Origin of the sequence: Ferrovibrio sp., assembly GCF_041906005.1 — a bacterium.
Lineage (GTDB): Bacteria > Pseudomonadota > Alphaproteobacteria > Ferrovibrionales > Ferrovibrionaceae > Ferrovibrio.
Map to the genome: position 1 here is coordinate 165623 of NZ_JAYRJY010000001.1, position 112063 is coordinate 277685.

Below are 112063 nucleotides of genomic sequence, written 5' to 3' on the forward strand. Positions count from 1 at the left end.
CCCGGCGATCACGATCTGCGGGCGGTTTGCCGCTTCGATACGGCTGCGGATGGCAGGGTCGCTGGCGGCCGAAAAATGCATCTTGGCCAGCACCGGTACATCCCCGGCCTCGGCCATCACTTCCGGCATTGTAGGACCCAGCCCTTGCGGATATTGCTCGGTGATCAGCGCCGGAATGGCCAGCCGCCGCGCCGCCTGCAGCAGAATACCGGCCTGGCGCATCACGCGCGCGCCATCCAGCATCACCGGCAACAGCCGGGCCTGGATGTCGATCACAAGAAGCTGGGTTTCAGGCGCGGCAAGCAACATGGCGGAATCCATCGGGTCCGCCCAATGTAGTGCGCCGCTATCATTACGGCAAATGCCGCACGGCCACTTACGGTCTAGTGGCTGAACAAAACCGGCAAGCTGGCCTCGGCGAGCATATGCGCGGTGGCACCGCCCAGCACCGTTTCACGCAGCCGGCCATGACCGTAGGCCCCCATGACAACCATGTCGGCCTTGGTGTCCCAGGCCGTCTGCTGCAGCATCATGCCCGCATCACGATCATGGCCGTCGCGGATCAGCAGGTCGGCCACCACGCCCTGTCGCGCCAGATGGCGAGCCAGTTCGGCGCCGGGCAGACCATGCTTGCGACCGGGATCGACGCACAGGATCGTCACCTTGGTTGCCTGCAGCAGCAGCGGCAAGGCGTCATGCACGGCGCGGCTGGCCTCGCGGCTGCCATTCCAGCCGATCAGGACGTTTTTCGGCATGCCCGGTTTCGGCTCGCCGGGCAGCAGTAGAACGGGCCGTCCGAGCGCCAGCACAACTTCGTCGGCCAGCGTCTCGCGGTCATAGGATCGTGCCGTCTTGTCGCCTGGCACCACGCCAGACAGCAGCAGCAGGTCGCTGGCCCGGGCCTGCATGAGCACCGTCTCCAGCGCCGAGCCCGGCATGTCATACCACTCGGCCAAGACGCCCTGGGCCTGCACGGCTGCATCAAAAAGCTGCCTGGCCCTCACTGCGGCGCGTTCGCATTCCGCCTTGTGGTGGGCGATCACCTCGGGCGGCATGTAATGCCGGACCAGCGGCAGGGCCGGCCGGTTGAACAAGCCGGCCAGATGCGCGCCGCAGCCGGCAGCCAGGGCCGTGGCGTAGGCAAGTTGCGCCGGCAACTCGTTGCCGGCATCAACCCCGATATGAACCGCTATGTCGCGATAGACCACGGCAGACATGAATGATCAATTGCTGAGCAGAACCGGAACCGTCATCGACGAGAGGATGGTCTCGGTCACGCCGCCGAACACCACCTCGCGCATGCGCGAATGGCCATAGGCGCCCATCACCAGCAGATCGATGCTGCGGTCGGCCACCGCCGACAGCAGGGCCTCGCCCGCTTCCATGTCCTCGACCACCGTATTGGCCACATCCACCTTCACGCCATGGCGGGCCAGATGGCGGGCCAGTTCGGCGCCGGGCGTGCCGCGGCTGCGGTCGGCATTGATGCCATAGACGGTGACATGCTCGGCCTTGGTCAGGAACGGCAGGGCATCATGCACGGCGCGCGTGGCTTCGCGGCTGCCATTCCAGGCCACCATCACCCGGCGGCCGATTTTCGGATAACTGCCGGCATAGGGCACGGCCAGGATCGGACGCCCGGCGCGCAACGAAATGTCATGCGGCAGCACATCCATGCCCGAAGGAACCAGTACCGGGTTCTCCGGATCGGGATCGGGCTGGCCCAGCACCAGCAGATCGAAGGCGCGGCCATAGGTTTCGATCGCATCTACCGGCAGACGTTCGCTTTCGATCCATTCGACGCCAACGCCCTGCTTGGCTGCCGCGGCTTCGAATTCGCCCTTGGCCTTCTTCGCAGCGGCGCGGGCCTCGTCGATCTGACGCTGATAGAATTCGGGCGGGACGTATTCGCCCATGTAGAAGAGATGCTGGGGCGGCGGCAGGGTATAAAGCGCCGTCACATGCGCGCCATCACGCTGGGCAATCTGCAGGGCCGCATCGATCTTGGCGCTGTTGCGCGGATCTTCCGAGAGATGAACAAGAATATCGCGAATGGCCATGAGCGCCCTCTTCCGGTTGACATCAACTGCCGGGTTCACCCGGTCATGATTGCAGCCTAACCCGCAATGCGTGCGGGGCATTGACCTGCATCAACCAGATTGTCCGTTGGCGGCGGGTCTGCCGCAAGCCCTCAATTGCTCAGCAACACAGGCAGCGACATGCCGGACAGGATCGTTTCGGTGACGCCACCAAAGACCATCTCGCGCAAACGCGAATGACCAAAGGCCCCCATCACCACCAGATCAGCCTGGCGTTTCTGGGCTTCGGCCATCAGGGCCGTGCCGACCTTCTGCCCGGCAGGATCGACGATAGCGGTTTCCAGGCGCAGGCCGTGCCGTTGCATATGCTCGGTCACCTCGGCCAGCAATGTACGGCCCTTGCGTTCGGGCCCGACGGTGACGAGATGCACTGTCTCCGCGCTGCGCAGCAGCGGCATCGCATCATGCAGAGCGCGCGTCGCCTCGCGCTTGCCATTCCACGCCACCAGGATGCGGCGGCCGATCTCCGGGACCGGACCGCCATGCGGCACAGCCAGCACCGGCCGGCCGGCCTGCAGGGCCAGTTCATGCGGCAGAACATCGGTGCCGTAGGGAACGGACGACGGATCAGACGGATTGGGATCGGGCTGGCCAACGATGGCAATGTCGCTGGCGCGCACGGTGAGCCGCAGCGCCTCCACCGGCGCCAGTTCGCTGCTGAGCCAGCGATGCTCCACACCCGCACTGGCGCAGGTCGACATGAATTCGGTATGGGCCGAGACCGAAGCCTTCTGTGCCTCGTCCATCTGCTTCTGGATCAGTTCGGTGGGAATATACTCGCCCATGTAATAGGGCACGTTCGGCGGCGGCACGGTATACAGCCCGCTGATCCGCGCGCCAAAGCGGCGTGCCAGACCGATGCCAAGCTGGATGCGCGCAGCATTGCGCGGATCGAGAGTCAGATGAACGACTATATCGCGGTAACTCATCGCCCGGCCTCCTTGTTCTGAGCCCAACCGCTGTATCCCCCGGCGGCGGGCCTGTTATCGGAAGGTGGTATCGGCTTGCGCCGCTGACGACTGCATGACGGGCATCGACGGCCCGCATAACAAGTGTAGGCATGCGGCCGCACCGTTACAAGCGCGGCCGCATCACGGCAATCCGTTAATTGGGCAGGGTCAGGCGGCCGCCTGGGCCTTCCAGGGCGGCAGACGCCCCTCTTCCACTGCGTGGCAGGCCACTGCCCCGCCCTCGACCGTCAGGCTCTTGGGCGCTTCACGCTTGCAGCGTTCGTTGGCCAACGGACAACGCGGATGGAAGCTGCAGCCGGACGGCGGATTGAGCGGGCTGGGCACTTCGCCCGCGACCGGCGTGCGGGCACGACCGGTCATATCAAGATCCGGGATCGCATCCAGCAGCATGCGCGTATAGGGATGCAGCGGGCGGCTAAACAGCGTATGCGTATCGGCCCATTCCACCAGGCGGCCGAGATACATCACACCGACCTTGTCGGAGACGTGATAGACGACGGCCAGGTTGTGGCTGATGAACAGATAGGTCAGGCCCAGTTTGCGCTGCAGGTCCTTCATCAGGTTGAGGATCTGCGCCTGCACCGAAACGTCGAGCGCCGAGGTCGGCTCGTCGCAGACCAGGAATTCCGGTTCGCCGGCCAGGGCTCGGGCGATCGAGATACGCTGGCGCTGGCCGCCGGAGAATTCATGCGGATATTTCTTCGCATCAACCGGAGACAAACCAACCTGGCTGAGCAGTTCGCCCACCCGCTTGTCGATGGCGGCCTTGTCTTTCAACAGGCCACGGAAACGGATGGGTTCGGCGATGATATCGCCCACGCGCCAGCGCGGATTCAGCGACGCATAAGGATCCTGGAAGATCATCTGCATGCGGCCCTGGATATCCTGGTGCCGCGCGCGATCCGCAGCCGAAGACAGCTCGACGCCTTCGAAGTTGATCGAACCGCCGTTGGGTTCGTACAGGCCGACGATCAGGCGTGCGACCGTCGACTTGCCGCAGCCGGACTCGCCCACAAGGCTGAAAGTCTCACCCTTGTTGATCTCAAAGCTGACGCCGTCCACGGCGCGGACCAGGCTCTTGCTCTTGCCTTCCAGCAGCCGGTTGAGCCACGGCGCCGAGACGTCGAACACCTTGCGCAGAGCCTTCACCGACAGCATCGGAACGCTTTTCTTCCGGTTCTCAGACATGGGCCGGCTCCTTCACCAGCCAGCAAGCTGCCTGGCTCTTGCCGGCAGGCATCGGCTCGGGGCGATCATGATAGCATTTGTCGAAAGCCTTGGGGCAGCGCGGATTGAAAGCGCAACCCTTCGGAATGGCGTTCAGCCGCGGCATCGAGCCATCGATCTGGGTCAGGCGCTCAACCTTGTGGCCCATGGCCGGGATCGCGCCCATCAGGCCCACGGTATAGGGATGGTGCGGCCGTTTGATCACATCCTGCACCGGCCCGATCTCGGCGATGCGGCCGGCATACATCACGGCGACGCGGTCGGCGGTTTCGGCGATCACGCCCATATCGTGGGTCACCAGCATCACCGCCGTACCATGCTCGCGGCACAGACGCTTGAGCAACTGGATGATCTGCGCCTGGATCGAAACGTCGAGCGCCGTGGTCGGTTCGTCGGCGATGATCAGCTTTGGTTCGGCCGCCAATGCCAGCGCGATCACCACGCGCTGGCGCATACCGCCGGAAAACTGATGCGGATAGGCATTGATACGCTCGGCCGCCGAGGGAATGCCTACATCCTCCAGCAGTTTCACCGCGCGATCGCGCGCCTGGGCGTGGCTGAGCGGCAGATGGGTCAGGATTGTCTCGACCAGCTGGTCGCCCACCTTGTAGAGCGGATTGAGGCTGGTGAGCGGATCCTGGAAAATGGCGCCGATCTGCCGGCCGCGGATCTTGCGCATTTCCGAATACGGCAGGTTGTCGATGCGACGGCCTTCGAGACGGATTTCGCCGGCGGCAATGCGACCCGGCGGCTCCAGCAGGCCGATGATGGCGGCGCCGGTCATCGACTTGCCAGCGCCGGACTCGCCCACCACGCCGAGCACCTCGCCAGCGGCAATGTCGAGGGATACGTCATCGACGGCGACCAGCGTACCACGCCGGGTGGGGAACTCGACGCGCAGATTACGGACTTCGAGAAGCTTGGGGCTGCTCATGATAGCACGCTCCTCACCTAAGCTTGGGATTCAGGGCGTCACGCAGCCAGTCGCCCAACAGGTTGACCGACAAAACGAGAGCCGCCAGTACGGTGCCGGGGAAAATGGTGATCCACCATTCGCCCGAAAACAGGAAATCGTTGCCGATGCGGATCAGCGTGCCAAGCGAAGGCTCGGTCGGCGGCAGGCCAACACCAAGAAAGCTGAGCGTCGCTTCGGTGATGATCGCCAGCGCCAGATTGATGGTGGCGATCACCAGAACCGGTCCCAGCACATTGGGCAACACATGGCGGATCGCGATCAGCGGTCCGGGCAAGCCGATCACACGCGCGGCCTGCACGTATTCCTTGTTTTTCTCGACCAGAACCGAGCCACGCACCGTGCGGGCATACTGCACCCAGTAGCTGAGGCCGATAGCCACAACCAGAACAGCTTCGGCAAAGTCGGAATGCCTTGCCTCGCCCAGAATGCCACGGGTGACGCCGTCGACCAGCAGTGCGATCAGGATCGCCGGGAAAGACAGCTGCACGTCGGCGACCCGCATGATGAAGGCATCTATGCCGCCGCCCATATAGCCGGCGACCAGCCCCAGGCCGATGCCAAGAACCATGGCAAAGATGACCGACAGAAACCCCACCACCAGGGAAATACGGGAACCATACATGATGGTGGACAGCAGGTCGCGGCCCTGGTCATCAGTGCCGAGAATGTATTTGGCCTCGCCCCCCTCTTCCCAGAATGGCGGCTTGAAGGCATCCGAGAGTTCCAGCGACGCCAGGTCGAACGGGTTATGCGGGGCCAGCCAGGGCGCACCGAAGGCGGCCAGGAAAAACACCACGACGATGAGAGCCGACAGCATGATCAGCTTGGAACGCTTGAAGCTCCAAAAGATGTCGCTGTCGGCGGCGTTGCGCCAGAATTCGATGACGCGCGCGGTGGGCAGCATCATTTCGCACCCGCCTTGGCCCCTTGGCCACGAAGCCGCGGGTCCACAACAAAATAAAGGATATCGACGGCCAGGTTGATCAGCACGAACAACAGGCCAATCATGACCAGATAAGCCGACATCACGGGAATATCTACGGCCTGCACGGATTGCAGGAACAGCAAGCCGACGCCGGGCCACGAGAATACCGTCTCGGTGATGATCGCGAAGGCGATGATCGAGCCAAGCTGCAGGCCGGTGATGGTGATCACCGGCACCAGCGTGTTCTTCAGGGCATGGCCGAAATGCACGGCGCGATTGGTGAGTCCGCGCGCACGGGCGAACTTGATGTAGTCGGCGCGCAGGACTTCCAGCATCTCCGACCGCACCAGGCGCATGATCAGGGTCATCTGGAACAGGCCAAGCGTGATGGCTGGCAGAATGACCGCTTTCCAGCCCGAGATGGTGAGGAAGCCGGTACTCCAGAAGCCGAGCTTGACCACATCGCCGCGGCCAAAGCTGGGCAGCCAGCCAAGCAGCACGGCAAAGATCAGGATCAGCAGGATGCCGATCAGGAAAGTCGGCAGCGAGATGCCGATCAGGGAAACCGTCATCATGCCGCGGCTGAGCCAGTGATGCGGATAGAGACCGGAAAAGACGCCCATCGGTATGCCTACCGCGAGCGCGATGATCATGGCGATGAAACTCAGTTCTAGCGTCGCTGGCAGGCGATCAGTGATCATGCGGGCGACCGGTTCGGTCGTCCGGTAGCTGAGTCCGAACTTGCCCTGAACGGCATTGACGACGAAACGACCGAAGCGGATCGGCATCGGATCATCCACGCCCAGGGTTTTGCGGAGTTCGATGATCTCGTCGACCGGAGTGTCCTGGCCGACCATGTTGATGACCGGGTCACCAACAAAATTGAACATCGCAAAAGCGATGAAGGCAACCGCCAGCATCACCAGCGCGGCCTGTACGAGGCGGCGAACAATAAAAGCAATCATGGGGGCATGTCCCTAACGGATGCGGCCCAGGCGCAGAGCCCGGGCCGACCGTTATGAGAAGTACAGACTTACTTGACCTTGACGAAGCGCAGCGGGAAGTAGTTATCCGCCGGCTGCACCAGATCGATGTTGTCCTTCGACGCCCATACCACATACTGCTGATGCAGCGGGATATAGGCATAGTCGTCCAGATAGATCTTGGTGGCTTCCTTGATCATCGCATTGCGCTTGGCGACGTCGGTTTCCTGCTCAACCTTGTCGGACAGCTCGTCGAACTTGGCGTTCGAGTAACCACCGGCATTGAACAGGCCCTTCTTCGACTTGGCGCTCGGGCTCTGGATCAGCGACTCGAAGACGTTGTGCACGTCATAGGTCGCGGCCGGCGACCAGCCCAGCATGTAGAAGCTGGTGTTCGGCGACTTCTCGATATCCGACGCGGTGCGCAGGATTTTCGCGAAGTACTTCGAACGGGTCTGGGCCAGCAGGTTCACCTTGATGCCGACCTTGGCCAGCATGGCGACCGACGCCTGGCAGATCGCTTCGTCGTTGACGTAGCGGTCGTTCGGGCAATCCATCCCGACCTCGAAGCCGTTCGGATAGCCGGCCTCGGCCAGCAGCTTCTTCGACAGTTCGGGGTCGAACTTCGGACGCACGTCGAGGTCCTTGTCGTAGCCATTCAGGCCCTGCCCCACCATCAGGGCGCTGGGACGCGACTGGCCACGCATGACAGTGCGCTTGATCGCCTCAACGTCGATGGCGCGATAGAAGGCTTCGCGCACCCGCTTGTCCTTGAACGGGTTCTTGCCCTTGACATTCGAGTCCGGCAGCTCGTCGAGCTGCTGGTTGAAGCCGAGGAACACGATACGGGTTTCCGGACCTTCGATGATGCGCCGACCCGCAGTCTTGCGGATGCGCTCCACGTCCTGCGGCGGCACGGTGTAGATCATGTCGATCTCACCCGACAGCAGCGCAGCCACGCGTGTGGCATCGTTGGCGACGCGCTGGAAGATAACCTCGGTCAGGTTATGCTCCGGCGTGTCCCACCAGCCCTTGTTCGGCTCGAGAACCGTGCGCACGTCCGGCTCGCGCACCTTGACCACGAAGGGGCCGGTACCGTTGGAGTTGCGGGTGGCGAAGTTCTCTTCGTTCTTGGTCATGTCGGCGGCGAACTGGGCATTGTTCTTCTCGGCCCAGGCCTTGGACATGATACCGATCAGCGCCAGCTTGTCGGCCAGCAGCGGGTCCGGATACTTGGTGTCGATTTCGACGACGAAGTCGCTCACCTTGCGGACTTCCTTCACCGACGTGAAGTTGCCGCCCAGATTCGAGCCCTTGCCCATTGCACGGTTGTAGGAAAACACCACGTCGTCGGCCGAGAAGGTCTCGCCGCCGGCAAACTTCACGCCCTGGCGCAGTTCAAAGCGCCACAGGGTCGGGCTCGGGTTGCTCCACTTCACCGCCAGCGACGGCTCGAGCTTCAGGTTGCGATCGCGACGGACCACGGGCTCGTAGATGTTGGCCATAAAGGTCAACAGGAAGGTCTCGTTGCGGGCGTAGGGATCCATCGAGCTGACGTCGCCGTCATTGCCCCACTTGAAAGTCTTGGCCGAACCTGGCTGCGCGCCAAGCAGAGCCACGGTGGCCACTGCGGCGACCAGAGCCGCCTTGAAGAACTTGCCTCGTTGCATCGTCCCCTTGTCCTTCTCCCAAACGAAGAATATGGCCCGTTTGCCGGACCGGTATGTAATACTGCCGCCTTGCAGGGCCGCAGGTTGCCCGGATCATAGGGCCGTAAACGTATATACGTCTACACCTGACTGTAAAAACATCATGCTGAAAAAATCGGCCGGCTGCATGCCCTTAAGGCATGGCCGCAAACCTTTGGGGTAAGTGGTTCAGCCCGAGCGTTCAGCTCAGCCGCTGGGCCAGTGACACCACATCCCTGCCCTTGATGACGCGCCGAGCCGGCATGATCAGCGTGCAGCCCTGCGCCGGGGCGCGGATTTCCTCGTCACCATCGGTTGCAATCAGGGCGCCACCCGGCAGGTCCTCGAAACCGATGAAGGGGGCCGCAAAACGGAACTGCTCGGTTTTCGCCAGCAGAATTTCCATGATTTCGTAGCGTTTCGGCTCGCCGGTCTCGGGCGGATATTGCGCTGCAAGAGACGACGGCACCATGCCGTAGAAATCGAGAAACCGCATGGTGACGCCGATCGCGATGTCACCGCTCGTGCGCGCAAAATGCTGGCCGCATTCGACCACAAGTCCGACCGGCATCGCCTGCGGATCGCCGAAGGCGCCATACTGGATCAGCGGGCGCCCCGGATGCTTGACGCCCTGCAGCATGACATGATGCAGCGGCGCGTGCAGATGACGGGTCAACGGCTCGATCTTGGCCATGCGCTCGTGGATCAGCATCGGCGGCACGGCATAGGATGTCGAATGGATGTCCAGCAGGGCATCGGCTTCGGCATAGATGTGGCGCAGCGCACGGGCGCGTTTCACATCCACGGTCTCGTCGGGGCCTTCCAGGGTGTCGATATCCCAGACCCGATTGAAATCGCGATCGACGAAACGCGACTCAAACGGCCGCGCCGGATCGAAGCGGTGATAGGCATCCACATTGGCAAAGGCCAGGGTCAGCTTGCCGCGCAGCGGACGGATGCCCTGCTCCAGCAGATGCGTCACGGCCACCATGCCGCAGAACTCATTGCCATGGGTCAGGGCGTTCACGATGACATGCGGACCTGGCCGGCCGGAATCGAAGGTATGAACGTAGTCGACGCCCCGGTTGCCCTGGCGATAAGCCGAGATGTCTTTCGGCAGCAGTTCGATGGGCGGCAGGGCCGCGTGCTGATCCGTCATTGCAATCCTTTCAACCACACGACACTGCCAATCCCGTACAGGCCGAAGCCCAGGATCAGCAGGCCCGACAGGCCGTTGATCCAGCGCAGCCCGCCATTGCCAAGCCGGCGGCGGAAAGCGCCGGCCAGCGCGGCAAGCGACAGCCACCAGATCGACGAGCCGGCAAACACGCCCAACACCAGCCAGGCCGCCATGGCCTGCGACAGTCCGAGCGAACCGATGCCGAAGAACGCGAAGATTCCCAGGAAGGCCACGATGGTAATCGGATTGGTGGCCGTCAGGATGAAGGTGGAGACCAGGCCGGTGATCGGACCGTCGCGGCCATGCAGCGGCGCGGCGGCGACCTCGGGCGAGGGATGCACGGCCGCACGCAGCATGCGCCAGGCCATGAAGATCAGGAAGGCGCCGCCGCCAAGCCGGAACGCGATTTCATGATCGTGCAGCCAGCGTGAGATCAGGCTGAGGCCGAAAGCGGCAATGCAGCCATACAACGCATCGGCCAGCGCGGCTCCCAGACCGGCGGAAAGCCCGGCCAGCCTGCCCCGATGCAGGGTGCGCTGGACGCAGAGCACGCCGACCGGCCCGACCGGAGCGGCAATGATGAATCCCGCGAGCGCGCCCTTGCCCAGCATCAGCAGGATATCCCACACCGTCTCCGCACTCCGTAATCTGACCAACCAGAACGAGGTTCCGCGCTGTAGCATGACGGACACGGTAGGTAAACCAAGCACGCCTTCTTTCTGGCACCATAACTATTGCTGAAACTGGCACTTACCATGGTTCCGGATAAAGGATAATCCCAACGGCACCAAGGAGATGCCGTTCCCGATGTCAAAACTGACCACAAAGCCCATTTCAGCCAAATCCGCCGCCCCCAGCCCGCGCAGCCGGGTCAAGCGCGTTCCCGATCGCGGCCATTATGAACGCGACACCGTGCACGCCGTGCTGGATGCCGGGTATGTCTGCCATGTCGCCTTCTGCAAGGATAACCAGGCCATCGTGATCCCCACCGCCTACTGGCGCGAGGGCGACTATCTCTACATCCATGGGTCGACCAAAAGCCGCATGGCCATGATATTGGCTCAAGGCACGCCAGCCTGCGTCGCCGTCACCCTGCTGGATGGTCTGGTGCTGGCCCGCTCGGCTTTCCATCATTCGATGAACTACCGTTCGGTGGTGGCCTTCGGGCATTTCGAACAGGTATCCGACGATCACAAGATGGCCGCCCTGGAAGCCTTCACCGAAAGGCTGGCGCCCGGCCGCTGGGCCGAAATCCGCGGGCCGAACAGGCAGGAATTCAAGGCGACCATGGTCCTGCGCATGCCGCTCAATGAGGCCAGTGCGAAAATCCGCCGCGGGCCGCCGAAGGACGATGCCGAAGACATGGCGATCCCGGCCTGGGCCGGCGTGCTGCCCTTCAAGACCGGGTTCGCCACGCCGGAACCCGACCCGCAACTGGCCGCCGGCACGCCCCTGCCCGGCTATCTCAGGGCCCTGGCCAACCGCTGAACCGCCGCCTCCAGCTCGGCTTCCGGAAAAGCCGCGAAGCCGAGCAGAAGGCCACTGAGGCGTCGCGCCACGGCATAGCGCGATAGCGGGGCGACAACCAGTCCAGCCGCCTGCGCCGCCGCAGCCGCCATCCTGTCGTCGCGGCCGTCGCGGAATTCAAGGGCAACATGCAGACCCGCTTCCGACAGACGCGGCAGCAACAGATCGCCGGCATGGCGTTGGATGGCGGCCAGCAAAGCCATGCGGCGGCGGCGATACAGCACGCGCATGCGCCGGATATGCTGGACCAGATGCCCCTCGGCGATGAATTCGGCCAGAATGGTCTGCGGCCAGCCCGGCGAGAAACCGTCAGCCGCCGCCTTCAGGCGCAGGAAACCGTCGACCAGTTGCGCTGGCAGGACGACATAGCCCAGCCGCAGGCCGGGAAAGAGCACCTTGCTGAAGGTGCCGACATACAGCACACGTTCGCCACCATCGAGCCCCTGCAACGACTGCAACGGTGGACCGCCATAGCGGTATTCGCAGTCGTAATCATCCTCGACGATCCAGATGCCGCGGGCCCTCGCCTCGGCCAGCAGCGCCAGCCGGCGCGCCACGGGCAGGGTCATGCCCAACGGGAACTGATGCGATGGGGTCAGCATCGCAAGTTTGGGAGCCGGATTGATAGCGGCCAGAAGGGCCGGATCCAGGCCCTGATCGTCGACGGCGATCGGAACCAGCCGCGCACCGGCGCTGGCCAGAGCATCCCGGGCGCCGACATAGCCCGGATCCTCAACGACCACGGCATCGCCCGGATCGAGCAGCAGACGGGCAATCAGGTCCAGCGCCTGCTGGGCGCCCGAAACGATCACAATGGTTTCCGGCGAACAGACCACGCCTCGACTGTCGGCCAGATAGGTAGCCAGGGCCCGGCGCAGGGCCGGCAGCCCGCGCCGGTCACCGTAACCCAGAAGGTCGGCAGGCCGGCGGCGCAGGGTCTGTACCGCTAGCCGCCGCCATGTTTCCAGAGGGAAGGCATCTAGGGCCGCAGCCCCCAGGGCAAAGGGCCGCGATACGTCGGACTCGCCTTCTGCGTGCAACCCGGGTGCCGCGGCAGACCGCCGCGACAGGATTGGGGGGCGTGCTGGCGAGCCAACTGCCGGAGCCCGGGCAACACCCTCGGCGGGAAGGTCGGCAGCCACAAACAATCCGGCGCCACGCCGGCTGGTGAGATAGCCCTCCGCCACCAGGCGCTCGATCGCGGCCACCACCGTATTCCGCCCCAGGCCCAGATCGGCGGCCAGCGCACGGCTGGATGGCAGCCGCTCGCCGGCAGACAGTTCCCCCTGCAGGGCAGCCTGCCGGATAGCGGCATATAGCTGGTCCTGCAGCGTCCCTTTGCTGCTGTCCCGGTCTGGCCGGAACCAGCCGACGAACCGACCTGCGGCGCGACGTGCCATTTATCTAACTTTTTAAGTTATTTAATTTATTTAAATATATATTTTTAAATGTATATTTCATTTTTTATGATCTTGATTATGGATGATATGCCGGAACACCGAACAATATTGCATGTGCCCACAGAAAGATTGCATAAAGCGCTGCAGCTCCAAGAATATTGACCCATCCAATATCACTGAATCGCAGTTTCACCCGGCCAGCCTGCACCGCAGCGAAAGGCAGAATTGAGGTTTTTGCGATAAACCTTTTCCAACTCTCGCCAAAAGTCGCAGCGCGCTTGCGGTCGATCGAAAACATCCCGTTCACCGCCGTAACCAGGATGGCGCCCGCCAGAAGCAGGGTTGCGAGATCGCCATTGGCGATCATGTGCGAGGCGGCCCAGAGGCTGAATGCCCACAGCATGGGATGCCGGGTGATCTTGGTGAAACCCCGGACAGGCAGTTCCTCCCCTTTGCCACGCTTCAGCATGTCAGGTCCGGCCGAGGTTGGATTATTGGGCCTCAGGCTGCCGACCAGCAGCAACAGGGCCACCGGCATGACCACCACGGGCACGGCAGAAACGGCCGAGGTGGTCGCCCAGAACTCAACGTAAGGTGCCTCCCGATAGGTCCAGATCAAAGCCGTCAGCGCAACGATGCTCAGAACCGAAAACAACCCACGATAGGCAGGCAGACCCAGCCGGCCAACCAGCGCCGGCCGCAACGGACCGGCGACCACGACATGCAGCAGGACCCAGGCCAGGGCCGCCAGGGCAAGGTCAGTCATTCGTCCTCTCTTTCCCGCCGGATGTCACCGGCCAGTTGCTGTAACAGGGCGATCGCCCGGGCCCGCTCGGCCGGGACCAGTCGGGCCTCGATAAATCGTCGGCCGCCACCGGCCTCCGCCATGCCGATCTCTTCGGCCAGACGCAGATGGGCCCAGGCCATGGCCGGGTCCGCTGCCCGGCCCTCGCCACGCGCATATTGCTCGCCCAGCACTAGCAGGGCATGGGGGTAGCCCTGCCGGGCGGCGCGCCGGAGCCATCCATCGGCCGCCGCCGGGTCGGCCGGCACGCCATCGCCGTTGAACAGGATTCGAGCCATCTGGAATTGCGCATCGGCATTGCCGCGGCCGGAAGCTATCGCATACCAGTGCCGGGCCGCAGATGGGTCGGCGGCGATACCCTCCCCGGCTTCAAGATAGCCGGCATATTTGAAGGCACCGGCGGCATGGCCGTTTTCGGCAGCGCGGCGGAACCAGCCGATGGCCGCAGGCAGATCCTTGGCGATGCCACCCCAGCCCTGTTCAAGCCAAAGCGCCAGGCGGAACTGCGCTGGCCCATAGTCTTTCCCGGCCTGCCGGGTGATCAATGCCCGGGCGCGGGCCGGATCGGCCGCGCGGCCCCCCTGGCCAGTGGCCAGGTAGGTGGCGAAGTTGTTGGTGGCGGCGGGGTGATCCTGGGCGACCGCCTTTTCCCACCAGTACATGGCGACGGCAGGTTCCACCGGACCGGCCAGGCCGTTGAACAGGATCATCGCCAGATAGTTCTGCGCATTGGCGAAGCCGGCCTCGGCCGCCTGCTCCAGATAGGGTCGCGCGGCGAAAGGATCGCGCGGGCCGCCCACGCCGCGAAACAGCATCCGTCCCGCCATGTCGGCGCCGCGCAAATCCCCTTCATCGGCGGCCCGGATTGCCAACCGCCGGGCCTCGGCCTCATCAGGCTGCCCCAATTGTCCGGTTTCATGCATTTCGGCCAGATTGAGCCAGCCCGTGCTGTTGCCCAGTTCGCCGGCCTGCCGGAACAGCGTCGCCGCCTGCGCCGCATCGCGCGGCGTCGCAATGCCGTGCAAATGATAAAGACCCAACTGATTCAGCCCTTCGGCCAGCCCTGCCTTCCCGGCCTGTCGCGCCAGATCCAGTCCCCGTTCAGGCGTGCCTGCCGCAGCATTGCCTTCCAGAATCAGGCCGGCAAGATAGCTCTGGGCAGGCGGATTGCCCTGGTCAGCAGCCTCGTTCAGCAAGGCAATGCCGCGCGCCTCGTCGGCATCGACCACACGCCCCTCGACCAGCACGCGTCCCAGGCGATACCGCGCATTCACCGCGCCGGCGGCAATCGCGCGCTCGAGCACCGCAATGGCCTGGGCCTTTTCGGCCGGACGGTATTCCAGGATCAGTTCGGCGAGATTGGCCCAGGCCGTGGCCTCGCCGCGCTCGCCGGCCTGGCGCAGCGCCTGTTCGGCGCCGGGCAGATCCTGCGGCCCGCCCTGACCGATCAGCCGCATGAATCCCAGGCCGGTCAGGGCGCGGGAATGCTGCTGCGCCGCCGCACGCTCGAACCATTGCCGGGCAGCCGGCAGATCGCGCGCGACGCCGAGTCCGAGTTGATAGGCCAGTCCAACCTGAAACTGGGCCCCGGCTTCCCCCGCCTCTGCCTGCCGCAGCAGTTCCGGGAAAGCCGCCACAGGCCCAACCGGCGCATCATGCGGGGCGGAAAAACGGTCATCCGGCCGCGCCTGCACCAAGGCAGGTGCCATTGCGGCAAGACTGCCGGAAAGCAGCGCAAGCACAACAGCCCGCGCCGGTCTGAAAGCATGCATGATCAACGCCCGGGGATATCGAATAAGGCCCTGCCCTGCGGCGTCAGTTTGCAGACCAGCCAGTCCGGCTTGATCGGGTTCTCGAACCACGGTTCGGCCCAACCGGCCTTGATGCAGGACACGATGGTATGGGTGCTGATCTGTTGGCCGTGTTCATCGAACAGGGGCAGTTTGCCGCCGGCCTGGCGCAGACCACGGCGCAGATATCGCATCTGGGCATCGGTCGGTTTGACCTGCCCGTTGCGAAGACCCCGCGCGCCGTCTGCCATCCGCCCCTCCTGTGCCTGCCCGGCCAGAATAGGAAAGCTGCCCACGGGGAGCAATTCCGCAATGCAGCCATTTCCACTCCGGCGACCGACCTGCGACGGCCCGGCATTTGCGAATGCCTTGCAAATGACGTAAGCAGGGCATTCTTTCCGTCATCATTCGACCTGACCGCGTGACCGATACCGCCGCCTCTCCAATGATCGCCGCCGCATCCCCTGCCGGGCTGCGTCATGGCCGGCTGTGGATCGTATTCGCCGCCCTGCTGGCATTGGCGATCGCGGCACCCATCCTCGCCATTCTGGTCAATCTGGCCCAGCCGGCCGGCGAAGTCTGGCGGCACCTCTTCACCACAGTCATGCCAGAAATGCTGCTCAACACCGTCGTATTGATGGTGTGCGTTGGCGGGGGCGCCGTGGCAATCGGCACGGGTTGCGCGTGGCTGGTGACGATGACCGAATTTCCCGGCCGGCGCTGGCTGGCCTGGGCGCTGTTCCTGCCACTGGCCATGCCGGCCTATGTCAGCGCCTTCGTCTACAGCGATCTGCTGCAATTCGCCGGCCCGGTGCAGAGCGGCTTGCGCCAGTTGTTCGGCTGGCAGCGCGGCGACTACTGGTTCCCCGACTTCCTGTCGCTGCAGGGGGCCGTCGCGCTCTTCATTGTCAGCTTCTATCCCTATGTCTTCATGCTGGCGCGCGCCGCTTTCCTCGACCAGTCGATCTGCGTGCTGGAAGTCGGCCGAACGCTGGGTTTGGGGCCGTGGGCGCGGTTCTGGCGCATCGCCCTGCCACTGGCGCGTCCGATGATCGCCGGCGGCGCGGCGCTGGTATTGATGGAGACCCTGGCCGATTTCGGTGCCGTGAGCTGGCTTGGTGTGCCCACCTTCACCACCGCGATCTATCGCACCTGGTTCGGGATGGGCGATGTCACGACAGCGGCGCAACTGTCTGGCGTGCTGCTGATCTTCGTGCTGGCGGCCGTGATGCTGGAACGCACCAGCCGGCAGGCCAAACGTTTCCACCATACTTCGGCGCGCACCCGCCCGCTGCCGTTGCGGCCGCTGCCGCCCGGCCGTGCCATTCTGGCGATTCTGGCCTGCCTGCTGCCGATCCTGCTTGGCTTTGGGATTCCGGCCGGCTGGCTGCTGCATCTCGCGATCGGCGAAGGCGACCAGATCGGTTACGCCCGCCTGGCTGATTTCACCACGAACAGCTTCATCCTGGCCGGACTGGCGGCCGTGCTGCTGATCGTGGCGGCCCTGGGACTGGCTTATGCCAACCGCCTGGTGCCGCGACGCATGACCAGCTGGCTGATCCAGCTTTCCACCATGGGCTATGCCGTGCCCGGTTCGGTGATCGCCATCGGCGTGATCCTGCCGCTCGCCACCTTCGACCACGCCATCAACCGCTGGGCCGAGGCCACGTTCGGCTCAGGACCCGGCTTGCTGCTGAGCGGCAGCCTGGTTGCCCTGTTCTATGCCTATCTGGTGCGCTTCCTGGCCGTGGCCTTCAACACCGTGGATGGCGGCCTGCACCGCATCCGGCCCAGCCTGGACCAGGCCGCCCGTGTGCTGGGCGAAACGCCGCTGGGCGTGGTGCGGCGGGTGCATGCCCCGATGCTCCGCGGCAGCCTGCTGACCGCCGCCATGCTGATTTTCGTGGATGTGCTGAAGGAACTGCCCGCCACCCTGATCGTGCGCCCGTTCGATTTCGATACCCTGGCGGTACGGGTCTACCAGCTCGCCAGCGACGAGCGGCTGGGCGAGGCATCGACCGGCGCGCTGATCATTGTCGTGGTCAGCCTCATTCCCGTAATCTGGCTGCATGCCGCCGTGGCCCGTTCGCGCCCCGGTGAAAAGTAACGCTAGACAGTGACCAGGCGGCCCGCCAAGCATCGCAAGGCGCGCCGCAACAGCAGGCAGGATTGAGTGGTATGGCGAATCCGGTAAGCGACGCGCTTTTGCAACAGGCTGGAATCGGCGGCGATCCGCTGGTGACGGCCAGCGCCCTGCTGCAGCAAGGCCAGACCGATGCCGCACGCGATCTGTTGGCGGATCTGGTGAAGAAGAACCCGCGCCGCGCCGATGCCTGGTTCAGCCTCGGGCAGCTTCACACCATGCTCGGCGAACTCAAGGCCGCCGCCCAGGCCTTCAAGCGCGCCATCCAGCTTTCGCCGGACGTGGTGGATGGCTACGTCAATCTGGGCAACACCTATCTGCGCCTGGACCGCGTCGGACAGGCCATCGAGACGTATCGCAACGGCCTGAAGCAGCAGCCCGAGCAGCCCCTGCTGCATTTCAATCTTGGCATCGCCCTCAGCCGCAGCGGCAACCTGCCGGCGGCCATCGCCAGTTACCAGACGGCCATCCGCCTGCATCCGGCATATGCCCAGGCTTACTTCAGCCTTGGCAACGCCTATCGCGATGCCGGGCAAATCGACGAAGCCGAAGCCGCCTATCGCAAATCCGTGGCGCTCGAATCCGGCTATGCGGATGCCTTTGCCAATCTGGCCGGCCTGCTCGCCACCAAGGAAGATTTCCTCGGCGCCATCGAGAACTGCCTGAAAACCGTGGCGCTGGTGCCGAACCATCCCCATGCGCTGCGGAACATGTCGCTGTCTCTCTACAAGATCGGCGAATACGAGCAGGGTGCGGAAGTCACTTTCCGCGCCATTGCCGCCGCACCCAGCGATACGATGCTGCAATACCACATGGGCGAAATGCTCTATGGCATGATCCGAACCGGCAAAAGCGAACAGGCGCAGCGCTATGCCCGGCAATGGCAGGAGACCTGCGCCAAGGACCCGATTGCCCAGCATATGGCGGCGGCGATCCTGGGCGAGAATGCGCCAGCCCGCGCTGACGATACCTATGTGCGCGAAACCTTTGACCGTTTCGCCAGCGATTTCGAAACGACCCTGGCCGGCCTAGGCTACCGCGTGCCCGAGATGCTCTGCGCCGCGATGGAACAGCGGCTCGAGGGCCGGCGCGGCCTGACAATCCTGGATGCTGGCTGCGGCACCGGCCTGTGCGCCCCGCTGCTCAAACCGCTGGCCCGAACGCTGGTCGGTGTCGACCTCAGCGGCGGCATGCTGGCCAAGGCGAAAGCGCGTGGCCTGTATGATTCATTGCATGAGGCGGAACTCGGCCGTTTCCTGGCCGATACCGCCGATCGCTACGACATGACGGTCGCGGCCGACGTGTTCTGCTATTTCGGCCAGCTTGATCCCACCCTGAAAGCCATCGCGGCGAAAACGACGCCGGGCGGTCTGCTGGGTTTCACCGTCGAGGCGATGCAGGGTGCTTCGCCCGCGCAAGGTTTCAAGCTTGGCCCGACCGGCCGCTATCAGCATGACGAAGGGTATGTGCGCCGCGCATTGCAGGATGCGGGATTCTCGATCCTGAGCCTGGAGCAGACCCATGGCCGCGAAGAAATGGGCCAGCCCGTGCCCTGCTTCATGGTGATCGCACGCCGCGACTGACATCGCGACGTCTTAGCCTGCGGCACCGAAAAAGGGCGGGGTTTCCCCCGCCCTTTTGTCATTTAGGCCCGGCGGCTTATTTCCAGCCAGCCCGATCCATCAGCTTCAGCGCCGCTTCGTTGTTCTTGCCGAACACGGCTGCATTCAGCGTGTCTTCCTTGAATTCCGACCAGGCCGCGATCACCGGATGCAACGGCACGCCGCCGATCACCGGAAATTCGTAATTGCCCTTGGCGAAATATTCCTGCGCCTGCTTGGAGGCGAGGTATTCCAGGAACTTGATGGCATTCGCCTTGTTGGGCGAATGCTTGGCGACGCCGGCGCCGCTGATATTCACATGGGTGCCGCGATCACCCTGGTTGGGGAAGATCACCGCCAGATTGGCGACCACCGCCTGATCCTCGGGCTTTTTCGACCCCATCAGGCGCGCGAAGTAATAGGTATTCGACAGCGCCACATCGCCCTCGCCGGCCGCCACCGCCTTGATCTGATCGGTGTCGCCGCCTTTGGGCGCGCGGGCGAAATTCGCCACCACATGCTTGGCCCAGGTCTCGGTCGCCTCGGGGCCGAGCGTGGCGATCATCGAGCCGACCAGCGACTGGTTGTAGACATTGGTCGACGAGCGGATCAGCAGGCGGCCCTTCCATTTCGGATCGGCCAAATCTTCATAGCGGCTCAGTTCGCCGGCCTTCACCTTGGTCTTGTTGACCACGAAGATGCGGGCCCGCTTGGAGAAACCGTACCAGTAGCCATCGGGTTCGCGCAGATGGGCCGGGATGGCCTTTTCAAGCGCGGCCGACTTCACCGGCTGCAACAGGCCGGCTTCCTGAGCCCGCCACAGACGGCCGGCATCGACGGTGATCAGCACGTCGGCCGGGCTTTTGTCGCCCTCGGCGCGCATGCGCTGCAGCAGCTGATCCTCGCTGGCTTCCAGCCGGTTGATCTTGATGCCGGTTTCCTTGGTGAAGTTGGTGTACAGCGCCTCGTCGGTATCGTAATGGCGCGAGGAATACAGGTTGACCACCTGATCCTGCGCCGCGGCCGGGCCCGGCAGACCGAGGATCGCGGCCCCTGCCAGCAGGCCCAGCATGAGGGCGCGGCGGGCGATGGCGGATTGGCTGAGAGTGGCGAGACGCATGCCTCTGCTCCTGTAAGCGGAATGGTTGTTTCTGCGATTAACTTTCAGGAGCAGAAACTAGCATCGGCGCTTTCCAGCAGCAAGTGAGACTGACTTTCAATTTTATGTAGGCGAGTCGCGCCTTATGCCGTCAGCTTACGGATGAAGCCGGCAATCGCGTCCAGGGTCGCCTCGGGCTGGTCCCGTTGGGGCGAATGGCCGCAAGCCGGCAGCATCAGGGTCTCCGCCCGCGCCACCCGACGGGCGATGCTCTCGACCTGTGCCGCCGTGCCGTATTCGTCATCCTCACCCTGGATCACCAGCACCGGCACTTTGATGCGATCGACGTAGCCTTCGATATTCCAGCGCATGAAATCGGGATCGAGCCAGCCGTCGCACCAGCCATGGAAAGCGCAATCGACATTGGCGCCATGATATTTGGCCAGCCGGACGCGCAGATCGCCATGCGTGAAGGCGTCATTGGCGGCGCGGATCGAGGCGACCGATACTTCTTCGCAGAAACTGTGCGGAGCCATGACCGCGATGCCCAGCAGATCCTGATGCTGCGCGGCACCGGCATAGATCAGCGAGATCGAAGCGCCATCGGAATGCCCGACCAGGATATGACGCCGGATGCCCAGCGCGGCAAGCAATTCGGGCAACCCCTGCTCGCCTTCCTCATGCATGTAGGTCAGCGGTCGGGGCAAAGCGCAGGGGCTTGACCCGCCATACCCGATGCGGCTGTAGACCAGCGCCGGCAGACCAGTTGCCTCGGCCACACGGTCCGGGAAATCCTTCCACAGCGCGACGCAGCCCAGCCCCTCATGCAAAAAGACCAGCACCGGCAGGCCGGACCCGCGCGGGCCGATCCAGCGGTATTCGACGCGGCCCCGGCTCAGTTCGACGGCCTTGTAATCTGCGGTCATGCCCCGGTCATCACGCCTTGTCGCGCAGCTTGAAACGCTGGATCTTGCCTGTGGCGGTCTTGGGCAGTTCGTCGACGATCTCGACCCAGCGCGGGTATTTGTACGGTGCCAGACGATCCTTCACGAAGGCCTTCAACTCGTCGACCAGTGCATCTTCCGCACCAATGCCGGGCTTGAGCACGACATAAGCCTTTGGCTTGATCAGGTCATCGGTATCGGCATGGGCCACCACGGCGGCCTCCAGCACCTTGGGGTGCGCCAGCAGCGCGGATTCGACCTCGAACGGCGAAACCCAGATGCCGCTGACTTTCAGCATGTCGTCGGAACGACCGGCGTAGATGTAATAACCGTCGTTGGTGCGCAGGTATTTGTCACCGGTGCGCGTCCATGGTCCCTGGAAGGTGTTGAGGCTCTTGGTGCGGTTGTTCCAGTAGGCCATGGCGCTGGATGGACCGCTGACCAGCAATTCGCCGATACCGCCCTGCTCCACATCCTTGCCATGCTCGTCCACGATGCGCAGGTCATAACCCGGTACGGCCGTGCCGGTGGTGCCATAGCGCACATCGCCCGGCCGGTTCGACAGGAAGATATGCAGCATCTCGGTCGAGCCGATACCATCCAGGATCTGGACGCCGAACAGCTTTTCCCAACGTTTGCCAATATCCTCGGGCAAGGCCTCGCCGGCGGAAACACAACACCGCAGTCTTGCCGATCCGCTTTCTTTCGTGATGCCCTCGGCCGCGAGTATACCGGCATAGAGAGTCGGTACGCCATAGAAGATGCTGGCCTGATTGTCCTTCAGGCGTTTCATCACGGCCGACGGCGTCGGCCGCTCGGCCATCAATACGGCCGTGGCACCGACATGCAGCGGGAAGGTCATGGCATTGCCCATGCCGTAGGCGAAAAACAGCTTGGCCGCAGAGAAGACGACATCGTCCTCTTTGATACCCAGCACCTCTTCGCCATACAGAACGGCGGTATGCACCAGATCGCCATGCAGATGCATGGCGCCTTTCGGCGCCCCGGTCGAGCCCGAGGAATACAGCCAGAAGCCGATATCGTCCGGCGTGGTTTCAGCCGCATCAAGCTGATCGGACTGTGCCTCCATCAGCTTGTGCAGCGGCGTCACGGTCGGCGGCACCTGCCCCGAGATCAGAACCTGCTTGAGGTGCGGTTGACCGGAAATGATCGGCCGGAATTTCTCGAGCAGCGCATCGGAAACGGCCAGCACCACGGCCCGGCTGTCGCGCAGCAGGAAATCGTAATCGGGTGTGGTGAGCAGCGTGTTCACCGGCACCGGTACGGCGCCAATCTTCATCGCGCCGAAAAACAGCGCGGGAAAATCGATGCCATCCAGAAGCGCCAGCATCACGCGCTGTTCGGGCTGCACCCCCTGGCTTTTCAGCAGATTGCCGGCGCGGTTCACGCGTGCGGCCAGATCGGCATAGCTGTAGCCGCCCTTATCGTCGATAAAGGCGGTTTTCGCCCCGCGGCCTTCGACGATATGACGGTCGACGAAATGGCTCGCGGCGTTATACCGCCGCGGCAGCTCAAGAAAGCGCGGCATTGTTTCCTCCCGGGGAATTATGTTTTTGCCGCCCGCTTATGTCAGCGAGCGGTTATGCGGCCTTGGCCAGGGGCTCGGCCTGTTCCACCCAGTCCAGCGCCCAGGCCACCGCGTCCTCTTCCGGCAGCGTGCCACCCGAGGCGTTGTGCTGCATGCGCTCGCCCACCAGCGTGGCATTCAGGCTTTTCAGCAGGGCTTCAAACTGCTGGCCGCCATGGTTGAAGGTATCCTGATAGGTGGTATCGCCCAGGCCGATGATACCGGCCGGCTTGCCAGTCAGGTCGGGCTTGGCGGCCTGCAGGTCGGCAAAGAAGTCGCGGGCATTGTCGGGCACATCGCCCTGGCCGTAGGTGGAAGTGCAGATCAGGAAGGCACCGGGACGCTGAAACACTTCGGCCTTCAGATTGTCCATCAGCAGCACCTCGACGCTGTGGCCCTTGCCTTCCAGCGCCTTCTTCACGTCACCGGCCACCAACTCGGCGGTGCCCGTCATGGTGCCGACCAGAATGGAAACCTGCATCTACGCTCTCCTGAACCTGTGTAATGGGGGTGGCCGTTTTTTATTGCGGCCGAACTATAACGCAGTGTTTGCTGGTGCTCCAGCGAAAATTGCACTATAATGCATGCCATGAACGAGAGCCGCGACAAGGCCAGCCCCGACGATACCGCTTTCCTGCAGGTTGTGGGCGAGCGCGTGCGCAATGCGCGTGCAAGGCGCGGCATGAGCCGCAAGATCCTCGCCCGTGATTCAGGCGTGTCGGAACGCTACCTCGCCCAGCTTGAAGGTGGTGCAGGCAATATTTCGATCCTGCTGCTGCGCCAGATCGCCCGCGCGATGGATTTGCCGATCACCGATTTCCTCGGCGACCGTCCGCCGCTGGGCGTCGATCAAGCCTTGCTGCTGCGGCAGATCGAGGACCTGAGTGCCGAGCAGCTCCAGGAATTGCAGGCTTTTGCCCGCGACCGGTTTGGGGTCGCGCCCAGCGTGAAGCGCCATATCGCGCTGATCGGTCTGCGCGGCGCCGGAAAAACCTCGCTCGGCCAGCGACTGGCCGCCGCTTTTGGCCTGCAATTCGTGGAAATGGCCAAGGAAATCGAGACCGAGGCGGGCCTGTCCCTGAATGAGATTTTCGATCTTTACGGCCAGGCGGCTTACCGGCGGTTCGAGCGCCGGGCATTGGAGCGCATCACCGCCGATACGGCGCCCAAAGTGATCGCCACCGGCGGCAGCCTGCCGTCCGAACCGACCACCTATGCCCATCTGCTGTCGCATTGCTTCACCGTGTGGCTGAAAGCCAACCCCGAAGAGCATATGGGCCGCGTCGTGGCCCAGGGCGACCTGCGGCCGATCACGGGCCAGTCGGAAGCCATGGCCGATCTGAAACGTATCCTGACCCAGCGCGAATCCCTCTATGCCCGCGCCGACATGGCATTCGATACCGCCGGCAAGACCCTGGACCAGGCCGGCACCGAACTGGCTGCCGCCCTGCGCGCCCACCCGGCCTGGCTGGCCCGCGAGGCGGCAGAATAGCCCCGGGCGGGGCAAAATATGCAAAATAATTCTTGTCGTCCCGAAACTGTGTATTATAATGCATATCAGTTCGAGGGAGGACCAGCATGGCCAACAGCCAGCCCAACGGCGCCGCTCCGGTAGATTTCCGTACCGAGCCCAGCCAGTACAAACATTGGAAACTCAGCATCGACGGCTCCGTCGCCACGCTCGCGATGGACGTCAAGGAAGACGGCGGCCTGCGCCCCGGCTATGAGCTGAAGCTGAATTCCTACGACCTCGGCGTCGATATCGAACTGCACGATGCCGTGCAGCGGCTGCGCTTCGAGCATCCGGAAGTAAAATCGGTGATCATCACCTCGGCGAAGGAGCGCATCTTCTGCGCCGGCGCCAACATCCGTATGCTCAACCAGTCGGCCCATGGCTGGAAGGTGAATTTCTGCAAATTCACCAACGAGACCCGCAACGGCATCGAAGAAGCCACGGCGGAGTCGAAGCAGACCTACATCGCCGCCGTGAACGGCCCCTGCGCCGGCGGCGGGTATGAACTGGCTTTGGCCGCCGACTACATCCTGATGGCCGATGACGGCAACACCTCTGTCTCGCTGCCCGAGGTGCCGCTGCTGGCCGTGCTGCCGGGCACCGGCGGCCTCACCCGCCTGGTCGACAAGCGCATGGTGCGCCGCGACCGCGCCGATTTCTTCTGCACCATCGAGGAAGGCATCAAGGGCAAGCGCGCCGTGGATTGGCGCCTGGTCGACGAAGTCGTGCCGCGCACCAAGCTGAACGACGCCATGCGCGAACGCGCCGAAGCCTTTGCCGCCAAGTCCGACCGGCCGACCAACGCGAAGGGCGTCGCGCTTTCGAAGCTGGAACGCAGGATCGATGGCGACACGATCCGCTACAGCCATGTCGAAGCCAAGCTGGACCGCGCCAAGGGCATCGCCGAGATTACCGTGCATGGCCCCAAGGCCCCGCCGCCGGCTTCCGCCGATGCGATCCAGGCCCAGGGCGACGCATTCTGGTCGCTGGCGCTGGCACGCGAGCTGGATGATCTGATCCTGCACCTGCGCACCAATGAAGAAACCACCGGCATGTGGGTGTTCCGCACCCATGGCGATGCCGATCTGGTGGCCGCTTACGATGCCGCGCTGGAACAGCATAAATCGCATTGGCTGGTGCGCGAGATTCGCCTGTTCCTCAAGCGCGTGTTCAAACGCATCGACGTTTCGTCGCGTTCGATCTTTGCGCTGATCGAGCCCGGCTCCTGCTTCACCGGCACATTGCTGGAACTCGTTGTCGCGGCCGACCGCTCCTACATGCTGGACGGCCAGATGGAAGGCGACAACCGCCCACCCGCCACCATCCGTCTGACGCCGATGAATTTCGGCGCCTATCCGATGGGCAACGGATTGAGCCGCATCGCCAGCCGCAACCTCGACAATCCGGCGCGTGTCGACGAAATAAAAAAGCTGATCGGCAACGATCTGGACGCCGAAGCCGCCGACGAGGCCGGCCTGGTCACCTTCACGCCCGACGACATCGACTGGGAAGACGAGGTGCGCATCGCCATCGAGGAGCGTGCCGCCTTCTCGCCCGATGCCCTCACCGGCATGGAAGCAAGCCTGCGCTTTGGCGGCCCCGAGACGATGGAAACGAAAATCTTCGGTCGCCTCACCGCCTGGCAGAACTGGATTTTCCAGCGCCCCAACGCCGTCGGCGATCAGGGCGCCCTCAAATTGTATGGCACCGGCCAGCGCGCTGCGTATGACCGCAAACGGGTCTAGGGAGAAAACAAAAATGGCTATCGACTACAACTCGCGCATCCCCAACAACGTCAACCTCTCCGACAACCGCCGCCTCCAGCGCGCGCTGGAGGAATGGCAGCCGAAATTCCTCGACTGGTGGCAGGATATGGGCCCGGCCGGCTTCCAGGCCCGCGAGGCCTATCTGCGCACCGCCGTCAGCGTCGACGCCGAAGGCTGGGCCCAGTTCGGCTATGTGAAGATGCCGGACTATCGCTGGGGCATTTTCCTCGCCGAGCCGGAAGCCGAGCGCAAGGTGAATTTCGGCGATCACAAGGGCGAAGCCGCGTGGCAGGAAGTGCCTGGCGAATATCGCGGCGTGTTGCGCCGCCTGATCGTGACCCAGGGCGACACCGAACCGGCCTCGGTGGAGCAGCAGCGCCTGCTGGGCCAGACCTGCCCGTCGCTGTATGACCTGCGCAACCTGTTCCAGGTCAACGTGGAAGAAGGCCGCCATCTGTGGGCCATGGTCTACCTGCTGGATGCCTATTTCGGTCGCGACGGCCGCGAGGAAGCCGAAGCATTGTTGCAGCGCCGCTCGGGTGATGACGACAAGCCGCGCATCCTGGGCGCCTTCAACGAGAAGACGCCGGACTGGCTCAGCTTCTACATGTTCACCTTCTTCACCGACCGCGACGGCAAGTTCCAGCTCGCCTCGCTGGCCGAAAGCGGCTTCGATCCGCTGGCGCGCTCCTGCCGCTTCATGCTGACCGAGGAAGCCCATCACATGTTCGTCGGCGAAACCGGCGTGGGCCGGGTGATCCAGCGTACCTGCGAAGTCATGCGCGACTTCAAGACCGATGATGTGCGCAAGCATGGCGTGATCGATCTGCCGACGTTGCAGAAATACCTCAATTTCCACTTCTCGGTTTCGATCGACCTGTTCGGCTCGGAAATCTCCACCAATGCCGCCAATTACTACACTATGGGCATCAAGGGCCGCTTCGACGAGACCCGCATCGGCGACGACCACAAACTGACCGATGCCGCCTACAAGGTGCTGGAAGTGGATGGCGATGGCTTCCGCGAGAAGGAAGAAGCCGCTCTGACAGCCCTGAACGAGCGGCTGCGTGACGATTATGTGGCCGATTGCGCGCGGGGCGTGATGCGCTGGAACCAGATCATCAAGCGCCATGGCATCGACTTCGAGCTGAAGCTGCCGCACCGCGCCTTCCACCGCCAGATCGGCCAGTTCTCCGAGCTGCGCGTCGATCCGAACGGCCGCATCATCAGCCAGGCCGAATGGGATGCCCGCCATCATGAATGGCTGCCCACCGACGCCGACCGTGCCTATGTCATCAGCCTGATGACCCCGGTGACCGAACGCGGCAAGTTCGCCAACTGGGTCGCCCCGCCGGCCCGTGGCATCAACAACCAGCCGGTCGATTTCGAATATGTGCGTGCGTAAGTAGGGTTTATCCTCCCCCTCCTAGACAGGCGTCCGGTCCCCCTGCCGGACGCCTTTTCTTTTCCCCGCCTTCGGCCTGCCCGCGCTTTTTTTTCGTCCCGGCCCTCCTTATGATCCGCGGCTATGACCGATTCCGCCAACCGATCCTTCACCCCCGACCGCCCCTTCGCCTGCCCCCGCATCGTGCAATGGGGTGAATGCGACCCTGCCGGGATGGTCTACACCACCCAATTCCTCGACTATGTGATGGAGACGCTGGAAGCCTTCTGGCGCGACATCATCGGCTACAGCTTCCTGCGCCTGCACAAGGAACTGGGTCTGGGATCGCCCACCGTCAGCACAAAACTGGATTTCCAGCGCGCCCTGAAGGGCGGCGATCCGTTCACCGTGGAACTGCGGGTCGAGAAGCTGAGCCGCGCCACCATCACTTATGACTTCAAGGGGCGGAACGCCGCGGGCGAAGTCTGCTTCACCTGCACGCACGTGTCCTGCATTGTCGACGAGAAGATCCTGAAATCGGTGGAAATCCCGGACCTCATCCGCGGCCCCATCGAAGCCTATCGCCAGGCCACCATACCGGCACAAGCCTGAAGACCGGAGCGCATCATGACCGAAGGCCATGGCTATACAAAATTCTTCCCGGTTTCGTGGGAAGAGCTGCACCGTCACTGCAAGGCGCTGGCCTGGCGCCTGCTGGATGCAGCCCAGGCCAACGGCGGTTACAAGGGCATCGTGGCCATCACCCGCGGCGGCCTGGTGCCGGCTGCCATCGTGGCGCGCGAGCTGAACCTGCGGATGATCGAGACGATCTCCTGCTCCACCTATAACGAGCTGGAGCGCGGCTCGAAGGTAAACATCCTGAAGACCGCCGAGGCCGCCCTCGCCGACCAGGGCGATGGCTGGCTGATCGTCGACGATCTGGTGGATACCGGCGTGACGGCGAAGGCGGTGCGCGCCCTGCTGCCCAAGGCGCATTTCGCCACCATCTATGCCAAACCGAATGGCCGGCCGATGGTGGACACATTCATCACCGAAGTAAGCCAGGACACCTGGATCCTGTTCCCCTGGGACCAGGAAGCGGTGATGTCGAAGCCGATCGTGGAACTGCGCAGCGGGCTGTAAGCCCACGCGGCCAGGCTATGCGGCGGGCTTCTTCCCCGTCATCAGCGTCCACTGCACGGTTTCGCGCAGCACATAACCCAGGGCTTCGTCGAAAGCCGCCACCACGCCCAGCAGCGAGGCGTTTTTCGCCCTCACCCGCTGGCTGAAAGTCGCCGCCGCCACGATCTGCTGGCGCGGCTGTGCCACCAGCTTCACCTGCAGAGCCACATGGGCCTCGGGTAAACCGTTGCCGTCCTTCAGTTCCGCCTGGAATTCGCGCAGCTCGCCCTTGAGATTGAAATCCGAACGCAGGCCGACGGACTGGCGGCCGACCGCAACGATCTTGCCGGTATTCTCGAAGCTTTCCACCAGCAGGGTCTGCACCATGCGGGGAGCCCGTTCGCTCCAGCGCGCCTCGGCGTAGTATTTCACCTCGTAGGGATTGGTGAAGATCGCGATTTTGTGGGTATCCAGCCCGCCAGCGGCGAAAGGCTCCTCCACCACGAGCTGCCAGTCCACCCGCGGCAAGGTTTCGACGAAGGTGGTTTTGGGCGACAGACTGTAGAGATTGGATGGCGGCGTCTGCGGTATCAGGCCGCCGCACGCCGACAACGGCACTGCGGCACCGGCCAACAGAATGCTGCGTCTCGTAATATTGTTCATCGCCGCTGTCCTCCCCCTTCGCTGCGATACTCGGCGTCGCGATTGCCGAACAGGACCGAGCTTGGATCATCTTCAAGCCGCTGCGCCACCCGCGCCAGGCTGGAGACCAGAATGCGCGTTTCCGACATCAGGCGGCGGAATTCGCCGAAGCCCTCTGTCGTCATGGCATGCAGCGGCACCCGGTTCTCTTCCATGATGGCATTCAGCTCGGTCAACAGGGTATTGAGCTGGGCCATGGCCTGCCGTGCATCGACGGCCGCGGGGGCGGCGTCAGTTTCCAGAATCCGGTTTGCGTTCTTCAGCGTTGCCTCGGCTTCGTTCATTACCCGATCCAGCTTGTCAGCGATCTCGCGCGCCGCCGAAGCCGCCTTGGCAATGTCGCCGCTGGTGGAACTGAAACTGTCGATGGCGCGGCCAATCGATTCCTGCCGTGCGGCCAGCGTTTGCGACACCTCGCGCAGGTTGGCGATGAAGCCGGTCAGGTTCTCAAGATTTTCGTCGCTCAGGATTCTGGCGGCGCGCTGGAAAAGCTCTGGCGCCGCTTCGACCAGCGCTTCGATGGCGGACGGTTTGGAGCGGATGGTTGGGTATTTGCTGGCGTCCCGCCCGGACACGACGGGCAGGATCGGGGCATCGCGGCTGCCGGGCAGGATCTGTACGAACGATACACCGGTTACGCCCTGCAATTGCAGTGTCGCTTCGGAATCGGCGCGGATCGGCGTATCGGCATCGACTTCAACGGTAACGCGCACCCGGCTGGTATCCTGGCGGTCGATGGTGATCTGCGACACGCTGCCAACCTTGATGCCATTGAAGCGGACGTCGCCCCCAAGGCCCAGGCCGGCGACCGACCCGGTGAAGAAGATGTTGTAGCGGGCGACCTCGCGGTCGACCTCGGATTTTGCCAGCCAGAGCACGAAGGCCACAATGCCGGTCAGGAATACCAGCATGAAGCTGCCGATCAGCAGATGATGTGCCCGCGTTTCCATGGCTTCACCTCTTGTCCAGCGCCGCGGTGATCGCAGCCGCCCGGGCGCGCGGCCCGTGGAAATATTCCATTACCCAGGGATGCTTGTCCTGCAGCATCATCTCCATCGGACCGGCCAGCAACACCTTCTTCTCTGCCAGCACGGCAATACGGTCGCAGATGGCGTATAGCGAGTCCAGGTCATGGGTGACCATGAACACGGTCAGTCCCAATGCCTGCTGCAGGTCGCGCACCAATTGGTCGAAGGCAGCGGCGCCAATGGGATCGAGGCCGGCCGTCGGTTCATCGAAGAAGACCACTTCCGGATCCAGCGCCAGCGCGCGGGCCAGACCGGCACGCTTGCGCATGCCGCCTGAAAGCTCGGCTGGATATTTCGCGCCAGCATCGGACGACAAACCGACCATGTGCAGCTTGGCGGCCACGATCTCGTCCAGCAGGTCTTCCGGCAGATCGTAAAATTCCTTCAGCGGCACCTGAATATTCTGCGCCACAGTCAACGAGGAAAACAGGGCCCCGTCCTGAAACAGCACGCCGAACCGCTGGCGCACCGCCCGCAAGGCTTCCGGGTCGCCATTGACCATGTCGGTGCCCAGCAGATCGATACTGCCGGCCGCGGCCTGGTTCAGGGCAATGATGGTGCGCAGCAGCACCGACTTGCCGGTGCCTGATCCACCCACCACGCCCAGCACCTCGCCGCGATAAACGTCGAGGTCGAGATTGTCATGCACCACATGCGCGTCGAACCGGTTCACCAGTCCCCGCACCGTGATCACCCTCTCCCTGTTTTGCTCCCCCGCCGCCATGCCTAGACCTTAAGGATGTTGAACAGGATGGAGAACAAGGCATCGAACAGGATGACCAGGAAAATCGACTGCACCACCGAACGGGTGGTGAGGCGGCCAACACTTTCGGCATCGCGTTTGACCCGCAGGCCTTCATAGCAGCCGACCAGCGCGATCAACGACGCGAAGACCGGCGCCTTCACCATGCCAATGACAAAGGTACGCGGCACGATCACCTCGTTCAGGCGGTTGAAAAACAGCACCGGATCGATTCCCAGCGTGTTCCATGCCATCAGCGCACCGCCGCACAGGCCCATCAGGTCGGCAAAGAAGGTCAGCACCGGCAAAGTCAAGGTCAGGGCGAACAGCCGCGGCAATACCAGCACCACCACCGGGTCGAGGCCCAGCGTGCGCATGGCGGCGATTTCCTCGTTCACCTTCATGGTGCCGATCTGGGCGGTGAAAGCGCTGCCCGAGCGGCCCGCAATCAGGATGGCGGTCAACAGCACGCCCAGTTCGCGCAACACCGAAATGCCGATCAGATCGACGACGAAAATTTCCGCGCCGAATTTCTGCAACTGGCTGGCCCCCTGATAGGCCATCACCATGCCGATCAGGAAAGACAACAGCCCGACGATGGGAATCGCCTTCAGCCCGGTTTCCTCCATGTGGTGCACCATGGAGGTGAACCGCATGCGGCCGGGACGCACGGCGATCAGCACCGCGGTTTCCGTCACCTGGCCGATAAACGCGATGAAGCGCCGCGCCTCGCGCACGAAGAACAGCGTCTGCCAGCCCAGGTATTCGACGATGCCAAGCAGCCCGCTGCCGGTCTGCGGCCATACCGTGATGGCGTCGCCCGAGCCGGCCACATAATCGAACAGGGCACGATGCTCGCGCCGGGCCTGCGGCCAGTCGATCTCGAATCCCTGATCGGCCAATTGGCGATGCAGCCGCACCAGCAGGATGGCACCGGCGGTGTCCAGCCGGGTCAGCGCGTCGGTATCCAATACGGCCTTGCGCTCTCCACCCTCGGCGACGTGCCGGCCGGCCAGTCCGGCCGTGGCCAGGCCCGCCAGACGCGGCAGAAGCGTGCTGGCATGGGCCAGCGTCCAGTCGCCCGTCAGGCGCAGCCGCAACGCCGTTCCATCACGCTCTGTTTGCAACCGGCCGTCGGCCATCGATCCTCGGACAGAAAAAGAACAAGACTTGCCCAACTGTTAGCAGAAATGACAGTCTCGGCAAACCGATGCTTCCGCACGGGCGGGACCGACAGGCCGGGAAATGGCCGGGGGGATGCCATGCCACGCTTTGCCGCGAATCTCAGCTTCCTGTTCCAGGACCTGCCTTTCCTCGACCGCTTCCGGGCCGCCGCCGATCAGGGCTTTGCCGGGGTGGAGTTCATGTTCCCCTACGATCACGCGCCGGCCGCCGTGGCCGGCGCGATGCGTGACGCCGGCCTGCAGGTCGCCCTGTTCAACGCCCCGCCCGGCGACTGGACGGCAGGTGAACGCGGCCTGGCCTCCCTGCCCGCCCGGCGCAAGGAGTTCCGCGCCGCCATGGCCAAAGCCTTCGACTATGCCGCCGCGCTGAATTGTCCGCGCATTCATGTGGTGGCCGGCGTCGAACCGGCCCAGGCCGATCGCCGCGCCATGGAGGCCTGCTACATGGACAACCTGGCCTGGGCAGCCGAACAGGCTTCGGGCGCGGGGTTGCTGCTGCTGATCGAGCCGATCAACCGGCGGGACATCCCCGGTTTCTTCCTCAGCGATTTCGATTTTGCCCAGAAGGTGCTGGAAGACATTGGCGCACCGAACCTGCGGTTGCAGTTCGATATCTATCACGCCCAGATCATACACGGTGATATCACCAGGCGGCTGGAGCGCCAGATGCCGTGGATCGGCCATATCCAGATCGCCAACCCGCCCGACCGGCGCGAGCCAGGCAATGGCGAAATCGATTATCGTTACGTCTTCGGGCGGCTGGATGCGCACGGGTATGACGGCTGGGTGGGCTGCGAATACCGCCCCGAAGGCGACACCGCCGCCTCGCTGGGCTGGATCAGGGAATACGGCGTGCTGCCGAAAAAAAACTGATCAGTCCATCAAGCCGTCACTCCATGAGACCTGGCAGCCACAGCACAATCTGCGGAAAGGCGATCAGCAGGCCGACGCGCGCCAGGTCGGCCAGCACGAAGGGCAGGATGCCACGGATCACAGTGGGCAGTTTCACCTGCCCCACCCCCTGGATGACAAACAGGTTCATGCCCACCGGCGGCACGATCATGCCGATCTCGACAATGGTGACCATGTAGATTCCGAACCACAGCGGATCGATGCCCAGCGCCTGCACCGCCGGAAACACGAAGGGCAACGTCAGCAACATCATCGCCAGATCGTCCATCAAGGCGCCAAGCACCACGTAGAACACGGTAAGCAGAATGAGGAACGGCACCGGGCCGACATTCAGGGTCTGGATCTGCTGCACCACCAGTTGCGGCGCGTTGGTAACCTCAAGGAAGAAATTGAACAGGCCGGCACCAATCAGGATCAGGAAAATCATCGCGCTGGTGGAGGCCGTTTCAAGCAGCGAGTCCTTGAACCGCGAAAACCCCATCGTTCGGCCCGCCAGGGCAAACAACAGCGCGCCCACCGCGCCCACCGAAGCCGCTTCATTGGGCGAGAATACGCCGGCGAACATGCCGCCAATCACCAGCACGAACAGCAGGAAGACGGGCCAGACACTGCGCATGGTCCGCAGACGCTGCGGCCAACCCATACGCTCGCCCGCCGGGCCACTGACCGGATTGAGACGCACGGTCGCCGCGATAGCCAGCATGTAGAGGCCGGTGCCCAGCACACCGGGCAACAGGGCGGCAACATAGAGTTTGCCCAGCGACTGTTCGGTCAGCAGCGCGTAGATCAACAGGATGATCGAAGGCGGGATGAGAATGCCCAGCGTCCCGCCGGCGGCAATCGTGGCCGTGGCCAGGCTGTCGGCGTAACCACGGCGGCGCATCTCGGGCAAAGCCACGCGGCACATCGTTGCCGCCGTGGCGATCGCCGAGCCGCAGATCGAACCGAAGGCCGCACAGGCCCCAATGGTGGCCAGCGCCAGGCCACCGCGGAAATGCCCGAGGAAGGCATAAGCCGCCTCGTATAGCTGGCGCGAGAGGCCGGCATAAGTGGCGAACACCCCCATCATCACGAACAGCGGCACCACGGAAAGGCTGTATGGAAACACGCTTTCGAACGGCGACGAGCCCATCACATAAGCGAGGCCGTCCCAGCCTTGCAGCAGCAGGAAACCGCCACCGCCGACCAGACCCATGGCCACCGCCACCGGCACGCGCAGCAGCATCAATGCCAGCACGACGCCGAAACCCAGAATGCCAGCCAGCGCCGGGCTCACGCCGCAAGCTCCGAGTCCGGCGCCGGCAGCGGATCGCGGCCGGCCAGCATAGAAACCAGATGGCGCAAGGCCACGACCAATGCCATCAGGGCGGCGAACACCGCGCCGCCCAGCAGCGGATACCAGTACCACGTCATCGGTAGCGCGATGGTTTGCGACCGGTCTCCCATCAACGCCACCGTATTGAATTGCTGCCATCCGAAGCCGGCAATCGCCAGCATCAGCAGCGCGCCGGACAGGGCGGCCGCCATGCGGCAAAACGCCTGTATCCGGAACGGCAGGCGTTCAACCCCCAGGTCGACCGCGACATGGCTGTCGGCGATGAAGCCATAGGGGATGGTGAGAAAGGCCGTGGCCATGATCATCAACTGTGTGATGTCGACCGTGCCCAGAATACCCTGCCCGCCGGCATGGCGGATCACCACATCGGCACAGGTGGCAAGGCCGGCCAGCAGGGCACATAAGGCACCCACCCGCGCGGCCCAGGCAGCGCCCCATTCAGCCGCACGATAGATCGGCGTCATACCAGCATTCCGTCAGAAAAAACTGCGGCCCGCCGCACCGGACATCCGGTGTGGCGGGCCACGGGGTTATAACGCCTCAGCGCTTGCCGCCTTCATACTTGGCGATGCGCTGCTGCATTTCACGATAAATTTCGCGGGCATTCTTCACGCCCTGGCCCTCCAGGTCGGTGAGCAGCTTCTCGGTGGTGGGCTTCAGGGCATCGCGCCAGCGGTTGCGTTCCGCCTCGCTCAACGACGACATCACGTTGCCCTTCTTGCTCGCCGCTTCCAGACCGGGCGCATCCCACTGGTTCCACCAGTCGCCGAACTTCTCGGTCAGCGCCGCGCCGGTGGTGTCATCGATAGCCTTCTTCACCTCGGCCGGCAGGCTGTCATATTTGCGCTTGTTCATCACGAAATAGAAGCTGGCTGTGTAAGACCGCGCGTCGAGGTGATACTTGGTCACTTCAAACAAGCGGAAGGAATTGATCGGGTCCCACGGGAAGACGGCACCATCGATCACGCCGCGCTGCAAATTCTCGTATACCTCGCCGGGCGGCAGGCCGACCGGCGTGGCGCCAAGCTGCTGCAGCATGGCATTGATCTGCGGGCTGGGCGAACGGATGCGCAAGCCCTTCAGGTCGTCCATGCTTTTCACCTGCTTGTCGCGGGTGTGGATCAGCCCGGCGTTATGGGCATGCAGGCCCAGCACTTTCACCGTGTCAGGGAATTCCTGGGCAAAATGCTTGGGATACATCTCCCACAGGGTCCGGCTGGCGGCATTGGCGGTTTCCACCAGGAAGGGGAACTCGATGATCCCCATGCGGTTGAACCGTCCGGCCGGCACGCCGCGCAGGCCATGGGCGATATCGACCACACCGCTGACCGCCTGCTCAAGCTGGCGGGCCGGATTGCCGAAAGCCGAACCGGCAGGGAAGATCGTGACCTTGACCTTGCCGTTGCTGCGTTTGGTCAGCTCCTCGCCCCACGGCAGCAGCCAATCACGGTGGATGCCATGGCCCGGTGGCAGGAAATGACTGAGCTTGAGTTCGATTTCTTGCGCTGCAACAGGCTGCACCGGGGCAGCCGCGAACAGGGCGACGCCAGAGACAACGGCAAAGGCGGCCCGGGCCATCATGGCCTTAAGGTTGTTTTGCACGGCAATTCCTCCCGAGGAATTTGTTATCGGTTTTTTACCTTCCCAAAAGGTAGTTACAAGCGAAACTAAGAGTCAAGCGAGTGGCCCGGACCGATAGACGAGCCGCCCGCCAGCCCCTTAAGGTGACGCCCGGCAGTTGCCAGAGGCATGTTTCCGGTGCCCGGCGGGGAGAAAGTGAAATTCTGATGGCGCGTCTGGTCACCGTAGCTGGCCTCGCATTGGTATTGGGAATTCTGATCGGCATCGGCTCCGTGTCTCTGCAACGCGCGGCCAATGCGCCGGAGGCGCGTGCGATCAAGGACCCCGAGCCCACTGCCAGCATCACACCGCCGGCCGTGGTCGAGGCGCCAGGCAATTCGAGCATGCTCAAACTTGCCAGCCCCTCGCCCTCGACGGCGCCGCTGATCGGCACCATGGCGACGTCGATGGTGGAAAAGCTGGCCATCGCCTCGGACGGCAAGATCGAATTCAAGCTGTTTGAACCCAATACCCTGGCGCCGAATGCCGAGTTGTTCGACAAAGTATCGAGCGGCGAGATCGACGCGGTGTGGTCATCGGCCAACTTCTTTGCCTCGCGCGATTCCGCTTTCTGGCTGTTCTCCAGCGTGCCCTTTGGCCCGCCGGCCAGCGAATACCTGGCCTGGCTGTCTTACGGCGGTGGCCAGCAGTTGATGGATGAGAGCTTTGCCCGCTTCAACATCAAACCGGTGGTCTGCACCATCCTGCCGCCTGAATCGGGCGGCTGGTTCCGCCGGGAGATCAATTCCGCCGAAGACCTGAAGGGGCTGCGCATGCGCTTCATGGGCATCGGCGCCCGCGTGATCAGCCAGCTTGGCGTCGAAACCACCCCGATGAGCGGCGGCGAGATATTCTACGCCCTGCAAAACGGCGATATCGATGCGGCGGAATTCTCCCTGCCCGCGACCGACCTGCGTTTCGGCTTCGACAAGGCGGCGCAGAATTTCTATTTCCCCGGCTGGCACCAGCAGAGTTCGCTGATCTCGCTGCTGATCAACATGAAAGTGTGGGAAGGCCTGAGCGATGCCCAACGCGGCCTGATCACCAGCGTCTGCGGCGATACCGTGCGCGAAAGCCTGGCCGAAGGCGAAGCGCAGCAGGTGAAGGCATTGCAGGAAATCCGCGCCCGCGGCGTGGCAATCCGCACCCTGCCCAAGCCGGTGATCGAGGCGTTAAAAGCAGCCTGGATCAAGGTGGTGAAGGAAGAAAGCGCCACCAATCCCGAATTCAAGAAGGTCTGGGAATCCTATCACGGTTTCCGCAAGGCTTATGCCGAGTGGCGCACCCTCGGATATCTGCCTTAAGGCTTAAGCCGCCAGCGAGCGGCGCAACTGCCGCATCCGGCGCTCCACCGAGATATCCAGCGACGCGGTCACTTCCAGGCTGCGGTCTTCCAGCGCGTCGCCACGGGGATTGGCGCGACCGCGCGCCTCCACTGCGGCATCGCGGCGACGGATCAGTTCGACGATCTCGGGCTGGAATAATCGCAACAGACCGTTCAACCAGCGATTCACCTCCGGCAGCGGCCAGTTATGACGCAGTTCGAAGCGATCCAGCATGGCAATCAAATCGCGTGACGAATACCAGGTTTCGTCGGTGACCCAGCGGTTGACGGTGAACAGCCGGATCGGCTGGCCGTAATGATCCATCGCCACGGCAATGATATGCGCCAGCGCATGGTCGCCGCGCGGCCAGTGCGGGCCGATTTTTTCCTTCGGCGAACAACGGCCGACACCCGGCTTCACGAAGCGCACCGGTTCGAATTTTTCCGGCAGCAGATGCGGGCGCTGAAAGACATGGAAATGACCATGCTCGCGGCCGTCGTTGCGATGGGCATGATAGTAATATTGTGCGCCTGTCTCGGGGTCGAACACATCGCCGGCCGGATAATGCTGCTGCTCGTAAAAGTCTTCTTCGCCGCGCAGCAATTCAGCCACCAGATTGCTGCGCTTGGCCGCCAGCGCCTGCTGGATCCGCAGCACCTCGTTTCCGGCTGCCACCATCGCCTGCAACCGGCCATGACCCAGATTGGCCATCATGTTCATCTTCAGCCAAACTCCCGCTCCGCGAGGACGTTTTTCCGTCCAGGCGGGGCAGACTAAGCAGCGGCCTGTTAAGCGGCGGTAAATGCGGCAACGCGTCGCTGTTGATACAGCGAGTCGCTATGCTATTTTCCATCCGGCTTCGGGGATTTCGCCGCGCCATGAAGGCGTATACGTTCCCGGATCGACACAGAATCACGCGAGGAGCCCCACGAGATGTCGCGAGTCGTTTTTTCCGCCCTTGCCGCCCTGGCGGTGTCATTTACCCTTGTCAGCGGCGCCCAGGCGGCTGGCGATATTGAGGCCGGCAAAAAGGCCTTTGCCAAATGCCGCGCCTGTCACCAGCTGGAAGCCGGCAAAAACGGCGTCGGCCCCAGCCTAGCCAAGGTCTTCGGCCGCAAGGCGGGCACCGTGGACGGCTTCAAGTATTCCGATGCCATGAAAGCCAAGGGCGTGACCTGGGACGAAAAGACCATTGCGGAATATATCGCCGATCCGAAGGCCTATGTTCCCGGCAACAAGATGGTCTTTCCCGGCATCAAAAAGGAAAGCGAGGTGGCTGACCTGATCGCCTATCTGAAGGACGCCACCAAGTAACTGCCTGATTTTCCAGCGGCCTCCCCTCAGCGGGAGGCCGCTTTTTATTTATCGTATATTTTTGTGAATATCTGATATCACATAATATAATGCGATTTGATTTGTATTTCACAATCAATGTCTATATATTCGCTCTATGTCCACCGTAACCAGCATGACAGCCCAATCCCCGGCAGGCTCAACCCTGGCCGGATCGGTCACGGCCGAAACCGTGCTGGCCTGGCTGGCCGCCGATGAAGCTGTGCTGATCGACGTGCGCGAACCGGACGAATATGCGGATGAATACATCCCCGGTTCGGTGCTATTGCCGCTCTCGACCCTGGAGGCCACTGCTCTGCCGGCGGTTCCCGGCAAGCGGCGCATCCTGCAATGCCTGACCGGCAAGCGTTCGGCCATCGCCCTGGCCCGCCTGGCCGAAAACGGTATCGACGATCTGCTGCATCTGGATGGCGGTTTGCTGGCCTGGAAGATCGCCGGCGGCAAGACCATCGAGGCTGACGAGCCCGTGGCGGCCTGACCGGACTGCTTGACCAGGCCCCGGTCCACCCTTTTTCCCCTCGCCGCGCTTGGTTAAGGTCGTTTCCCAGAGATGGAGGAACACCGATGCCCGTGCATGGCCCTGATGTGGCGCTGAACAATCCCGCCTATATCCACGACACCGCGCAGATTTACGGCAAGGTGCGGCTGGAGGAAGGCAGTTCGGTCTGGATCAATGTCGCCATGCGGGCCGAGAATTACGAGATCGTCGTCGGCGCCTATACCAATATCCAGGATTTCTCGATGCTGCATGTCGGCAGCCAGACCGGCACATATGTCGGCGCCCATTGCTCGATCACGCATCACTGCACCATCCACGGCTGCACCATCGGCGACAACTGCCTGATCGGCATTGGCTCCACCATCATGGATGGCTGCGTGATCGGCAGTAACTGCATCATCGGGGGCCATACCTTCCTGAAGGAGGGGACCGTGATCCCGGATAATTCGGTGGTGGTGGGAAGCCCCGGCAAGGTGATCAAGACACAGAACAATTACGTGCGCTGCCGCCTCAATGCCTGGCTGTATTACCGTAACGCCCTGGCCTACCGGCAGAATCAGTACCGGGACTGGGACCAGCCCGACATGGCCCGGGCGGTGGGCGAGGAAATCGCCCGCCTGACCGAGGAACTGAAGGCCCTGGAGGCGGCCGGCCAGGCCTGATCCGCAGCATGACCCTCCTGCGCAGGATTTTCCGCCCGGCCCCGTATAGGGGATATGGGAGAAATCCCGGCCACCATTCCGCCGGCCAGAGCAGGAAAGATTCGGATGTTTGCTTCTACCGCGCTGCCCCGCCCCTCTGCTTTGCCGGGCGCGCTTTCTTCCACCCTGCTATCCCTTCCGCTGCCGCGGAATGAGACCGTGCAGGATGTCGATGCCGCGCTGATGTTGCGGGTTGCCAATGGCGACCATGCCGCTTATCGCCTGCTGGTCGACCGTTATCTGCGCCACGCCGTGACCATGGCCTATCGCGTGCTGTTTGATCGCGCCGATGCCGAAGAGGTGGCACAGGAAGCCTTCCTGCGTGTCTGGCAGCATGCCGCCCGCTGGCGCGCCGATGGTGGCGCGAGTTTCAAGACCTGGCTGAATCGCGTGGTGGTCAACCTGTGTATCGACCGCAAACGCAAGCCGGGTATGGCTGCTCTGGACGACCAGCCCGAACCCATCGACGAGACGCAGCCCACCCCCTACCAGGCGCGCCTGGCGGCAGAGACCGGCGACCGCGTAACGGCGGCTTTGGCGAAACTGCCCGAACGCCAGCGCGCCGCCATCCTGCTCTGCTTCTGGGAGGGTGAAAGCAACATCACCGCCGCCCAGGCTCTCGGCGTCAGCGTCGGGGCCCTGGAATCCCTGCTGGTGCGGGCCAAGCGCAGCCTGCGCGACGATCTTGGCGCCGCCTTCGGCATAACGGAATGAGTCTGGAGTGAAACGATGAACCTCGACCGCTTCGCTGACCTGATCGATGCCTTTGGCGGCGATATCGAGCATTGGCCCGCACGCGAACGCACGGCAGCCGAGCGCCTGCTGATGGATTCGCCGGAAGCGCGCGAACTGCGGCGGGCCGCCATGCAATTCGACAATCGGCTGCTCGGCGCCGCCCTGCCCGAACTCGAACCCAGCGACGCCCTGCGCGCCCGTATCTTTGCCCAGGTCGCCGCCTTGGCCGCTGCCCCGGCCGTCACCCAGCCTAGCTGGCGTGCGCAGGTCGCCGAAGCCCTCGGCCTGCTGTTCCCGACCGGCCGCGCGATGCCGCAGGTCGCGGCTCTGGCGCTTGCCCTCGCCATCGGGATCAGCGCCGGCCTGAGCAATTTCTCTCTGATTGATACGCAGGAAGCAGAACTGGTAGCCGTGCAATTGGCCAGCACAGCACCGCTTCTGTACGAGGAATAAGAATCATGGCCGACCCCAATCTCACTCCCCCGCCGGCTACACCGGCGCCGAAATCTCGCCTCAATCGCTGGCTTGCCATTGGCCTGATCGCCTCGGTGGCGATCAATCTGGCTTTCGTCGGCTGGGGCGCCGTGCGCTTTGTCAAATACAGCCGCTGGATGGACCGCGACCGCGCCCATATCGAGGAGCAGTTCGCCCGCCGCCTGCCCGATGACGCCGGCAAGGCTTTCCGCAAAGCTTTTGAGAAAACGCACAAGGGCAATGCCTTCACGCTGCGCGACATGAACCGCGAGCTTGGCGCCGCCCTGGCGGCCGAACCCTATGACCGCGCGAAGCTGGAAGCCGCCCTGCTCGAACATCGCCGCCGGCTCGACGAGTTGCAGCAGGGCCTGCAGGCCGGCCTGCTGGCGGCGGCCGACGCCATGACGCCGGAACAGCGCGAGAAATTCGCCCAGAGGCTGCTGCGTCACGGCCCCCCCATGCCGCCACCGCCGGATGCGCCGATGGGTGGTCCCATGGGTGCTCCTGGTGGTCGCCACATGGACGGCCCGCCGCCGCACCGCCTGCCCCCGCCGCCACAAGACTGAACCACCGCGTACCATGCCGGCCGGCTTGTTTCCGCCGGCCGGCATCGTTAGCGTGAACGCTTTCCCGACAGCTCCTGGGGGCGTTCATGCTCAATGTCGTCATCACCGGCGGGGCCGGCTTCATCGGCCAGAAACTGGCGCAGGAACTGCTGAAACGCGGCAGCCTGACCGGCCCGAGCGGCCAGCCGGAAGCCATTCACCGCATTACCCTGTTCGATACCGTCGAGGCGGCTGGCCCTCAGGACGAGCGCATCGTCTGCATGGCGGGCGATATCGGCGATCACGGCGAAGTCCTGCGCTTGATCGGGCACAATACCCATTCCGTGTTCCATCTGGCCGCCATTGTCTCGGCTGGTGCCGAAGCCGATTTCGAAGGCGGCTACCGCGTCAATCTGGAAGGTACGCGCCATGTGCTGGAAGCCTGTCGCGCCATCACCACCCATACGCCGCGCATGGTCTTTGCCTCTTCCGTCGCCGTGTATGGCGGCGATGCCCTGCCCAAGACGGTAACCGACGAAACGGCCCAGCGTCCAACCACATCTTACGGCGTGCAGAAACTGACCGGCGAATTGCTGATCAACGACTACAGCCGTAAAGGCTTCGTCGATGGCCGCGCCATTCGCCTGCCCACCATCATGGTACGCCCGGGCAAACCAAACAAAGCCGCCTCAACCTGGGCCAGCTCGATCATCCGCGAACCGCTGTCGGGCGTGGATGCGACCTGTCCGGTACGGCCGGATTCGCCGATGGCCTGCCTGTCGCCACGCCGCACGGTGGATGCCTTCATCCGCGCCCACAACCTGCCGGGCGACAGCTTCGGCAAGGACCGTACTTTGCTGCTCAGTGGTATACGCGTCACCGCGGGCGAGATGGCGGCTGCCGTCGAACGCAACAAGGGAAACCGCCGGATCGGCCAGATTCACTGGCAGCCCGATGCCGCCATTCAGAAGATTGTCGATGGCTGGCCGGGCGAAACGCGTTCGGCCCGCGCCGCAGCCCTTGGTTTCAGCACCGATGCTTCCATTGACGAGATCGTGCAGGGCTTCATCGCCGACGACCTCGATAACCAGATCAAAAGCCTGCAGTCCAACTAAGCAAGAAAGCGTACCTCCCCATGACCAAGCCAAGTGCAGAAGCCCTCGCCATGGTTCGCCAACTCATCGAGATGCCAACGGTGAGCCGCGATTCCAATCTTGCCCTGATCTACTGGATCCAGGAGCACCTTGAATCGCTCGGCGTGGAATCCACCCTGGTTTATGACGACAGCGGCAAGAAAGCCAATCTCTATGCCACGCTGGGCCCGCAGGACAAACCCGGCATCGTATTGTCGGGCCATACAGACGTCGTTCCGGTCGATGGCCAGGAATGGAATACCGATCCCTTCACCCTGACCGAGAAGGATGGCCGGCTCTACGGTCGCGGCACCTCGGACATGAAAAGCTTCGTCGCCGTCGCATTGTCCTATGCGCCGAAATTCCTGGCCCAGAAACTGGAGACGCCAATCCACTATGCCTTCACCTATGATGAAGAAGTGGGGTGCCTCGGTGCCAAAAAACTGATCCAGGTTCTCAAGGACATGCCGGTGAAACCCAAAGCCTGCATCGTCGGTGAACCGACCGAGATGCAGGTGATCGCCCAGCACAAGGGCAAGAAAAGCTGGCGCGTGGATGTCCGCGGCTTTGAATGCCATTCCTCGCTCACGCATCTGGGCGCCAACGCGGTGGAAGCGGCCGCTGAACTGATCGCCTTCATCAAGGGGCTGGCGCGCAAGAAACGCGAACACGGCCCCTTTGATGGCGAATTCGCCCCTCCATATACCTCCCTGCATACCGGCACGGTGAATGGCGGAACGGCCCTGAACATCGTGCCGAAGGATTGCAGTTTCCTGTGGGAAATCCGCTACCTGCCACAGGACGATGTGGATGCTCTTTACGCCGAGGTGGTGGCCTATGCAAAGAACAAGCTGGAACCCGAACTGAAGGCCATCGACCCCAATTGCGGCTTCACCTTCACCCAGATTTCGGAATTTCCCGGACTGGCGACCGATGATCGTGCCGGCGTCGTCGAACTGGCCAAGGCACTGACCGGCGCCAATCGCGTGCAGAAAGTCGCCTTCGGCACCGAGGCCGGACTCTTCTCCGAACTCGGCATCCCTACCATTGTCTGCGGCCCCGGCTCGATCGAGCAGGCGCACAAGCCCGATGAATTCATCGCGCTGGAACAGATTGCCTTATGCGAGGCCTTCATGGCCCGCCTGCTGGAACGTGTGAAACAGGGCGGCGCTGCCCTGCCAATCTGATTCCCGCTTCGTCTACACACCGCCATGGTATCGCGGTACCATGGCGGTGTTCATGTATTTGCATTGGCCGCTGGCCTTTCCAGGCCGGCGAAACCATAATTTGGCATGGCAACCCACCCCAATATCGCGGCGATTGATGACATCCTGACCCGGGTGCGCAGCAATGTGGTGAGCGATTTCCTGCACTACATGCGACAGATCCATCCGGCCGACCGCCTGCCGGCGCGACGCGACTTCGATATCGCCGCCGTGCCGCATCTGCTGCCGAACATGGTTCTGGTGCAGGTGGAGCGCCAACCCGCGCCGCAACCGGCGCGATTTTTCGTGCGTGTGGCCGGCGAGATCATACTCGAAGCGGCACCATCGCCGATGATGAACCGCTATATAGACGAGATCGTCGCCACGAATGCCCGCCTGTCGGGCCGGCCTGCCAGCGTGATCCTCGATGTGCGCCAGCAGGTGTTGCAAACCGGCCTGAGCTATTACTGGCATGGTCCGCCGCGCATGAAGTTCCGGCATGATTACGCCGATCTGGAATACGTTCACTGCCCGCTGGCCAATGACGGCATTACCATCGACCGCATCATTTCGGTGTTTTACTACCACGGCGCCACGGATTGAGCGCCGCGCTGCTCACCAGCGGGTGAAACGCACCGCCGCCAGCGTAGCCAGCCCATAGATCGCCATTGCGCTGCCGGCCAATGCAAACAGCGTCCAGACCGGAGCTGCCTGCGCAGTCAGCAGCCAACCGCCCAGCGCCACCAGCATCAGGCGCAGCGTGCCGGCCAGAACGGGCCCGACCAGCCTGCCCGCCCCCTGCGAGGCAAAATACAGGCACAGGCCAAGGCCGAAAAACGGAAATCCGGCGCCGGCCGCGATCAGATACTGCCGCGCCGCTGCAATCACGGCGGCATCCTCGGTGAACAGGCCCGACCAGGCATCGGGCAGCAGGATCACCAGCAGTCCGATAACCCCCAGTGCAGCGAAGGCCAGGCCGCCGGCGGTCCAGGCCACGCGGCGGGCACGTGCCACATCGCGGGCGCCGATCGCCATGCCAACCATGGGCACGCTCGCCACGCCGACCGAAAAAGCAATCGGGATCAACAGGAACTCCAGCCGCGCGCCGATGCCATAACCGGCCAGCGCCACGGTGCCGAACCGCGCCACCAGGCCGGTGAATATCAGGATGGTCAGCACGGTCTGCAACGACGACAGGCTGGCCATCGCGCCGACCTTCAGGATGTCGGCAAACATCTCGCCCTGGGCCTTGAAACTGCCAGGGCTGAGCCGTAGCCGGGCCCGCCCGGCCAGCAGATGCCAGGCCAGGTACAGCGTGCCCAGACTGAAGGCAATCACCTGCCCGAGCGCAACGCCCATCATACCCAGCCGTGGCACGGGACCGAGCCCGAGGCCAAGCGTGCCACCTATCATGATCTGGAATACGGCCACGACCAGACCCAATGCGGATGGCACAGCCATGTTGCCGGTGCCGCGCAACACCGACGACAACGTGTTGAACAGCCAGACGGCGATGGCACCGGAAAACACCGTGTTGGAATACAGCACGGCCTGGCCCAGCGTTTCGCCGCGACCGCCCAGCACCTGATAGATCATGGGCCCCAGCAGCCAGAAGAAGGCCGTGAAGAACACCCCCGCGCAAACCGCGATCACCACGGCATGCAGAGCCAGGGCATTGGCGCGGGCGATATCGCCACCGCCCAAGGCGCGAGCGATGGCCGACGACACCCCGCCGCCCATCGCACCCGCCGAGGTCATCTGCATCAGCATGATCATCGGAAAGGCCAGTGCCATAGCCGCCAGCGGCTCGACGCCCAACAGGCCGACATAGGCAGTCTCGGCAACGGCTGCCAGCGCGGTGGCGCTCATCGCCACGGTATTTGGCAGTGTCAGACGCAGCAATGTGGGCAGGATCGGCGCGGCCAGCAATTTCTCGCGCGGCGGCGAAACAATCGGCCGTACGAACGGGCGCGGCGCGGCGGCAACAGGGCTCTGCTCGTTCATGCCGCCACCTGCGTCAGTCGGGCCTGCAGGCTGTCTCGCGCCGATTGCAGGATGCGGTCCGACATTGCGCGGTCGCCAACGGCACGCGCCAGCGCCACGGCCCCCGCCATCTCGGCCAGCATCGCCATGGCGAAGGCTTCGGCGTCGAATCCGTCCCGTGCCGGCAGATAGGCCGTGAAGCGGGCGACGATACCGCGCAGCCCTGCATCGAAAGCGTCATGCCCGGCATAATCGAGCCGGGCAACATCGCCGCTCAGAGCCGCCAGGGCGCAACCACCGCCCGGATTGTCACGATGGGACGGCGAGACATAGGCATCGACCCATAGGCGCAACGCCTCGATGCCCTGCTTGCCGGCGATACGCGCGAAGAAGCGATCGCGCCCCTGCTCAAACATCGTGGAGATCGACGCTGCGACAAGCTCGTCCTTGGATTTGAAATGGGCGTAGAAGCCACCATGGGTCAGGCCGGCCTCGCGCATGATCTCCAGCACGCCGACGCTGGCGGGGCCTTTTGCACGGATCGCCTTGGCCGCCGCGCGCAGGATTTTCTCCCGGGTCGTCTGCCGACGCGGCCGCCGATCATCAGAAATCGCAGATTGGGACATAGCACCGCCCTGGGCATCGCCCTGGTATTATTATGATGATCATCATATTTCCACTTCCGGACGAAAGTCAAATCCCGCTCCGCCGCCCCGGTTGCGGACACAATCCGTAAATTACTGGAAAATATACTATTTTTAATATTATCGACTCACTGCATCAGATGGCGCAGAGTTGTTTCAGGATTACAGTTTTGAAATCCACCTGTCCTTGCGAGGACGGCGCCTCATTGGGAAATCGAGCCAAACGCCAATAAACGTCCTGCAATGGAAAGCGAGCGTACGTCACTCATCCAGAGACTGGGCCAGTTGCTCGGTGGAAGGGACACCCCGCCCGGCCCCGCCATACCCCGGCAACGGGAGCCTGCTTCCATCGCTCGAGGCAGGACGGGTGGTCAGTCCAGTCTCGAAAACCTGAGAGCCGCACAGGACAGGATCGCAGCCGGATCGCTTCAACTCATCGGCCTGTCTGGCATCCGCAACACCCTGGGTGAACGCTGGGAAGCCCGCAATGAACAGATTTCCCGTCTCATCGAAGCGATCTTTCGCCGGCGCCTGGATGTCACCGACGCCTATTTCCGCGTGGATGACGAGAATTTCCTGATCCTGTTCACCCGCTTGCGCCGCCATGAGGCCGAATTCAAGGCCCGTGCGATTGCCGAGGAAATCGAGAAGCTGATCGTCGGGGAAGACATCAGCGGCCAGGAAATCGCCATCGTTTCATGCGTTGCCGAGATCGATCGCCGGTTCGTGCTGGAAAAGGTCAACTCGCTCGACGAGCTGCTCGACCATGTCCGAACCGCTGCGGATACGGAATGGCATGAGGTCGACGTGAGCGAGCCGTTACCCCACCCGGCCGGCGACACAGCTTATTCATCCTATATCCCCGAACTGGAACAGGACTTCAGCGTGCTGTTTCAGCGCACCAGCATCGAGGATTACCTCAAGCACTGCAGCGCCAACTTTCGCCCGATGTTTAACACCAAACGGCGAACTTTCTCGTCTTTCCTGACCAGCGTCATCAGCAAGCGCACGGGCCGCATGGTTCTGGTTGATGACGACCCCCTGCTCGACAAGCCGGAGGAATTGCTGCCGGCACTAGACCGCTTCACACTTGGCGCCGCCCTGCTCGGGCTGCACCGCATGATCAGCGCCAACCAGCAGACCAAGCTGGTGATCCCGATCAGCTATGACACGCTGAGCATCAGTCGTCTGCGTGAACAGTATTTCAGCCGTTTGCGCGAAGTGCCCGATGGCATCCGCACCTTCATCGCCTTTGCAGTCACCAATCTGCCGGTCGGCATGCCGGCCAGCCGGCTGGGCGAGCTGATATCCTATCTGCGCCCATTATCGTCATTGCAGGTCGCGCATGTGGCAGCCGACGTCAAACTGGTCGATATCTATGCTGGCACCGGCTGCTATGGACTGAGCACGGAGATGCCGGTCGACCAGCCGGATTCCGGCCGGCTGCATACAGAAATGAGCAATTTCGCGCGCCGCGCGCATTTGCATCGCAGCGTGGCGATCCTCGCCAATATCAACAGCCGTGATGACCTGCGCATGGGCATCACGGCTGGATTCGATATCATCTGGGGCGATGCGGTCAGCGGTACGGTCGGTACGCCGGGCCTGCTGGACGGATTACGCAGCGACCACATTCCGGGCTAGTATGGCGCATGAACCAGCCGGAACAGACTGCCAGCCCTGCTCAGGCCAAGCCGCGCATCGCCATTGCCTATTGCACGCAATGCCAGTGGCTGCTGCGCGCCGCCTGGATGGCGCAGGAACTGCTCTCCACCTTTGGCGATGATCTTGCCGAGGTTGCCCTGCTGCCGGGCAGTGGCGGTATATTCGAGATCAGCTATGACGGCGCCACGCTCTGGGAGCGCAAGCGCGATGGCGGCTTCCCCGATATGAAAACCCTCAAGCAGATCGTGCGCGACCGTCTTGATCCCCAGCGCGATCTTGGCCACATCGATCGCTAACATAAAAAACCCGGCATAAAACGCCGCCCAAACATATCTGTCGGCAGAAAATTCCGCTTAATACGCGTTTACCAAACCCTGCAACAATATGATTTTGCTGATTTCCGCAACATCCTGACATGCCCCCGACCGCCATGTCATGGCATGCGTGTTGCTTCCCTGCTGCACAAAGCAACAGGAGGACAGCATGTCGGTTTCCGGTATCGGCGGTGGCAGCAGCCGCTTGCAACTGCTCTCGTTCGACAGCGAGACGATGGAGCAGTTCGTCGCGCAGGCGCGGGCGAAACGCAAAGACGCCGAAGGCACCGACCCGCTGAGCCGGCCGGCCTGGCTGACCACGGCGGCCGGTGCAGTCGACGAGGTGCAGGCAACGCAATCGGCCACTGCGACCCAGACCACCGAGGCGGTTGAAGCCACCAAGTCGTCGAAGAAAACCGACGCGGTCCAGGACTTCCTGGATTATGCCAAGATGTCGATCCCCGAGCGCATCCGGGCAAAATACCTGGAAGAAAACGGCCTGACCGAGGAAGGCCTCGCCCAGCTGGACGAGAAGCTGCGCAAGAAAATCGAGGAAGAAATCCGCGAGAAAATCGAGGAAGCCGTCAAACAGGGTACTGGCAAAACCGCCGGCGGCATAGCCGACATGCTGGTCTGAGCCGCCTAGGTCAGAATCCTCTTCAGCGTCAGTGCCGCCGCTGCTGCGCCCAGGGCGGCGGCAAAAGCCGCCACACCGAAGGCAGCGGCATAATTCACGCCACCGGAGACTGCACCAAGCAGTGCGATGCCGATGGCAAAGCCGGCCTGCCGCAATGTCGTTGCCATCGCAGACGCCATGCCGGCGCGGTCTGGCGGCGCCAGCGCCACCAGCGCGCCCGAGACCTGCGAATTGCTGACCCCCGCCCCACTTGCCAACAGCAGCATGGCGCCCAGCGCGAACCAGAGCGATACACCCGTGAAGGCAGCATAGGCCAGCAGCGTCAGCCCGGCCGTGAGCAGCAGCAGGCCGCCGGTAAACGTCGCCTGCCAGCCATACCGCTGCGTCGCCCAGACGCCGACCGGCGGCAGCGCCAGCATCGGCAAAGTCGCGCAGAGCATCGCCAACCCGCTCCGCTCGACATCGAGGCCAAATGCCGCCAGCAGATAGAGCGGCAGATAGATCAGTGTAGCCCAGTAGCCGGCCGACAATGACAGCAGCAAGCAACCGATGCCAATGGCCTCGCGCCGCCGGAACAGCATCGGGTCGAGCATCGGTTTGGCGCGGCGCTTCTGCTGCCGCACCAGCGCGATTCCGAACAACACGCCCGCACCCGTGGCGAACCAGCGCCAGACCGGCGCGCCATCGCTGTGCAGCAGCGCCTGCACTGGCAGGGCGATGGCCAGTGTCAGTAAAACCACACCGATGATATCGAGAGCCCGCCCCTCTTCGTCGCGCGATTCTGCAATCACCCGACGTACCGCCCAGGCGCAGATTGCACAGACCGGCAGATTGATCAGGAATATCCAGCGCCAGCCGAAACCCGCGGCGACAAAACCACCCAGCGTGGGGCCCAGCGCCATCGCCGCGCCGCTGGTAACGCCGATGATGCCGAAGGCCCTGGCACGACCATGATTGGCGTGGGCCGCATTGTCCGAAGGCGGATAGGCCAGCGAGATCGCCGCCAGACCGCCAGTGATATAGAAGGCCGCGCACACCCCCTGCAACGCACGGGCAAACCAAAGCGAAGGCCCGTCCCAGGTCAGACCACAGAGCAGCGAGGCCAGCGCGAAGCCGGCGTTGCCCAGCAGCAGCATGCGGCGGCGACCGAAACGATCGGCCAGTGCGCCGGCGGCGAACAGTGAACCGGCAAAGGCCAGACTGTAGGCATCCATCACCCAGGCTGTGGCACTGATCGAGAAGCCGAGTTCGTCACGGATGGCCGGCAAAACTACGGCGACGACAGTGACATCGAAGTTGGCCAGGCTGACCGAGAGTGCCAGCACCCAGGCCACGGCCATGGGGTGCTTGAGGCTGAGGCCTGTCGTTGATTGCGCAAGATCTGACATGGCACTGCATCGCATGCCGGCCAGCAAGGCGCCAGCGAGATCGCTTCACTGCATCATGAATTTCATTCATACTGCGGAAATGCCGCGCCTGCCGCCTTTCGATTCCCTGATCGCCTTCGAGGCCGTGCTGCGCCATGGCAGCATGACCGCCGCGGCCGCCGAACTGGGCGTGACCCAGAGCGCAGTGAGCCATCGCCTGCGCCGGCTGGAGGCTTTCATCGGCACCCCCCTGCTGCGCCGCCTGCGCGCTGGCCTGCAACCCACCCCGGCCGGCAACGCGCTGGCCGAAGGTTTTGACGAAATCCTCGCGGGCATGGCGCAGTTACGCGCCCGCAGCCGCGCGGCGCTGGCCGGTCGGGCAAGACTGCGTGTCGGGCTCGGTTCGGCGCTGGCCCAGCACTGGCTGGTGCGCCGCCTGCCCGACTTCACCCGCCGCCATCCCGGTATCGGAATCGAACTGATGGTTTTTACAACGCGGGCCCAAGCCGAGGCGCACAGCGGCGAACTCGATCTGCGCATCCTCTGGGTCAGGCCGGAAGAGGCCCGCAGCACCAGCACGCAGCGGCTGCTGTTCCGTGAAGAGGTCTTTCCGGTCTGCGCGCCGGCCCTGCTGGAAAAGCCCCTGCGCAATCCAGCCCGGCTCGCCAGCCTGCCGCTCATCCACAAAGGTGCCCAGGAACCCGACCGGCGCGGACGCAGCCCGGAAAAGCAGGGGCCCGAATGGGAGTGGAGCACATGGTTCCGGCGTCTTGACCTGCCCGGCAAGCCGAAAACCAGCCTGCATGTGGACGAAATCGGCACGGCGATTGCGGCCGCCCTGGAAGGCAGCGGCGTGGCCCTGGCCCGCTCGCTGCTGGTGCATGATGCGCTGCGCGAGGGCCGTCTCCTCCGCCCGCTCGGCACCCGCTGGGCGATGCCATCGGGCAAGGTGCATATGGCGCAATGGCCGGCGGCATTGTCGGGCGATCCACGTCTGCAGACCTTCGTCGACTGGCTGGCAAGGCAGTCGGAGGCGACCGTGGCAAAAGTGACGGAATCCGCCCGCCGGTCGCCTCGACGGCCTATGGCAAAATAACTCATTGAAAAAGAAAGAATTGTTATCGCTCGCCGCGCCCCACCGTCGCCGTCACTGCGGCGCAACAAATCTGTCCTTGTAACAATCGGTCTCGCACCGTATATACCCGCCCAACCCTAGCCGATTTAAAGGAATCGCGCCCGGCCGCCTGACCCCAGGATGGACCGGGCCTTTTGTGTAAGCCGCATGGATATCCGCAATATCGCCATCATCGCCCACGTCGACCATGGCAAGACCACTCTGGTTGACGCCCTGCTGCGCCAGTCCGGCTCGTTCCGCGAGAACCAGCAGGTGGCCGAGCGCGTGATGGACTCCAATGACCTGGAGCGCGAGCGCGGCATCACCATCCTGGCCAAGTGCACCTCGGTCGAGTGGCATGGCACCCGCGTCAACATCGTCGATACCCCCGGCCACGCCGATTTCGGCGGCGAGGTCGAGCGCATCCTCTCCATGGTGGATGGCGTGGTGCTGCTGGTGGATGCGGCCGAAGGCCCGCTGCCGCAGACCAAGTTCGTGCTGGGCAAGGCGCTTGGCCTTGGCATGCGCCCCATCGTCGTCATCAACAAGGTCGACCGCCAGGACGCCCGCCCGGTGGAAGTGCATTCGGAGGTGTTCGACCTGTTCGCCGCGCTGGATGCGACGGAAGAGCAGCTCGATTTCCCCTGCATGTTCGCCTCGGGCCGCAGCGGCTGGGCCGATGACAGCCTGGAAGGCCCCCGCAAGGACCTGGCCCCGCTGTTCGACCTGATCGTGCGCCACGTACCGGCCCCGAAGGCCGAGATCGACGCACCGTTCAAGATGCTGGTCACCACGCTGGAAGCCGACAACTTCCTCGGCCGCATCCTCACCGGCCGCATCTATTCCGGCAAGCTGAAGGTCAACGCGCCGATCCATTCGCTGCGCGCCGACGGCACCGAGATCGAAGCGGGCCGCGCCACCAAGCTGCTGGCCTTCCGCGGCATCGAGCGCGTGCCGGTGGACGAGGCCGAAGCCGGCGACATCATCGCCATCGCCGGCCTGACCACCACCACCGTGGCCGATACCATCTGCGACCCCGCCGTCACCGAGCCGGTGCCGGCCAATCCGATCGACCCGCCGACGCTCGCCATGACCTTCTCGGTCAACAACTCGCCGTTTGCCGGCAAGGAAGGCAGCAAGGTGCAGAGCCGCGTGATCCGCGAACGCCTGCTGCGCGAGGCCGAGGGTAACGTCGCCATCCGCGTGACCGAGACCGACGAGAAGGACGCCTTCCAGGTCGCCGGCCGCGGCGAATTGCAGCTCGGCGTTCTGGTCGAGGTGATGCGCCGCGAAGGCTTCGAGCTTTCGATCAGCCGCCCGCGCGTGATCTTCCAGAAGGACGAAAACGGCCAGCTGCTCGAGCCTATCGAGGAAGTGCACGTCGATGTCGACGACGCCTATACCGGCGTCGTGGTCGAGAAGATGAGCCTGCGCAAGGCCGAGCTGCGCGACATGCGTCCCTCGGGCGGCGGCAAGACCCGCGTCACCTTCCATGCCCCGTCGCGTGGCCTGATCGGCTATCACGGCGAGTTCCTGACCGACACGCGCGGCACCGGCATCATGAACAAGCTGTTCCATGGCTACGGCCCGCATCGCGGCCCGATTCCGGGCCGTCGCAACGGCGTGCTGATCGCCAACGGCACCGGTGAAACCGTGGCCTATGCGCTGTGGTATATCGAGGAACGCGGCGTGCTGTTCGTCGATCCCGGCACGCCGGTCTACGAGGGCATGATCATCGGCGAGAACAGCCGCGACAACGACCTCGAAGTCAACCCGATGAAGGCCAAGCAGCTCACCAACATGCGTGCCTCGGGCAAGGATGAGGCCGTGCGCCTCACCCCGCCGCGCAAGATGACGCTGGAACAGGCGATCAGCTATATCGGCGACGATGAACTGGTGGAAGTGACGCCGAAGTCGATCCGCATCCGCAAGAAGCTGCTGGATCCGAACGATCGCAAGCGCGCCTCTCGTGCCGCCGAGGCTGCCGCGTAAAGAACTTCAGATTTTCCAGAATGCAAAAGGCCGGGTTAATCCCGGCCTTTTCTTTTTTCGTCACTTCCGCGCAAGCGGGCATGACGAAGATTAATTGTCCTATTCCGACACCGCCGCGCAGTAGCGCGAACCCGAGCGCAGTTTCGCGCAGGCTGCTTCGGCCGCTTTCCTGTCCGGGAAACCGACCAGCTCCAGCCGCGCGAATGAACCCCGCCCCTGCAGTTCCACCCAGGAGACCAACGGATCGTACTGGCCATAAAGCTGTGGATTGGCCTTCAGCAGCTCCTGCCATTCGTTGATCGCCGCCGATTCCGTGCGGTGCGAGGCCAGATGCACACGCCATGATCCGCCGGTGACGCTGCCCGGTTCTTTCATGCTGCCGGCCATCTTGGGCGGCTCGGGCACGGCTCCGGTGGCAGCGGCGATCTTCTGCTGCTCCATCGCCTGGGCGGGATTGTCCATCACCGAGGGGGAAGGCTTGTAGCCGGCCGGCAGACCCGGCGTGGCAGCGGCGGCGGGCGCCGTCGCTGTACGGCTCGCCGTCGCGTTGTTGGTGGGAGACGGGGCCGCTGTCCGTGCCGTGCGTGTGGGAGCCGGCGATGCGGCTGGCATGGTCGCGGCGGATGCTGGCGCGGCGGCAGATGTGCCGGCTGGCGTCTCTGCCGGTTTTTCCGGTTCCTTGTAGCCGACCGGAGCGGTGTTGCCCTGGTTGGCCGCCGCAGCCGAGGCCGCGCGCTGCGCCGCCCAGTTGGCCTGTGCCACGCCGCCCTGCACGACAGGCGCCGGCGGCGCGGACGGCATGGGCTGCTGGGGCATCTGCTGCGGTACTGCCTGCTGCATCGGAGGGTCGCGCGGATCGATGCCGATATCGCGGCGGATCGCGTTATAGGTATCGCAGCCCGCCAGCAGGCCGGCGGCGACTAAAACCGCAATGACGTTACGGCAGGACATGACAGCCTTTCGTGACTCGGCACAGACACCGCATTTTACGCTGGCGCGACAGGCACTTCCAAGGCAGAAACAGGGTTAATGGACCGAGGAGGACACATGCCCGTTATCGTCAACAGTCCTGATTCGGCTCCGCGATACAAGCACTTAGGCAGCCCCCAAAATCCATGTAACCCGTAGTGTCACCATGAACCCGTAAGTGTCGCTTAGGGGATGCACGACAATGAACCGTCGGAAAATTGCTTCAACCCGAGAGGCAGAGCATGCCTGCGTTGCTTACGACCAAAGAGGCTGCCCGCCTCCTCCGCGTCGATCCCCAGACTATGTTCCGTTGGCGTAAAGACGGAACGGGACCAGCTTACATTCGGGTTGCTCAGACCATCATCCGGTACCGCGAGATTGACCTGATCTGGTTCATTGATAACAACCGCCATCGTAGCCTTGCAGACGAGTCATCGAAGGTGACTAAGAGAAAATCGAAACTATCCAAATAAGATGACTACCGCATGTGAAAAGCAGGTTTGGCAGAATACATCTACTTTCTGCCAACCGGCGATTTATCGAATGATCGAGTTCAGTAGTAGAGCCCATTCCAGTGGCTCCATCCGCCCCCACCATCGAATGCCGGCTGCTTCAGCAATTGCTCCGTAACTACTGACTGGGGCCAATGCCTAATATTGCCCCTACCCTGTGGGCTCAGCACGGTTCTGTAGTATTCAGACAAGTTTCTAAGTGTCGGGTCTTCCCAAGCCAATCGTGTAGTTGTGTAGTTGATCGCGTTTGCGATTGGATTGCCCTCGGCTTGCATGAACGAGGTCATGACAGGGCCTTCTAGCTGGGGTGGTGGGCGGTGAAAAAGGAATTGCATGACCGAGTGGTGCCACGCCTTGAGATCAGCCACGCAGACAAGATCGATCTCCTTGATGGGATGATCGACATAAGTTTGGCTAGCCGTGAGAATCTCAAGATGAATCTTCTCCTCGGCATTCGCTCCAAAATCGTGGCTATGCGCGAGAACGCCAAAGATCATCGGTGCTACCAGCTCTTTGTAAGGAGAACCGTAACGCTTAGGGAGAGCGGCCTTCAATTCGGCACACTTCTTTACCGCCTTCGTTATATCGCCAGGCCGCAGGGTCAACTTGCACTCAAACACGGCTGCCACCCCACCGGCCAAGTGCATCTTCTTCTCTCTTAGACGGCGCGGATAAGCGCGATTGTGCACGACCACATCAACCTGACCGCCTGACCAACCATTAGGTACCATGACGCGCCCTTTGGTCGTGACGTTATATTCGGATGGCAACCAGCCGCCTAAAATCTCTCGCCAGTTTTCCTCGCCCTCATCTCCAGCAGTTCCTGCATCCTCTCTGGATCGCTTGCGAATACGTTCATACTCGGCCGCGATCTCCACGGCTTGTTGCTGGAAGAAATCGTGGAGGTCGTTGTCAGCCATATTCGTCTCGAAAGCTAATATCAGGCAGTTGGCCAAATATCATTTTAGCCCGTATGGCGTCTTCCTCATTCTCGGGACATGATGACGACGTAAGCACTACCAGCCCAGCCACCAGAATACTGTGCATCAGCACCTACGGTTGCCTATGACGGCCTATAGCGGGACTATTCGTGAGTTTGAAAAACTCAAGAATTTATATTAATTTGCTGGAAAACCGGTATTTTCTTTAGGGAGCATAATGACATGCCCGTTATCGAGATCAAGGCCGATGTCACCGGCAAGGTATGGAAGATCGAGGCTGAAGCCGGTGCGTCCCTGGGCAGCGGCGACATCGTGATGATCCTTGAATCGATGAAAATGGAAATCCCGGTCGAGGCCCCGAAGGCCGGCAGGCTCGCCGCCCTCACCGTTGCCGAGGGCGACAGCGTGAAGGAAGGCCAGGTGCTGGCTAAACTGGAGGCGTGAGGGGGCGCTACGCCCTCGCCGTCCCTACCTGTCAATGTCCGCTTTTCGCCAGGTGGTCGAATTCCAGCAATTGCTCGAGGATCGGTTCCAGCTTGTCGAATTCCACCATGTTGGGGCCGTCCGACGGCGCTGAATCCGGGTCCTTGTGGGTTTCCATGAACACGGCGGCCACGCCGATCGCCACGGCGCCACGCGCCAGCACCGGCACGAAGCGGCGGTCGCCGCCCGAGGCCGTGCCCTTGCCGCCCGGCTGCTGCACCGAATGCGTGGCATCGAACACCACCGGGCAGCCGGTCTCGGCCATGATCGGCAGCGCGCGCATGTCGTTGACCAGCGTGTTGTAGCCAAAACTCACGCCGCGCTCGCACAGCATCACGTTCGGATTGCCGCAATAGTCGAATTTCTCGACGATGTTCTTCATGTCCCAGGGGGCGAGGAACTGGCCCTTCTTCACGTTCACCGGCTTGCCGGTCTGGGCGGCGGCAACCAGCAGGTCGGTCTGGCGGCACAGGAAGGCCGGGATCTGCAGCACATCCACATGCGGCGCCACTTCGCGGCATTGTTCCTCGGTGTGCACATCGGTGATCACCGGCAGGCCGAGCGTCGAGCGGATTTCATCGAACACCGGAATGGCATTTTCCAGCCCGAAGCCGCGGTTGGAGCGGATCGAGGTGCGGTTGGCCTTGTCGAAGGAGGATTTGTAGATGAAGCTGACACCGAGCTTCTCGGTCAGCTCCTTCAGCGAGCCGGCCATGTCCAGCGCGTGTTCGCGGCTTTCCATGGCGCAGGGCCCGGCGATCAGCGTCAGCGGCAGATCATTGCCGATCTCGAATTCACCGACCTTCACGTGGCGGATGGGGTTCTGGGTATCGCTCATTCTGCGTCGCTCCTGATCACTCGCCCCGCAACCACTCTAATCCGTCATGGCCGGGCCCAGAAAGGGCTTCATTGCCGGCCATCCACGAGTAAATCTGTCGTCGGTTGCCAAAACGTGGATGCCCGGCACAAGGCCGGGCATGACGGTAATATATTGGAGACGATGGTGTTTTTCCAGCCGGCCTAGACCAGCCGCGACTGGTCCAGCGCCGCTTTCACGAAGCTGGCGAACAGCGGATGCGGTTCAAAGGGCTTGGATTTCAGTTCGGGGTGATACTGCACGCCGATGAACCAGGGGTGGTTCGGCAGTTCGACGATCTCGGGCAGCAGGCCATCGGGCGACATGCCGGAGAAGACCAGGCCGCAGGATTCCAGCTTGTCGCGATACTTGGTGTTCACCTCGTAGCGGTGCCGGTGGCGCTCGGAGATCGTCGTGCTGCCATAGATCTCGGCCACGCGCGAGCCCGGCTTCAGCGCGGCATCGTAGGCGCCCAGCCGCATGGTGCCGCCCAGGTCACCGGCCTTGCTGCGCTGCTCCAGTTCATTGCCGCGCATCCACTCGGTCATCAAGCCCACGAGCGGCTCTTCCGCCGGGCCGAATTCGGTGCTGCTGGCTTTCTTGATGCCGGCCTTGGAGCGGGCATATTCAATCACCGCCATCTGCATGCCGAAGCAGATGCCGAAATACGGCACGTTGCGTTCACGGGCGAAGGTGACCGCACGGATCTTGCCTTCCGAGCCGCGTTCGCCGAAGCCGCCCGGCACCAGGATGGCATGCACGCCATCCAGCGCATGCAGGGCGGTTTCGTCCTTTTCGAATATCTCGGACTCGATCCACTCGATGTTGACGCGCGCGTTGTTGGCGATGCCGCCATGCGCCAGCGCCTCGGCCAGCGACTTATAGGCATCCTTCAGGCCGGTATACTTGCCGACGATGGCGATCTTGACGCTGTTCTCCGGCGCCACCACGCGCTGAACCACGCTTTTCCAGCGCGACAGGTCGGGCTCTTTCGCCGCATCGATGCCGAAGCTTTTCAGCACCTGCACATCCAGCCCGGCCTCGTGATAGGCCAGCGGCGCGGCGTAGATGGTGTTCACATCAAGCGCGGGGATCACCGCCTCTTCGCGCACGTTGCAGAACAACGCCATCTTCTTGCGGTCGCCCTGCGGAATCTCGCGGTCGGCGCGGCAGAGCAGGATATCAGGCTGGATGCCGATGGAACGCAGCTCCTTCACCGAATGCTGCGTCGGCTTGGTCTTCAGCTCGCCCGAGGCGGCGATGAACGGCACCAGCGTCACGTGGATGTAGATCGCCTGGCCCCGGCCGGCTTCCAGGCCGAACTGGCGGATCGCTTCCAGGAAGGGCAGGCTTTCGATGTCGCCCACCGTGCCGCCCACTTCCACCAGCATGAAATCGACGTCGTTGCGGTCGGCCGCGATGAAATCCTTGATGGCGTCGGTGATATGCGGGATCACCTGCACGGTGCCGCCCAGATAGTCGCCGCGGCGCTCCTTGGCGATCACGGTCTGGTAGATGCGGCCGGTGGTGATGTTGTCGGTCTTGCGGCCGGGCACGCCGGTGAAGCGCTCGTAATGACCAAGATCAAGGTCGGTTTCGGCGCCGTCATCGGTGACGAAGACCTCGCCATGCTGATACGGGCTCATGGTGCCCGGATCGACGTTGATATAGGGATCGAGCTTGCGCAGGCGGACGGAATAGCCGCGGGCCTGCAGCAGGGCGCCGAGCGCCGCCGAAGCCAGACCTTTGCCGAGGGAGGAAACCACGCCGCCGGTGATGAAGATGTACCGCGTCATGGGCCTCCTGTTTAATCTAATCGCTCGACACAATGAAGGGCTTTGCGTACCGCAGTACGCGATTTAATTGATCTGTAAATTCAGATGCTTACTGCGACAGCGGCACGGCCGGCTTGGGCGACTCGGCCGGGGCCGACGGTGTCGTGGCCGGGGCGGCGTCGAGAATCGAGCGCGGCTTGGAATGACCGCCGGCCATGATCGCCAGCACGATACTGGTGCAGATGAACAGCGCCGCCAGGATGGCCGTGGTGCGGGTCAGCAGGTTGGCCTGGCCACGCGCGGTCATGAACCCGCCGCCACCGCCGCCCATGCCAAGGCCGCCGCCTTCCGAGCGCTGCACCAGGATGACGCCGATCAGCGCCAGCGCCAGCAGGATATGCACCACCAGAAGGAAGGTCATCATGGTCTTGAATCTCCGAAAGTCCGGGGGCTTTTACACCCTCAGGTCAGATAGGGAAAGCCCCTGCGGCAGGCAAGGTGGAGGCTTCAACAGTTTTTGAGCCTGAGCAATGGGTTAACCCACCGCCGGGTCGTCATACCGATGGCTGCAGCCCCAGGGGTCGGTGACGGTCCAGGAGCCATCCTTCTGGGGCTCGGCATAGGCCGGGCCGACCGGCACCTTCCCGTGGCCACCGGGGATATCGAGGATATAGGTCGGCTGCAGCAGGCCCGAGGTATGGCCGCGCAGGCGGCGCATCAGTTGCTGCCCCTCTTCCAGCGACAGGCGGAAATGGCTGGTGCCGCGCGCCAGGTCGCCGTGATGCAGGTAATGCGGCTTGATCCGGTTGGCCACCATGGCGCGGAACAGGTCGGTCAGCGCCGCCGGGCTGTCGTTCACGCCCTTCAGCAGCACCGACTGGCCCAGCATCGGAATGCCGGCATCCACCAGGCGGCGGATCGCGGCCACTGCCTCGGGCACGAATTCGCGGGCATGGTTGGCATGCAGCAGCAGCCACACGGTCTTGTCGCCGGATTTCAGCGCCGCGACCATCTCATCACTGATGCGCGCCGGATCGACCACAGGCACGCGGCTGTGGATGCGGATCACGCCCAGATGCGGGATGGCATTCAGCCGCGCGATCACCTCTTGCAGTCGGCGCGGCGAAACGATCAGCGGATCGCCGCCGGTGAGGATCACCTCCCAGATCGCCGGATGCTGCGCGATATAGTCGATGGCGGCATCGAGCTGTTCGGCGCTGAGGCCCTTCGCACCATTCTTGATACTGGCCGGCCCCACCATCTCGCGGCGGAAGCAGAACCGGCAATAGACCGGGCAAACATTCACCAGCTTGAGCAGCACGCGGTCGGGGTAGCGGTGCACGATGCCCGCCACCGGGCTGTGGGCCTCGTCGCCGATGGGGTCGGTGCGTTCATGATCATGCGTCACCAGTTCCGCCGCATCGGGCAGGAACTGGCGCGCGATCGGGTCTTTCGGATCGGCGGGATCGATCTGCGCCTGCAGATGCGGTGTGACGGACACGGCGAATTGCGCGGCCACCTGTTTCAGTGCCGCGATGCTGCCGTCCCGATCCCGCTCCTCGGCGCCCATGGGCTTACTTGAAGCCTTTCGCCTCGACGATGGGCCAGAAATCGTTGGCCTTCAGGCTGGCGCCCCCCACCAGCGCGCCATCCACATCGGCCACGGCCATCAGTTGCTTCGCGTTGTCGGGCTTCACCGAGCCGCCATACAGGATGCGGAAACCGGCGCCATCATCGAAGCGCGCCTTCAGGTCCTGCCGGATCGCGGCATGCACCTCAGCCACCTGCTCCAGGGTCGGCGTGCGGCCGGTGCCGATGGCCCAGACCGGCTCATAGGCGATCACGGTGTTGGCGGCGTTGGCATCGTCGGGCAGCGAACCGCGCAGTTGTGAGCCCACCACCTTCAGCGTTTCACCGGCATCACGCTGGGCCAGAGTTTCGCCCAGGCAGACGATGGCGACCAGACCGGCCCGATGGGCCGCCTGGGCCTTGGCCCGCACGGCTTCGTCGCTTTCGCCATGGTCGGCACGGCGTTCGGAATGGCCCACGATCGCATAGGCCGCGCCGGCATCCTTCAGCATCTCGGCCGCGATATCCCCGGTATGGGCACCTGCGGCCCTGGCGTGGCAATCCTGTCCGCCGACACCAATACCGCTGCCTTTCAGGGTCATGGCCATCGCCGCAACCAGGGTGGCGGGCGGACAAAGGCCCAGTTCGGCCTGCGGGGCCTGGGCCTGCACCTTGCCGGCCAGCGCCGTGGCCTCGGCGAGGGAGGCCGTCAGGCCGTTCATTTTCCAGTTGCCGACAATCAGGGGGCGCCGCGCCGCCATGGAAACCTCACAGGACTAGGGGGTCGAGAGATGGGGAAAAACCGGGTTTCTCCTAGCAAGTTCCGACCCGAAAGGCAAAGCCGGCGCCTTGCCGCCTCCCCGCCCCGGCCTTACTATGCCCGACCGCTCCGGCCGGGGTCGCAGGATCAGGCCGGAGCCTTTGTTTCGCTTCACTTTTTCGGGTGTTTTCAATGCTGCAGCAGATGCGTTCCGGCGCCGCCTCGTGGATTGCCAAGGGCCTGATGATTCTCCTGATCGTCAGCTTCGGCGCCTGGGGCATCGGGGACTATATCGGCGGCTTCAGCGGCCGCGGCGATGTGGCCACCGTCGGTTCGGCCAAGATCAGCCAGCCGGAATTCGCCGATGCCTATCGCCGCGAAGTCAGCAACCTGCAACGCCGCTTCGGCAGCGCCTTCACCGCCGAGCAGGCCCGCCAGCTCGGACTGGATGAAACGGTGCTGAACCGCCTGATCGAAGACAAGCTCTATGTGCAGGTGGCCGACAAGCTCGGCATCATGATCACCGACGCCCAGATCCGCGAGGCGATCACCAATGCGCCAGCCTTCAAGGGCATCACCGGCCAGTTCGATCGCCTGGCCTACGAGACTTACCTGCGCAACGAAGGCTACACGGAAGGCATGCTGGTCGTGCTGCTGCGCCAGGACCTGGCTCGCACCCAATTGCTGGGCAGCCTGTTCGGCAGCATCACCGGCGTTCCGGACGCGATGGTCGACACCATCCTGGGCTATCGACTGGAACGTCGCCTGGCCGAATATTTCGTCATCGACGCCGCCAAACTGCCGGCACCGGCGGCGCCGACCGATGCGCAGATCGAAGAATATTACAAGGCCAATCCGCTGGCCTATACCGCACCAGAACGCCGTAGCCTGGCCTGGATCGCCATCACGCCGCAGCAATATACCGGCCAGATGCCGGTCAGCGACGAGGAACTGCGCGAGGAATATGACGCCCATCGCTCCGCTTACGTGACCCCGGAGAAGCGCGCCATCGAACAGGTGGTGTTCGCCACCGAAGCCGAAGCCAAGGCGGCTTATGACGCCCTGCAAAAAGGCGAGGATTTCATCGCCATGGCCGCGCGGCTGCAGAAGCTGAAGGCCGAGGACGTGAAGCTCGGCACCGTGACCAGGGACGAACTGCCGGCCAGCATCGCCAATGCCGTCTTTGCCCTGCCGCTGAACACGGTGGGTGAACCAGTCACCTCGCCTTTCGGTTGGCATCTGGCCCGCGTCACCGCGATCCAGCCCGGCACGACCAAGAGCCTGGACGAGGCCAAGGCTGAACTGCGCCAGCAGATCGCCCTGCGCAAGGCGACCGAAGGTCTGATCAAGCTGCGTCAGCAGATCGACGATCAGATTGCCGGCGGGGCCACTCTTGAGGAAATCGCCACCGCGCACAAAGCCAACCTGAATCGCGTGGTCGACATCGATGCCCAGGGCACGCCTCCCGATGGCAAGCCGGTGGAAAACCTGCCGAAGCTGCCCGCTTTCCTGACGGAAGCCTTCGACATGGATGCCGGCGGCGAGCCGCGTATCGTCGATGATGTGAATGGCGGTTTCCTGGTGTTGAAGGCTGTGGATGTAAAGCCGGCAGCCCTGCGCCCGCTGAATGACGTGAAGGACAGCGTCGTCGCCGCCCTGCAGCAGCGCGCGCGCAGCGAGGCCGCGGCTGAAGCCGCGAAGCAGATCGCCGAACGCCTGCGCGCTGGTGGCGACATCGCCAAGGAAGCCGCCGCCGTGGGCGCCAGCGTACAGCTCAGCGCCCCGCTGTCGCGCGGCGGCCAGCCGGCCGAACGGGCGCTCTCGCCCGCGGTGATCACCGCGCTGTTCGGCGCCAAGCCCAGCGAAATCGTCACCGGCCCCGCCGGTGCCAATGCGGCCAACGCGATCGTCGCCAAACTCACTCGCATCGAACCGGCCGATCCGGCAGCGATTGCCCGTCAGAAGGACCAGACCGCGCAGCAGCTGGCCGGCGGCATCGCCCAGGATCTGGTGCAGCAGTATCGCCAGACCGTGCAGAAGGATATCGGCGTCAAGATCGATCCGGCAGCCCGCGTCCGCGCTACCGGCCTGTAAACAAACGCGCCGCCGATGAAGATCACGCCCGATTACGCCAGCTTCGCCAAGGCCTATATGGCCGGCGAGGCCCAGGTGCTCTCCACCCAGCTTGTCGCCGACCTGGAAACGCCGGTCTCGGCCTTCCTCAAGCTGGCCGATACGCGGCCGTGGTCCTGCCTGCTGGAATCGATCGAAGGCGGGGCCGTGCGGGGCCGGTATTCGATCATTGGCCTGAAGCCCGACCTGTTATGGCGCTGCACGGGCCAGAAAGCCGAAATCAACCGCAAGGCCCGCTTTGATCAGGCGGCTTTTGAACCCTGCCCCGAGCCAACGCTGGAATCCCTGCGCAAGCTGCTGGCCGAGAGTCATATCGACCTGCCCAACCACCTGCCGCCGATGGCGGCCGGCATCGTTGGCTTCATGGGCTACGACATGGTTCGGCTGATCGAGCCGAAAGTGCCAGATACCAATCCGGATACGCTGGGCCTGCCCGACGGCCTGCTGATGCGGCCCACCGTGATGGCGATCTTCGACTCCGTGCTCGACATCATCACACTGGTCACCCCGGTACGGCCGCAGACCGGCATGGATGCCCGCGCCGCCTATGCCATGGCGAGCGAACGCCTGAGCGACGCAGTGGCGGATCTGGACCGGCCATTGGGCGCCGTGCGCGACCAGATCGCCGATCTGGATGCCCTGCCCGAGCCGCAGTCGAACATGTCGCCCGACGATTACATGGCGATGGTCCGCAAGGCCAAAGACTACATTGCCGCCGGCGATATCTTCCAGGTCGTGGTGGGCCAGCGTTTCAGCCTGCCGTTCCGCCTGCCGCCTTTCGCGCTCTATCGCGCCCTGCGGCGGACCAACCCCTCACCCTTCATGTTCTATCTCAATCTGGGTGGGCCCTGCCTGGTCGGCTCGTCACCCGAGATTCTGGTGCGCCTGCGCGACGAAACGGTGACGATCCGGCCCATCGCCGGCACCCGCAAGCGCGGCGCCACGCCGGTCGAGGACGAAGCCCTGGCGCAGGACCTGCTCAGCGATCCCAAGGAACTGGCTGAACATCTGATGCTGCTCGATCTCGGGCGTAACGATGTGGGTCGTGTGGCCAGGATCGGCACGGTCAAGGTCACCGAGCGCAACCAGATCGAACGCTACAGTCATGTGATGCACATCGTATCCAACGTCGAGGGCAAGATCCGCCCCGATCTGGATGCGCTGGATGCCATGTTCGCCGGCTTCCCCGCCGGCACCGTTTCGGGCGCGCCAAAAGTGCGGGCGATGGAGATCATCGACGAACTGGAACCCGTCCGCCGCAGCTTCTATGCCGGCGGCGTCGGTTATTTCTCGGCCAATGGCAGCATGGATACCTGCATCACCCTGCGCACGGCACTGGTGAAGGACGGCACCATGTATGTGCAGGCCGGCGCCGGCATCGTGGCCGACAGCGATCCGATGTCGGAACATGTGGAATGCGTCAACAAGGCCAAGGCGCTGATCCGCGCCGCCGAAGAAGCCGAGCGCTTCGCCAGCCGCGGCGGGCGCGGCCAGTAACCCCCGACCCGGCTTAACCCCTTTCACAATCCGGTTGCCGCTCTCAGGTCCATGGCGCTATCGTTGCGCCATGCAAAGTGATCCATCCGCAGAAGCCGCAGACTGGGAACGCCGCGGCATCGAGGCCGACAGCCGGGGCCAGCATGCCGAGGCCGAAGCCTGTTTCGCCAAAGCGGTGGCCTGCGATGAGAGCCGCGAGATATCCTGGGTCGGCCTCGCCTTCAGCCAGATAAACCAGCGACGAACCGATGATGCCATCGTCAGCTTGCAGCGCGCCAATACCGCACGCCCCCATTGCGGGGTGGTCAGTCATTTGCTGAAAGCCATGACCGGCGAAACAACATCCCGCGCGCCGAACGATTACATCACCTTCCTGTTCAATGGCTATGCCGCGAATTTCGACCAGCACCTGACCAGCCTGCAATACCAGGGCCCGCAGATGCTGGCCCAGTTGATTCAACGCGCCGGCTGGGCCGCCGACGGTTCGCGGCGCATCATCGACATTGGATGCGGAACGGGGCTGAGCGGCATGCCGTTGCGTGCCTATGCCGGCCATCTTGAGGGCGCCGACCTGTCCGCCAGCATGCTGGAGCAGGCATTGAAGCGCGGCGTCTACAACCATCTGTGGCACGGCGAGGCTCACGCCGTTCTGCGCCGCCTGCCGGCCGGCAGCTACGATGCCGTGGTAGCTGCCGACACCCTGGTCTATATCGGCGACGTGGCGGAGCTGTTCCGCATGGTGCATGCCGCGCTGAAACCAGGTGGCGATTTCCTGTTTACCGTGGAAGCCTGCGACGAGGGTTTCACGCTGGTCAAATCCGGCCGCTACCAGCATTCTCATGCTTACCTGCAGCAATGCGCCGCCGGCCTCTTCACCTGCGCCGACCGTGTCGAGGGCGCCATTCGCACCGAGGCCAAACAGGCCATCCCCGGCTATGCCTATCGGTTCAGCAAAGCCGCGTCCTGAGAAAGTCCCGCCATGCCCACCGCGTTCAAGACGATTTATGCCCGCGCCGCCAAGCGCAAGGGTGGCGAAGCCAAGCTCAAAAAACTGCTGCCGCCCAAGCCGGATATGAAGGCGCTGGCGAAACTGAAAGACGACCGCGCCCTGGCCGAAATGGCCAAACGTGTCTTTTCTGCCGGCTTTGTCTGGAGCGTGATCGAAAACAAATGGGACGGCTTCGAGGCCGCTTTCCTGGGCTTCGAGCCCCGCAAGCTGCTGCATAAGCCCGACGAATTCTGGGAAAAACTGGCTTCGGACAAGCGCATTGTGCGCAATCCGCAAAAAATCCGCTCCGTACGCGACAATGCCCAGTTCGTGCAGGATATCGCCGCCGAATACGGCAGTTTTGGCAAATTGCTGGCCACCTGGCCGATGGACGATCAACTCGGGCTACTCGATCTGCTGGCCAAACGCGGCTCCCGCCTGGGCGGGAATACCGGGCAATACCTGATCCGTTTCCTTGGCCGCGACAGTTGGATTGCCTCGCGCGACGTGGTGCTTTGCCTGCGCGATGCGGGCGTGGATATTTCTGAGAATCCCACTTCGAAACGCGACCGTCAGAAAATCCAGGCCCAGATGAATGTCTGGACCAAGGAAAGCGGCCTGCCGCTTACCCATATCTCGCGGATTTGCGCCATGTCGATCGGCCAGAATTACGATGCCGAGACACTGCAAAAGGCCATGGGCGGCGAAGAGTGAAATGGTGAATTTCGGTTAACTATCCCCCGCGGCCGGCATGGTTAGCGCGGCGTAAATGGCTGCAGTAATTTTTCCAAATAATTTGGTCGTATTGACGTCTGGCAGCTCCTAGCTTGAGGGCATGCAACACGATGCGACACTCGATGCGATCAGCTGGCAGCAGCGCGGTATCCGCGCGCTGGAAAACGGCCGTCATGCCGAGGCCGAAGGTTATTTCTCGAAGGCCGTGACATTGGCCGATTCTGCGCTGTCGTGGCTGGGCCTAGCCATGAGCCAGATCGACCTGAAACGGAATGACGCGGCCGTCAAAAGCCTGCAGCGCGCCCAGAAACTGTCGCCGCAATCGGGTGTGATCAATCATCTTCTGGCCTCTCTTGAAGGTCGCAACCCCGAGCGCGCACCGGCCGTTTTCGTGAACTGGCTGTTCAACAACCGTGCGGCCAGCTTTGACACGCACCTCTCCCGCCTCGCTTATCGCGGACCCGAGATGTTGCAGCAGCTCGCCATCAATGCAGGCTGGGCTGCCGATGCCAGTCGACGCATCGTCGATCTGGGTTGCGGCACCGGTCTGAGCGGTGTGCCTTTCCGCCCCTATGCCTCCCGCCTCGATGGCGTCGACATGGTGCCCGGCATGCTGCAGCAGGCCCAGCGTCGGGGTATCTATGACGCCCTCCAGCAGAGCGAGCTGCATGCCGCTTTGGAGACGATGGGCAGTGACGCCTATGATGTGGCAATAGCGGCCGATACGCTGATCTATGTTGGCAAGCTGGACGGGCTGTTCGTCGAGCTGGACAGGGTTCTGGCATCCAACGGCAGCATTCTGTTCACCACCGAACTCGGTGCCACCGGCAGCGGGTACACCCTGCTGCCGACCGGGCGTTACAGTCATGCCGAGGATTACCTGCTGGCCTGCGCCGGCGACCGCTTCCGCTTGGAAGATCGCGTCGACGGCTGCATACGCGTGGAAGACGGCCGCATGACGGCTGGCTGCGCCTACCGCTTCACGAAAGTCTAATTCGCCGTCGTCCGGTTCAGGAACGGGTTGGTATACCCACGGCCTTTCGGTGGAAACGCCTTGGCTAGGTAATCCAGCGTCCTTTTCAGGTCCTCGCCTTCCAGCGGCGCCATGTTGTGCTTTTCCACCATGATGCTCAGCACTTCGGCCCAGCGCTCGCGGCTATGGCCCTGCGCGCGGACCAAGTCTGAACCGTGACAGGCCGTGCAGGTATAGAAGACCTCGTCACGGTTCTCGCCGTCGGGAAATACGGTCGGTTCTTCGGGTTCCCGTTCGGCAGGTGACGACTGGGCGAGGACGGCGCCGCCGGCAGCAAACGCCAGCGACGCCGCCATGACAGCGGCAGCAAACCAACGCATCATGGATGTACGATCCTCTCCGATACCTCAGGCGGGGATCAGCACGGCGACGCGATGCATCACGTTGCCGCCATAGCCTTGCGGATTCCAGTTGGCCGCCACATGACTCTGGCCGCGACCGGTGCTGTCCACGGCACGGACCCAGAATTCGTAATACCCTTCCGACGGCACCGTCAGGTCGGCATTCCAGGTCTGCCAGGCATATTTGTTGGCCGGCTTGGCCACCTTGGCCTTGCGCCAGGTCTGGCCGTAATCCGCCGAAACATGCACCTCAGAAACGGAATGCTCCCCGGCCCAGGCATGACCACGCAGCGCAATCGCCCGCGTGCCGGCCTTCAATTCCGTGCCATTGGCGATATTGGTGATGATCGAGCGCACCGGCATCGATTCCAGGATGCGGAAATTATTGGGATCGGCTTTCGAACCGGGGATCATCGGCTTGATCGGCACGCGATAGCTGGTGCCCGTCATGCCCTGTCCATCATGTTCCTTGTCGCGAACCCAGATGCGGCTGAGCCATTTCTGCGAGGTGGAGCCCGGCCAGCCCGGCACGATCAGGCGCAGCGGGGCACCGTTGATATGCGGGATCGGACCGCCATTTACCGCATAGGCGACGATGGTGTGTTCCTCCATCGCCTTGGCGATCGGCACACCGCGGCTGATCGCCGGCTTGCCGGCATCGCCCGAGAGATGTGTGTCGCGGCCGTAATGGCCGGTATAGACAGCGCTGGATTTCAAGCCGGCGGCCTCCAGCACGTCCTTCAGGCGCACACCGGTCCAGCGCGCATTCGAGATCGCGCCGTTGGTCCACTGGTTGCCGCTGGCCTTGGGCTCGAAAAAGCTGCGGCCGTTGCCGCCGCATTCCATCTGCAACGCATACGTCACCGGCTTGAATTTCTGCTTCAGCTCGCCCAGCGTCAGCTTCAGGGCCTTGTTCACTTCCCCGTCGACGGTGAATTCCCAAGAGTCGGGATTGCCACTCACGGCATCCGGCGGGGTGCCATTGTTGCGGATGAATATCTTGTCATTGGGCGTGATGTCGTCATTGAGCAGATGCTCGGGCGTCTCGGCCACGAAAGGCTTGTCGCCCAGGATCACCAGTTCAGCCTTGCCATCCATCTTGAGGATTTTAGGTGCCGCAGCGCTGCCCTGCGCCATGGCGGCAGGGATCAGGCCGGACGGCATATTGCCATTGAAGGGGATCGCACCACCCACCATGGCGCCCATGGCCGCCAGGCCGCTGCCCTGCAGGAAACCGCGCCGGCTGGCGCCGCTGCGACGGCCAAAAACCAATGCATCGGCGCGTTCGGGATCGTCCTGGTACAGTTCGAAAAAGCCGCGTTCTTTCCAACCCTTCGCCATGGTGCGTCCTCCGCTTATGCCATGCCGGTCTGTCGCCGGCCGGATCAGAGCCTGCGTCAGGGCGAAAGTCTTGTCACGTAAATAAACGGTGTTTGTGTGTGAAAAGGATTGTGCGGCGCAAACCGCTTTTCAGCGTTCCTGCTGCTGGCGGCGCAACAGCACCGTGCTGACCGGCACCAGACTGAAGCCTTTTTCTTTCGCGCTGGCCATCCAGGTTTCCAGTGCGCTCAAGGTTGCGGCATGGGGATGGCCAATGGCGATCACGTCCCCGCGAGCACGGGCAATGCGCTCCATGGCCGCGATTTCATGACCAATGCCGGGCGAGCGATCGTCATCGAGGAAAAGATCGCGTTCGGCGGCGTCCAGCCCGCGCTTGCGGGCCAGTGCTGGCCCGGCGGAACTCGGGCCTGACAGGCTGTCGAGCCAGAACACCTGGCGATGGCCGAGCGCTTCCATCACCTGCGCCATGCGGGCGGCATCAGCGGTGAAACGGCTGCCCATATGGTTGTTGACGCCGACATAGTCGCTGAAGCGGTCGAGATGCCAGTCCAGGCGGCGCTGCAGCTCGGCGGCATCGAGATTGACATACAGCGCGTTCGGACCGGGATTATGCCGCTTGCTATCCAGCGGCTCCATCGGCAGATGCAGCATCACTTCGTGGCCGGCGCCCCGTGCCGCCGCGGCCTGCTCCGAAAGATCGGCCGCATAGCTCATGAAGGAAAGCGTGATCGGCCCGGGCAGTTTCATCGCCCGCTGGGTGCCGCGCCGATCCAGGCCGGCATCGTCGATGATGATCGCAACATAGGGCGGCTTGGCGCCCGATGGCGGCGGCACGGCGCGAACCCGCCAAGCCTGCACATCGCCGGCATTGCGCTGTGCCAGCGCAGGAGGTGGCACAGCAGCGGCCAGTTGTACGATTGGTTCAGCAGCCGCCTGCTTCGGGCCCACACGCTGCACCGTGACCGGCGTCTCGGTGGCGGGGCGCGGTGGTTTTGCCGTTTCCGTTCGGGCGGCTGGAGCCGGTGCCGGCGCCGGCTGAATCGGCAGCGTCGTCACAACCGGTACCGTTTCCACAGGCTTTGGAGCATCCACCACGGCGACAGGCGGCGCGGATGCGGCGGCGGCCAGCAACTCGGTCTGGCGCGACTCCGGCTGAACCGGCTCTGTCGGCGGCGGCGGCGGTGCCACGGCCATGCGGGCGAGATCGGAAACCGGACGCCATCCCTGCTCCTGCACAGGCGGCTTGGCAGCCACCGCTGGCGCCGAAGCCGGCGGTGAAGGCGGCATCACAGCAGCCACGGCGGGTTTCGGCACCGGGCTATGGCCAACCGCCAGGCCAACCACAACGCCGCCAGCCAGCAGGGCCGCGGCAGCGGTCATCAGCGGCCAGTTCGAGGCGATGAATCCACGCTGTTTCGTGGCCGGCGCCGCGACAGCAGATTGCGGTGCGATCCGGCCAGGAATGGGATGGCCGGGGGCCGCCTGGGCCTGCACGGCGCCATAGGCACCGGCCGCCGATTGCGCTGTGGCAGCGCGGCGCGGCTTCAGTCTCAGCGGCGGCATGTCGGCAGGATCGCTCATCTCGACCCGGTTAAAGGATTGCTGCAGGCCGGGCAAGCGCGGCGTGCAAAACGTTGTCGCCATTGTCGTTTCGCCATGGTTAGCGAAAGGTAAAGACAACCCGGGACGACGATTCGCAACCCTGCTAGGATTCGGCCATGCCGAACGCACGCATTTCCGTCATCAGGGATGACATCACGCGGCTGGACGTGGATGCCATCGTCAACGCGGCCAATGAAAGCCTGCTGGCCGGCGGCGGCGTCTGCGGCGCCATCCATCGCGCCGCCGGGCCCGAACTGGAAGCCGAATGCCGGCGCATCGGCCACTGCCCCACGGGCGAAGCACGGATCACTGCCGGCTACCGCCTGCCCGCCCGGCATGTGATCCATGCGGTGGGCCCGGTCTGGCAGGGCGGTCAGCACGGCGAGCCGGAACGGCTGGCCGCCTGTTATCGCAACAGCCTGGTGCTGGCACAGCAACATGGTCTTGCCAGCATCGCCTTCCCCGCCATTTCGACAGGCATCTTCGGCTATCCGCTGGAAGCCGCCACCGCGATTGCCGTGACCGAAGCGCGCCGCTGGACCGAAGCGCAGTCCAAGCCGGAGCGCATCGTCTTCTGCTGTTTCTCCGACCGCGATGCGGCAGTCTATTCAGCCGCCCTTGCCGCCGGTTCCTGATCGAGTCGGAAGAAAGTGATCGAGGCCGCCAGGTCACGTGCCTGATCGGCCAGCGACTGCGCCGAGGCCGTAGTCTGTTCGACCAGCGCGCCGTTGCGCTGGGTCATCTCGTCCATCTGCGTCACGGCATCGTTGATCTCGTCCAGGCCCGAGGCCTGTTCCTGGCTGGCAATCGAGATTTCCTCGATGATCCCCGCGACACGCTTCACCGCATCGACGATGCCGCTTAAGGAGCTGCCGGCCTCATTCACCAGTTTGGCGCCATCGCGCACCTGGGCATTCGATTCCTGGATCAGCGCCTTGATGTCCTTTGATGCATCGGCGGAACGCTGGGCCAATGCACGCACTTCCTGCGCCACCACGGCAAAGCCCTTGCCGGATTCGCCGGCGCGGGCCGCCTCCACGCTGGCATTCAGCGCCAGCAGGTTGGTCTGGAAGGCGATCTCGTCGATCAGGCCCACGATATCCACGATCTTGCGGGCGCTCTCCTCGATCTGCCCCATCGCCTGCACGGCGCGGCCAACCACGTTACCCCCCTGATCTGCCGTATCCCGCGCCGTGACGGCCAGTGAACTGGCCTGCCGCGCATTGTCGGCATTGTGCCGCACGGTGGCGGTGATCTCTTCCATCGAAGCCGCCGTGCGCTGCAGGCTGGCGGCCTGCTGTTCGGTGCGCTGCGCCAGATCGTTGCTGCCAACCGATATCTCGGCCGAGGCATCGCGTACATTGCCGGCCGTCTGGCTCAGACGCCCGACGATCTCGGCCAGCTTGCCGGCCAGGGTATTGGCATTCTCGGCCAGCTGCGCAAACAGCCCGCGATGGCCGCCGTCGATGCGATGCGTCAGGTCGCCGTGGGCCAGAGCTTCCAGCATCTGGCCGAGGTCGTTCAAAGCGCGCTCCACCGTACCCAGCAGGTCGTTCATGCCGATGCCAAGGGTACGCATGACCCCCTGCAGGGAGTCGGCGTCGATGCGGCGGGTGAAATCGCCGGCAGTGGCCGCCGCTACGATCTGGCCGATGGCCTGTTCCAGCAGTTCTTCCTGCGCCTTGCGCTGACGCTCGAACTCGGCGCGGCCCTGTTCCACTTCACGCTGCAGCTTTTCGTTTTCCTGCCCGCTCGTTTTCAGCACTTCGATGGCGCGCGCCATCTCGCCCAGCTCATCATTGCGTTTCGCCTCGGCCAACTCGACCGACCAGTCACGCTCGGCCAGCCGCCGCGTCACCGCCGTCAGCCGGTCGATCGGCGCCGTCACCTGCGGCCCGACGAAGAAGATTCCGATCAGCGCCGCGATGCCGAGGCAGAGCACCGTGATCACGATCAGCACGATCTGCGCCGTGCTCGACTGTCCGGCGGCTTGCGCCGCGGCCCCATCGGCCGCCTTGCTGGCATCGTCGACCAGCGCTTGGACCTTGACCGACAATTCGGCCGCCGCATTGCGGGCCTGGGTCTGCGCGATACCGGCCGTATTCACCGTGCGCAATTCGCCGCGCCGCACGCCGAACATGCTTTCGGTGCCCTGGCCATAACCAAGCAGCTTCTGCGTGGTGGCCAGCAGCTCGGAAATATCGAACTGCTTGGAAGCCCAGTCGAGTTCTTCCAGCGCCGTGCTGTTCAGCTTGGTGAATTCGGCAAACAGCTTATCGAGCTCGGCATTGCTGGGGCCTTGGGCCGCCACGGCCAGCACCCCGACAAGCTGATTCACCGCATTGCCAGCGGCGATCAGTGCATTGGCGGCCTCGGCCACCTCAGACTTGGCATTCGGTTGGCGCAATTCGAAAATCGCCCGATCCAGCGCCGGCCGCATCTGTGCCTGGAAGCTCAGATAATCGGTATTGATCTTGGCCAGAAGCTGCTCACGGTCGGCGGTGTAATTCAGTCGCGCGGTCACCGAACGGTTGATCTGCGCCATCATGCGATCCAGCGTCTCGATCGCTTTGTCGATGCCTTCGATCTGCTCGGCCTGCTCAGGCGCGGCTGTGGCCTTCACCCGCTCCACCGCCTGCTTCAGTTCATCCTGCTTGGCCTTCAGTTCGGCCGCCGCCTTGCTGCGATCCGCATCGCTCAGCGCACTGGCCAGTACCGGCGCATTGGCGGTCAGCTCCGCGCTGGTCGCCGCCAGGTTCAGGGCCGCGACCACGGCAGGAAGGTTGGTATCGGTGATGCCGGCGTAACTGCCCTGCACACGACCGAAAAACAATCCGCCGATGACATTCGAAACCAGCGTCAGGCACGCCAACACGGCGATGGCCAGGGTGAGCTTCTGCCGAATACCCATTTTATCCTCCCTCCCCTCAGGCCGGTGATCCGGTCCCGTTGGCCTTCTGGCCGTACTGGGGCTTTGTTATCTTGACATATTTCCCGGTACGGATGGTTCCGTAAAGCCCGGGGCGGCCGGGTTGTAGTGCCGAATTCCTCAACCTGTAGATGGTTAGGTGTCGGTCCTACCCCACATATGTCCCAGGGCCTGTGGAAAAATACTTGACCCGAATGCAGAACCTCATTAGAACATTTGTGGATTTCTTGTTCGTTCCGCTTGGCCGGCGCTCCCGTTTATTCCGGCCTTCCGCATTTATTCCGGCCTTCTGCATTTGCGGGGCCGCATTTTGCGGATCATGGCGGTCGAACCCAGACTGAGGAGGCTGACCATGCTGACCCGCAAGCAGCACGATTTGCTGCTGTTCATTCACGAAAAGCTGGAGACATCCGGCGTCTCCCCCTCGTTCGAGGAAATGAAGGAGGCCATGAAGCTGAAATCCAAGTCGGGCATCCACCGGCTGGTGACCGGCCTGGAAGAACGAGGCTTCATTCGTCGTCTCGCCCATCGCGCCCGCGCCCTGGAAGTGCTGCGCCTGCCCGACTCGGCCGTGCCGACCCGTGGCGGCGTGGGCGGCGGCAATGTCCGCAGTTCCACCCCGCGCAACCGGCTGACTCCCCGCGCCGTGGAAGGCAGCGGCCCGATGCAGGGCACACCGGTCAATGTCAGCCCCTATAACGCGCGCGACATCGTCACCCTGCCGCTTTACGGCCGCATCGCCGCCGGCACGCCGATCGAGGCGCTGCGCGACATGAGCACGCAGATCGACGTTCCCATCGGCCTGCTGGGCAATGGCGACCATTACGCATTGGAAGTGGCCGGTGACTCGATGGTGGATGCCGGCATCATGGATGGCGACACCGTGATCATCCAGCGCAGCGACAATGCCGAGAACGGCAGCATCGTGGTCGCCCTGGTCGACGACCAGGAAGTGACCCTGAAGCGCCTGCGCCGCAAGGGCAACTCAGTGGCGCTGGAAGCCGCCAACCCGGCCTATGAAACCCGCATCTTCGGGCCTGACCGGGTCAAAGTGCAGGGCCGGCTGGTCGGCCTGCTACGGCGCTACTGATCGCGCCTCTCAAGACGGAACAAAAGGCGGGATCATATCCCGCCTTTTTTCATGCCTGCTCGCTGCCAAACCTCAGGCCACGATATTTCCGGCCAGCATGAAGGCTAGAAAAGTGAGGATCACCAGCGCGACCATGCTGCCGGGCACCACGCTCCAGGTGCGACTGTAGGGCCAGATCGGCAATACCAGCACAAACAGCGCGGCCATCAGGACGAGAATCGTGAGCACGGCGGCCTCCTCGTTCTTTTTCCGTCGAGCCAAACGCCAGGCCGGGACGAATGTTCCCCCGGCGATCAATCCCTTTCGCCGTCTGCGCTGTCGCGCGCGGCACCGTGGCCTTTGGCAATCACCCACGGCCGGCGCCCCCGCAGTTGCGTCGCCGTGACGACGCGGATCCCGGTTTCGCGATCCAGGTACAGCGCATGGGCACCGCCCCGCCACAGGTCGTTGCGGTCGATCACGATCCGCGCCGAGGGGCAGCGGTAACGGATCGGCATCTGTGTCGCGATCACGGCATCGGCGTGACGACAATCTTCGGTGATGGCCTGCGGCTGCTTTGGCAGTGCAACAAGGAAACCCTGATAGCGCCAGGCACAGCCGGCCGGATCGCATCGCAGGCTGCCATCGGCCCCGGCGCGGCCTTCGGTCTCGTTGCGCCGCAGGGTTGGCCAGGGATGGAGCGGCGGGGCGCCAAGCCGTTCCCACCAGGTCTCGGCGGCAAAGCCGCGCGGCGTGGAGGAAAGATAGACGCGGCCGTCATTGGCACGCGCCGCCAGCAGACGGCCATCGCCGGAAACCAGCAGATCGGGCTGCGCCGCCAGCCAGGGCGAACATGCCCCGAGGCAGATTCCGATCGCGCCAAGCCAGCGCCAGCGTCGCCGCCACAGGCAAAGCCACAATCCGCCCAGCGTGATCGCGGCCAGCCCCCACGCAGGCATCGCCGGCACAATGCCCAGCATATCCGGCCAGCCCGCCACCCACTGCGCCAGCGCGATCAGCAGATCGACACCCCAGACCATCGGCGTGAGCGCCAGAACTTCCAGCCCCAGCGGCATGAGGATGAATGCCACGACCACCAGAGGCATGATCCAGAAATCGACCAGCGGCGCCGCCAGCAGGTTGGCGATCAGCGCATAATCCGCCACGCGATTGAAATGATAGGCGGCGAAGAGCGACGAGCCCAGCCCGGCCACCAGGCTGGCCGCCATCACGCCCAGCAGCCAGAGCAGGGCGATGCGCAGCGGTCCGGCCTGCTGGCGCCAGCGCGTCAGGCGCGGCGCGATATCCTCAAAGGCCGCCACCAGCGCGGTGACAGCGGCAAACGACATCTGGAAACCCGGGTCGAGCAGGCTATCCGGCCAGATCGCCAGCAGAAGCAGCGCGGCCCAGGCCACGGCGCGCAGGGTGATGGCGCGACGATCCAGCATCACCGCCAGCAGCGCCAGCGCGATCATCAGCAGCGCACGCAAGGTGGGCAAAGCCGCACCCGAGAGCAGGGTATAGGCCAGCGCACCGAGCAATGCCGCGCCCGCAGCCCATTTCTTGATCGGATGGCGCAGGGCCAAGCCAGGGCTCAGTGCCAGGCCGGCGCGAACCAGAAAGAAAAGCAGACCGGCGACCAGGGTGAGATGCAGGCCAGAGATCGACAGGATATGCGCCAGTCCGGAATCGCGAAACGCGGCATCCACGTGATCGGGGATCGGTCCACGCACACCGGTCATCAGAGCCGTGGCGATGGCGCCGCCTGCGCCTTCGCTCTGGGCCACGATCCGACGGGTCCATTCCTGACGCAGGCTGCTCAGTCCCAGCATCATGGCATCGCGCGGGCCGATATCCTCGCTGGCCGGCATCGTCTCCGGTGTGCTGATGGCATAGCCGACGCCACCGATCTGCCGAAACCAGGCATGGCGGGCGAAATCGAATGAGCCGGGCATGGCGGGTTCGGGCGGCGGCAACAGCATGGCGCGTATCCGGATGCGCTCGCCCGGCCACAGCAACTCGCCATCGCGGCGCAGGGTGATGCGCAGACGTTGCGGGGTTTCAGCCACGGTGAACCCCGGCAGTGCCAGATCATCGAGCAGCAGGCGGTGGCCGGCATCGCGCGGTTCCACCTCGAGCACGCGGCCTTCCAGCCAGACCGCGCCACTCGGCCGTTGCAGCACTGGCGCGGAGACGGCGGCGCTGCGTTCGCCCCCCAGCCATAAGCCACACACCAGAACCAGCAGGGCCAGCACCGGCAGATACCATGGCGGCCGGCGCAGGGTCAGCAGCAGCACTAGCCCGCCCGCCGCCATCCCCAGCCGCAAGGGCAGCAGGGGCGGCTCGACCGGCAACAGGAAATACAGCGCGATCCCCGCCCCCAGCAGGGCCGGCAGCCAGAGGAACCAGCGGTCGCGCTCCGCCAGCAGGCACGCGACGGCGTCAAAGCTGCGCAGGTTGCGCCAGCCGGCTGTCAGACCGGCGGCAACCCGCTGCCAAAGAAGAGTACTGGCTAACCGTGCCATGGCTGAATTCTCTGCATGGCAGCCCTGCCGCCGCCAATCCGTGCAAAACGGGAACGCGACTTGCCCGCCTGCCCCCGTATGCTAAAACCCTGCTTCCTTTGCTTTCCGGATTGCACGATGACCAAAGTCGTTACCCGTTTTGCCCCCTCGCCCACCGGCTACCTGCATATCGGCGGGGCCCGTACGGCATTGTTCAACTGGCTGTTCGCCCGCCATCACGGCGGCACCTTCCTGCTGCGCATCGAGGATACCGACCGCGAACGCTCGACCCAGGATGCGGTGGACAAGATTTTCCAGGGCCTGAAATGGCTGGGGCTGGATTGGGATGGCGAACCGGTGATGCAGTTCGCCCGCATGAAGCGCCATGCCGAAGTGGCGCACAAGCTGCTGGCCGAGGGCAAGGCCTATCACTGCTACTGCTCGCCGGAAGAACTGGAAGAGATGCGCAACAAGGCCAAGGCCGAGGGCCGGCCGATGCGCTATGACGGCCGCTGGCGCGACCGCGACCCCAAAGACGCGCCGGTTGGCGTGAAGCCTGTCGTGCGCTTCAAGGCACCGCAGACCGGCACCACCGTGATCAAGGATCATGTGCAGGGCGATGTCACCTTCCAGAACGAACAGCTGGATGACCTGATCATCCTGCGTTCCGACGGCACGCCGACCTACAATCTTTCGGTCGTGGTGGACGATCACGACATGGGCGTGACCCATATCATCCGTGGCGACGACCACCTCACCAATGCCGCGCGGCAGACGCAGCTTTACATCGCAGCCGGTTTCGCCGTGCCCGAATTCGCGCATATCCCGCTGATCCATGGGCCCGACGGCGCCAAGCTTTCCAAGCGCCATGGCGCACTCGGCACCGAGGCCTATGCCGATATGGGCTATCTGGCAGCCGCGATGCGCAACTACCTGCTGCGCCTGGGCTGGAGCCATGGCGATGAGGAGATCATCTCCACCGAACAGGCGATCGAATGGTTTGGTCTCGACCATGTCGGCCGCTCGCCGGCGCGGTTCGACTTCGCCAAGCTGAACAACCTGAACGGCCACTACATCCGCCACAGCAGCAACGATGATCTGTTGCAGGCCGCCCTGCCATTCATCGAGAAGCATGCCGGCCGTTCGCCGAACCAGGCCGAGCAGGCGCAGATCAAAATGCTCCTGCCCGCCGTGAAGGAACGCGCCAAGGACCTGAACGAACTGGCCGAGGCGATGCTGTTCCTGTTCGCCCAGCGGCCGATCCAGCCCGATACAGCGGCACAGAAACATCTTGACGACGCAGCCAAGGCGCGCGTGAAGACCATGATCGAGACTCTAAATGATGTTTCCGACTGGACAGCCGCCAATACCGAAGCCGCGATCCGCTCGTTAAGCGAGGCGCAGCAGGTAAAGCTGGGCCAACTGGCGCAGCCCCTGCGCGCCGCGCTGACCGGCCGCACGGTATCGCCGCCGATCTTCGACGTGCTGGCCGTGCTGGGTCGCGAGGAAACTTTGGCACGCTTGAAAGACGCGGCTGGCTGAAGCGATGCAACCGCTGCGGCCACCGGTGCTGATCGTGCCCGGCCTGGGCAATTCCGGGCCGGAGCATTGGCAGACCCGCTGGCAGCAGCAAAACCCCGATTTCATTCGTGTCGAACAGGCCGACTGGGACAGGCCTGATCATGCCGACTGGCTGAACCGTCTGGATGCCGCGATCCGCGCCTGCCCAACGCCGCCGCTGGTGGTGGCGCACAGCCTGGCCTGCGCACTGGTCGCGCATTGGATCGCGCGCCATGGCGGCAATCTGCATGGCGCCCTTCTGGTGGCGCCGGCGGATATCGATTCCGACAGCCACACGCCACCCGAGACCCGTGGCTTCCGGCCAATGCCGCTGGTGCGCTTCGCTTGCCCGACCATCGTCGTGGCCAGCCGCAACGATCCCTATGTGGATTTCAGCCGGGCCCAGCATTTTGCCCATTGCTGGGGGGCACGTTTCGTCGATGCCGGCGCCTGCGGGCATATCAACTCTTCATCGGACCTCGGCGACTGGCCGTTCGGCGCCGCCCTGCTGGCCGAATTGAACACGGCGGAATGATCGCCGACCGCCGCGCGCTCAGGCGCGGCTGATCGCATAGGCCAGATAGCCCAGATAAGCGAGCACCAGCATCGCTCCTTCTCGGCGACTGATTTCGCGGCCGGATACGGCGAAAGCGATAATCAAACCGGTTGAAGCGACCAGCAGCGGCAGTTCAACCGATGTCATTTCAGGCGGCACCGGTCCTGGCGCCACCATGGCCGTCACGCCGCCAATGCCGAAGATATTGAAGATATTCGACCCCAGCACGTTGCCAAGCGCGAGCTGCCCCTGCTTGCGGAATGCGGCCATTACGGAGGTGACGAGTTCCGGCAGCGAAGTGCCGACCGCAACGATCGTCAATCCGATCAACGACTGCGACAGGCCCGCCGCCTCGGCCAGCCCGATGGCTCCCTGAACCAGGAACTGCGCCCCAAAGATCACGGCAGCCAGGCCGACCACCATCGGCAACAGCGGCACAACCATCATCACGAGTGTCCGCTTCGCGGCCGCCCTTGTCTGCGAATGCGCAGCAGAATGTTTTTCCTGATGGTAGGCAAAGACCACATAGCCAAGCAGCAACAACAGGAAGACCAAACCGGTTATTTGGCTCAGGCCGATGGTGAAACCGGCCGCCAGCAACAGCACCGAGGCAACCATCACGGCGCGGCAATCGCGATGCAACGCTGCTGTTTCGATGCTGAGCGGCGCCGCCAAGGCGGCAAGCCCCAATATCAGCAGGCCATTGGCAATGTTGGAGCCGACGATATTCCCCACCGCGATCCCCGGTGCGCCGATGCTCGCCGCCTCGATGCTGGTCACCAGTTCCGGCATCGAGGTTCCGAAACCAACCACGGTGAGGCCGATCATCAGTGGCGAGATGCCGATATTCTCGGAGAACCGCGCGGCACCGCGCACCAGCATCTCTCCACCACCCAGCAACAGGGCAAAACCGGCAATCAACGCAATGGCAGTATACATATTCTATTGTGCCGTGTGTTTCGGGGCAGCCGGAAGCTCGAAAAGATGAAACCTGGCCGGGTTGGAGGACTTCTACAGCCCGCGTCGGCGGGCTTCGGCCTGCTGCGACATGCGGGCCTGATCGGTCATGAACTGCTGCAGTTTTTCCATGGCCGGTCGCGGCATGGGATCTTGGCCACTCAGCATCAATGTCAGGGCAACGCGACTGACTCCGATGCGTTGCGCCAGTTGATCGAGCGAGATCGCAGCCGACTTGCAGGCCTGCGACACCGCCACGATCGAGCCCTTCTCAACATAGAAGCGGCCCCATTGCTCTTTCACGTTCAGTTTGGCCGGCAGGCCGGGCAGCCCAACGCTGAACATGGAGCGCGACACGGCCACGCTTTCCGGAGCCATCAGGGACGCTGACGGCATGGCCGGCGTGGCCGAGAGCTTGGGCGGCGGCGGCGCGGGCTGGAATTCATCCAGACGCGGCGCATTCTCGATGCTCTGTTCCAGCAGCTTGCGCACCGCCTCGATCAGCTCCTGGCTGATCGGCGGCAGATCGTGTTCCTCGCCGAAGCGGTCGTAGTACTGCGCGATCTCGCTCAGGCGATCCAAACGACGGGAGAGGAATTCACGCGAACCCAGCGGCAGGCGCCGGCCGGAACTGTGGATGTTGATCAGGTAGATGCGCGTGGTGTCGAGTTCGAGGATGGTGATCTTCCAGCGAATCTTCGAGAGATGTTTGCGCAGCGGCTTCTGTTTGGTTTCGTCGAATTCCGGGATGCGGCCATCGACCAGATCGACGAAGACATAGAAATGCTCGATCTTCTCGACGAACCGTTTGTATTCGGAGAAGTTGCCCGACAGGTTTGCAGGATCCTGACAAAAGGAGAGCAATTCGCGGCTCTGGCTTTCCACCACGCCGACCAGTTTCAGGGTTTCCTGAACTACCGGTTTGATCGCCTCATTCACTGCAGCAACCTGCCTGTCCGGTGCAATCCGGCCCGCTCGCAGGCCCCGACCATTGGCCGGATTCGCCATGCGATGCCTTCGCAACACGACGTTTGTGCCAGAAAACCGTTAACACAGCAATACAGGCACAACTGTAGGTTAACGAACGATTACCCCTGTTTCAGTACCGAAGCCGGCATGCCTTGTGCCGGCGTGGGAGCCGGGCGTGGTGCCGGAGCTGATGCCGGCGGAACTGGGGCGGGAACAACCGATGCCGGCGCAGGAGCCGGCGCTGCCGCGGGAACCGACGGCACTGGCGGCGTGACCGCGGCAGAGGGTGCGGCAGTCGGCGCGGTGGCAGGTGATATCGCCGCGGCCTCCGGCGCCGGCAAATCATGCGGTGCGCAATAGGCACCGGCGGCACGCAGGCTGCGGCAATAGCTCAGCGTCGCGTCACGATCTGGAAAGCCCCCAAGCAGGAGACGCACGACCTTGCCGCGATCGCCCCCCAGATCGACCTCGACATAACGCTTGGGCGCGTCCCGCATCACCGGAAAGCGTTCCGACAGTTTCGGCCAGGCGGCTTCGGCCTCCAGCAGGGTCTTGTAACTGGCGACATGACCCGCGAACACATTCGGCGGCGGCGCGGGCGGAGGTGGCGGGGGCGGTGGCGTCTCGATCACCGGCGGCGGCATCACCACAACCGGTGCGGCCGGGGCCGGTTCATCGGCGGCACAAGCCGCCAGTGCGAACAGGCAGGCGATTGCCGCAAGGCGGCGCGTGAGGATCACCGACGCCGCCGGCCGCATCACTTCTCGACCAGTTTGAACAGGTTGCGGTCCAGCAGGGCGCTGACCGACACGGTCTTGGTGCTGCTGGCGTCGCGCTCATTGACCAGCTGCACATGCACGGCATCCTCGCCGGGGAACTGGATCAGGCGCGTAACGCGCCAGATGAAGCCCTGCCGCTGTTCGAAACGCTGGCCCGGAACAATGTCGTCGGCCGTGAACTTTGCCATCGTAAACACCTTGAATCGCGAGGGTTACAGGCTAGCGCATTCATGATGCAGCGCCAACTCTTGCCGCGAATTCAAGTCTGGCTCAGGCCGCCTGCTGGATGCGGAACACGAAAACGCCGTTCTGCTCTTCCGATGACAGCAGGGTAAAACCTGCCGCCTCGCACAAGGCAGCCATGTCGCGCATGGTATTGGGGTCGGTTGCCTCCACCGTCAGCACCTCGCCCTTGGCCACTGTCTTCATCGCCTTCTTGGCACGCAGTACCGGCAAGGGGCAGTTGAGACCTTTGACATCGAGCGTCTGACTCATGGCGTGGTTCCGTGGGAGGCTGGCGGTCTATTTAACGGTAAGTTTTGTTGATTAATATAATACTTCACTTCTGCAATGTAAATACTATAATCCTCAATGATCCCGTCATAATTGCTGTTCCAGCCTCCTGCAACCGTATCACCGAGCCAGTCATGACTGCCTTGCCCCTGCCCTATCTCGTCAATCTTGCCGGCTTGGTGCTGGGTGTGGTGTTCGGCGCCGCCGTGCAACGCAGCAACTTCTGCACCATGGGCGCGATCAGCGATCTGGTGCTGATGGGCGACGGCAACCGGGCACGCGCCTGGGCCCTGGCGATTGCCACTGCCATGCTGGGCAGCCAGCTGCTGCATCTGGCAGGGCTGATCGATCTGAATACCTCGATCTATGCGACGACCAATTTCGGCTGGCTGGGGGCGGCCATCGGCGGCCTGCTGTTCGGTTTCGGCATGGTGCTGGCCGGCGGCTGCGGCAGCCGCACGCTGGTCCGGCTGGGTGCCGGCAACCTGAAATCGCTGCTGGTGGTGCTGATGATCGGCATTGCCGGCTATGCCACCCTGCGCGGCCTGATCGGACCCGCGCGGCTGTGGCTGGAAGGCTGGTCGGTGGTCGACCTGAAAAGCCGCGGCTTGACCAGCCAGACCCTGCCCGACCTGCTTGCCGCGCTGGGCGCCGATGCCAGGCTGCTGCGCTGGGTCCTGGCGCTGGCCATTCCCGCCATCCTGCTGGGCTGGGCCTTCAAGGATGCGCGTTTCCGCCGCCAGCCGGTGCTGATCGGTGCCGCCATCGTCATCGGCCTGACCATCACAGGCGGCTGGGCCGCCACCGGCATTCTCGGCGCCGATGAATTCGAGCCGACGCCGCTGGCCTCCATGACCTTCGTCGCGCCGATCGGCAACGCGCTGCAATACCTGATGACCTTTACCGGCGCCACGCTGGATTTCGGCATCAGCACCGTGGGCGGAGTCATTCTCGGCGCCTTCCTGATGGCGAAGGCCGATGGCAGCTTCCGCGTCGAAAGCTTTGCCAACGCGCAGGACGTGGTGTCCCATGTCATTGGCGGCACGCTGATGGGCATCGGCGGCGTCACGGCCCTGGGCTGCACCGTCGGCCAGGGCCTGACCGGGATCGGCACGCTTGCCCTGGGCAGCTTTGTCGCACTTGGCGGTATCGTGATTGGCGGTGTTCTGGGCGTCCGCTATCTTGAGGAAGGCAGCCTGCCGGGGGCGGTCCGCGCGCTCTTCGCCCGCGGCTGACATTCCGCCGGCGGCCCAACCGCCGGGAGTGAATACCGTTATGGGTGGTCTTGACGTTTCCTATGCCGCCGCCGCCGGCGCCGGCCTGCTGAGTTTCCTCAGCCCCTGCGTGCTGCCGCTGGTGCCTGCCTACCTGTGCTTTGTCGCCGGCACCACGCTGGACCGTCTGGTCAATGAAGACGGCGTCGATCCGGCACTGACCCGACGCGTGTTCATCTCGGCGCTCGCCTTCGTGATCGGTTTTTCCACCGTATTCATCATCATGGGCGCGACGGCCTCGGCGCTGAACCGCCTGATCGTCGAGAATATCGACATCATCGGCAAGGTTGCCGGCGCGGTGATCGTAGTCTTCGGCCTGCATTACATGGGGCTGCTGAAGATTCCGCTGCTCTACCGCGAAGCCCGCATCAACACCACCGAACGGCCCACCAACATCGTTGGCGCCTATGTGATCGGCCTGGCCTTCGCCTTCGGCTGGACACCCTGCGTGGGCCCGATCCTTGCCACCATCCTCACCGTGGCCGCCAGCCGCGACCAGCTGGGCTATGGCGTGTCGCTGCTGGCTACCTATGCGCTTGGTCTGGGCATTCCCTTCCTGCTGGCGGCCCTGGCCGTGAAGCCTTTCATGCGCTTCATGCAGAAATTCCGCCGCCACCTGCACAAGGTGGAGATCGTGGCCGGCGCCCTGCTGGTGATCACCGGCATCCTGATCTTCACCAACAGCCTGGGCCAGCTCAGCTATTACATGCTGGAGGTGTTCCCCTGGCTGGCCAAGTTCGGCTGAGTTTTCGCAACAAACTTTTTTGTTGCGAAAACTGCCTGTGGAAATAAGCACTTAATCCTTTGCCAGCGCGACGGCTTGCGCTACTTCGGTGACGTGAACACGATCACCGACGCCTTCCATCTTGCCCTTGGCCTGATCTGGCATTTCGACACCGAGTTGCTTCGCATCATCGGCCTGTCGCTGCGCGTCAGCCTTACCGCTGTTGTGATCGGCAGCATCATCGGCCTGCCGCTGGGTGCCTTCCTGGCGCTGGCCCGTTTTCCCGGCCGCAATGCCTGTATCGTGGTGCTGAATGCCTGCATGGGCCTGCCACCGGTGGTGGTCGGGCTGATCGTCTACCTCATTCTTTCCCGCTCGGGCCCGCTGGGTGCTTTCGGCTGGCTGTTCACTGCCGCCGGCATGGTGGTAGCGCAGGTGGTGCTGATCACGCCCATCGTCGCCGCGCTGTCACGCCAGGTGGTCGCTGATCTGTGGAGTGAATACGAGGAGCAGATGCGCTCGCTGGGCCTGACGCGGCTTGGCGCCATCGCCACGCTGCTGTGGGATGGCCGCTTCTCCCTCAGCACGGCGATTCTTGCCGGCTTCGGTCGCGCCATCGCCGAGGTCGGCGCCATCATCATCGTCGGCGGCAACATCGCCGGCGTGACCCGCACGATGACAACCGCGATCTCTCTGGAAACCAGCCGCGGCGACCTGGCGCTGGCCATGGCACTGGGCATCGTGCTGCTGGCGATTGCAATCAGCATCAATGCCGCCGCCACCACGCTGGGCAACGCCGCACGGCGCGCCCAGGGTGCCTGAGGTGCGCGCCATGCATGCGCCCGCCATGCTTCTGCCGCTGGTACTGGAAAACGTGCAATATGCCATCAATGGCCAGCCGCTGATCCATGGCATCGACCTGGACTTCCATCCCGGTCCGCCGACCCTGGTACTGGGACCGAATGGCGCGGGCAAAAGCCTGCTGCTGCGGCTTTGCCACGGTCTGATACAGCCAACGGCTGGCCGCGTGACCTGGCGGGGTCTGGCGGCGCAGAACCCGGAAGCCCTGCGTTTCGGCCAGGCCATGGTGTTCCAGAAGCCGGTGCTGCTGCGCCGCTCGGTGCTGGCCAACATGCTGTTCCCGCTGAAACTGCGCGGCCTGAATGCCGGCACGCGTTTCGCCCGCGCCATGGATGCGCTGGAACGCGTCGGCCTCACGGCGCTGGCCCAGCGTCCCGCCCGTGTCCTTTCAGGCGGCGAGCAGCAGCGGCTGGCATTGGCGCGCGCCTGGGCGCTGGGTCCGCAGATCCTGTTTCTGGATGAACCAGCCGCCGCGCTGGATCCGCATGCGACGCGGCAGGTGGAAGGCATCATCACGGATATCGCGGCCAGCCGTACCAAGATCGTGATGACCACCCATGATCTGGGCCAGGCGCGACGGCTGGCCGGGGATGTGATCTTCCTGCATCGCGGCCGCGTCGCCGAGCGCACGCCGGCCGCGGAATTCTTCAATGCACCGCGCAGCACGCCGGCGCAGGCTTTTCTCAATGGCGATCTCACCTGGTAAGCAAAAAACGGAGGCATCCATGCAGCGCAGACATTTCCTCGGCCTGGTGGCCGGCATCACCCTCGCCCTGACCAGCAGCATGGCTCTTGCCCAAGGGAGATTCATCGTGGTGGCCAGCACCACCTCCACCGAGCAATCGGGCCTGTTCGGCCATATCCTGCCGATCTTCACCAAGAAGACCGGCATCGAGGTGCGCGTGGTGGCGCAGGGTACCGGCCAGGCGCTGAAGACCGGCGAAAAGGGCGATGCCGACGTGGTCTTCGTGCACGATCCGGTGGCCGAACAGAAATTCGTCGATGCCGGTTTTGGTGTCGACCGCAAGCTTGTCATGTATAACGACTTCGTCATCGTCGGCCCGAAAAGCGATCCGGCCAAGGTGATGGGCAGCCGCAACGTGGTCGACTCCTACAAGAAGATCGCCGCCGCCAAGGCGCCGTTCGCCTCGCGCGGTGACAGTTCGGGCACCCATGCCGCCGAATTGCGCATCTGGAAGGAAGCCGGCATCGACGTGAAGACCGCCGGCGAAGGCTGGTATCGTGAAACCGGTTCGGGCATGGGCCCGACGCTGAACACCGCCAGCGCGATGAACGCCTATGCCTTCACCGACCGCGGTACCTGGCTCAGCTTCAAGAACCGCGGCGACCTCGTGATCGCCGTGGAAGGCGATGTGAAACTGTTCAACCAGTATGGCGTGATGCTGGTGAACCCGGCCAAGCATGCCCATGTGAAAGTGGCCGAAGGCAAGACCTTCATCGACTGGCTGACCTCGAAGGAAGGTCAGGATGCCATCGCGGCCTACAAGATCGGCGGCGAGCAGCTGTTCTTCCCCAACTATAAGCCAGGCCAGAACAGCTGAGTTTACGGACCCGTCGTTTCCTCCTACCATTCGGAAAACGGGAGGAAACGATGGATACCGCAGCCCTGCTGCAGGCCTTCAGCGAGGCGGTGCAGAAACGCGATGGCGAGGCTTTTGCCCGGCTCTTCACCGAAGACGCGGTCTATCACGACGTGTTCTACGGTGCCTTCCACGGCCGGGCCAGGATCGCCGAACTGGTGAACGACTGGTTCTACCGCACGGCGGAGGATTTCCGCTGGCATCTGCATGACCCGGTCAGCGACGGCAAGACTCTGTATGCCCGCTATACTTTCTCCTACAAATCGCTGCTGCCCGAAGCACAGGGCAGGCGCGTGATGTTCGAAGGCGTGGGCATCTACACCCTGCGCGACGGTTTGATCGCCGAATACCGCGAGGTGGCCAATACCGGCCCCGCCCTGCTCGATCTCGGCTTTCCGCCCGAACGCGTGGCGAAAATCCTTTCCCGTGAAGGCGCGGCGCTGAAGGCGCGGCCGGAGGCCAAGCCGCATCTGGGCTGATATGCAAACTGCAAGGGATATCGCAGACCTGATGGCCGAACATCATGTTCCGGGCCTATCCATGGCAATGGTCCGGGGCGATGAACCGCCGATCTGCTCAACACATGGCCTGCGGGATCGCGCATCGGAACAGCCGGTCGACCGTTTCACTGTTTTCGAGGCGGCTTCGCTGAGCAAACCGGTCTTCGCCTTCATCACCCTGCAACTGGCGGATAGCGGCATCCTGTCGCTCGATACGCCTCTGGCGAATCTTCTCCCTGGTTATCTGACGGATGATCCGCGTGCGGCTACGATCACACCCCGCCACATCCTGTCTCACACCGCAGGCCTACCGAACTGGCACAGCCGCGACTATCCGCTGAAAACCTATTTCGCGCCCGGCGAACGGTTCAGTTATTCCGGCGAGGGCTATGTATATCTGCAGAAGGCCATTGAGCAGGTCTGCGGTGAATCTCTGGAAACGCTCGCCAGCCGATTGGTATTCGAGCCGCTGGGAATGACCCGATCCAGCTTTATCTGGCAGGATCGGTTCAGTCTGAATTATGCCGCACCGCATACGGCCGCTGGCCACCGTTTCGAGGATGGCTTTGCCGGTCAGCGTGTCACAAGTGCCAATGCCGCAGGATCCCTTTGCACGACGGCGGAAGATTATGCCCGCTTCCTGCAAGCCGCATTGCGATTTCCTCGACTTGAGGCATGGCTGACACCACGGGCGAACGTGCAACAGGACCGTCTGACCTGCCTCGATGGCGACGAGCCTGTGCCAAATGCCAATGTCGCCTGGGCCCTTGGCTGGGGCGTGGAAACCGCCAGCCCGTTCTTTTTCCACTGGGGCGACCAGAAGGGCTACAAGGCCTTCACGATTGCCTCTGGGGAAACGGCGAAAGCCATGGCCGTATTCACCAATGGCGATGCCGGCCTGTCCTTCGTCTCCAAACTGGTCGCGCCGGTTTTCCCCGGTCGACGCCCGTCCCTGCTCTGGCTGGGATATGAAGCCGGGACGGGCTAGCCCGACTCGGGCGTAATCGGCTATGCAGGATGCATGTGCGGCCGCTACAGCCTGACCAAATCGCTTGATGACCTGGCCTCGTTCTTCGAGGCCTACGAGCTGTTGCAGCGCCCCAATCTGGCGCCACGCTGGAATATTGCGCCGACGCAGAAAAGCTTTGTGCTGCGCAGCCCCGCTCCCGGCAAGGGCGAACTCGTCGCGCTGCGCTGGGGCTTCGCCGGGCCCAATAATGCGCCGCTGATCAATGCCCGCAGCGAGACGGCGGCAAGCAAACCCACTTTCACAGAGGCCTTCGCCAAACGCCGCTGCCTGGTGCCGGCCGACAGCTTCTATGAATGGCAGGCCGTCGAAGGGCAGAAGGCGAAGCAGCCCCAGAAGCAACCCTGGCGGATCGGCCTGAAAGGCGGCGGCCTGTTCGCCTTTGCCGGCCTGTGGCAGAGCGAGCCGGCCTATGGCGGCGAGGAGTGTTTCACCATCCTCACCACGGCGGCCAACGACTATCTCAGCCCCCTGCACGAGCGCATGCCGGTGATCCTGCCGCCCGAACGCTTTGCGCTGTGGCTCGACCCGGCCACGCCGCCCGGCATCCTGCAGCGCCTGATGCAGCCCTATCCGGCCGAGGCGATGGCGCGCTACCGTGTCACCTCGGTGGTCAATGGCGTGAAGGTGGATGGCCCGGAATGCTTCGCGCCGCTCAACCCGGCGCTGAAGGTCGCCTGATTCTTACAGGTTCTGGCCGCCATCCACGGCCACGGTCTGGCCGGTGACCCAGCTCGCGGCAGCCGAGCACAGGAACAATGCCAGATTGGCGACCTCCTCCGGCCTACCCATGCGGCCGAAGGGAATGCCGCCGAGAATGGCATCATAGAGCTTCGGATTATTGGTTTTGGCCTGATCCCACACGCCGCCGGGAAATTCGATCGAACCCGGCGCGATGCAGTTCACCCGGATATTCTGTTTCGCCAGCGCGGCGGCCTGGGTCAGCGTGTACTGGATCAGTGCGGCCTTCACCGCGCCATAAGGCGGCGTGCGCACATTGGCGCCCAGGCCCGAGATCGAGGAGATATGCAGGATGCAGCCGCCGCCGGCCTTTTCCAGATGCGGAATGGCGGTGTGGCTGGCGCGCACGCTGCCCATCAGGTCGACATTGATCGAGGCGGCCCAGCCGGCCTCGTCGTCGGTGCGGCCGAAGCCCGAGGCATTGTTGACCAGGATGTCGATCCCGCCCAAGGCCGTCGCTGCAGACTCGACATAGGCACGCACGGCGGCGCCATCGCCCAGGTCGCAGGTGGCGGCATGGACCTGACCGCCGACACGCCTCAGTTCCGTCTCGGTTTCGCGCAACGCGCCTTCCGAACGGGCGCAGATCGACACGTCGGCGCCTTCGCCGGCAAAGGCCATGGCTATCGAACGACCGATGCCACGGCTGCCGCCCGCCACCACAACGCGCTTGCCCTTCAATCCGAGTTCCATGCCGGCCTCCTGTTCGCTGGCCGCAGCTTCACGGAAACCATTCCGTCATGCAATGCCTTCAGGTCTCTGGTATGCTTCTTGCTGATCATCGGCCGGTCATATCATGCCCTATGCTGCCAGCCTGAACGGAACCCGCCATGTCTTCGCCGATCTGAAGACATTGCTGGCCTGCGCCTCGCCCCTGCGCTCGGGCGACCAGCTGGCGGGGATCGCGGCGGAAAGCGACGAGCGCCGCGTGGCGGCGAAACTGGCGCTGGCCGATCTGCCACTGCGGCGCTTCCTTGATGAAGCCGTCGTGCCATACGAGCAGGACGAAGTGACGCGCCTGATCATCGACAGCCACGATGCGGCGGCCTTCGCGCCGGTCGCTGCGCTCACCGTGGGCGAATTCCGCGACTGGCTGCTTTCCTATGAAGCCGATGCCGCGACACTGGCGAAACTCGCCCCGGGGCTGACGCCGGAAATGGTCGCCGCCGTCTCCAAGCTGATGCGCAATCAGGACCTGATCGCCGTGGCGGCGAAATGCCGGGTAGTGACCGCCTTCCGCAACACGCTGGGCCAACCGGGCCGGCTGGCCAGCCGGCTGCAGCCCAACCATCCCACCGACGACCCGGAAGGCATCGCCGCCGCCTTGCTGGACGGTTTGCTGTTTGGCGTCGGCGACGCCGTGATCGGCATCAATCCGGCCAGCGACAGCGTGGCCGACGGCATCCGCCTGCTGGAAATGCTGGAGACGATCCGCCAGCGTTTCGATATCCCGACACAGAGCTGCGTGCTGGCGCATGTGACTGCCACGCTGCAGATGATCAAACGCGGTGCGCCTGTCGATCTGGTATTCCAGTCGATTGCCGGAACCGAGGCCGCGAACAAGGGCTTCGGCGTCGACCTTGCCATCCTGCACGAGGCGCGTGAAGCCGCGCTGGCGCTGAAACGGGGCAGCGTCGGCGACAACGTGATGTATTTCGAGACCGGTCAGGGCAGCGCGCTCTCGGCCAATGCCCATCATGGCGTCGACCAGCAGACGCTGGAAGTACGCGCCTATGCCGTGGCCCGTGCGTTCAGGCCGCTGCTGGTCAACACCGTGGTCGGCTTCATCGGGCCGGAATACCTGTTCGACGCCAAGCAGATCATCCGCGCGGGCCTTGAGGATCATTGCTGCGGCAAGCTGCTGGGCCTGCCGATGGGCGTGGACGTCTGCTACACCAATCACGCCGAGGCCGATCAGGATGACATGGACAACCTGATGACCCTGTTGGGCACGGCCGGCGTGAATTTTCTGATCGCCGTGCCGGGCGCCGATGACGTGATGCTGAATTACCAGAGTCTGTCTTTCCACGACGTGCTCGGCTTGCGTCATCTGCTGAATCTGCGGCCGGCACCGGAATTCGAGGCATGGCTTGCCCGCATGGGCATGCTGGATTCAACCGGCCGCCTGCCGCCACCGGATCAGGCCGTGCAGCGGCGGCTGGCCGATCTGACAGCGCCATGAATGATGTTGCACGCGATATCTGGGCACGCTGGCGCGGCACGACACGGGCCCGCATTGGCCTGGGCCGTAGCGGCGATGCGTTGCCGACATCCGCGTTGCTGGATTTTCAGGCGGCCCATGGCCGCGCCCGCGATGCCGTGCATGGCGTGGCTGATTTTGCCGCCGTGGCCGAACAGCTCAGGCCCCTGCCCTGTCTGACGCTGCACAGCCAGGCACCGGATCGCGCCGCCTATCTGCGTCGCCCCGATCTTGGCCGCCGGCTGGACGATGCCTCGGTCGCAATGCTGAAGGACCACGCCGGCGATTGGGATATCGCCTTCGTGGTCGCTGATGGCTTGTCCGCCCGCGCCGTGATGGCGCATGCCGTGCCGGTATTGCATCGTTGCATGGCAGGGCTGGCAGGCTGGCGCATCGCGCCGATCGTGCTGGCCGGCCAGGCGCGCGTGGCATTGGGCGACGATATTGCCACCTGCCTGAATGCAAAAGCAGTGGCCGTGCTGATCGGCGAGCGGCCGGGCCTGAGCGTGGCCGACAGCCTGGGCGTTTACATCACCTGGGCGCCGCATATCGGCCGCGTGGATTCGGAGCGCAACTGTATCTCCAACATCCATGCCGATGGCATGAGCCATGATCAGGCCGCGGCGACTTTGCTCTGGCTGTTGCGCGAAGCGCGGCGCCTGAGCCTGAGCGGAATCGGCCTCAAACTCGATCCGGCCGATATTGCCGCGCACCTGCCAGACGCTACATGATCATGTCGCCGCCATTGACGCGAACATGCTGGGCCTTCAGGTCACGTACCGATTTGCAGCCGCAGGCATGGGCGATGGCCTCCACGTCATGCTGCACGGCCTTGGCATAATTGGCCACGCGTACCGCCTTGCGTGTGGGATCGAGCCCCCGCATGAAACGCGGATCGTTCGAGGTCACGCCGGTCGGGCAATGACCCGTATTGCACTTCATCGCCTGGATACAGCCCAGCGAGAACATGAAACCACGTGCCGAGACCACATAATCGGCGCCCATGCAGATCGCCCAGGCCACCTTGTCGGGCGTGAGCAATTTGCCCGAGGCGATCAGGCGGATGCGGCTGCGCAGTTCGTATTCACGCAATCGCTGCGCCACGAGGGGAAGCGACTGCACGATTGACTGGCCGACATAATCAGCCAGCGGTGCCGGCGCGGCCCCGGTGCCACCCTCGGCGCCATCGATCTGGATGAAGTCCGGGGCCTCGGCGGGGCGATCCCGCAGATAGTCGAAGAATTCATCAATGAAATCGTAACTGCCGACGGCCATCTTGATCCCGACCGGCTTGTCGACCACGCGACGCACGCGGTTGATGAAGGCAACAAGCGAGGGAATGTCGGTGATATCGCGATGCCGGCTGGGCGAGATCGAGGATTTCCCCGCCTCGATGCCGCGGATGGCGGCGATCTCCTCCGTCACTTTCGATCCGGGCAGGATGCCGCCACGGCCGGGCTTGGCGCCCTGGCTCAGTTTGATGCAGAACATGCGCACCTGATCGATCCCGGCGATCTTGCGCAGCTTGGCCTCATCCAGGTTGCCATCGGCATCGCGCACGCCGTATTTGGCCGTGCCGATCTGAAAACAGATGTCGCATCCGCCCTTCAGGTGATAGGGCGACAAGCCGCCCTCGCCGGTGTCCAGCCAGATACCGGCCATCGCCGCGCCTTCCGACAGGGCGGTGATCGCCGCCGACGACAAGGCGCCATAACTCATGCCGGAGATGTTGAAAAAGCTTTTCGGCTTGTAGGGATTGCCGACGACATCCTTGCCGATCCATTTGCCGGTGTAAGTCTCGGCCTCTTCGTCATTCACCGGAAAGGCGGAATGCAGGAAATAGATGTGGCCGGGCTGCTGCGCATCGACCTCGGAGCCGAAAGCCACGTAATTCGACACGCCCTTGGCCGAACGATAGACCCAAGCGCGGGTCAGGCGGTTGAACGGGCGTTCCTCCCAGTCGGCGGTGAACCAATACTGGCGGAAATACTCGCCCAGATTCTCCATGATGTAGCGGAAGCGGCCGTAGATCGGGAAATTGCGCCGGATCGCATGATCGCGCTGGATCCAGCGGTCATAAACGTAATACCAGCCCACCGTGCCGGCACCGGCCAGCACGATGGCCGCAAAAACATACAGCATTCCGTCTCTCCCACCCCTTCATGCCGCCTCAACGGGACGGCTTGCACAGCAATCTAGCACAATCAGAACTGGTGGACCGGAATTAACATTCAATAATCCGTCCAATTCGGATCTAGGTCGCGTTTCTGCAGCCTATTTTTCGACCAATTGCCTTTAAACAATGCCGAAATTACAGCCAAGCCCGCCAGAGCCTTTGGCAGCGTATATGTTGAATAATGTGAGTATACATCCGATTTCAGCATACTGTTCTGGGGGCATTTCCCACGAAAGATGCGCAGCTCCTTCGATGCTCGCGCAAAACTCGTCGGCATACATCCTGCATTTACGACCCGGTCTCGCCATAACAAGAGTGCCTGAACAATGACCGCACAGACGCATCACCTGCAGGTGCATCAGTTGATCGATGGCATCGAACAGGATGTACAACAATTCGGTGCCAATAACGAAGAAATCGCCTTCCAGACCACCCTGCTGTCGCTGAACGCCTCGATCGAGGCGGCGCGGGCGGGCGAAGTGGGACGCAGTTTCGCCGTGGTGGCGCAGGAAGTGAAATCGCTGGCCAACCAGGCCTCGCAGAATTCCAAGCGCTTCCGCGAAGTGGTGATGAAGCGCATCACCGACTCCAAGCGCGCGGCGGAAGAAATCGTCGACCAGATCGTGAAGGATCTGGAAGGCCCGCGCCTGACCGACATGGCGCAGACCATGGTGCAGCTGATCGTGCGGAACCTGTATGAACGCACCTGCGATTGCCGCTGGTGGGCCACCGACGACGCCATGTGGCAGGCCCTGGCCGAACCGTCGGATGAACTGTTCGCCCGTGCCAGTGAACGGCTGGCGATGATCAACCGTTTCTACACCGTCTATCTCAACCTCGTGCTGGCGGATTCCCGCGGCCGGGTGGTGGCGACATCAAACCCCAAGCTGTTTCCGCGCGTGGCCAAGGCCTCGGTGGCGCAGACACGCTGGTTCCAGGGCGCCATGCAGTCGGCCAGCGGCGACGATTACATCGTCGACGACATCAGCCAGAGCGTCAGCCACGACAACAAGGCCGTGGCGATCTATGCCGCCGCCGTGCGCAGCGGCGGCCAGATCCATGGCGAGCCGCTGGGCGTGCTGGGCGTGGTATTCGACTGGGACAAGCAGGGCATGAGCATCGTCAAGGACGAACCGTCCTTAAGCGCCGAGGAATGGCAACGTTCCCGCGTGCTGCTGCTGGATGCCAAGCGCCGCATCATCGCCTCGTCCGACAATCAGGGCCTGTACCAGCCCTTCCCGCTGGACACCGGCGACAAGGACCGCGGCTATTACTATGGCAGCGACGGCTCGCTGATCGCCTTCGCCCGCACCATCGGTTACGAAACCTATGATGGCCTGGGCTGGTATGGCGTGATCACCCAGAAGCCGCGCGACTGATCATTCACGCCGCCGGCCGGCGCCACAGCCAGGTGAGTTCGTGCTTGTTGTGATGCAGGTGCAAAAGCCGGCTGCCGGGAATGGCGGCGAAGGCGCGCGCCGTTTCGAAATCCGTCTCGCCCTGGAATTTCAGCGTGCAGACGGCGTTCGCCACACCACCTGACTCCAGCCAGCGCTGCACCAGTTTCAGCAGCCGCGCCGGATAGCAGATCACATCGGAGCACAGCCAGTCGACGCGCGGAAACTCCTTCGGCTCCAGCGCGAAGGCGCTGCCCTGCCGCCAGCGCACATTGGGCATCGCCGCCACATTGGGCGCCAGCGGCGCCTTGTCGATGGCGGTGACATCCGCCCCCAGCGAACCCAGCACCCAGGTCCAGCCGCCGGGCGACGAACCCAGATCGAGGCAGATGTCGCCAGCCTTCGGCAATTGGGAGCCGAATTCCAGCCGGTGCCGCGTCAGCCCCTCCCACAGTTTCAGATAGGCACGGCTGGGCGGCCCTTCGCGATCCTCGTGGAAAACAAACTCGCCATTCGGCAGCGGGCTGGAACAGCGCGCGGCATAAAGCAGGCGATCCGGCGCCAGCAGCGTGAAACTGCCCAGCGGCGCCGTCGGCAGCGGCGCGCCGAAGCTGAGCGGCTTGGCCGAGACATGCGGCAGCTTTTCGACAATCAGCTTCGCGCGGCGGTGATGCAGCGGCGCATACGGCGCCCAGTTGCGCTGGATCGCTTTCAGCTTCGCCGCCGCGTCACCGATGGATTCGATGGCGACCTCCTGCACGTCGAACCATGTGTTCGCTGCCCATGCAGATGCCCCCTCGCCTTCGGCCAGGAACAGCCGCTCATGCTCGGCCGTGACACGCGCGCCGAGTTCCTCGCGCAGCTGCGCCTCGAACCCCTCGGCGGCCAGATAGGCTGTCTTCACATCAGTTCCCAAGGATTGATCACCCTGATCCCGCATTCTTCGTAGTCCGCCACATACCGCGTAGCCAGCGTGGCGCCATGGGCACGCGCGATGGCGGCAATCTGCGCGTCACGGGACCGGATCGGCCATTCGATATGGCGCCGCCACGCGATGATGTCGGCATATTCCACGGCAGCTGCCGCGTCAAAGGGCAGGACGCGGCCGCCAAAGCCTTCTCCGAAACAGCCGGCCAGGGCAGCCAGCATGTGTTCGCGTCGCGCACCGTCTGGCAGCAACAACGCTCCGTGGAGCATTTCCGCGACCGTGATGCTGGTGGTGTGCAGTTCGGTGTCGGTCTGCAGCCCCAGCCAGGTCCAGACCGTCGAATCCAGGTCAGGCTGCATCAGCGCCGCAGAGAGATCGGTATCGAGAACGATCATTGGTCCCTCCGGGTCAGCCGAAAGTGGGCGGCTCAGGCGTCCCGGCAGCGGCCGCTTCGGCACTGCGCCGGGCTATGCTGAACCACACATCATCCAACCCGGCGAAGCGGTGCCGGACCGATCGCCAGAAATCCAGGCCGGTGCGGGTTTCGGTCGCCAGCACGCCGCGGAGGATTTCGCGCGTTTCCTCCTCCATCGAGCGGCCGTGCCGGCGGGCGCGCTGCCGCAGCCGGGCCTTGAGGTCGTCGTCCAAATTGCGGATCACGATGCTGGCCATTGCCGGTCTCCGTATTCGTTAAAAAGTGATATCAGTGATATCGCCCATATAAATTCGACGTTTTCCGTCGGTTTGCGCCGGGATCCGTCATTCCCTGCGCTGTTCCGACATTTCCCGGCGCAACCCAACCAAATCTGATGATTTCCGAATAAAATCAGACGGTTTTGAGAAATTTTGCCGGATCGTGCCTGCCTGCCCCTTGCCGGCCGGCCACAAAGAACATATATGGAACAAGAGCGCGACTTCAAGTCAGCGATCCCGGCTTGCCAGCCCATATTGCTTATAAGGGGAAAATCGCTATAGTCCGCGCCCTCACATAGCTCCTTGCTGGACTCATACCGGGTCCGGCCAGGCCCGATCCGTCGTCGCATGGTGCGCCGCCGCCGGGCCGCTAAAGCCAGAAGGAGAGCTGCCGATGGCGTTCTACGAGAACGTATTCATCGCGCGCCAGGACATCTCGACCGCTCAGGTCGAGGCGCTGGTCGCGCAATTCAGCGAAATCATCAAGGGCCAGGGCGGCGAGGTCACCAAGACCGAGCAGTGGGGCCTGCGCAACCTCGCCTACCGCATCAAGAAGAACAAGAAGGGGCACTATGTGCTCATGAACATCCAGGCCTCGGGCAACGCCGTTGCCGAGCTGGAGCGCAACATGCGCATTCATGAAGACATCCTGCGCTACCTGACCATCCGCGTCGAGAAGCTGGAAGAAGGCCAGTCGGCCATGCTGCTCAACAAGGATCGCGGCGAGCGCGGCGACCGTCCGGAGCGTGGCTTCGGCGATCGCGGCTTCGGCGGCGGCCGTGGCGGCTTCGGCGGTGACCGTGGCGACCGCGGTGATCGTGGCGACCGCGGTGATCGCGGCGAGCGTCGTCCGCGTTTCGAACGTGAAGAATCCTCTGCTGCCCCGGAGAGCGCATAATGTCGAGCACTGGTACCAAGCCCGCCGCTGGCAGCCGTGGCGGCGCCGGTGGCGCCCGCCGTCCCTTCTTCCGCCGTCGCAAGACCTGCCCGTTCTCGGGCGCGAACGCGCCGAAGATCGACTACAAGGACGTGAAGCTGCTGTCGCGCTTCATTTCCGAGCGCGGCAAGATCGTGCCGTCGCGCATCACCGCAGTGTCTGCCAAGAAGCAGCGCGAACTGGCCCAGGCCATCAAGCGCGCCCGCAACCTGGCCCTGCTGCCGTTCGTCATCAAGTGAGCCACCTCCGGCTTCCGCAAGGAAGCCGGTGACGGACCCGCAGCCATGATGCGCAGCCTGATACTCGGTAGCCTCGCCGGTGGAGCGAGCGCGGTGCTGGTGCTGACCGCCGCAAGCGGTCCGCTCGGCATCATGCTCGGCTATCTGGCACCGCTGCCGCTGTTTCTGGCCGGCCTGACCCACGGCCTTCCCGCCGTGGTGATTGCCGGCGGCGTCGGCACGCTGATCAGCGCGCTGAACGGGCTGCTGTCGGGCGGCATCTACCTCGTCACCTTCGCGGCCCCGGCCGCGCTGGTGGTGCGGCAGGCGTTGCTGGCGCGTCCGGCCACGGAAGCTTCGGCCAATGCCGAGGTGCATGGCGACCTGGAATGGTATCCGGCGGGCCAGCTTGTGGTCTGGCTGGTTGGCTGGGCACTGGGCCTGTTTGGCCTGGCGCTGCTGCTGACGGCGGATCACGAGGGCGGCATGCCCGGCATGCTGCAGCCACTGCTGGAACAGTTCCTGGCCGCGATGCCGCAGAATGGCACGGCCCAGCAGGGCGGCGACATGGCGGCAATGGCGAAGAACCTGGCCACGATGATGCCGGCGGTGTTCGGCTTCAGCTGGCTGGTGATGATGACGATCAACGGCACCCTGGCGCAGGGCCTGGCACGGATGCTCAAGCAGAACCGTCGCCCGACCCCGCGTTACCGGCTGCTGGTTCTGCCGCGTCTGCTGGCCTTCGCGCTGGCGGCGGCGATCGTCGCCGGTCTCGTCCTGCCGGGCGATGCCGGTTTCATCGGCGCCACGGTGGCGGCGATCCTGGCCTTCCCCTTCTTCCTGCAGGGGTTGGCGGTGGTGCATGGCGTGGCGGCGAAAGCCGCTGTGCCGGGTCTGATTTTGGCCGCCTTTTATGCGGCCCTGGTAGTGGCTGGCGCACTGGTCGGCGTACTGGTGGTCATCCTGGGTTTCATCGAAGAATGGGCGGGTTTCCGCCGGCGTTTCGCCGGGGCCGGAGCCAGCCGGGAGAACGACTAATGGAAGTGATTCTGCTCGAACGCGTCGAGAAGCTCGGCCAGATGGGCGAAGTGGTGAAGGTGAAGGACGGCTATGCCCGTAACTTCCTGCTGCCGCGCAAGAAGGCGCTGCGGGCCACCGAGGCCAACAAGAAGGTCTTCGAGACGCAACGCGCCCAGCTTGAGGCGCAGAACCTGGCCAAGAAGGGCGAGGCCGAAAAGGTCGCCGCCAAGATGGTCGGCCTCAGCGTGGCCCTGCTGCGCCAGGCCGGCGACAGCGGCCAGCTCTATGGCTCGGTCAGCGCCCGCGACATCGCGGAAGCTGTCACCGCGGCCGGCTTCACGCTGAACCGCAACCAGGTGGCCCTCACCGACCCGATCAAGGCGGTGGGCGTTTACACCGTGAAGGTGGCCCTGCATCCGGAAGTCAGCCTCGAGGTGAAGGTGAATGTCGCCCGCTCCGAGGCCGAGGCCGAGAAGCAGGTGGCGGCCGAGAGCCTGCTGGACGAAGGCGTCACGCTGGAAGGCGAAGAAGCCGAGGAAGCCGAGGGCGAGGCCGAACAGGCCTGATCCCCTCTCCTGCTCTGCGTTACAGATCGGGCTGGCAGAAATGCCGGCCCGATTCGTTTTTGAAACGCGCTTTATACATATGAACGATGCCTGTGGATTTCTTCTGCTAACATACTGACTTATCGAATTGACTTATCCCCAGACAGATTTAGGGGGATAATGTGGCGTCAATGAAAATCAGGACTGGAAGTGCGGGGCCGCATCGCCGTTAATGCCGCCCCGCTGCGTGGCTTCGCAACAGAACCGTCATCGCGCAGTCACGAACAGAATGGCAGTACACTGAAGTTGGGAAGAAGTCCGCAATGGCTGTGGTGACCACGTTTTCCGCCCCGACCGCCAATGACCAGGCCACCCAGGGGGGCAATGGGGGCGGCCTGACCGCCGGCGAGCCGACCTTCCGCATCCAGCCCCACAACCTGGATGCCGAGCAGGAATTGCTGGGCGCGATCCTGGTCAACAACGACGCCGCCATGAAGGTGTCGGGTTTCCTGCAGCCCGAGCATTTCTTCCACGAAGCGCATCGCCGCATCTACCAGGCCGCGCTGTCGCTGATCGAGCGCGGAGAAATCGCCAATCCGGTGACGCTGAAAACCTATTTCGAGCGCGACGAGGTGATCGCCAAGGCCGGCGGCACCACCTATCTCGCCCGCCTCGCCGCCGCCGCCACCACCGTCATCAACGCCGAAGACTATGCCAAGGTGATCCACGACCTGGCCTTGCGCCGCGAGCTGATCGGCATCGGCGAGGAAATGGTCAACCTCGCTTACGACCCCAAGATCAACGAGCCGGCGACCGACCAGATCGAGCAGGCCGAGCAGCGGCTGTTCAAGCTGGCCGACGAGGGCAGTTCGGAAGGCGGCTTCGTCTCGTTCAAGGATTCGATCACCAAATCCATCGAAATGGTGCAGGCGGCCTACCAGCGCGGCGGCCTCTCGGGCGTCACCACCGGCCTGAAGGACATGGACGCCAAGCTGGGCGGTCTGCATCCCTCCGACTTGATCATCCTGGCCGGCCGCCCCTCGATGGGCAAGACGGCGCTGGTGACCAATATCGGCTTCAACGCGGCGAAGGCCTATTTCGAAAGCGGCGGCAAGGAAGGCGCGCCGGTGGCCTTCTTCAGCCTGGAAATGTCGTCGGAGCAGCTCGCCACCCGTATCCTGTCGGAACAGACCCGCATCCAGTCGGAACGCCTGCGCCGCGGCGACATCACCGACGAGGAATTCACCCGCCAGATCGTGCCGGTGTCGAAAACCCTGTCGCAGATTCCCTTCTTCATCGACGATACCGGCGCGATCTCCATCGCCCTGCTGCGCAGCCGCGCCCGCCGGCTGAAGCGCACGCACAATATCGGCCTGATCATCGTTGACTACCTGCAGCTGGTGCGCGGCGCCAATTCGCGCAAAAACGACAACCGCGTGCAGGAAATCTCGGAAGTGACCCAGGCGCTGAAGGCGCTGGCGAAAGACCTGAACGTACCGGTGATCGCGCTGTCCCAGCTCAGCCGCGCGGTCGAAAGCCGCGACGACAAGCGGCCGCAGCTGTCGGATCTGCGCGAATCCGGCTCGATCGAGCAGGATGCCGACGTGGTGATGTTCGTGTTCCGTGAGGAATATTACGAGGCCCGCAAGGAGCCGACGATGGACACGCCCGACCACGCCGCCTGGCAGGAGAAGATGGCGCGCATCGCCAACCTGGCCGAGGCCATCATCGGCAAGCAGCGCCACGGCCCGATCGGCAAGGTGGTGCTGCAGTTCGAGAGCGAGTTCACCCGCTTCAGCGACTACATCGCCCCGGACCACCTGCCCGAAGCCTATTAAGGCATTGGCCCCGTTATTTTCCGGTAACCCTGGAATTACAGACGAATAACCTTACCGGATATAAACTCCCCCTGATCGCGCCTCCCGCGTAAGAGACGGATAACGCAGGCAAATAGTCCGCGTCATCCGAATTTGCAGCGGGAGAGCTGTCATGTCTGTCTTCAACAATCTCAAGATCGGCGTACGTGTTGCCATCGTGCTGCTGATCGCCGCCATCGGTCTGGGCACCGTGGGCTGGCTTGGCGTCAACGGGATGCGCACCTACGAGACCAAGGTCGACGAGATGACCATGGCCGCGCGGCGCGCGCTCTATGCGCAGAAGATGAACGCCTATGTGCTGGCCGTGGTGATGGAATCGCGCGGCATCTACATGTCGAAGGACGCCGAAGCCGCCAAGCCGTTTGCCAAAAACCTGCTGGTCAATCTGGCCGAGATGGAAAAGCTGATCCCGCTGTATGAGAAAACCCAGACAGCAGACCGGATGCAGGCATTCCAGGAACGCAAGCAGACTCTTAACGATTTCATCAAGTTCCGCCGCGAAACCGCCCGGCTCGGCACGGAAGTCGGGCCGGCCGCAGCGAACGAACAAGGCAATAACGAAACCAATCGCGCCAACCGCAAGGCCGTCAACGACGCATTGGTTGAGGCCAGCGATCGCAATGACAAGGAACTGGATGCGCTGAACAGCGAGCTTGATGATTTCGCCCATACGCAGATTCCCCTGATCATCGGCATCACACTTGCCGTGATTGCCGCCTCGATCGGCCTGGGGTTCGCCATCTCGTTCCTCACCATCACCCGCCCGATCGCCAAGCTGGCCGGCGGCATGCGCATCCTGGCCGATGGCGACACCAAGGTCGAAGTCTTCGGCGCCGGCCGCAAGGACGAGATCGGCCAGATGGCCGGCACCGTGCAGGTGTTCAAGGACAACATGATCGCCCGCGAGAAGGCCGAAGCCGACATCGCCGAGCAGCGCCGCGTAGCCGAAGAGCAGCGCGCCGCCCGCGAGGCCCGCGAGCGCAAGGCCATCGAGGAAATCTCCGACCTCTGCGACAAGACGGCGGCCGGCAATCTCGATACCCGCCTCAACGAGGCCGACAAGGAGGGCTTCCTGCTCACCATCAGCCAGCGGCTGAACGGTCTGACCGGCATGCTGCAGCAGATGACCGGCGAACTGGCCGGCGTGACCGCCAGCATGGCCCAGGGCGACCTGACCCATGAGGTGAAGGGCAGCTACCATGGCGTGTTCGGCACGCTGAAGGACAGCGTGAACGGCATGGCGGACAAGCTGCGCGATTTCGCCGGCCGCCTGAACGAAAGCGCCGAGCTGGTGAAAAGCGCCTCGGCCGAAATCTCGACCGGCAGCCAGGACCTGGCCCAGCGCACCGAAAGCCAGGCGGCTTCGATCGAAGAAACCGCCGCGTCGATGCATGAGATCACCACGACCGTGAAGCAGAATGCCGACAACGCCCAGGCCGCCAGCCAGATGGCGGCCATGGCCCGCGACGCCGCCAACAAGGGCGGCCAGGTGATGGGCGACGTGGTGAATGCCATGGGCCGGATCGAAGGTTCGGCCGGCAAGATCGCCGACATCGTCGGCCTGATCGAGGAGATCGCCTTCCAGACCAACCTGCTGGCCCTGAACGCCTCGGTCGAGGCGGCCCGTGCCGGCGAGGCCGGCAAGGGTTTCGCCGTGGTGGCGCAGGAGGTGCGCTCGCTCGCCCAGCGCGCCGCCGATGCCTCGCGCGACATCAAGGCGCTGATCACCGAGTCGAACGGCCAGGTCCGCGAAGGCGGCAAGCTGGTCGGCCAGGCCGGCGAGACGCTGACCGAGATCGTCGGCGCGGTAAAGAAGGTGACCGACATCGTCGCCGAAATCGCCGCCGCGTCGCGCGAACAGGCCACCGGCCTGGAGCAGATCAACACCGCCGTCGGCCAGATGGACGAGATGACCCAGCGCAACGGCGCCCTGGTGGAGGAAACCTCCGCTTCGGCCCAGGCTCTGTCGGAACAGGCGGCCGAACTGGCCAAGCTGGTCGGCTTCTTCAGAACCACCGGCGGCTCCACAGCCGCACCGGCACTGAGTGCCGCCCGGCCGGCCGCGAAGGTGGTGCAACTGCCCAAGCCCGCCAGCGCGAAGCCCGTGGTCGCCGCCAAGACAACCACGCAGGCCAAACCTGCGGCCAAGCCGGCGCCCAAGCCGGCCGCGGCACCCGCCGCACAGCAAGCCAATGACGAAGACTGGCAGGAGTTCTGATCATGGATACCTATGACGCCCTTCTCATCAACGTGACCGACCAGACCTATGCGCTGCCGCTGCTGCAGATCCAGGAAATCCGCGGCTGGTCGCCGGTCTCGCCGCTGCCCAACACCGACCCGAGCTGCCTCGGCGTGATCAACCTGCGCGGCCAGGTGCTGCCGGTCTTCGATGCCCGCCGCATCCTGGGCAAGCCGGCACCGGAAGCCCGGCCGCAGGATGTGATCGTGGTGGCGGTGCTGAACGACAAGCCGCTCGGCCTTCTGGTCGACAGCGTGTCTGACATCGTGAGCATCGACTCCGGCACGATCAGCCGCGCCGATGAAGGCGAGGCCTGGTCGTCAGGCCTGGTGGAGGGCATCGCCACGGTTGGCGAAAAGCTGGTGCCGCTGCTGGCCCTGCAGAAACTGGCCGGCAACCGCCTGTCGGATCAAAGCATGGCGGCGCTGGAAGACATGTCGGCGGCCGCGTAATTCCGCCAAATCCTGCGGCGGGGGACAGGCACCGCAGGAATCCGGTTTGCGTTGCGTGTTTATGGGTGACGACGGTGTTCAGTTTCCTCCCGCGCCGTCTCCGCTCCGGTTCCGAATACACCCGGGAACCGGAGCGGCACCCGCCCGCAACCCAGGAGTACGCCATGTCCGTCCGCAACCTTCTCATCGCCGCCAGCGTGATCGCCACCGGTTTCGCCGGCGGTCTTGCCCTCGCCCAACCCAATCCGCAGCCCGGCCCGATGGGTCCCGGCCCGCATGGTCCGCACATGCAGATGCAGGCCGACCAGGCTGGCCCGGCCCGCTTCATCGAAGGCCGCATCGCCTTCCTGCGCACCGAACTGAAACTCACCGCCGCCCAGCAGCCGCTGTTCGACAAGCTGGCCGACGAAATGCGGACCAGCGCCACGGCCATGCAGACACGCTATGAGGCGCATCGCCAGCAGGTCAGTGCGCAGGCCCAGGCGCCGCTGTCGGCCGTCGAGCGGCTGGAACAGCGCCAGACCATGATGAAGGAGATGGTGGCGGCGCAGGACCGTTATCTCGCTGCGCTGAAGCCGCTCTACCAGTCGCTGTCGGATGAGCAGAAGAAAACCGCCGACACCCTGCTGGCCCGCGGCATGGGCGGCCCAGGCATGGGTCATGGCATGATGGGCAAACACGGCTTCCGCCACCACTGAGCGGCAGCAGCATCCCAATACCGGGGCGGGGCCTGAACAGACCCCGCCTTTTCCATGACTGGCAGGCCATGCTACATCTGCGGCATGGACCTCAGCGCCGCCACGGCTTCCCTCTCCCCCTTCCTGCTTGGCGTTCTGGCCAGCGTCATCGCCGGCTTTCTGGCCACCACGTTGGGCGCCGTGCCGGTGTTTTTCCTGCGCACCATCCGCGACAGCACGCAAAACCTGATGCTGGCTTTTGCCGCCGGCGTGATGCTGGCGGCCACCTTCTTCTCGCTGCTGCTGCCCGCGCTGGATCAGGCCGAAGCCGGACTGGGCAGCCGCAGCCACGCCGCTTTCGCCGTGATCGCGGCGTTGCTGACCGGCGCCGTGATCATGCATCTGGCGCATCGCTACGCGCCGCATGAGCATTTCGGCGAGAAAGGCCGCGAAGGCATCGATGCCGGCCGGCTGGCCCGCGTCTGGCTGTTCGTCATCGCCATCGCGCTGCACAACTTCCCCGAAGGCCTCGCGGTCGGCATCGGTGCGGCCAGCGGCGATCTGGGCAGTGGTCTGGGCGTCACGCTGGGCATCGGCTTGCAGAACCTGCCGGAAGGCCTGGCCGTGGCGGTGGCCCTGCGCGGCCAGGGCTATGACCGCAGCCATGCCTTCCTGATCGCCACGCTGACCGGCGCGCTGGAACCGCTGGGCGGTATCGTCGGCGCCGGTGCGCTGGCCATTTCGGCCGGCCTGCTGCCCTGGGCACTGGCTTTCGCCGCCGGCGCCATGCTGTTCATCATCTCGTCGGAGGTGATTCCGGAGACGCACCGCCACGGCGTGGAGCGTGGCGCCACCATCGCCCTGTTCGGCGGTTTCGTGGTTATGCTGTATCTCGATGTGGCCTTAGGCTAAGCGCCCCGCTTCCATTCCGCCAGCAGGATGCCGCCCAGCACCAGCACCAAAGCGGCGACGTGGTAGAGCGCAAGCTGTTCGTTCAGGATCAGCATGGCAAAGCCGGTGCTGAACAGCGGCATGAGGTTGGTGAACAGGCCGGCGCGGCCGGCGCCGATCAGTTCGACGGCACGGATGAAAAAGATCTGCGACAGCAGCGAGGGGAAAATCGCCACATACAGCAGCACCAGCCAGCCCTTCCATGTTGGGACATAAAACTCCCCGGCCATGATCTCGACGCCCAGCAGGATGATCGACGAGATCGCCGCCGCCGGCGCCATGGCGGCGAAGAAGACCAGCCCGGGCACCAGCGGCCGGTTGCGCAGCAGCACGGAATAGCCGGCATAGAGCACGGTGGCGATCAGGATCAGGATGTCGCCGCGATTGATGGTGAGCGTCAGGAGGGTGGTGAAATCGCCCTTCGCCGCCGTCACCACCACACCCACCATCGATACGGCCATGCCGATCCATTGCAGCAGGCGCACGCGCTGGCCGAACATCATGAACGCGCCGATGAAGATCATCGCCGGCATGGCGGCGTTGATGATGCCGATATTGATGGCGGTGGTGGTATGCGCCGACCAGTAGAGCAGCGTGTTGTAGCCGGTATAGCCCAGCGTGCCCATGGCGCCGAGATACCACAGCCGCGGCTTCAGCGTGGGCCAGTGTTCGCGCAGGCCACGGCCACTGATGGCAAACATGATGCTGGCGACCACCAGCCAGCGCAGGCAGGTGAGCGAGGCCGGCGAGATTTCGCCAACGGCCAGACGACTGACCACCGAATGGCCGCCCCACATGGCAGTGGTGAGCACCAGCAGCAGGTAGGGGCTGGAATAGATGCCCTGCATGACGGGCTGGATCGACTGGAACACGGACCGGAACTCCCCAAGGGCGATACGAACGCCGAGCGATAAACAAGGCAAAGCGGACGCAAACCGACTCTGATCGCCCTCTTCCGTGGCCCGTCCCCCTTGGCCGTACTCTGGCCCAGCCCGTCGGGCCGGACAAGATCACAGAGCAGGCATTTAGCCCTGTCTCTTTCGGCGGGTCTGCGCTAAACACCGGCCATGACCGATTTCGGCGACCAGGCGATTCTCACCATCGATCTTGATGCGCTGGTCGCCAACTGGCGCCGGCTGGGCGGCATGGCGCCAAAAGCCGAGTGCGGCGCCGTGGTGAAGGCCGATGCCTATGGCCTGGGTGCGGCGAAAGTCGGCCCCGCGCTGTTCGCCGCCGGTTGCCGCCGTTTCTTCGTGGCCCATTCCACCGAGGCGCTGGCCCTGCGCGCGGCGGTCCCTGACGGCACGATTCATATCCTGCACGGCCCGGCAGCCGGCGCCGAAGCCGAACTAGCCGCCGCCAATCTGAGCCCCGTGCTCTCCACGCCGGGGCAGATCGCCGCCTGGAGCGCCGAGGCCCGCCGCCTGGGCCGCAGACTGCCGGCCGCGATTCATATCGACACCGGCATGAACCGGCTGGGCCTGAGCGAAACCGAAGCCAATATCCTGGCCCAGGATCCCAGTACGCTGGACGGGCTGGAGATCGGCTTCGTCATGACGCACCTGGCCTGTTCGGACGAACCCGATCATCCGCTGAACCAGGCCCAGCGCGAACGTTTCGCCACCTGGCGCCGGCGCTTCCCCGCCCTGAAGGGCAGCCTGGCCAATTCGGCCGGCATCTTCCTGGGCGCGGAATTCCATCACGACATCCTGCGGCCGGGCATCGCGCTGTATGGCAGCAACCCGCTCGACCCCGCCGCCGGCCCCCGCCGCGCGGCCAGCCGGATGACGGAAGTGGTTCATCTGCAAGGCAGAATCCTGCAGGTCCGTTCCGTTGACAGGGGCGACACCGTTGGCTACGGTGCCGGCTATATCGTTGAAAAACCGAGCCGAATCGCCACCGTGGCAGTCGGCTATGCCGATGGGTTCTCTCGTGCGCTGTCCGGCCGGGGCAGCGCCGTCATCAAGGGTCGCCAGGGCCATGTCAGGGTGCCTATCGCGGGGCGGGTTTCCATGGATCTGATCACGCTGGATGTCTCCGCGCTGGACGCGGATGACTGCGCACCGGGCATGAGCGTCAGCCTGCTGGGCGGCGGCATCGACATCGACGAGCAGGCCGCCGCCGCCGGCACCATCGGCTATGAGCTGCTGACCCAACTGGGCAAGCGCTACCGCCGCGTCTATAAGAGCGCCGCATGAACCCGCTTGCCGTCATCGGTCGCGTTTTCCTGAATTTCCTGGCCGCCATCGGCCGGGTCAGCGTCTTCACCTTCCATGGCGTGCGCCATGTGTTTGCGCCGCCCGTCTATCTGCGCCTGACCGGCAAGCAGATGATGGTGATCGGTTATTTCTCGCTGCCCGTTGTCGGCCTCACCGCCCTGTTCACCGGCATGGTGCTGGCGCTGCAGATCTATCTCGGCTCGTCGCGCTTCAATGCCGAAAATGCCGTGGCCTGGATCGTGGTGCTGGGCATCACGCGCGAGCTGGGCCCGGTGCTGGGCGGCCTGATGGTGGCCGGCCGCGTCGCCTCGGCCATGGCCGCCGAAATCGGCACCATGCGCGTGACCGAGCAGATCGATGCCCTGACCACGCTTTCGACCAATCCGTTCAAATACCTGGTGGCACCGCGCATCATCGCCGGCGTGGTGACCCTGCCGATCCTGATCCTGGTGGCCGACATCATCGGTGTGATGGGCGGTTATCTGGTCGGCACCCACAAGCTCGGCTTCAATGCCGGCACCTACCTGAAGAACACTTTCGACTTCCTCGAAACCCTCGATGTGGTATCGGGCCTGGTGAAGGCGGCGGTGTTCGGCTTCATCATCGCCCTGATGGGCTGCTACCACGGCTTCAATTCCAAGGGCGGGGCCCAGGGCGTGGGCCGCGCCACTACCGATGCGGTGGTGTCGGCCTCGATCCTGATCCTGATCGCCAACTACTTCGTCACCGAACTCTTCTTCTCGGGCAAATGAGCAGCGACGCCAAAATAGCCCTGAAGGGCGTTCACAAGCAGTTCGGCAAGAAGGTGGTGCTGGATGGCATCGACCTGGAAGTGCCGCGCGGCAAGTCGCTGGTGGTGATCGGCGGATCGGGCACCGGCAAGTCGGTGATGCTGAAATGCGTGCTGGGCCTGATCAAGCCCGAACGCGGCGAAATCCTGATCGATGGTCAGGATGCGATGAAATTCAGCGCCAGCGAACGCGAAGAGGCGCTGCGCAAGTTCGGCATGCTGTTCCAGGGCTCGGCGCTGTTCGACAGCCTGAAGGTCTGGGAAAATGTCGCCTTCGGCCTGATCCAGGGCCGCCGCATGGACCGCGACCAGGCCAAGCAGATCGCGCTCGACAAACTGGGCCAGGTGGGCCTGGGCCCGGAAGTGGGCGAACTCTCGCCGGCCGAACTCTCTGGCGGCATGCAGAAGCGCGTGGCGCTGGCCCGCGCCATCGCCGCCGAACCCGAGATCATCTTCTTCGACGAACCGACCACCGGCCTCGACCCGATCATGGCCGACGTGATCAACAACCTGATCAAGTCCTGCGTGCAGAAGCTGGGCGCCACCACGCTGAGCATCACCCACGACATGGCCAGCGCCCGCAAGATCGCCGACTACATTGCGATGATCTACAAGGGCCGCATCATCTGGCACGGCACCGCCGCCGAGGTCGACCATTCCGGCAATGAGTATGTCGACCAGTTCATCCATGGTCGGGCGGAAGGCCCGATCAAGATGGAAGTGCTGAAACCCTGATGGCGAAAGTCACGGAGTCCTTCGTCTGCCAGAGCTGCGGCGCCGTCTACCGCAAATGGCAGGGCCGCTGTGATTCCTGTGGCGGGTGGAACACCATCCTGGAGGAAGCCCCCAAGGTCGCGGTGCCCAAGGGGCTTTCCGCCGGCAAGGGCAAGGCGATCGGCTTCGCGAGCCTGAGCGGCCAACCCGACAAGGTGGTGCGCACCGTCACCGGCATCAATGAACTCGACCGCGTGCTGGGCGGCGGACTGGTGCCCGGCTCGGCCATCCTGATCGGCGGCGATCCGGGCATCGGCAAATCCACCATCCTGCTGCAGGCCGTGGCGCAACTGGCGCGACGCGGCGCCACGGCGCTCTATGTCTCGGGTGAGGAAGCCGTGGCGCAGATCGGCCTGCGGGCACAGCGTTTGGGGCTGGCCGATGCACCGGTGATGCTGGCCGCCGCCAATTCCCTGCGTGACATCCTGGCCGGCATCGACACGGCCATGACACAAGGCAAAGGCGCGCCTGCCGTCATCGTGATCGACTCCATCCAGACCATCTTCGCCGACAATATCGAAAGCGCGCCCGGCACGGTGAACCAGGTTCGCGCCTGCGCCCATGAACTGATCCGCGTGGCCAAGCAGTCGAATGCCGCCGTGTTCCTGGTGGGCCACGTGACCAAGGACGGCCAGATCGCCGGCCCGCGCGTGGTCGAACACATGGTCGACACCGTGCTGTATTTCGAGGGCGAACGCGGCCACCAGTTCCGCATCCTGCGCGCGGTGAAAAACCGCTTCGGCGCTACCGACGAAATCGGCGTGTTCAGCATGACCGATGGCGGCCTGTCGGAAGTGCCGAATCCCTCTGCCCTGTTCCTCGGCCGCTCGGAAGCCGGCAAGGGCGAACCGGTGGCGGGTTCCGCCATCTTCGCGGGTATGGAAGGCACCCGGCCGTTATTGGTGGAAATCCAGGCTTTGGTCGCGCCCTCGCCGCTGGCGACTCCGCGCCGCACCGTGGTGGGCTGGGACACAGGCCGGCTGGCGATGGTTCTGGCCGTGCTGGATGCCAGATGCGGCTTGCGTTATTCGGGCTGCGACGTCTATCTCAACGTCGCCGGCGGCCTCAGAGTCGTCGAGCCGGCCGCAGACCTCGCCGTGGCCGCCGCCCTGCTCTCGGCCCTGGCCGACAGTCCGGCGCCGGAGCGCACGGTCTTCTTCGGCGAGATCAGCCTGGCCGGCGAGGTGCGCCCGGTGAGCCAGGCAGAATCGCGGCTGAAAGAGGCTGCCAAGCTGGGCTTCGAGCATGCGGTGATGCCGGCAGGCGCGAAGAATAAGGTGAAGGGTATCGGGACGAGCGAGCTGATGCGGCTGAACGAACTGGTCGAACTGTTTCCCGCCGCCCGGGCTGCCGCCAAACGGGCCGCGGCCGGACGCGACCAGCGCAGCGGCTGGACCGCACAGGAGGAAGACGCCTGATGTCGTCCCTGCCGGTCAATATCGTCGATCTGATCGTCATCGTCGTTTTGCTGCTGTCGGCCCTGCTGGCGCTGTTCCGCGGCCTTGTGAAGGAAGTGCTGTCGGTGGCCGGCTGGGTGGCGGCGCTGGCGGCCACCTACTTCTTCTTTCCCTTCGCGCGCGATATCGCGCGCGTCTATATCAGCAACCTGTATCTCTACACGGCAGCAGCAGGCGCTGCCCTGTTCCTGCCCACCCTGATCCTGTGTTCCCTGCTGACCCACTGGATTTCCGAGCGGGTGCGCGCCTCGTTCATCTCGGCGGTGGACCGCAGCCTGGGTTTCCTGTTCGGCCTGGCCCGCGGCGCCCTGATCGTGGTGGTGGCCTGGTGGGTCACCGATCGCCTGGTTCCGGTGCCGACCCAGCCGGCCTGGCTGCTGGAGGCCCGCACCCGGCCGCTGGCCGTGATGGGCTATACCTGGGCGGCCGAGATGGTGATGCGACAACTCGACCCAGGCCGGGCGCCGGAAAAA

114 protein-coding genes (2 of these 114 cut by a window edge) are annotated in these 112063 nt (G+C 63.7%); 60 read left to right on the plus strand and 54 right to left on the minus strand.

Annotated elements, in window-relative coordinates:
- The 11 genes from ACE3OO_RS00875 to ACE3OO_RS00925 all read right to left on the minus strand — a co-directional run.
- On the minus strand, positions 1-321 hold the 5' portion of the coding sequence (locus tag ACE3OO_RS00875; protein WP_374298738.1) for an isochorismatase family protein. Its footprint begins 234 nt before the window's first position; the window shows 321 of its 555 coding nt (coding positions 1-321); it begins with the start codon at positions 319-321; its stop codon lies beyond the left edge, outside the window.
- Positions 322-383: 62 nt separating this feature from the next.
- Positions 384-1217, minus strand: a complete 834-nt coding sequence (locus tag ACE3OO_RS00880) for a universal stress protein (protein ID WP_374298743.1) — start codon at positions 1215-1217, stop codon at positions 384-386.
- A gap of 6 nt (positions 1218-1223) precedes the next feature.
- Positions 1224-2060 carry a universal stress protein gene (locus tag ACE3OO_RS00885; protein ID WP_374298746.1) on the minus strand — a complete coding sequence of 279 codons (837 nt, stop codon included), beginning with the start codon at positions 2058-2060 and terminating at the stop codon, positions 1224-1226.
- A gap of 131 nt (positions 2061-2191) precedes the next feature.
- Entirely contained in the window at positions 2192-3028 is an 837-nt protein-coding gene (locus tag ACE3OO_RS00890; protein ID WP_374298749.1) for a universal stress protein, read from the minus strand.
- 189 nt (positions 3029-3217) lie between these two features.
- Positions 3218-4258 carry an ABC transporter ATP-binding protein gene (locus ACE3OO_RS00895; RefSeq protein WP_374298752.1) on the minus strand — a complete coding sequence of 347 codons (1041 nt, stop codon included), beginning with the start codon at positions 4256-4258 and terminating at the stop codon, positions 3218-3220.
- Positions 4251-5231 carry an ABC transporter ATP-binding protein gene (locus tag ACE3OO_RS00900; protein WP_374298755.1) on the minus strand — a complete coding sequence of 327 codons (981 nt, stop codon included), beginning with the start codon at positions 5229-5231 and terminating at the stop codon, positions 4251-4253. Before ACE3OO_RS00900 ends, ACE3OO_RS00895 begins: the two co-directional genes overlap by 8 nt.
- Positions 5232-5244: 13 nt before the next feature.
- Positions 5245-6180 (minus strand): ABC transporter permease, encoded by a 936-nt coding sequence (locus tag ACE3OO_RS00905; protein ID WP_374298758.1) that lies wholly within the window; start codon positions 6178-6180, stop codon positions 5245-5247.
- A complete protein-coding gene (locus tag ACE3OO_RS00910; protein WP_374298759.1) occupies positions 6177-7163 on the minus strand; it encodes an ABC transporter permease in 987 nt (328 codons plus the stop codon). The genes ACE3OO_RS00905 and ACE3OO_RS00910 overlap by 4 nt, the downstream gene beginning before the upstream one ends.
- A gap of 68 nt (positions 7164-7231) precedes the next feature.
- A complete protein-coding gene (locus tag ACE3OO_RS00915) occupies positions 7232-8851 on the minus strand; it encodes an ABC transporter substrate-binding protein (protein WP_374298762.1) in 1620 nt (539 codons plus the stop codon).
- A gap of 220 nt (positions 8852-9071) precedes the next feature.
- A complete protein-coding gene (locus ACE3OO_RS00920; RefSeq protein ID WP_374298764.1) occupies positions 9072-10028 on the minus strand; it encodes a succinylglutamate desuccinylase/aspartoacylase family protein in 957 nt (318 codons plus the stop codon).
- Complete coding sequence (locus tag ACE3OO_RS00925; protein ID WP_374298766.1) at positions 10025-10678, minus strand: LysE family translocator; 654 nt, start codon at positions 10676-10678, stop codon at positions 10025-10027. The genes ACE3OO_RS00920 and ACE3OO_RS00925 overlap by 4 nt, the downstream gene beginning before the upstream one ends.
- A gap of 178 nt (positions 10679-10856) precedes the next feature.
- Here ACE3OO_RS00925 and ACE3OO_RS00930 point away from each other — a divergent pair, with 178 nt between their 5' ends.
- Positions 10857-11537, plus strand: coding sequence for a pyridoxamine 5'-phosphate oxidase family protein (locus ACE3OO_RS00930; RefSeq protein WP_374298768.1), 681 nt, complete (start codon positions 10857-10859; stop codon positions 11535-11537).
- On the opposite strand, the gene ACE3OO_RS00935 is transcribed toward ACE3OO_RS00930, so the two are convergent.
- From ACE3OO_RS00935 to ACE3OO_RS00950, 4 genes are all read right to left on the minus strand, one after another.
- The gene (locus tag ACE3OO_RS00935) at positions 11510-12976 is read right to left on the minus strand and encodes a PLP-dependent aminotransferase family protein (protein ID WP_374298770.1); all 1467 of its coding nucleotides are present in this window, start codon (positions 12974-12976) and stop codon (positions 11510-11512) included. The genes ACE3OO_RS00930 and ACE3OO_RS00935 overlap by 28 nt on opposite strands.
- Positions 12977-13052: 76 nt before the next feature.
- Positions 13053-13742: an NnrU family protein gene (locus tag ACE3OO_RS00940; RefSeq protein WP_374298773.1), complete on the minus strand. Its 690-nt coding sequence runs from the start codon at positions 13740-13742 to the stop codon at positions 13053-13055.
- Entirely contained in the window at positions 13739-15553 is a 1815-nt protein-coding gene (locus ACE3OO_RS00945; RefSeq protein ID WP_374298775.1) for a tetratricopeptide repeat protein, read from the minus strand. Before ACE3OO_RS00945 ends, ACE3OO_RS00940 begins: the two co-directional genes overlap by 4 nt.
- 2 nt (positions 15554-15555) lie before the next feature.
- Positions 15556-15822 carry a hypothetical protein gene (locus ACE3OO_RS00950; protein ID WP_374298778.1) on the minus strand — a complete coding sequence of 89 codons (267 nt, stop codon included), beginning with the start codon at positions 15820-15822 and terminating at the stop codon, positions 15556-15558.
- 170 nt (positions 15823-15992) lie between these two features.
- Here ACE3OO_RS00950 and ACE3OO_RS00955 point away from each other — a divergent pair, with 170 nt between their 5' ends.
- Both ACE3OO_RS00955 and ACE3OO_RS00960 read left to right on the plus strand, forming a co-directional pair.
- Positions 15993-17678 carry an ABC transporter permease gene (locus ACE3OO_RS00955; RefSeq protein WP_374298781.1) on the plus strand — a complete coding sequence of 562 codons (1686 nt, stop codon included), beginning with the start codon at positions 15993-15995 and terminating at the stop codon, positions 17676-17678.
- A 71-nt stretch (positions 17679-17749) separates the two neighbouring features.
- Positions 17750-19297: a tetratricopeptide repeat protein gene (locus ACE3OO_RS00960; RefSeq protein ID WP_374298783.1), complete on the plus strand. Its 1548-nt coding sequence runs from the start codon at positions 17750-17752 to the stop codon at positions 19295-19297.
- A gap of 76 nt (positions 19298-19373) precedes the next feature.
- On the opposite strand, the gene ACE3OO_RS00965 is transcribed toward ACE3OO_RS00960, so the two are convergent.
- The 4 genes from ACE3OO_RS00965 to ACE3OO_RS00980 all read right to left on the minus strand — a co-directional run bounded on the left by ACE3OO_RS00965 (position 19374) and on the right by ACE3OO_RS00980 (position 23427).
- Positions 19374-20435: a Fe(3+) ABC transporter substrate-binding protein gene (locus ACE3OO_RS00965; protein ID WP_374298786.1), complete on the minus strand. Its 1062-nt coding sequence runs from the start codon at positions 20433-20435 to the stop codon at positions 19374-19376.
- Positions 20436-20557: 122 nt separating this feature from the next.
- Positions 20558-21340: an alpha/beta fold hydrolase gene (locus ACE3OO_RS00970; RefSeq protein ID WP_374298788.1), complete on the minus strand. Its 783-nt coding sequence runs from the start codon at positions 21338-21340 to the stop codon at positions 20558-20560.
- A 10-nt stretch (positions 21341-21350) separates the two neighbouring features.
- Complete coding sequence (locus ACE3OO_RS00975; RefSeq protein ID WP_374298790.1) at positions 21351-22907, minus strand: benzoate-CoA ligase family protein; 1557 nt, start codon at positions 22905-22907, stop codon at positions 21351-21353.
- A gap of 52 nt (positions 22908-22959) precedes the next feature.
- Complete coding sequence (locus ACE3OO_RS00980) at positions 22960-23427, minus strand: flavodoxin domain-containing protein (RefSeq protein WP_374298792.1); 468 nt, start codon at positions 23425-23427, stop codon at positions 22960-22962.
- Between the two features lie 108 nt (positions 23428-23535).
- Here ACE3OO_RS00980 and ACE3OO_RS00985 point away from each other — a divergent pair, with 108 nt between their 5' ends.
- The 5 genes from ACE3OO_RS00985 (at position 23536) to gpt (ending at position 28752) form a co-directional block, all read left to right on the plus strand.
- Entirely contained in the window at positions 23536-24438 is a 903-nt protein-coding gene (locus ACE3OO_RS00985; RefSeq protein WP_374298795.1) for a helix-turn-helix transcriptional regulator, read from the plus strand.
- 86 nt (positions 24439-24524) lie between these two features.
- Positions 24525-26204 carry a 2,3-epoxybenzoyl-CoA dihydrolase gene (gene boxC, locus ACE3OO_RS00990; RefSeq protein WP_374298797.1) on the plus strand — a complete coding sequence of 560 codons (1680 nt, stop codon included), beginning with the start codon at positions 24525-24527 and terminating at the stop codon, positions 26202-26204.
- 13 nt (positions 26205-26217) lie between these two features.
- The gene (gene boxB / locus ACE3OO_RS00995; protein WP_374298800.1) at positions 26218-27630 is read left to right on the plus strand and encodes a benzoyl-CoA 2,3-epoxidase subunit BoxB; all 1413 of its coding nucleotides are present in this window, start codon (positions 26218-26220) and stop codon (positions 27628-27630) included.
- Between the two features lie 123 nt (positions 27631-27753).
- Positions 27754-28221: an acyl-CoA thioesterase gene (locus tag ACE3OO_RS01000; RefSeq protein ID WP_374298802.1), complete on the plus strand. Its 468-nt coding sequence runs from the start codon at positions 27754-27756 to the stop codon at positions 28219-28221.
- Positions 28222-28236: 15 nt separating this feature from the next.
- A complete protein-coding gene (gpt, locus tag ACE3OO_RS01005) occupies positions 28237-28752 on the plus strand; it encodes a xanthine phosphoribosyltransferase (RefSeq protein ID WP_374298804.1) in 516 nt (171 codons plus the stop codon).
- 15 nt (positions 28753-28767) lie between these two features.
- Here the strand turns inward: gpt and ACE3OO_RS01010 are convergent, their stop codons facing one another.
- From ACE3OO_RS01010 to ACE3OO_RS01025, 4 genes are read right to left on the minus strand one after another with little or no spacing between them, the layout of a single operon-like run.
- On the minus strand, positions 28768-29394 hold the full coding sequence (locus ACE3OO_RS01010; RefSeq protein WP_374298806.1) for an ABC-type transport auxiliary lipoprotein family protein: 627 nt from the start codon (positions 29392-29394) through the stop codon (positions 28768-28770).
- Positions 29391-30383, minus strand: a complete 993-nt coding sequence (locus ACE3OO_RS01015) for an MlaD family protein (RefSeq protein ID WP_374298808.1) — start codon at positions 30381-30383, stop codon at positions 29391-29393. Before ACE3OO_RS01015 ends, ACE3OO_RS01010 begins: the two co-directional genes overlap by 4 nt.
- A 4-nt stretch (positions 30384-30387) precedes the next feature.
- Positions 30388-31185: an ABC transporter ATP-binding protein gene (locus ACE3OO_RS01020; protein ID WP_374298811.1), complete on the minus strand. Its 798-nt coding sequence runs from the start codon at positions 31183-31185 to the stop codon at positions 30388-30390.
- Positions 31186-31187: 2 nt separating this feature from the next.
- Positions 31188-32345, minus strand: coding sequence for an ABC transporter permease (locus ACE3OO_RS01025; RefSeq protein WP_374298813.1), 1158 nt, complete (start codon positions 32343-32345; stop codon positions 31188-31190).
- Between the two features lie 120 nt (positions 32346-32465).
- Between ACE3OO_RS01025 and otnI the strand changes: the two genes are divergently transcribed.
- Positions 32466-33260 (plus strand): 2-oxo-tetronate isomerase, encoded by a 795-nt coding sequence (otnI, locus tag ACE3OO_RS01030; RefSeq protein ID WP_374298815.1) that lies wholly within the window; start codon positions 32466-32468, stop codon positions 33258-33260.
- Positions 33261-33276: 16 nt separating this feature from the next.
- Here otnI and ACE3OO_RS01035 read toward each other — a convergent pair whose 3' ends face one another.
- From ACE3OO_RS01035 to ACE3OO_RS01045, 3 genes are all read right to left on the minus strand, one after another.
- Positions 33277-34575 (minus strand): TRAP transporter large permease, encoded by a 1299-nt coding sequence (locus tag ACE3OO_RS01035; protein ID WP_374298818.1) that lies wholly within the window; start codon positions 34573-34575, stop codon positions 33277-33279.
- Positions 34572-35099 (minus strand): TRAP transporter small permease, encoded by a 528-nt coding sequence (locus ACE3OO_RS01040; protein WP_374298820.1) that lies wholly within the window; start codon positions 35097-35099, stop codon positions 34572-34574. Before ACE3OO_RS01040 ends, ACE3OO_RS01035 begins: the two co-directional genes overlap by 4 nt.
- Positions 35100-35175: 76 nt before the next feature.
- Positions 35176-36237, minus strand: a complete 1062-nt coding sequence (locus tag ACE3OO_RS01045) for a TRAP transporter substrate-binding protein (protein ID WP_374298823.1) — start codon at positions 36235-36237, stop codon at positions 35176-35178.
- A 185-nt stretch (positions 36238-36422) separates the two neighbouring features.
- On the opposite strand from ACE3OO_RS01045, the gene ACE3OO_RS01050 reads away from it, so the two are divergent.
- Positions 36423-37559: a TRAP transporter substrate-binding protein gene (locus ACE3OO_RS01050; RefSeq protein ID WP_374298826.1), complete on the plus strand. Its 1137-nt coding sequence runs from the start codon at positions 36423-36425 to the stop codon at positions 37557-37559.
- Between the two features lie 3 nt (positions 37560-37562).
- Here the strand turns inward: ACE3OO_RS01050 and ACE3OO_RS01055 are convergent, their stop codons facing one another.
- Positions 37563-38300 (minus strand): hypothetical protein, encoded by a 738-nt coding sequence (locus ACE3OO_RS01055; RefSeq protein WP_374298828.1) that lies wholly within the window; start codon positions 38298-38300, stop codon positions 37563-37565.
- A 213-nt stretch (positions 38301-38513) separates the two neighbouring features.
- On the opposite strand from ACE3OO_RS01055, the gene ACE3OO_RS01060 reads away from it, so the two are divergent.
- The 9 genes from ACE3OO_RS01060 (at position 38514) to ACE3OO_RS01100 (ending at position 44828) form a co-directional block, all read left to right on the plus strand.
- Positions 38514-38894, plus strand: coding sequence for a cytochrome c family protein (locus ACE3OO_RS01060; RefSeq protein WP_374298830.1), 381 nt, complete (start codon positions 38514-38516; stop codon positions 38892-38894).
- Positions 38895-39048: 154 nt separating this feature from the next.
- Positions 39049-39411, plus strand: coding sequence for a rhodanese-like domain-containing protein (locus ACE3OO_RS01065; protein ID WP_374298833.1), 363 nt, complete (start codon positions 39049-39051; stop codon positions 39409-39411).
- 86 nt (positions 39412-39497) lie between these two features.
- Positions 39498-40094 (plus strand): gamma carbonic anhydrase family protein, encoded by a 597-nt coding sequence (locus ACE3OO_RS01070; RefSeq protein ID WP_374298836.1) that lies wholly within the window; start codon positions 39498-39500, stop codon positions 40092-40094.
- Positions 40095-40199: 105 nt separating this feature from the next.
- Positions 40200-40847, plus strand: coding sequence for an RNA polymerase sigma factor (locus ACE3OO_RS01075; protein WP_374298839.1), 648 nt, complete (start codon positions 40200-40202; stop codon positions 40845-40847).
- Positions 40848-40862: 15 nt separating this feature from the next.
- The gene (locus tag ACE3OO_RS01080; RefSeq protein WP_374298841.1) at positions 40863-41321 is read left to right on the plus strand and encodes a hypothetical protein; all 459 of its coding nucleotides are present in this window, start codon (positions 40863-40865) and stop codon (positions 41319-41321) included.
- Between the two features lie 5 nt (positions 41322-41326).
- A complete protein-coding gene (locus ACE3OO_RS01085; protein ID WP_374298844.1) occupies positions 41327-41908 on the plus strand; it encodes a periplasmic heavy metal sensor in 582 nt (193 codons plus the stop codon).
- An 86-nt stretch (positions 41909-41994) separates the two neighbouring features.
- A complete protein-coding gene (denD, locus tag ACE3OO_RS01090; protein WP_374298845.1) occupies positions 41995-43002 on the plus strand; it encodes a D-erythronate dehydrogenase in 1008 nt (335 codons plus the stop codon).
- 20 nt (positions 43003-43022) lie between these two features.
- Positions 43023-44207: an acetylornithine deacetylase gene (gene argE, locus ACE3OO_RS01095; RefSeq protein ID WP_374298847.1), complete on the plus strand. Its 1185-nt coding sequence runs from the start codon at positions 43023-43025 to the stop codon at positions 44205-44207.
- A 105-nt stretch (positions 44208-44312) separates the two neighbouring features.
- A complete protein-coding gene (locus ACE3OO_RS01100; protein WP_374298850.1) occupies positions 44313-44828 on the plus strand; it encodes a hypothetical protein in 516 nt (171 codons plus the stop codon).
- Positions 44829-44840: 12 nt separating this feature from the next.
- Here ACE3OO_RS01100 and ACE3OO_RS01105 read toward each other — a convergent pair whose 3' ends face one another.
- Complete coding sequence (locus tag ACE3OO_RS01105; protein ID WP_374298852.1) at positions 44841-46229, minus strand: MATE family efflux transporter; 1389 nt, start codon at positions 46227-46229, stop codon at positions 44841-44843.
- The gene (locus tag ACE3OO_RS01110) at positions 46226-46834 is read right to left on the minus strand and encodes a TetR/AcrR family transcriptional regulator (protein WP_374298854.1); all 609 of its coding nucleotides are present in this window, start codon (positions 46832-46834) and stop codon (positions 46226-46228) included. Before ACE3OO_RS01110 ends, ACE3OO_RS01105 begins: the two co-directional genes overlap by 4 nt.
- A 261-nt stretch (positions 46835-47095) precedes the next feature.
- On the opposite strand from ACE3OO_RS01110, the gene ACE3OO_RS01115 reads away from it, so the two are divergent.
- The 3 genes from ACE3OO_RS01115 to ACE3OO_RS01125 all read left to right on the plus strand — a co-directional run bounded on the left by ACE3OO_RS01115 (position 47096) and on the right by ACE3OO_RS01125 (position 49468).
- Positions 47096-48496, plus strand: coding sequence for a hypothetical protein (locus ACE3OO_RS01115; protein WP_374298857.1), 1401 nt, complete (start codon positions 47096-47098; stop codon positions 48494-48496).
- A gap of 8 nt (positions 48497-48504) precedes the next feature.
- Entirely contained in the window at positions 48505-48813 is a 309-nt protein-coding gene (locus tag ACE3OO_RS01120; RefSeq protein ID WP_374298860.1) for a SelT/SelW/SelH family protein, read from the plus strand.
- A gap of 187 nt (positions 48814-49000) precedes the next feature.
- On the plus strand, positions 49001-49468 hold the full coding sequence (locus tag ACE3OO_RS01125) for a hypothetical protein (protein ID WP_374298863.1): 468 nt from the start codon (positions 49001-49003) through the stop codon (positions 49466-49468).
- A gap of 5 nt (positions 49469-49473) precedes the next feature.
- Here the strand turns inward: ACE3OO_RS01125 and ACE3OO_RS01130 are convergent, their stop codons facing one another.
- Positions 49474-50856, minus strand: coding sequence for an MFS transporter (locus tag ACE3OO_RS01130; protein WP_374298865.1), 1383 nt, complete (start codon positions 50854-50856; stop codon positions 49474-49476).
- On the opposite strand from ACE3OO_RS01130, the gene ACE3OO_RS01135 reads away from it, so the two are divergent.
- On the plus strand, positions 50855-51931 hold the full coding sequence (locus ACE3OO_RS01135) for a LysR substrate-binding domain-containing protein (RefSeq protein WP_374298867.1): 1077 nt from the start codon (positions 50855-50857) through the stop codon (positions 51929-51931). The two genes, ACE3OO_RS01130 and ACE3OO_RS01135, sit on opposite strands and share 2 nt — an antisense overlap.
- A 186-nt stretch (positions 51932-52117) precedes the next feature.
- Positions 52118-53941 (plus strand): translational GTPase TypA, encoded by a 1824-nt coding sequence (typA, locus tag ACE3OO_RS01140; protein ID WP_374298869.1) that lies wholly within the window; start codon positions 52118-52120, stop codon positions 53939-53941.
- Between the two features lie 99 nt (positions 53942-54040).
- Here the strand turns inward: typA and ACE3OO_RS01145 are convergent, their stop codons facing one another.
- Positions 54041-54892 carry an SPOR domain-containing protein gene (locus tag ACE3OO_RS01145; RefSeq protein ID WP_374298872.1) on the minus strand — a complete coding sequence of 284 codons (852 nt, stop codon included), beginning with the start codon at positions 54890-54892 and terminating at the stop codon, positions 54041-54043.
- A gap of 260 nt (positions 54893-55152) precedes the next feature.
- On the opposite strand from ACE3OO_RS01145, the gene ACE3OO_RS01150 reads away from it, so the two are divergent.
- Positions 55153-55383, plus strand: coding sequence for a helix-turn-helix transcriptional regulator (locus ACE3OO_RS01150; RefSeq protein WP_374298875.1), 231 nt, complete (start codon positions 55153-55155; stop codon positions 55381-55383).
- Between the two features lie 80 nt (positions 55384-55463).
- Here the strand turns inward: ACE3OO_RS01150 and ACE3OO_RS01155 are convergent, their stop codons facing one another.
- Positions 55464-56342 (minus strand): DUF6602 domain-containing protein, encoded by an 879-nt coding sequence (locus ACE3OO_RS01155; RefSeq protein ID WP_374298877.1) that lies wholly within the window; start codon positions 56340-56342, stop codon positions 55464-55466.
- A gap of 243 nt (positions 56343-56585) precedes the next feature.
- Between ACE3OO_RS01155 and ACE3OO_RS01160 the strand changes: the two genes are divergently transcribed.
- Positions 56586-56807 carry an acetyl-CoA carboxylase biotin carboxyl carrier protein subunit gene (locus tag ACE3OO_RS01160; RefSeq protein WP_374298879.1) on the plus strand — a complete coding sequence of 74 codons (222 nt, stop codon included), beginning with the start codon at positions 56586-56588 and terminating at the stop codon, positions 56805-56807.
- Positions 56808-56838: 31 nt separating this feature from the next.
- On the opposite strand, the gene kdsA is transcribed toward ACE3OO_RS01160, so the two are convergent.
- The 5 genes from kdsA to tpiA all read right to left on the minus strand — a co-directional run bounded on the left by kdsA (position 56839) and on the right by tpiA (position 61807).
- Complete coding sequence (kdsA, locus tag ACE3OO_RS01165) at positions 56839-57684, minus strand: 3-deoxy-8-phosphooctulonate synthase (RefSeq protein WP_374298881.1); 846 nt, start codon at positions 57682-57684, stop codon at positions 56839-56841.
- 182 nt (positions 57685-57866) lie between these two features.
- Entirely contained in the window at positions 57867-59498 is a 1632-nt protein-coding gene (locus ACE3OO_RS01170; RefSeq protein WP_374298882.1) for a CTP synthase, read from the minus strand.
- An 88-nt stretch (positions 59499-59586) separates the two neighbouring features.
- Positions 59587-59901 carry a preprotein translocase subunit SecG gene (gene secG, locus ACE3OO_RS01175; protein ID WP_374298884.1) on the minus strand — a complete coding sequence of 105 codons (315 nt, stop codon included), beginning with the start codon at positions 59899-59901 and terminating at the stop codon, positions 59587-59589.
- A 111-nt stretch (positions 59902-60012) separates the two neighbouring features.
- Entirely contained in the window at positions 60013-61047 is a 1035-nt protein-coding gene (locus tag ACE3OO_RS01180; RefSeq protein WP_374298886.1) for a lysine-2,3-aminomutase-like protein, read from the minus strand.
- Positions 61048-61051: 4 nt separating this feature from the next.
- Complete coding sequence (gene tpiA / locus ACE3OO_RS01185; protein WP_374298888.1) at positions 61052-61807, minus strand: triose-phosphate isomerase; 756 nt, start codon at positions 61805-61807, stop codon at positions 61052-61054.
- 191 nt (positions 61808-61998) lie between these two features.
- On the opposite strand from tpiA, the gene ACE3OO_RS01190 reads away from it, so the two are divergent.
- From ACE3OO_RS01190 to ACE3OO_RS01210, 5 genes are all read left to right on the plus strand, one after another.
- Positions 61999-63900 (plus strand): SurA N-terminal domain-containing protein, encoded by a 1902-nt coding sequence (locus ACE3OO_RS01190; protein WP_374298890.1) that lies wholly within the window; start codon positions 61999-62001, stop codon positions 63898-63900.
- A gap of 15 nt (positions 63901-63915) precedes the next feature.
- Positions 63916-65436, plus strand: coding sequence for an anthranilate synthase component I (gene trpE / locus ACE3OO_RS01195; protein WP_374298892.1), 1521 nt, complete (start codon positions 63916-63918; stop codon positions 65434-65436).
- Between the two features lie 70 nt (positions 65437-65506).
- Positions 65507-66403 carry a methyltransferase domain-containing protein gene (locus tag ACE3OO_RS01200; RefSeq protein WP_374298894.1) on the plus strand — a complete coding sequence of 299 codons (897 nt, stop codon included), beginning with the start codon at positions 65507-65509 and terminating at the stop codon, positions 66401-66403.
- 12 nt (positions 66404-66415) lie between these two features.
- A complete protein-coding gene (locus ACE3OO_RS01205; RefSeq protein WP_374298896.1) occupies positions 66416-67138 on the plus strand; it encodes a DNA-3-methyladenine glycosylase I in 723 nt (240 codons plus the stop codon).
- 121 nt (positions 67139-67259) lie between these two features.
- Positions 67260-68153, plus strand: a complete 894-nt coding sequence (locus ACE3OO_RS01210) for a methyltransferase domain-containing protein (RefSeq protein ID WP_374298897.1) — start codon at positions 67260-67262, stop codon at positions 68151-68153.
- Here the strand turns inward: ACE3OO_RS01210 and ACE3OO_RS01215 are convergent.
- The 3 genes from ACE3OO_RS01215 to ACE3OO_RS01225 form a co-directional block, all read right to left on the minus strand.
- On the minus strand, positions 68150-68515 hold the full coding sequence (locus tag ACE3OO_RS01215) for a hypothetical protein (RefSeq protein ID WP_374298898.1): 366 nt from the start codon (positions 68513-68515) through the stop codon (positions 68150-68152). The two genes, ACE3OO_RS01210 and ACE3OO_RS01215, sit on opposite strands and share 4 nt — an antisense overlap.
- 24 nt (positions 68516-68539) lie before the next feature.
- Complete coding sequence (locus tag ACE3OO_RS01220) at positions 68540-69874, minus strand: sulfite oxidase (RefSeq protein ID WP_374298900.1); 1335 nt, start codon at positions 69872-69874, stop codon at positions 68540-68542.
- Between the two features lie 129 nt (positions 69875-70003).
- Positions 70004-71518, minus strand: a complete 1515-nt coding sequence (locus ACE3OO_RS01225; RefSeq protein ID WP_374298902.1) for a divergent polysaccharide deacetylase family protein — start codon at positions 71516-71518, stop codon at positions 70004-70006.
- Positions 71519-71592: 74 nt separating this feature from the next.
- Between ACE3OO_RS01225 and ACE3OO_RS01230 the strand changes: the two genes are divergently transcribed.
- Positions 71593-72111, plus strand: a complete 519-nt coding sequence (locus ACE3OO_RS01230; RefSeq protein WP_374298905.1) for an O-acetyl-ADP-ribose deacetylase — start codon at positions 71593-71595, stop codon at positions 72109-72111.
- On the opposite strand, the gene ACE3OO_RS01235 is transcribed toward ACE3OO_RS01230, so the two are convergent.
- Positions 72081-74387 (minus strand): methyl-accepting chemotaxis protein, encoded by a 2307-nt coding sequence (locus ACE3OO_RS01235; RefSeq protein ID WP_374298907.1) that lies wholly within the window; start codon positions 74385-74387, stop codon positions 72081-72083. The two genes, ACE3OO_RS01230 and ACE3OO_RS01235, sit on opposite strands and share 31 nt — an antisense overlap.
- 370 nt (positions 74388-74757) lie before the next feature.
- Here ACE3OO_RS01235 and lexA point away from each other — a divergent pair, with 370 nt between their 5' ends.
- Positions 74758-75495, plus strand: coding sequence for a transcriptional repressor LexA (gene lexA, locus ACE3OO_RS01240; protein ID WP_374298909.1), 738 nt, complete (start codon positions 74758-74760; stop codon positions 75493-75495).
- Positions 75496-75567: 72 nt separating this feature from the next.
- Here lexA and ACE3OO_RS01245 read toward each other — a convergent pair whose 3' ends face one another.
- Positions 75568-75723 carry a DUF3309 family protein gene (locus ACE3OO_RS01245; protein WP_374298911.1) on the minus strand — a complete coding sequence of 52 codons (156 nt, stop codon included), beginning with the start codon at positions 75721-75723 and terminating at the stop codon, positions 75568-75570.
- A gap of 65 nt (positions 75724-75788) precedes the next feature.
- Positions 75789-77999 (minus strand): ComEC/Rec2 family competence protein, encoded by a 2211-nt coding sequence (locus tag ACE3OO_RS01250; protein WP_374298913.1) that lies wholly within the window; start codon positions 77997-77999, stop codon positions 75789-75791.
- Positions 78000-78116: 117 nt separating this feature from the next.
- Between ACE3OO_RS01250 and gltX the strand changes: the two genes are divergently transcribed.
- Both gltX and ACE3OO_RS01260 read left to right on the plus strand, forming a co-directional pair.
- A complete protein-coding gene (gene gltX, locus ACE3OO_RS01255; protein ID WP_374298915.1) occupies positions 78117-79520 on the plus strand; it encodes a glutamate--tRNA ligase in 1404 nt (467 codons plus the stop codon).
- Positions 79521-79524: 4 nt separating this feature from the next.
- The gene (locus ACE3OO_RS01260) at positions 79525-80073 is read left to right on the plus strand and encodes an RBBP9/YdeN family alpha/beta hydrolase (RefSeq protein WP_374298917.1); all 549 of its coding nucleotides are present in this window, start codon (positions 79525-79527) and stop codon (positions 80071-80073) included.
- Positions 80074-80091: 18 nt separating this feature from the next.
- Here ACE3OO_RS01260 and ACE3OO_RS01265 read toward each other — a convergent pair whose 3' ends face one another.
- The 5 genes from ACE3OO_RS01265 to ACE3OO_RS01285 all read right to left on the minus strand — a co-directional run bounded on the left by ACE3OO_RS01265 (position 80092) and on the right by ACE3OO_RS01285 (position 83294).
- On the minus strand, positions 80092-80976 hold the full coding sequence (locus ACE3OO_RS01265; RefSeq protein ID WP_374298919.1) for a calcium/sodium antiporter: 885 nt from the start codon (positions 80974-80976) through the stop codon (positions 80092-80094).
- 129 nt (positions 80977-81105) lie between these two features.
- Positions 81106-81990 (minus strand): hypothetical protein, encoded by an 885-nt coding sequence (locus tag ACE3OO_RS01270; protein WP_374298921.1) that lies wholly within the window; start codon positions 81988-81990, stop codon positions 81106-81108.
- A gap of 149 nt (positions 81991-82139) precedes the next feature.
- Positions 82140-82760 carry a hypothetical protein gene (locus ACE3OO_RS01275; RefSeq protein WP_374298923.1) on the minus strand — a complete coding sequence of 207 codons (621 nt, stop codon included), beginning with the start codon at positions 82758-82760 and terminating at the stop codon, positions 82140-82142.
- Positions 82761-82777: 17 nt separating this feature from the next.
- Complete coding sequence (locus tag ACE3OO_RS01280; protein ID WP_374298925.1) at positions 82778-82987, minus strand: hypothetical protein; 210 nt, start codon at positions 82985-82987, stop codon at positions 82778-82780.
- Between the two features lie 82 nt (positions 82988-83069).
- The gene (locus ACE3OO_RS01285) at positions 83070-83294 is read right to left on the minus strand and encodes a sulfurtransferase TusA family protein (RefSeq protein ID WP_374298927.1); all 225 of its coding nucleotides are present in this window, start codon (positions 83292-83294) and stop codon (positions 83070-83072) included.
- A 152-nt stretch (positions 83295-83446) separates the two neighbouring features.
- Between ACE3OO_RS01285 and ACE3OO_RS01290 the strand changes: the two genes are divergently transcribed.
- The 8 genes from ACE3OO_RS01290 (at position 83447) to ACE3OO_RS01325 (ending at position 89980) form a co-directional block, all read left to right on the plus strand.
- On the plus strand, positions 83447-84547 hold the full coding sequence (locus ACE3OO_RS01290) for a YeeE/YedE family protein (RefSeq protein WP_374298929.1): 1101 nt from the start codon (positions 83447-83449) through the stop codon (positions 84545-84547).
- Positions 84548-84587: 40 nt separating this feature from the next.
- Positions 84588-85331, plus strand: coding sequence for a cytochrome c biogenesis CcdA family protein (locus tag ACE3OO_RS01295; RefSeq protein WP_374298931.1), 744 nt, complete (start codon positions 84588-84590; stop codon positions 85329-85331).
- Positions 85332-85406: 75 nt separating this feature from the next.
- The gene (locus tag ACE3OO_RS01300; protein WP_374298933.1) at positions 85407-86132 is read left to right on the plus strand and encodes an ABC transporter permease; all 726 of its coding nucleotides are present in this window, start codon (positions 85407-85409) and stop codon (positions 86130-86132) included.
- A gap of 10 nt (positions 86133-86142) precedes the next feature.
- Complete coding sequence (locus tag ACE3OO_RS01305) at positions 86143-86877, plus strand: ATP-binding cassette domain-containing protein (RefSeq protein ID WP_374298934.1); 735 nt, start codon at positions 86143-86145, stop codon at positions 86875-86877.
- A gap of 19 nt (positions 86878-86896) precedes the next feature.
- Positions 86897-87733 carry a substrate-binding domain-containing protein gene (locus ACE3OO_RS01310; protein WP_374298936.1) on the plus strand — a complete coding sequence of 279 codons (837 nt, stop codon included), beginning with the start codon at positions 86897-86899 and terminating at the stop codon, positions 87731-87733.
- A gap of 50 nt (positions 87734-87783) precedes the next feature.
- On the plus strand, positions 87784-88251 hold the full coding sequence (locus ACE3OO_RS01315; protein WP_374298938.1) for a nuclear transport factor 2 family protein: 468 nt from the start codon (positions 87784-87786) through the stop codon (positions 88249-88251).
- A gap of 1 nt (position 88252) precedes the next feature.
- Positions 88253-89260 (plus strand): serine hydrolase domain-containing protein, encoded by a 1008-nt coding sequence (locus tag ACE3OO_RS01320; RefSeq protein ID WP_374298940.1) that lies wholly within the window; start codon positions 88253-88255, stop codon positions 89258-89260.
- A gap of 33 nt (positions 89261-89293) precedes the next feature.
- A complete protein-coding gene (locus ACE3OO_RS01325) occupies positions 89294-89980 on the plus strand; it encodes an SOS response-associated peptidase (protein WP_374298942.1) in 687 nt (228 codons plus the stop codon).
- A gap of 3 nt (positions 89981-89983) precedes the next feature.
- Here ACE3OO_RS01325 and ACE3OO_RS01330 read toward each other — a convergent pair whose 3' ends face one another.
- Entirely contained in the window at positions 89984-90733 is a 750-nt protein-coding gene (locus ACE3OO_RS01330; protein ID WP_374298944.1) for an SDR family NAD(P)-dependent oxidoreductase, read from the minus strand.
- 103 nt (positions 90734-90836) lie between these two features.
- On the opposite strand from ACE3OO_RS01330, the gene ACE3OO_RS01335 reads away from it, so the two are divergent.
- Both ACE3OO_RS01335 and eutC read left to right on the plus strand, forming a co-directional pair.
- Positions 90837-92222: an ethanolamine ammonia-lyase subunit EutB gene (locus tag ACE3OO_RS01335; RefSeq protein WP_374298946.1), complete on the plus strand. Its 1386-nt coding sequence runs from the start codon at positions 90837-90839 to the stop codon at positions 92220-92222.
- Entirely contained in the window at positions 92219-92971 is a 753-nt protein-coding gene (gene eutC / locus ACE3OO_RS01340) for an ethanolamine ammonia-lyase subunit EutC (protein ID WP_374298948.1), read from the plus strand. Before ACE3OO_RS01335 ends, eutC begins: the two co-directional genes overlap by 4 nt.
- On the opposite strand, the gene ACE3OO_RS01345 is transcribed toward eutC, so the two are convergent.
- Positions 92964-94382: an FMN-binding glutamate synthase family protein gene (locus ACE3OO_RS01345; protein ID WP_374298949.1), complete on the minus strand. Its 1419-nt coding sequence runs from the start codon at positions 94380-94382 to the stop codon at positions 92964-92966. The genes eutC and ACE3OO_RS01345 overlap by 8 nt on opposite strands.
- A 360-nt stretch (positions 94383-94742) precedes the next feature.
- On the opposite strand from ACE3OO_RS01345, the gene ACE3OO_RS01350 reads away from it, so the two are divergent.
- A complete protein-coding gene (locus ACE3OO_RS01350) occupies positions 94743-95795 on the plus strand; it encodes a methyl-accepting chemotaxis protein (protein WP_374298951.1) in 1053 nt (350 codons plus the stop codon).
- A gap of 4 nt (positions 95796-95799) precedes the next feature.
- Here ACE3OO_RS01350 and ACE3OO_RS01355 read toward each other — a convergent pair whose 3' ends face one another.
- Genes ACE3OO_RS01355 through ACE3OO_RS01365 form a run of 3 tightly spaced genes read right to left on the minus strand, consistent with a single transcriptional unit; the run spans position 95800 to position 97413 of the window.
- Complete coding sequence (locus ACE3OO_RS01355) at positions 95800-96717, minus strand: SAM-dependent methyltransferase (RefSeq protein ID WP_374298953.1); 918 nt, start codon at positions 96715-96717, stop codon at positions 95800-95802.
- On the minus strand, positions 96714-97136 hold the full coding sequence (locus ACE3OO_RS01360) for a type II toxin-antitoxin system VapC family toxin (RefSeq protein ID WP_374298955.1): 423 nt from the start codon (positions 97134-97136) through the stop codon (positions 96714-96716). Before ACE3OO_RS01360 ends, ACE3OO_RS01355 begins: the two co-directional genes overlap by 4 nt.
- A gap of 13 nt (positions 97137-97149) precedes the next feature.
- Positions 97150-97413, minus strand: coding sequence for a plasmid stabilization protein (locus ACE3OO_RS01365; protein WP_374298957.1), 264 nt, complete (start codon positions 97411-97413; stop codon positions 97150-97152).
- A 415-nt stretch (positions 97414-97828) separates the two neighbouring features.
- Here ACE3OO_RS01365 and rpsF point away from each other — a divergent pair, with 415 nt between their 5' ends.
- The 9 genes from rpsF to ACE3OO_RS01410 all read left to right on the plus strand — a co-directional run bounded on the left by rpsF (position 97829) and on the right by ACE3OO_RS01410 (position 106311).
- Positions 97829-98332, plus strand: coding sequence for a 30S ribosomal protein S6 (rpsF, locus tag ACE3OO_RS01370; protein ID WP_374298959.1), 504 nt, complete (start codon positions 97829-97831; stop codon positions 98330-98332).
- Complete coding sequence (gene rpsR, locus ACE3OO_RS01375; protein ID WP_374298961.1) at positions 98332-98610, plus strand: 30S ribosomal protein S18; 279 nt, start codon at positions 98332-98334, stop codon at positions 98608-98610. The genes rpsF and rpsR overlap by 1 nt, the downstream gene beginning before the upstream one ends.
- Before the next feature lie 45 nt (positions 98611-98655).
- A complete protein-coding gene (locus ACE3OO_RS01380) occupies positions 98656-99627 on the plus strand; it encodes a DUF2232 domain-containing protein (RefSeq protein ID WP_374298963.1) in 972 nt (323 codons plus the stop codon).
- Positions 99627-100175, plus strand: coding sequence for a 50S ribosomal protein L9 (rplI, locus tag ACE3OO_RS01385; protein ID WP_374298965.1), 549 nt, complete (start codon positions 99627-99629; stop codon positions 100173-100175). The genes ACE3OO_RS01380 and rplI overlap by 1 nt, the downstream gene beginning before the upstream one ends.
- Before the next feature lie 302 nt (positions 100176-100477).
- The gene (locus ACE3OO_RS01390) at positions 100478-101992 is read left to right on the plus strand and encodes a replicative DNA helicase (protein ID WP_374298967.1); all 1515 of its coding nucleotides are present in this window, start codon (positions 100478-100480) and stop codon (positions 101990-101992) included.
- Positions 101993-102143: 151 nt separating this feature from the next.
- Entirely contained in the window at positions 102144-104249 is a 2106-nt protein-coding gene (locus ACE3OO_RS01395; RefSeq protein WP_374298969.1) for a methyl-accepting chemotaxis protein, read from the plus strand.
- A 2-nt stretch (positions 104250-104251) separates the two neighbouring features.
- Entirely contained in the window at positions 104252-104722 is a 471-nt protein-coding gene (locus tag ACE3OO_RS01400; RefSeq protein ID WP_374298971.1) for a chemotaxis protein CheW, read from the plus strand.
- Between the two features lie 164 nt (positions 104723-104886).
- Entirely contained in the window at positions 104887-105420 is a 534-nt protein-coding gene (locus ACE3OO_RS01405; RefSeq protein ID WP_374298973.1) for a Spy/CpxP family protein refolding chaperone, read from the plus strand.
- A gap of 84 nt (positions 105421-105504) precedes the next feature.
- On the plus strand, positions 105505-106311 hold the full coding sequence (locus ACE3OO_RS01410; RefSeq protein ID WP_374298975.1) for a ZIP family metal transporter: 807 nt from the start codon (positions 105505-105507) through the stop codon (positions 106309-106311).
- Here the strand turns inward: ACE3OO_RS01410 and ACE3OO_RS01415 are convergent.
- The gene (locus tag ACE3OO_RS01415) at positions 106308-107222 is read right to left on the minus strand and encodes a DMT family transporter (RefSeq protein WP_374298977.1); all 915 of its coding nucleotides are present in this window, start codon (positions 107220-107222) and stop codon (positions 106308-106310) included. The two genes, ACE3OO_RS01410 and ACE3OO_RS01415, sit on opposite strands and share 4 nt — an antisense overlap.
- 195 nt (positions 107223-107417) lie before the next feature.
- Here ACE3OO_RS01415 and alr point away from each other — a divergent pair, with 195 nt between their 5' ends.
- The 5 genes in view from alr to ACE3OO_RS01440 are tightly spaced (each overlapping or abutting the next) and all read left to right on the plus strand, a layout consistent with a single transcriptional unit that may run on beyond the window.
- Positions 107418-108548, plus strand: a complete 1131-nt coding sequence (alr, locus tag ACE3OO_RS01420; RefSeq protein ID WP_374298979.1) for an alanine racemase — start codon at positions 107418-107420, stop codon at positions 108546-108548.
- Complete coding sequence (locus ACE3OO_RS01425; protein ID WP_374298981.1) at positions 108545-109321, plus strand: MlaE family ABC transporter permease; 777 nt, start codon at positions 108545-108547, stop codon at positions 109319-109321. The genes alr and ACE3OO_RS01425 overlap by 4 nt, the downstream gene beginning before the upstream one ends.
- Positions 109318-110094 (plus strand): ABC transporter ATP-binding protein, encoded by a 777-nt coding sequence (locus ACE3OO_RS01430; RefSeq protein ID WP_374298983.1) that lies wholly within the window; start codon positions 109318-109320, stop codon positions 110092-110094. The genes ACE3OO_RS01425 and ACE3OO_RS01430 overlap by 4 nt, the downstream gene beginning before the upstream one ends.
- The gene (radA, locus tag ACE3OO_RS01435) at positions 110094-111551 is read left to right on the plus strand and encodes a DNA repair protein RadA (RefSeq protein WP_374298985.1); all 1458 of its coding nucleotides are present in this window, start codon (positions 110094-110096) and stop codon (positions 111549-111551) included. Before ACE3OO_RS01430 ends, radA begins: the two co-directional genes overlap by 1 nt.
- Positions 111551-112063: the 5' portion of a CvpA family protein gene (locus ACE3OO_RS01440; RefSeq protein ID WP_374298987.1), read on the plus strand. The gene runs 168 nt beyond the window's last position; only the first 513 of its 681 coding nucleotides appear in the window; it begins with the start codon at positions 111551-111553; its stop codon lies off the right edge, out of view. Before radA ends, ACE3OO_RS01440 begins: the two co-directional genes overlap by 1 nt.

Bases quoted from the DNA above. Each gene is read 5' to 3' on its own strand.
- ACE3OO_RS00880 (WP_374298743.1), bottom strand. From the start codon at position 1,217: ATGTCTGCCGTGGTCTATCGCGACATAGCGGTTCATATCGGGGTTGAT.
- ACE3OO_RS00885 (WP_374298746.1), bottom strand. From the start codon at position 2,060: ATGGCCATTCGCGATATTCTTGTTCATCTCTCGGAAGATCCGCGCAAC.
- ACE3OO_RS00890 (WP_374298749.1), bottom strand. From the start codon at position 3,028: ATGAGTTACCGCGATATAGTCGTTCATCTGACTCTCGATCCGCGCAAT.
- ACE3OO_RS00895 (WP_374298752.1), bottom strand. From the start codon at position 4,258: ATGTCTGAGAACCGGAAGAAAAGCGTTCCGATGCTGTCGGTGAAGGCT.
- ACE3OO_RS00900 (WP_374298755.1), bottom strand. From the start codon at position 5,231: ATGAGCAGCCCCAAGCTTCTCGAAGTCCGTAATCTGCGCGTCGAGTTC.
- ACE3OO_RS00905 (WP_374298758.1), bottom strand. From the start codon at position 6,180: ATGATGCTGCCCACCGCGCGCGTCATCGAATTCTGGCGCAACGCCGCC.
- ACE3OO_RS00910 (WP_374298759.1), bottom strand. From the start codon at position 7,163: ATGATTGCTTTTATTGTTCGCCGCCTCGTACAGGCCGCGCTGGTGATG.
- ACE3OO_RS00915 (WP_374298762.1), bottom strand. From the start codon at position 8,851: ATGCAACGAGGCAAGTTCTTCAAGGCGGCTCTGGTCGCCGCAGTGGCC.
- ACE3OO_RS00920 (WP_374298764.1), bottom strand. From the start codon at position 10,028: ATGACGGATCAGCACGCGGCCCTGCCGCCCATCGAACTGCTGCCGAAA.
- ACE3OO_RS00930 (WP_374298768.1), top strand. From the start codon at position 10,857: ATGTCAAAACTGACCACAAAGCCCATTTCAGCCAAATCCGCCGCCCCC.
- ACE3OO_RS00935 (WP_374298770.1), bottom strand. From the start codon at position 12,976: ATGGCACGTCGCGCCGCAGGTCGGTTCGTCGGCTGGTTCCGGCCAGAC.
- ACE3OO_RS00940 (WP_374298773.1), bottom strand. From the start codon at position 13,742: ATGACTGACCTTGCCCTGGCGGCCCTGGCCTGGGTCCTGCTGCATGTC.
- ACE3OO_RS00945 (WP_374298775.1), bottom strand. From the start codon at position 15,553: ATGCATGCTTTCAGACCGGCGCGGGCTGTTGTGCTTGCGCTGCTTTCC.
- ACE3OO_RS00950 (WP_374298778.1), bottom strand. From the start codon at position 15,822: ATGGCAGACGGCGCGCGGGGTCTTCGCAACGGGCAGGTCAAACCGACC.
- ACE3OO_RS00960 (WP_374298783.1), top strand. From the start codon at position 17,750: ATGGCGAATCCGGTAAGCGACGCGCTTTTGCAACAGGCTGGAATCGGC.
- ACE3OO_RS00965 (WP_374298786.1), bottom strand. From the start codon at position 20,435: ATGCGTCTCGCCACTCTCAGCCAATCCGCCATCGCCCGCCGCGCCCTC.
- ACE3OO_RS00970 (WP_374298788.1), bottom strand. From the start codon at position 21,340: ATGACCGCAGATTACAAGGCCGTCGAACTGAGCCGGGGCCGCGTCGAA.
- ACE3OO_RS00975 (WP_374298790.1), bottom strand. From the start codon at position 22,907: ATGCCGCGCTTTCTTGAGCTGCCGCGGCGGTATAACGCCGCGAGCCAT.
- ACE3OO_RS00980 (WP_374298792.1), bottom strand. From the start codon at position 23,427: ATGCAGGTTTCCATTCTGGTCGGCACCATGACGGGCACCGCCGAGTTG.
- ACE3OO_RS00985 (WP_374298795.1), top strand. From the start codon at position 23,536: ATGAACGAGAGCCGCGACAAGGCCAGCCCCGACGATACCGCTTTCCTG.
- boxC (WP_374298797.1), top strand. From the start codon at position 24,525: ATGGCCAACAGCCAGCCCAACGGCGCCGCTCCGGTAGATTTCCGTACC.
- boxB (WP_374298800.1), top strand. From the start codon at position 26,218: ATGGCTATCGACTACAACTCGCGCATCCCCAACAACGTCAACCTCTCC.
- ACE3OO_RS01000 (WP_374298802.1), top strand. From the start codon at position 27,754: ATGACCGATTCCGCCAACCGATCCTTCACCCCCGACCGCCCCTTCGCC.
- gpt (WP_374298804.1), top strand. From the start codon at position 28,237: ATGACCGAAGGCCATGGCTATACAAAATTCTTCCCGGTTTCGTGGGAA.
- ACE3OO_RS01010 (WP_374298806.1), bottom strand. From the start codon at position 29,394: ATGAACAATATTACGAGACGCAGCATTCTGTTGGCCGGTGCCGCAGTG.
- ACE3OO_RS01015 (WP_374298808.1), bottom strand. From the start codon at position 30,383: ATGGAAACGCGGGCACATCATCTGCTGATCGGCAGCTTCATGCTGGTA.
- ACE3OO_RS01020 (WP_374298811.1), bottom strand. From the start codon at position 31,185: ATGGCGGCGGGGGAGCAAAACAGGGAGAGGGTGATCACGGTGCGGGGA.
- ACE3OO_RS01025 (WP_374298813.1), bottom strand. From the start codon at position 32,345: ATGGCCGACGGCCGGTTGCAAACAGAGCGTGATGGAACGGCGTTGCGG.
- otnI (WP_374298815.1), top strand. From the start codon at position 32,466: ATGCCACGCTTTGCCGCGAATCTCAGCTTCCTGTTCCAGGACCTGCCT.
- ACE3OO_RS01040 (WP_374298820.1), bottom strand. From the start codon at position 35,099: ATGACGCCGATCTATCGTGCGGCTGAATGGGGCGCTGCCTGGGCCGCG.
- ACE3OO_RS01050 (WP_374298826.1), top strand. From the start codon at position 36,423: ATGGCGCGTCTGGTCACCGTAGCTGGCCTCGCATTGGTATTGGGAATT.
- ACE3OO_RS01055 (WP_374298828.1), bottom strand. From the start codon at position 38,300: ATGAACATGATGGCCAATCTGGGTCATGGCCGGTTGCAGGCGATGGTG.
- ACE3OO_RS01060 (WP_374298830.1), top strand. From the start codon at position 38,514: ATGTCGCGAGTCGTTTTTTCCGCCCTTGCCGCCCTGGCGGTGTCATTT.
- ACE3OO_RS01065 (WP_374298833.1), top strand. From the start codon at position 39,049: ATGACAGCCCAATCCCCGGCAGGCTCAACCCTGGCCGGATCGGTCACG.
- ACE3OO_RS01070 (WP_374298836.1), top strand. From the start codon at position 39,498: ATGCCCGTGCATGGCCCTGATGTGGCGCTGAACAATCCCGCCTATATC.
- ACE3OO_RS01075 (WP_374298839.1), top strand. From the start codon at position 40,200: ATGTTTGCTTCTACCGCGCTGCCCCGCCCCTCTGCTTTGCCGGGCGCG.
- ACE3OO_RS01080 (WP_374298841.1), top strand. From the start codon at position 40,863: ATGAACCTCGACCGCTTCGCTGACCTGATCGATGCCTTTGGCGGCGAT.
- ACE3OO_RS01085 (WP_374298844.1), top strand. From the start codon at position 41,327: ATGGCCGACCCCAATCTCACTCCCCCGCCGGCTACACCGGCGCCGAAA.
- denD (WP_374298845.1), top strand. From the start codon at position 41,995: ATGCTCAATGTCGTCATCACCGGCGGGGCCGGCTTCATCGGCCAGAAA.
- argE (WP_374298847.1), top strand. From the start codon at position 43,023: ATGACCAAGCCAAGTGCAGAAGCCCTCGCCATGGTTCGCCAACTCATC.
- ACE3OO_RS01100 (WP_374298850.1), top strand. From the start codon at position 44,313: ATGGCAACCCACCCCAATATCGCGGCGATTGATGACATCCTGACCCGG.
- ACE3OO_RS01105 (WP_374298852.1), bottom strand. From the start codon at position 46,229: ATGAACGAGCAGAGCCCTGTTGCCGCCGCGCCGCGCCCGTTCGTACGG.
- ACE3OO_RS01110 (WP_374298854.1), bottom strand. From the start codon at position 46,834: ATGTCCCAATCTGCGATTTCTGATGATCGGCGGCCGCGTCGGCAGACG.
- ACE3OO_RS01115 (WP_374298857.1), top strand. From the start codon at position 47,096: ATGGAAAGCGAGCGTACGTCACTCATCCAGAGACTGGGCCAGTTGCTC.
- ACE3OO_RS01120 (WP_374298860.1), top strand. From the start codon at position 48,505: ATGAACCAGCCGGAACAGACTGCCAGCCCTGCTCAGGCCAAGCCGCGC.
- ACE3OO_RS01125 (WP_374298863.1), top strand. From the start codon at position 49,001: ATGTCGGTTTCCGGTATCGGCGGTGGCAGCAGCCGCTTGCAACTGCTC.
- ACE3OO_RS01135 (WP_374298867.1), top strand. From the start codon at position 50,855: ATGGCACTGCATCGCATGCCGGCCAGCAAGGCGCCAGCGAGATCGCTT.
- ACE3OO_RS01130 (WP_374298865.1), bottom strand. From the start codon at position 50,856: ATGTCAGATCTTGCGCAATCAACGACAGGCCTCAGCCTCAAGCACCCC.
- typA (WP_374298869.1), top strand. From the start codon at position 52,118: ATGGATATCCGCAATATCGCCATCATCGCCCACGTCGACCATGGCAAG.
- ACE3OO_RS01145 (WP_374298872.1), bottom strand. From the start codon at position 54,892: ATGTCCTGCCGTAACGTCATTGCGGTTTTAGTCGCCGCCGGCCTGCTG.
- ACE3OO_RS01150 (WP_374298875.1), top strand. From the start codon at position 55,153: ATGCCTGCGTTGCTTACGACCAAAGAGGCTGCCCGCCTCCTCCGCGTC.
- ACE3OO_RS01155 (WP_374298877.1), bottom strand. From the start codon at position 56,342: ATGGCTGACAACGACCTCCACGATTTCTTCCAGCAACAAGCCGTGGAG.
- ACE3OO_RS01160 (WP_374298879.1), top strand. From the start codon at position 56,586: ATGCCCGTTATCGAGATCAAGGCCGATGTCACCGGCAAGGTATGGAAG.
- kdsA (WP_374298881.1), bottom strand. From the start codon at position 57,684: ATGAGCGATACCCAGAACCCCATCCGCCACGTGAAGGTCGGTGAATTC.
- ACE3OO_RS01170 (WP_374298882.1), bottom strand. From the start codon at position 59,498: ATGACGCGGTACATCTTCATCACCGGCGGCGTGGTTTCCTCCCTCGGC.
- secG (WP_374298884.1), bottom strand. From the start codon at position 59,901: ATGATGACCTTCCTTCTGGTGGTGCATATCCTGCTGGCGCTGGCGCTG.
- ACE3OO_RS01180 (WP_374298886.1), bottom strand. From the start codon at position 61,047: ATGGGCGCCGAGGAGCGGGATCGGGACGGCAGCATCGCGGCACTGAAA.
- tpiA (WP_374298888.1), bottom strand. From the start codon at position 61,807: ATGGCGGCGCGGCGCCCCCTGATTGTCGGCAACTGGAAAATGAACGGC.
- ACE3OO_RS01190 (WP_374298890.1), top strand. From the start codon at position 61,999: ATGCTGCAGCAGATGCGTTCCGGCGCCGCCTCGTGGATTGCCAAGGGC.
- trpE (WP_374298892.1), top strand. From the start codon at position 63,916: ATGAAGATCACGCCCGATTACGCCAGCTTCGCCAAGGCCTATATGGCC.
- ACE3OO_RS01200 (WP_374298894.1), top strand. From the start codon at position 65,507: ATGCAAAGTGATCCATCCGCAGAAGCCGCAGACTGGGAACGCCGCGGC.
- ACE3OO_RS01205 (WP_374298896.1), top strand. From the start codon at position 66,416: ATGCCCACCGCGTTCAAGACGATTTATGCCCGCGCCGCCAAGCGCAAG.
- ACE3OO_RS01210 (WP_374298897.1), top strand. From the start codon at position 67,260: ATGCAACACGATGCGACACTCGATGCGATCAGCTGGCAGCAGCGCGGT.
- ACE3OO_RS01215 (WP_374298898.1), bottom strand. From the start codon at position 68,515: ATGATGCGTTGGTTTGCTGCCGCTGTCATGGCGGCGTCGCTGGCGTTT.
- ACE3OO_RS01220 (WP_374298900.1), bottom strand. From the start codon at position 69,874: ATGGCGAAGGGTTGGAAAGAACGCGGCTTTTTCGAACTGTACCAGGAC.
- ACE3OO_RS01225 (WP_374298902.1), bottom strand. From the start codon at position 71,518: ATGGCGACAACGTTTTGCACGCCGCGCTTGCCCGGCCTGCAGCAATCC.
- ACE3OO_RS01230 (WP_374298905.1), top strand. From the start codon at position 71,593: ATGCCGAACGCACGCATTTCCGTCATCAGGGATGACATCACGCGGCTG.
- ACE3OO_RS01235 (WP_374298907.1), bottom strand. From the start codon at position 74,387: ATGGGTATTCGGCAGAAGCTCACCCTGGCCATCGCCGTGTTGGCGTGC.
- lexA (WP_374298909.1), top strand. From the start codon at position 74,758: ATGCTGACCCGCAAGCAGCACGATTTGCTGCTGTTCATTCACGAAAAG.
- ACE3OO_RS01250 (WP_374298913.1), bottom strand. From the start codon at position 77,999: ATGGCACGGTTAGCCAGTACTCTTCTTTGGCAGCGGGTTGCCGCCGGT.
- gltX (WP_374298915.1), top strand. From the start codon at position 78,117: ATGACCAAAGTCGTTACCCGTTTTGCCCCCTCGCCCACCGGCTACCTG.
- ACE3OO_RS01260 (WP_374298917.1), top strand. From the start codon at position 79,525: ATGCAACCGCTGCGGCCACCGGTGCTGATCGTGCCCGGCCTGGGCAAT.
- ACE3OO_RS01265 (WP_374298919.1), bottom strand. From the start codon at position 80,976: ATGCTGGTGCGCGGTGCCGCGCGGTTCTCCGAGAATATCGGCATCTCG.
- ACE3OO_RS01280 (WP_374298925.1), bottom strand. From the start codon at position 82,987: ATGGCAAAGTTCACGGCCGACGACATTGTTCCGGGCCAGCGTTTCGAA.
- ACE3OO_RS01285 (WP_374298927.1), bottom strand. From the start codon at position 83,294: ATGAGTCAGACGCTCGATGTCAAAGGTCTCAACTGCCCCTTGCCGGTA.
- ACE3OO_RS01290 (WP_374298929.1), top strand. From the start codon at position 83,447: ATGACTGCCTTGCCCCTGCCCTATCTCGTCAATCTTGCCGGCTTGGTG.
- ACE3OO_RS01295 (WP_374298931.1), top strand. From the start codon at position 84,588: ATGGGTGGTCTTGACGTTTCCTATGCCGCCGCCGCCGGCGCCGGCCTG.
- ACE3OO_RS01305 (WP_374298934.1), top strand. From the start codon at position 86,143: ATGCATGCGCCCGCCATGCTTCTGCCGCTGGTACTGGAAAACGTGCAA.
- ACE3OO_RS01310 (WP_374298936.1), top strand. From the start codon at position 86,897: ATGCAGCGCAGACATTTCCTCGGCCTGGTGGCCGGCATCACCCTCGCC.
- ACE3OO_RS01315 (WP_374298938.1), top strand. From the start codon at position 87,784: ATGGATACCGCAGCCCTGCTGCAGGCCTTCAGCGAGGCGGTGCAGAAA.
- ACE3OO_RS01320 (WP_374298940.1), top strand. From the start codon at position 88,253: ATGCAAACTGCAAGGGATATCGCAGACCTGATGGCCGAACATCATGTT.
- ACE3OO_RS01325 (WP_374298942.1), top strand. From the start codon at position 89,294: ATGTGCGGCCGCTACAGCCTGACCAAATCGCTTGATGACCTGGCCTCG.
- ACE3OO_RS01330 (WP_374298944.1), bottom strand. From the start codon at position 90,733: ATGGAACTCGGATTGAAGGGCAAGCGCGTTGTGGTGGCGGGCGGCAGC.
- ACE3OO_RS01335 (WP_374298946.1), top strand. From the start codon at position 90,837: ATGCCCTATGCTGCCAGCCTGAACGGAACCCGCCATGTCTTCGCCGAT.
- eutC (WP_374298948.1), top strand. From the start codon at position 92,219: ATGAATGATGTTGCACGCGATATCTGGGCACGCTGGCGCGGCACGACA.
- ACE3OO_RS01345 (WP_374298949.1), bottom strand. From the start codon at position 94,382: ATGCTGTATGTTTTTGCGGCCATCGTGCTGGCCGGTGCCGGCACGGTG.
- ACE3OO_RS01350 (WP_374298951.1), top strand. From the start codon at position 94,743: ATGACCGCACAGACGCATCACCTGCAGGTGCATCAGTTGATCGATGGC.
- ACE3OO_RS01360 (WP_374298955.1), bottom strand. From the start codon at position 97,136: ATGATCGTTCTCGATACCGATCTCTCTGCGGCGCTGATGCAGCCTGAC.
- ACE3OO_RS01365 (WP_374298957.1), bottom strand. From the start codon at position 97,413: ATGGCCAGCATCGTGATCCGCAATTTGGACGACGACCTCAAGGCCCGG.
- rpsF (WP_374298959.1), top strand. From the start codon at position 97,829: ATGGCGTTCTACGAGAACGTATTCATCGCGCGCCAGGACATCTCGACC.
- rpsR (WP_374298961.1), top strand. From the start codon at position 98,332: ATGTCGAGCACTGGTACCAAGCCCGCCGCTGGCAGCCGTGGCGGCGCC.
- ACE3OO_RS01380 (WP_374298963.1), top strand. From the start codon at position 98,656: ATGATGCGCAGCCTGATACTCGGTAGCCTCGCCGGTGGAGCGAGCGCG.
- rplI (WP_374298965.1), top strand. From the start codon at position 99,627: ATGGAAGTGATTCTGCTCGAACGCGTCGAGAAGCTCGGCCAGATGGGC.
- ACE3OO_RS01390 (WP_374298967.1), top strand. From the start codon at position 100,478: ATGGCTGTGGTGACCACGTTTTCCGCCCCGACCGCCAATGACCAGGCC.
- ACE3OO_RS01395 (WP_374298969.1), top strand. From the start codon at position 102,144: ATGTCTGTCTTCAACAATCTCAAGATCGGCGTACGTGTTGCCATCGTG.
- ACE3OO_RS01400 (WP_374298971.1), top strand. From the start codon at position 104,252: ATGGATACCTATGACGCCCTTCTCATCAACGTGACCGACCAGACCTAT.
- ACE3OO_RS01405 (WP_374298973.1), top strand. From the start codon at position 104,887: ATGTCCGTCCGCAACCTTCTCATCGCCGCCAGCGTGATCGCCACCGGT.
- ACE3OO_RS01410 (WP_374298975.1), top strand. From the start codon at position 105,505: ATGGACCTCAGCGCCGCCACGGCTTCCCTCTCCCCCTTCCTGCTTGGC.
- alr (WP_374298979.1), top strand. From the start codon at position 107,418: ATGACCGATTTCGGCGACCAGGCGATTCTCACCATCGATCTTGATGCG.
- ACE3OO_RS01425 (WP_374298981.1), top strand. From the start codon at position 108,545: ATGAACCCGCTTGCCGTCATCGGTCGCGTTTTCCTGAATTTCCTGGCC.
- ACE3OO_RS01430 (WP_374298983.1), top strand. From the start codon at position 109,318: ATGAGCAGCGACGCCAAAATAGCCCTGAAGGGCGTTCACAAGCAGTTC.
- radA (WP_374298985.1), top strand. From the start codon at position 110,094: ATGGCGAAAGTCACGGAGTCCTTCGTCTGCCAGAGCTGCGGCGCCGTC.